Source organism: Natronosalvus sp. KLKA75 (assembly GCF_059736265.1).
In genome coordinates this window covers 1,075,561-1,186,617 of record NZ_CM185522.1, presented here as the reverse complement: position 1 = coordinate 1,186,617, position 111,057 = coordinate 1,075,561, and the positions used below count along the sequence as shown (strand labels likewise).

General features: G+C 64.7%; 108 protein-coding genes, 3 tRNA genes and 2 pseudogenes (2 of these 113 cut by a window edge). 62 read left to right on the top strand and 51 right to left on the bottom strand.

Annotated elements, in window-relative coordinates:
- Both AC6I65_RS05750 and AC6I65_RS05745 read left to right on the top strand, forming a co-directional pair.
- Positions 1-72, top strand: partial view of a DUF7344 domain-containing protein gene (locus AC6I65_RS05750; protein ID WP_497903082.1) — the final stretch only. The gene continues 285 nt to the left of window position 1, outside the view; the window shows 72 of its 357 coding nt (coding positions 286-357); its start codon lies off the left edge, out of view; the stop codon is at positions 70-72.
- On the top strand, positions 69-362 hold the full coding sequence (locus AC6I65_RS05745) for a HalOD1 output domain-containing protein (RefSeq protein WP_497903081.1): 294 nt from the start codon (positions 69-71) through the stop codon (positions 360-362). The genes AC6I65_RS05750 and AC6I65_RS05745 overlap by 4 nt, the downstream gene beginning before the upstream one ends.
- A gap of 455 nt (positions 363-817) precedes the next feature.
- On the opposite strand, the gene AC6I65_RS05740 is transcribed toward AC6I65_RS05745, so the two are convergent.
- Both AC6I65_RS05740 and AC6I65_RS05735 read right to left on the bottom strand, forming a co-directional pair.
- Positions 818-1,075, bottom strand: a complete 258-nt coding sequence (locus AC6I65_RS05740) for a hypothetical protein (RefSeq protein WP_497903080.1) — start codon at positions 1,073-1,075, stop codon at positions 818-820.
- Positions 1,076-1,134: 59 nt separating this feature from the next.
- Positions 1,135-1,293 carry a hypothetical protein gene (locus tag AC6I65_RS05735; RefSeq protein WP_497903079.1) on the bottom strand — a complete coding sequence of 53 codons (159 nt, stop codon included), beginning with the start codon at positions 1,291-1,293 and terminating at the stop codon, positions 1,135-1,137.
- Between the two features lie 428 nt (positions 1,294-1,721).
- On the opposite strand from AC6I65_RS05735, the gene AC6I65_RS05730 reads away from it, so the two are divergent.
- From AC6I65_RS05730 to AC6I65_RS05705, 6 genes are all read left to right on the top strand, one after another.
- Positions 1,722-2,285, top strand: coding sequence for a winged helix-turn-helix transcriptional regulator (locus AC6I65_RS05730; RefSeq protein WP_497903078.1), 564 nt, complete (start codon positions 1,722-1,724; stop codon positions 2,283-2,285).
- 115 nt (positions 2,286-2,400) lie between these two features.
- Entirely contained in the window at positions 2,401-5,607 is a 3,207-nt protein-coding gene (locus AC6I65_RS05725) for a M14 family metallopeptidase (RefSeq protein ID WP_497903077.1), read from the top strand.
- 163 nt (positions 5,608-5,770) lie between these two features.
- Positions 5,771-5,950, top strand: coding sequence for a glycine zipper domain-containing protein (locus tag AC6I65_RS05720; RefSeq protein WP_497903076.1), 180 nt, complete (start codon positions 5,771-5,773; stop codon positions 5,948-5,950).
- 250 nt (positions 5,951-6,200) lie between these two features.
- Positions 6,201-7,886, top strand: a complete 1,686-nt coding sequence (locus AC6I65_RS05715) for an NADH-quinone oxidoreductase subunit D (protein WP_497903075.1) — start codon at positions 6,201-6,203, stop codon at positions 7,884-7,886.
- A gap of 97 nt (positions 7,887-7,983) precedes the next feature.
- Positions 7,984-8,757: an SRPBCC family protein gene (locus AC6I65_RS05710; RefSeq protein WP_497903074.1), complete on the top strand. Its 774-nt coding sequence runs from the start codon at positions 7,984-7,986 to the stop codon at positions 8,755-8,757.
- Entirely contained in the window at positions 8,754-9,923 is a 1,170-nt protein-coding gene (locus AC6I65_RS05705; protein ID WP_497903073.1) for a zinc-dependent alcohol dehydrogenase, read from the top strand. The genes AC6I65_RS05710 and AC6I65_RS05705 overlap by 4 nt, the downstream gene beginning before the upstream one ends.
- A 9-nt stretch (positions 9,924-9,932) precedes the next feature.
- On the opposite strand, the gene AC6I65_RS05700 is transcribed toward AC6I65_RS05705, so the two are convergent.
- Positions 9,933-12,062 (bottom strand): PQQ-dependent sugar dehydrogenase, encoded by a 2,130-nt coding sequence (locus tag AC6I65_RS05700; protein WP_497903072.1) that lies wholly within the window; start codon positions 12,060-12,062, stop codon positions 9,933-9,935.
- A 407-nt stretch (positions 12,063-12,469) separates the two neighbouring features.
- Here AC6I65_RS05700 and AC6I65_RS05695 point away from each other — a divergent pair, with 407 nt between their 5' ends.
- The 3 genes from AC6I65_RS05695 (at position 12,470) to AC6I65_RS05685 (ending at position 15,383) form a co-directional block, all read left to right on the top strand.
- Positions 12,470-13,606, top strand: a complete 1,137-nt coding sequence (locus tag AC6I65_RS05695; RefSeq protein ID WP_497903071.1) for a cobalamin-independent methionine synthase II family protein — start codon at positions 12,470-12,472, stop codon at positions 13,604-13,606.
- 368 nt (positions 13,607-13,974) lie between these two features.
- Positions 13,975-14,814 carry a VOC family protein gene (locus AC6I65_RS05690; protein WP_497903070.1) on the top strand — a complete coding sequence of 280 codons (840 nt, stop codon included), beginning with the start codon at positions 13,975-13,977 and terminating at the stop codon, positions 14,812-14,814.
- A gap of 116 nt (positions 14,815-14,930) precedes the next feature.
- Positions 14,931-15,383, top strand: a complete 453-nt coding sequence (locus AC6I65_RS05685; RefSeq protein WP_497903069.1) for a response regulator — start codon at positions 14,931-14,933, stop codon at positions 15,381-15,383.
- Positions 15,384-15,563: 180 nt separating this feature from the next.
- On the opposite strand, the gene AC6I65_RS05680 is transcribed toward AC6I65_RS05685, so the two are convergent.
- Positions 15,564-16,229, bottom strand: a complete 666-nt coding sequence (locus tag AC6I65_RS05680; RefSeq protein WP_497903068.1) for a DUF7504 family protein — start codon at positions 16,227-16,229, stop codon at positions 15,564-15,566.
- Positions 16,230-16,454: 225 nt separating this feature from the next.
- Here AC6I65_RS05680 and moaA point away from each other — a divergent pair, with 225 nt between their 5' ends.
- Positions 16,455-17,438: a GTP 3',8-cyclase MoaA gene (gene moaA / locus AC6I65_RS05675; RefSeq protein WP_497903067.1), complete on the top strand. Its 984-nt coding sequence runs from the start codon at positions 16,455-16,457 to the stop codon at positions 17,436-17,438.
- Positions 17,439-17,495: 57 nt separating this feature from the next.
- Here the strand turns inward: moaA and AC6I65_RS05670 are convergent, their stop codons facing one another.
- Genes AC6I65_RS05670 through AC6I65_RS05660 form a run of 3 tightly spaced genes read right to left on the bottom strand, consistent with a single transcriptional unit; the run spans position 17,496 to position 20,910 of the window.
- On the bottom strand, positions 17,496-17,990 hold the full coding sequence (locus AC6I65_RS05670) for a DUF7519 family protein (RefSeq protein WP_497903066.1): 495 nt from the start codon (positions 17,988-17,990) through the stop codon (positions 17,496-17,498).
- Positions 17,987-19,954 (bottom strand): DUF58 domain-containing protein, encoded by a 1,968-nt coding sequence (locus AC6I65_RS05665; protein WP_497903065.1) that lies wholly within the window; start codon positions 19,952-19,954, stop codon positions 17,987-17,989. Before AC6I65_RS05665 ends, AC6I65_RS05670 begins: the two co-directional genes overlap by 4 nt.
- Entirely contained in the window at positions 19,951-20,910 is a 960-nt protein-coding gene (locus tag AC6I65_RS05660; protein WP_497903064.1) for a DUF4129 domain-containing protein, read from the bottom strand. The genes AC6I65_RS05665 and AC6I65_RS05660 overlap by 4 nt, the downstream gene beginning before the upstream one ends.
- A 183-nt stretch (positions 20,911-21,093) precedes the next feature.
- Between AC6I65_RS05660 and AC6I65_RS05655 the strand changes: the two genes are divergently transcribed.
- From AC6I65_RS05655 to AC6I65_RS05590, 14 genes are all read left to right on the top strand, one after another.
- A tRNA-Ser gene (locus AC6I65_RS05655) sits at positions 21,094-21,176 on the top strand.
- Positions 21,177-21,282: 106 nt separating this feature from the next.
- Positions 21,283-21,804 (top strand): 30S ribosomal protein S13, encoded by a 522-nt coding sequence (locus tag AC6I65_RS05650; protein WP_253433936.1) that lies wholly within the window; start codon positions 21,283-21,285, stop codon positions 21,802-21,804.
- A complete protein-coding gene (locus AC6I65_RS05645) occupies positions 21,804-22,325 on the top strand; it encodes a 30S ribosomal protein S4 (RefSeq protein ID WP_497903063.1) in 522 nt (173 codons plus the stop codon). The genes AC6I65_RS05650 and AC6I65_RS05645 overlap by 1 nt, the downstream gene beginning before the upstream one ends.
- A 1-nt stretch (position 22,326) precedes the next feature.
- A complete protein-coding gene (locus AC6I65_RS05640) occupies positions 22,327-22,713 on the top strand; it encodes a 30S ribosomal protein S11 (RefSeq protein WP_253433931.1) in 387 nt (128 codons plus the stop codon).
- Positions 22,714-22,716: 3 nt separating this feature from the next.
- Entirely contained in the window at positions 22,717-23,466 is a 750-nt protein-coding gene (locus AC6I65_RS05635) for a DNA-directed RNA polymerase subunit D (protein ID WP_497903062.1), read from the top strand.
- 178 nt (positions 23,467-23,644) lie between these two features.
- Positions 23,645-23,729: transfer RNA gene (locus tag AC6I65_RS05630), tRNA-Leu, on the top strand.
- Positions 23,730-23,903: 174 nt separating this feature from the next.
- The gene (locus AC6I65_RS05625; RefSeq protein ID WP_253433925.1) at positions 23,904-24,257 is read left to right on the top strand and encodes a 50S ribosomal protein L18e; all 354 of its coding nucleotides are present in this window, start codon (positions 23,904-23,906) and stop codon (positions 24,255-24,257) included.
- Complete coding sequence (locus AC6I65_RS05620; protein WP_497903061.1) at positions 24,257-24,706, top strand: 50S ribosomal protein L13; 450 nt, start codon at positions 24,257-24,259, stop codon at positions 24,704-24,706. The genes AC6I65_RS05625 and AC6I65_RS05620 overlap by 1 nt, the downstream gene beginning before the upstream one ends.
- Positions 24,700-25,098, top strand: a complete 399-nt coding sequence (locus AC6I65_RS05615) for a 30S ribosomal protein S9 (RefSeq protein WP_253433919.1) — start codon at positions 24,700-24,702, stop codon at positions 25,096-25,098. The genes AC6I65_RS05620 and AC6I65_RS05615 overlap by 7 nt, the downstream gene beginning before the upstream one ends.
- Before the next feature lie 12 nt (positions 25,099-25,110).
- A complete protein-coding gene (locus tag AC6I65_RS05610) occupies positions 25,111-25,305 on the top strand; it encodes a DNA-directed RNA polymerase subunit N (protein WP_254160139.1) in 195 nt (64 codons plus the stop codon).
- Positions 25,302-25,481 (top strand): DNA-directed RNA polymerase subunit K, encoded by a 180-nt coding sequence (locus AC6I65_RS05605; protein ID WP_253433913.1) that lies wholly within the window; start codon positions 25,302-25,304, stop codon positions 25,479-25,481. The genes AC6I65_RS05610 and AC6I65_RS05605 overlap by 4 nt, the downstream gene beginning before the upstream one ends.
- Positions 25,478-26,683, top strand: a complete 1,206-nt coding sequence (eno, locus tag AC6I65_RS05600; protein WP_497903060.1) for a phosphopyruvate hydratase — start codon at positions 25,478-25,480, stop codon at positions 26,681-26,683. Before AC6I65_RS05605 ends, eno begins: the two co-directional genes overlap by 4 nt.
- Entirely contained in the window at positions 26,680-27,477 is a 798-nt protein-coding gene (gene rpsB / locus AC6I65_RS05595) for a 30S ribosomal protein S2 (protein WP_497903059.1), read from the top strand. Before eno ends, rpsB begins: the two co-directional genes overlap by 4 nt.
- A gap of 153 nt (positions 27,478-27,630) precedes the next feature.
- Positions 27,631-27,822, top strand: a complete 192-nt coding sequence (locus AC6I65_RS05590) for a hypothetical protein (protein WP_497903058.1) — start codon at positions 27,631-27,633, stop codon at positions 27,820-27,822.
- Here AC6I65_RS05590 and AC6I65_RS05585 read toward each other — a convergent pair.
- Both AC6I65_RS05585 and AC6I65_RS05580 read right to left on the bottom strand, forming a co-directional pair.
- On the bottom strand, positions 27,819-28,430 hold the full coding sequence (locus tag AC6I65_RS05585; protein ID WP_497903167.1) for a trimeric intracellular cation channel family protein: 612 nt from the start codon (positions 28,428-28,430) through the stop codon (positions 27,819-27,821). The two genes, AC6I65_RS05590 and AC6I65_RS05585, sit on opposite strands and share 4 nt — an antisense overlap.
- Before the next feature lie 225 nt (positions 28,431-28,655).
- Entirely contained in the window at positions 28,656-30,014 is a 1,359-nt protein-coding gene (locus AC6I65_RS05580; protein ID WP_497903057.1) for a DegT/DnrJ/EryC1/StrS family aminotransferase, read from the bottom strand.
- A gap of 118 nt (positions 30,015-30,132) precedes the next feature.
- Between AC6I65_RS05580 and AC6I65_RS05575 the strand changes: the two genes are divergently transcribed.
- Positions 30,133-31,746 carry an alkaline phosphatase family protein gene (locus AC6I65_RS05575; protein ID WP_497903056.1) on the top strand — a complete coding sequence of 538 codons (1,614 nt, stop codon included), beginning with the start codon at positions 30,133-30,135 and terminating at the stop codon, positions 31,744-31,746.
- A gap of 2 nt (positions 31,747-31,748) precedes the next feature.
- Entirely contained in the window at positions 31,749-32,765 is a 1,017-nt protein-coding gene (locus AC6I65_RS05570; protein ID WP_497903055.1) for a lipid II:glycine glycyltransferase FemX, read from the top strand.
- A 264-nt stretch (positions 32,766-33,029) separates the two neighbouring features.
- Here AC6I65_RS05570 and AC6I65_RS05565 read toward each other — a convergent pair whose 3' ends face one another.
- Entirely contained in the window at positions 33,030-33,296 is a 267-nt protein-coding gene (locus tag AC6I65_RS05565; protein WP_312912402.1) for a MarR family transcriptional regulator, read from the bottom strand.
- Between the two features lie 311 nt (positions 33,297-33,607).
- Here AC6I65_RS05565 and phoU point away from each other — a divergent pair, with 311 nt between their 5' ends.
- The gene (gene phoU / locus AC6I65_RS05560) at positions 33,608-34,279 is read left to right on the top strand and encodes a phosphate signaling complex protein PhoU (RefSeq protein WP_497903054.1); all 672 of its coding nucleotides are present in this window, start codon (positions 33,608-33,610) and stop codon (positions 34,277-34,279) included.
- A 251-nt stretch (positions 34,280-34,530) separates the two neighbouring features.
- Here the strand turns inward: phoU and AC6I65_RS05555 are convergent, their stop codons facing one another.
- Both AC6I65_RS05555 and AC6I65_RS05550 read right to left on the bottom strand, forming a co-directional pair.
- Complete coding sequence (locus tag AC6I65_RS05555; RefSeq protein WP_497903053.1) at positions 34,531-35,319, bottom strand: hypothetical protein; 789 nt, start codon at positions 35,317-35,319, stop codon at positions 34,531-34,533.
- Between the two features lie 678 nt (positions 35,320-35,997).
- Positions 35,998-36,654, bottom strand: coding sequence for a DUF7344 domain-containing protein (locus AC6I65_RS05550; RefSeq protein ID WP_497903052.1), 657 nt, complete (start codon positions 36,652-36,654; stop codon positions 35,998-36,000).
- Positions 36,655-36,822: 168 nt separating this feature from the next.
- Here AC6I65_RS05550 and AC6I65_RS05545 point away from each other — a divergent pair, with 168 nt between their 5' ends.
- From AC6I65_RS05545 to AC6I65_RS05530, 4 genes are all read left to right on the top strand, one after another.
- Positions 36,823-37,557 (top strand): MBL fold metallo-hydrolase, encoded by a 735-nt coding sequence (locus tag AC6I65_RS05545; protein ID WP_497903051.1) that lies wholly within the window; start codon positions 36,823-36,825, stop codon positions 37,555-37,557.
- A 123-nt stretch (positions 37,558-37,680) separates the two neighbouring features.
- Positions 37,681-40,749 carry an MMPL family transporter gene (locus AC6I65_RS05540; RefSeq protein WP_497903050.1) on the top strand — a complete coding sequence of 1,023 codons (3,069 nt, stop codon included), beginning with the start codon at positions 37,681-37,683 and terminating at the stop codon, positions 40,747-40,749.
- Positions 40,750-40,905: 156 nt separating this feature from the next.
- Entirely contained in the window at positions 40,906-44,010 is a 3,105-nt protein-coding gene (locus AC6I65_RS05535) for an MMPL family transporter (protein ID WP_497903049.1), read from the top strand.
- The gene (locus AC6I65_RS05530; protein WP_497903048.1) at positions 44,007-44,771 is read left to right on the top strand and encodes a TrmB family transcriptional regulator; all 765 of its coding nucleotides are present in this window, start codon (positions 44,007-44,009) and stop codon (positions 44,769-44,771) included. The genes AC6I65_RS05535 and AC6I65_RS05530 overlap by 4 nt, the downstream gene beginning before the upstream one ends.
- 25 nt (positions 44,772-44,796) lie before the next feature.
- Here the strand turns inward: AC6I65_RS05530 and AC6I65_RS05525 are convergent, their stop codons facing one another.
- Entirely contained in the window at positions 44,797-45,864 is a 1,068-nt protein-coding gene (locus AC6I65_RS05525; protein WP_497903047.1) for an mRNA surveillance protein pelota, read from the bottom strand.
- A gap of 139 nt (positions 45,865-46,003) precedes the next feature.
- On the opposite strand from AC6I65_RS05525, the gene AC6I65_RS05520 reads away from it, so the two are divergent.
- The gene (locus tag AC6I65_RS05520) at positions 46,004-46,447 is read left to right on the top strand and encodes a DUF4870 domain-containing protein (RefSeq protein WP_312912393.1); all 444 of its coding nucleotides are present in this window, start codon (positions 46,004-46,006) and stop codon (positions 46,445-46,447) included.
- A gap of 165 nt (positions 46,448-46,612) precedes the next feature.
- Here AC6I65_RS05520 and AC6I65_RS05515 read toward each other — a convergent pair whose 3' ends face one another.
- The 3 genes from AC6I65_RS05515 to AC6I65_RS05505 all read right to left on the bottom strand — a co-directional run bounded on the left by AC6I65_RS05515 (position 46,613) and on the right by AC6I65_RS05505 (position 48,253).
- A complete protein-coding gene (locus AC6I65_RS05515; protein ID WP_497903046.1) occupies positions 46,613-47,008 on the bottom strand; it encodes an OsmC family protein in 396 nt (131 codons plus the stop codon).
- A gap of 66 nt (positions 47,009-47,074) precedes the next feature.
- Positions 47,075-47,512, bottom strand: coding sequence for an SHOCT domain-containing protein (locus AC6I65_RS05510; protein ID WP_497903045.1), 438 nt, complete (start codon positions 47,510-47,512; stop codon positions 47,075-47,077).
- Between the two features lie 18 nt (positions 47,513-47,530).
- Entirely contained in the window at positions 47,531-48,253 is a 723-nt protein-coding gene (locus AC6I65_RS05505) for a metal-dependent hydrolase (RefSeq protein WP_497903044.1), read from the bottom strand.
- A gap of 333 nt (positions 48,254-48,586) precedes the next feature.
- On the opposite strand from AC6I65_RS05505, the gene AC6I65_RS05500 reads away from it, so the two are divergent.
- The 6 genes and pseudogenes from AC6I65_RS05500 to AC6I65_RS05475 all read left to right on the top strand — a co-directional run bounded on the left by AC6I65_RS05500 (position 48,587) and on the right by AC6I65_RS05475 (position 55,579).
- Complete coding sequence (locus tag AC6I65_RS05500) at positions 48,587-48,853, top strand: hypothetical protein (protein WP_497903043.1); 267 nt, start codon at positions 48,587-48,589, stop codon at positions 48,851-48,853.
- 99 nt (positions 48,854-48,952) lie between these two features.
- Positions 48,953-51,112, top strand: coding sequence for a DHH family phosphoesterase (locus AC6I65_RS05495; protein ID WP_497903042.1), 2,160 nt, complete (start codon positions 48,953-48,955; stop codon positions 51,110-51,112).
- A gap of 175 nt (positions 51,113-51,287) precedes the next feature.
- The gene (locus AC6I65_RS05490; protein WP_497903041.1) at positions 51,288-51,680 is read left to right on the top strand and encodes a DUF6176 family protein; all 393 of its coding nucleotides are present in this window, start codon (positions 51,288-51,290) and stop codon (positions 51,678-51,680) included.
- A gap of 83 nt (positions 51,681-51,763) precedes the next feature.
- Positions 51,764-52,279 (top strand): annotated as a pseudogene (locus AC6I65_RS05485) (peptidase M14); the annotation flags it as partial.
- Positions 52,280-52,437: 158 nt separating this feature from the next.
- The gene (locus AC6I65_RS05480) at positions 52,438-54,882 is read left to right on the top strand and encodes a PAS domain-containing sensor histidine kinase (RefSeq protein ID WP_497903040.1); all 2,445 of its coding nucleotides are present in this window, start codon (positions 52,438-52,440) and stop codon (positions 54,880-54,882) included.
- Positions 54,883-55,009: 127 nt separating this feature from the next.
- The gene (locus tag AC6I65_RS05475) at positions 55,010-55,579 is read left to right on the top strand and encodes an SHOCT domain-containing protein (protein WP_497903039.1); all 570 of its coding nucleotides are present in this window, start codon (positions 55,010-55,012) and stop codon (positions 55,577-55,579) included.
- A gap of 98 nt (positions 55,580-55,677) precedes the next feature.
- Here AC6I65_RS05475 and mnhG read toward each other — a convergent pair.
- The 7 genes and pseudogenes from mnhG to mbhE form a co-directional block, all read right to left on the bottom strand.
- Positions 55,678-56,040: pseudogene (gene mnhG / locus AC6I65_RS05470) on the bottom strand (monovalent cation/H(+) antiporter subunit G); the annotation flags it as partial.
- Entirely contained in the window at positions 56,037-56,366 is a 330-nt protein-coding gene (locus AC6I65_RS05465; protein WP_497903038.1) for an MrpF/PhaF family protein, read from the bottom strand. The pseudogene mnhG and the gene AC6I65_RS05465, both read right to left, overlap by 4 nt.
- On the bottom strand, positions 56,359-57,063 hold the full coding sequence (locus AC6I65_RS05460; RefSeq protein WP_497903037.1) for a Na+/H+ antiporter subunit E: 705 nt from the start codon (positions 57,061-57,063) through the stop codon (positions 56,359-56,361). The genes AC6I65_RS05465 and AC6I65_RS05460 overlap by 8 nt, the downstream gene beginning before the upstream one ends.
- Positions 57,063-58,724 (bottom strand): complex I subunit 5 family protein, encoded by a 1,662-nt coding sequence (locus tag AC6I65_RS05455; RefSeq protein ID WP_497903036.1) that lies wholly within the window; start codon positions 58,722-58,724, stop codon positions 57,063-57,065. The genes AC6I65_RS05460 and AC6I65_RS05455 overlap by 1 nt, the downstream gene beginning before the upstream one ends.
- On the bottom strand, positions 58,721-59,092 hold the full coding sequence (locus AC6I65_RS05450; RefSeq protein WP_253433838.1) for a sodium:proton antiporter: 372 nt from the start codon (positions 59,090-59,092) through the stop codon (positions 58,721-58,723). Before AC6I65_RS05450 ends, AC6I65_RS05455 begins: the two co-directional genes overlap by 4 nt.
- Complete coding sequence (locus tag AC6I65_RS05445) at positions 59,089-59,553, bottom strand: MnhB domain-containing protein (protein ID WP_497903035.1); 465 nt, start codon at positions 59,551-59,553, stop codon at positions 59,089-59,091. The genes AC6I65_RS05450 and AC6I65_RS05445 overlap by 4 nt, the downstream gene beginning before the upstream one ends.
- On the bottom strand, positions 59,550-62,135 hold the full coding sequence (gene mbhE, locus AC6I65_RS05440) for a hydrogen gas-evolving membrane-bound hydrogenase subunit E (RefSeq protein WP_497903034.1): 2,586 nt from the start codon (positions 62,133-62,135) through the stop codon (positions 59,550-59,552). Before mbhE ends, AC6I65_RS05445 begins: the two co-directional genes overlap by 4 nt.
- 135 nt (positions 62,136-62,270) lie before the next feature.
- On the opposite strand from mbhE, the gene AC6I65_RS05435 reads away from it, so the two are divergent.
- The 4 genes from AC6I65_RS05435 (at position 62,271) to AC6I65_RS05420 (ending at position 65,110) form a co-directional block, all read left to right on the top strand.
- A complete protein-coding gene (locus tag AC6I65_RS05435; protein WP_497903033.1) occupies positions 62,271-63,932 on the top strand; it encodes a tRNA uridine(34) 5-carboxymethylaminomethyl modification radical SAM/GNAT enzyme Elp3 in 1,662 nt (553 codons plus the stop codon).
- Positions 63,933-64,057: 125 nt separating this feature from the next.
- Positions 64,058-64,333 (top strand): 2'-5' RNA ligase family protein, encoded by a 276-nt coding sequence (locus AC6I65_RS05430; protein WP_497903032.1) that lies wholly within the window; start codon positions 64,058-64,060, stop codon positions 64,331-64,333.
- A 93-nt stretch (positions 64,334-64,426) separates the two neighbouring features.
- Positions 64,427-64,588: a hypothetical protein gene (locus AC6I65_RS05425; RefSeq protein WP_497903031.1), complete on the top strand. Its 162-nt coding sequence runs from the start codon at positions 64,427-64,429 to the stop codon at positions 64,586-64,588.
- A gap of 111 nt (positions 64,589-64,699) precedes the next feature.
- Positions 64,700-65,110 carry a universal stress protein gene (locus tag AC6I65_RS05420; RefSeq protein WP_497903030.1) on the top strand — a complete coding sequence of 137 codons (411 nt, stop codon included), beginning with the start codon at positions 64,700-64,702 and terminating at the stop codon, positions 65,108-65,110.
- Between the two features lie 162 nt (positions 65,111-65,272).
- Here the strand turns inward: AC6I65_RS05420 and AC6I65_RS05415 are convergent, their stop codons facing one another.
- Complete coding sequence (locus AC6I65_RS05415) at positions 65,273-65,650, bottom strand: thioredoxin family protein (protein ID WP_497903029.1); 378 nt, start codon at positions 65,648-65,650, stop codon at positions 65,273-65,275.
- A 151-nt stretch (positions 65,651-65,801) separates the two neighbouring features.
- Between AC6I65_RS05415 and AC6I65_RS05410 the strand changes: the two genes are divergently transcribed.
- Positions 65,802-67,181, top strand: a complete 1,380-nt coding sequence (locus AC6I65_RS05410; RefSeq protein ID WP_497903028.1) for an NAD(P)/FAD-dependent oxidoreductase — start codon at positions 65,802-65,804, stop codon at positions 67,179-67,181.
- Between the two features lie 95 nt (positions 67,182-67,276).
- A complete protein-coding gene (locus AC6I65_RS05405) occupies positions 67,277-67,789 on the top strand; it encodes a dCTP deaminase/dUTPase family protein (RefSeq protein WP_497903027.1) in 513 nt (170 codons plus the stop codon).
- Between the two features lie 10 nt (positions 67,790-67,799).
- Here AC6I65_RS05405 and AC6I65_RS05400 read toward each other — a convergent pair whose 3' ends face one another.
- Complete coding sequence (locus tag AC6I65_RS05400; protein ID WP_497903026.1) at positions 67,800-68,636, bottom strand: BtpA/SgcQ family protein; 837 nt, start codon at positions 68,634-68,636, stop codon at positions 67,800-67,802.
- A 233-nt stretch (positions 68,637-68,869) separates the two neighbouring features.
- Here AC6I65_RS05400 and AC6I65_RS05395 point away from each other — a divergent pair, with 233 nt between their 5' ends.
- Positions 68,870-69,961: an NADH:flavin oxidoreductase/NADH oxidase gene (locus tag AC6I65_RS05395; protein ID WP_497903025.1), complete on the top strand. Its 1,092-nt coding sequence runs from the start codon at positions 68,870-68,872 to the stop codon at positions 69,959-69,961.
- Positions 69,962-69,975: 14 nt separating this feature from the next.
- On the opposite strand, the gene AC6I65_RS05390 is transcribed toward AC6I65_RS05395, so the two are convergent.
- Complete coding sequence (locus tag AC6I65_RS05390) at positions 69,976-71,124, bottom strand: mechanosensitive ion channel family protein (RefSeq protein WP_497903024.1); 1,149 nt, start codon at positions 71,122-71,124, stop codon at positions 69,976-69,978.
- A gap of 93 nt (positions 71,125-71,217) precedes the next feature.
- Positions 71,218-71,781 carry a thioredoxin family protein gene (locus tag AC6I65_RS05385; protein WP_497903023.1) on the bottom strand — a complete coding sequence of 188 codons (564 nt, stop codon included), beginning with the start codon at positions 71,779-71,781 and terminating at the stop codon, positions 71,218-71,220.
- Positions 71,782-72,224: 443 nt separating this feature from the next.
- On the opposite strand from AC6I65_RS05385, the gene AC6I65_RS05380 reads away from it, so the two are divergent.
- From AC6I65_RS05380 to ddfA, 3 genes are all read left to right on the top strand, one after another.
- On the top strand, positions 72,225-73,373 hold the full coding sequence (locus AC6I65_RS05380) for an MBL fold metallo-hydrolase (protein ID WP_497903022.1): 1,149 nt from the start codon (positions 72,225-72,227) through the stop codon (positions 73,371-73,373).
- Between the two features lie 154 nt (positions 73,374-73,527).
- Positions 73,528-74,202, top strand: coding sequence for a helix-turn-helix domain-containing protein (locus AC6I65_RS05375; protein WP_497903021.1), 675 nt, complete (start codon positions 73,528-73,530; stop codon positions 74,200-74,202).
- Positions 74,203-74,431: 229 nt separating this feature from the next.
- Positions 74,432-74,752, top strand: coding sequence for a DdfA family disk-determining factor (gene ddfA, locus AC6I65_RS05370; RefSeq protein ID WP_497903020.1), 321 nt, complete (start codon positions 74,432-74,434; stop codon positions 74,750-74,752).
- 184 nt (positions 74,753-74,936) lie between these two features.
- Here the strand turns inward: ddfA and AC6I65_RS05365 are convergent, their stop codons facing one another.
- A complete protein-coding gene (locus AC6I65_RS05365) occupies positions 74,937-75,338 on the bottom strand; it encodes a helix-turn-helix domain-containing protein (RefSeq protein ID WP_497903019.1) in 402 nt (133 codons plus the stop codon).
- A gap of 347 nt (positions 75,339-75,685) precedes the next feature.
- Between AC6I65_RS05365 and AC6I65_RS05360 the strand changes: the two genes are divergently transcribed.
- Both AC6I65_RS05360 and AC6I65_RS05355 read left to right on the top strand, forming a co-directional pair.
- A complete protein-coding gene (locus AC6I65_RS05360) occupies positions 75,686-76,126 on the top strand; it encodes a DUF302 domain-containing protein (protein ID WP_497903018.1) in 441 nt (146 codons plus the stop codon).
- A 4-nt stretch (positions 76,127-76,130) separates the two neighbouring features.
- On the top strand, positions 76,131-76,691 hold the full coding sequence (locus AC6I65_RS05355; RefSeq protein ID WP_497903017.1) for a class I SAM-dependent methyltransferase: 561 nt from the start codon (positions 76,131-76,133) through the stop codon (positions 76,689-76,691).
- 32 nt (positions 76,692-76,723) lie between these two features.
- On the opposite strand, the gene AC6I65_RS05350 is transcribed toward AC6I65_RS05355, so the two are convergent.
- Positions 76,724-77,362, bottom strand: a complete 639-nt coding sequence (locus tag AC6I65_RS05350; RefSeq protein ID WP_497903016.1) for a class I SAM-dependent methyltransferase — start codon at positions 77,360-77,362, stop codon at positions 76,724-76,726.
- A 106-nt stretch (positions 77,363-77,468) separates the two neighbouring features.
- Here AC6I65_RS05350 and aglM point away from each other — a divergent pair, with 106 nt between their 5' ends.
- Positions 77,469-78,785, top strand: coding sequence for a UDP-glucose 6-dehydrogenase AglM (gene aglM, locus AC6I65_RS05345; protein WP_497903015.1), 1,317 nt, complete (start codon positions 77,469-77,471; stop codon positions 78,783-78,785).
- A gap of 98 nt (positions 78,786-78,883) precedes the next feature.
- Positions 78,884-79,966, top strand: coding sequence for an S-layer glycoprotein N-glycosyltransferase AglJ (gene aglJ, locus AC6I65_RS05340; protein WP_497903014.1), 1,083 nt, complete (start codon positions 78,884-78,886; stop codon positions 79,964-79,966).
- A 117-nt stretch (positions 79,967-80,083) separates the two neighbouring features.
- Here aglJ and AC6I65_RS05335 read toward each other — a convergent pair whose 3' ends face one another.
- Positions 80,084-80,413 carry a DUF5789 family protein gene (locus tag AC6I65_RS05335; protein ID WP_497903013.1) on the bottom strand — a complete coding sequence of 110 codons (330 nt, stop codon included), beginning with the start codon at positions 80,411-80,413 and terminating at the stop codon, positions 80,084-80,086.
- A 120-nt stretch (positions 80,414-80,533) separates the two neighbouring features.
- Here AC6I65_RS05335 and AC6I65_RS05330 point away from each other — a divergent pair, with 120 nt between their 5' ends.
- Positions 80,534-80,743: a ribbon-helix-helix domain-containing protein gene (locus tag AC6I65_RS05330; RefSeq protein ID WP_253433767.1), complete on the top strand. Its 210-nt coding sequence runs from the start codon at positions 80,534-80,536 to the stop codon at positions 80,741-80,743.
- A 157-nt stretch (positions 80,744-80,900) separates the two neighbouring features.
- On the opposite strand, the gene pstB is transcribed toward AC6I65_RS05330, so the two are convergent.
- Complete coding sequence (gene pstB / locus AC6I65_RS05325) at positions 80,901-81,761, bottom strand: phosphate ABC transporter ATP-binding protein PstB (RefSeq protein WP_497903012.1); 861 nt, start codon at positions 81,759-81,761, stop codon at positions 80,901-80,903.
- Between the two features lie 184 nt (positions 81,762-81,945).
- On the opposite strand from pstB, the gene AC6I65_RS05320 reads away from it, so the two are divergent.
- Positions 81,946-82,647 (top strand): hypothetical protein, encoded by a 702-nt coding sequence (locus AC6I65_RS05320; RefSeq protein WP_497903011.1) that lies wholly within the window; start codon positions 81,946-81,948, stop codon positions 82,645-82,647.
- A 51-nt stretch (positions 82,648-82,698) separates the two neighbouring features.
- Here the strand turns inward: AC6I65_RS05320 and AC6I65_RS05315 are convergent, their stop codons facing one another.
- Positions 82,699-83,217: a hypothetical protein gene (locus AC6I65_RS05315; protein ID WP_497903010.1), complete on the bottom strand. Its 519-nt coding sequence runs from the start codon at positions 83,215-83,217 to the stop codon at positions 82,699-82,701.
- A 368-nt stretch (positions 83,218-83,585) separates the two neighbouring features.
- Here AC6I65_RS05315 and AC6I65_RS05310 point away from each other — a divergent pair, with 368 nt between their 5' ends.
- Positions 83,586-84,203: a VOC family protein gene (locus AC6I65_RS05310; protein WP_497903009.1), complete on the top strand. Its 618-nt coding sequence runs from the start codon at positions 83,586-83,588 to the stop codon at positions 84,201-84,203.
- A gap of 26 nt (positions 84,204-84,229) precedes the next feature.
- On the opposite strand, the gene AC6I65_RS05305 is transcribed toward AC6I65_RS05310, so the two are convergent.
- Positions 84,230-86,029: a hypothetical protein gene (locus tag AC6I65_RS05305; protein WP_497903008.1), complete on the bottom strand. Its 1,800-nt coding sequence runs from the start codon at positions 86,027-86,029 to the stop codon at positions 84,230-84,232.
- Positions 86,030-86,542: 513 nt separating this feature from the next.
- Between AC6I65_RS05305 and AC6I65_RS05300 the strand changes: the two genes are divergently transcribed.
- Entirely contained in the window at positions 86,543-87,913 is a 1,371-nt protein-coding gene (locus tag AC6I65_RS05300; RefSeq protein ID WP_497903166.1) for a hypothetical protein, read from the top strand.
- 388 nt (positions 87,914-88,301) lie between these two features.
- On the opposite strand, the gene AC6I65_RS05295 is transcribed toward AC6I65_RS05300, so the two are convergent.
- The 4 genes from AC6I65_RS05295 to gyrB all read right to left on the bottom strand — a co-directional run bounded on the left by AC6I65_RS05295 (position 88,302) and on the right by gyrB (position 93,819).
- Positions 88,302-88,736, bottom strand: coding sequence for a type II toxin-antitoxin system VapC family toxin (locus tag AC6I65_RS05295; protein WP_497903007.1), 435 nt, complete (start codon positions 88,734-88,736; stop codon positions 88,302-88,304).
- A 9-nt stretch (positions 88,737-88,745) separates the two neighbouring features.
- The gene (locus AC6I65_RS05290; RefSeq protein WP_312912348.1) at positions 88,746-88,997 is read right to left on the bottom strand and encodes an AbrB/MazE/SpoVT family DNA-binding domain-containing protein; all 252 of its coding nucleotides are present in this window, start codon (positions 88,995-88,997) and stop codon (positions 88,746-88,748) included.
- A gap of 235 nt (positions 88,998-89,232) precedes the next feature.
- Positions 89,233-91,785, bottom strand: coding sequence for a DNA gyrase subunit A (gene gyrA, locus AC6I65_RS05285; RefSeq protein WP_497903006.1), 2,553 nt, complete (start codon positions 91,783-91,785; stop codon positions 89,233-89,235).
- 102 nt (positions 91,786-91,887) lie between these two features.
- Positions 91,888-93,819, bottom strand: a complete 1,932-nt coding sequence (gene gyrB, locus AC6I65_RS05280; protein WP_497903005.1) for a DNA topoisomerase (ATP-hydrolyzing) subunit B — start codon at positions 93,817-93,819, stop codon at positions 91,888-91,890.
- A gap of 272 nt (positions 93,820-94,091) precedes the next feature.
- Here gyrB and AC6I65_RS05275 point away from each other — a divergent pair, with 272 nt between their 5' ends.
- Both AC6I65_RS05275 and AC6I65_RS05270 read left to right on the top strand, forming a co-directional pair.
- Complete coding sequence (locus AC6I65_RS05275; RefSeq protein WP_497903004.1) at positions 94,092-96,590, top strand: DNA topoisomerase VI subunit B; 2,499 nt, start codon at positions 94,092-94,094, stop codon at positions 96,588-96,590.
- Positions 96,587-97,675 (top strand): DNA topoisomerase IV subunit A, encoded by a 1,089-nt coding sequence (locus AC6I65_RS05270; protein WP_497903003.1) that lies wholly within the window; start codon positions 96,587-96,589, stop codon positions 97,673-97,675. Before AC6I65_RS05275 ends, AC6I65_RS05270 begins: the two co-directional genes overlap by 4 nt.
- Positions 97,676-97,678: 3 nt before the next feature.
- Here the strand turns inward: AC6I65_RS05270 and AC6I65_RS05265 are convergent, their stop codons facing one another.
- From AC6I65_RS05265 to AC6I65_RS05240, 6 genes are all read right to left on the bottom strand, one after another.
- On the bottom strand, positions 97,679-98,677 hold the full coding sequence (locus tag AC6I65_RS05265; protein ID WP_497903002.1) for a zinc ribbon domain-containing protein: 999 nt from the start codon (positions 98,675-98,677) through the stop codon (positions 97,679-97,681).
- A gap of 77 nt (positions 98,678-98,754) precedes the next feature.
- A complete protein-coding gene (locus AC6I65_RS05260) occupies positions 98,755-99,453 on the bottom strand; it encodes an MBL fold metallo-hydrolase (protein WP_497903001.1) in 699 nt (232 codons plus the stop codon).
- Positions 99,454-99,528: 75 nt separating this feature from the next.
- On the bottom strand, positions 99,529-100,533 hold the full coding sequence (locus tag AC6I65_RS05255) for a D-2-hydroxyacid dehydrogenase (RefSeq protein ID WP_497903000.1): 1,005 nt from the start codon (positions 100,531-100,533) through the stop codon (positions 99,529-99,531).
- 56 nt (positions 100,534-100,589) lie between these two features.
- On the bottom strand, positions 100,590-101,390 hold the full coding sequence (locus AC6I65_RS05250; RefSeq protein WP_497902999.1) for an enoyl-CoA hydratase/isomerase family protein: 801 nt from the start codon (positions 101,388-101,390) through the stop codon (positions 100,590-100,592).
- A 244-nt stretch (positions 101,391-101,634) separates the two neighbouring features.
- Positions 101,635-101,716 (bottom strand) — tRNA-Ser (locus AC6I65_RS05245).
- A gap of 30 nt (positions 101,717-101,746) precedes the next feature.
- A complete protein-coding gene (locus AC6I65_RS05240) occupies positions 101,747-102,496 on the bottom strand; it encodes a hypothetical protein (RefSeq protein WP_497902998.1) in 750 nt (249 codons plus the stop codon).
- A gap of 78 nt (positions 102,497-102,574) precedes the next feature.
- On the opposite strand from AC6I65_RS05240, the gene AC6I65_RS05235 reads away from it, so the two are divergent.
- The gene (locus AC6I65_RS05235) at positions 102,575-102,790 is read left to right on the top strand and encodes a hypothetical protein (protein ID WP_497902997.1); all 216 of its coding nucleotides are present in this window, start codon (positions 102,575-102,577) and stop codon (positions 102,788-102,790) included.
- A gap of 74 nt (positions 102,791-102,864) precedes the next feature.
- Here the strand turns inward: AC6I65_RS05235 and AC6I65_RS05230 are convergent, their stop codons facing one another.
- The 3 genes from AC6I65_RS05230 to AC6I65_RS05220 form a co-directional block, all read right to left on the bottom strand.
- Positions 102,865-103,329: an ester cyclase gene (locus tag AC6I65_RS05230; RefSeq protein WP_497902996.1), complete on the bottom strand. Its 465-nt coding sequence runs from the start codon at positions 103,327-103,329 to the stop codon at positions 102,865-102,867.
- An 81-nt stretch (positions 103,330-103,410) separates the two neighbouring features.
- A complete protein-coding gene (locus AC6I65_RS05225; protein ID WP_497902995.1) occupies positions 103,411-104,592 on the bottom strand; it encodes a redox-regulated ATPase YchF in 1,182 nt (393 codons plus the stop codon).
- 76 nt (positions 104,593-104,668) lie between these two features.
- Positions 104,669-105,400, bottom strand: a complete 732-nt coding sequence (locus AC6I65_RS05220) for a GNAT family N-acetyltransferase (protein WP_497902994.1) — start codon at positions 105,398-105,400, stop codon at positions 104,669-104,671.
- Between the two features lie 194 nt (positions 105,401-105,594).
- Between AC6I65_RS05220 and AC6I65_RS05215 the strand changes: the two genes are divergently transcribed.
- Positions 105,595-106,035, top strand: a complete 441-nt coding sequence (locus tag AC6I65_RS05215) for a hypothetical protein (RefSeq protein WP_497902993.1) — start codon at positions 105,595-105,597, stop codon at positions 106,033-106,035.
- A 129-nt stretch (positions 106,036-106,164) separates the two neighbouring features.
- Here AC6I65_RS05215 and AC6I65_RS05210 read toward each other — a convergent pair whose 3' ends face one another.
- The 5 genes from AC6I65_RS05210 to AC6I65_RS05190 form a co-directional block, all read right to left on the bottom strand.
- On the bottom strand, positions 106,165-106,521 hold the full coding sequence (locus AC6I65_RS05210; RefSeq protein WP_497902992.1) for a DUF8055 family protein: 357 nt from the start codon (positions 106,519-106,521) through the stop codon (positions 106,165-106,167).
- Positions 106,522-106,525: 4 nt separating this feature from the next.
- Positions 106,526-108,202 (bottom strand): NAD(P)-binding protein, encoded by a 1,677-nt coding sequence (locus AC6I65_RS05205; RefSeq protein ID WP_497902991.1) that lies wholly within the window; start codon positions 108,200-108,202, stop codon positions 106,526-106,528.
- The gene (locus AC6I65_RS05200; RefSeq protein WP_497902990.1) at positions 108,199-109,794 is read right to left on the bottom strand and encodes an electron transfer flavoprotein subunit alpha/FixB family protein; all 1,596 of its coding nucleotides are present in this window, start codon (positions 109,792-109,794) and stop codon (positions 108,199-108,201) included. Before AC6I65_RS05200 ends, AC6I65_RS05205 begins: the two co-directional genes overlap by 4 nt.
- Positions 109,795-109,796: 2 nt before the next feature.
- The gene (locus tag AC6I65_RS05195; RefSeq protein ID WP_497902989.1) at positions 109,797-110,660 is read right to left on the bottom strand and encodes an electron transfer flavoprotein subunit beta/FixA family protein; all 864 of its coding nucleotides are present in this window, start codon (positions 110,658-110,660) and stop codon (positions 109,797-109,799) included.
- A 241-nt stretch (positions 110,661-110,901) separates the two neighbouring features.
- Positions 110,902-111,057, bottom strand: the 3' end of a protein-coding gene (locus tag AC6I65_RS05190; protein WP_497902988.1) for a polymer-forming cytoskeletal protein. It continues 699 nt past the right edge of the window; only the last 156 of its 855 coding nucleotides appear in the window; the start codon falls outside the window, past its right edge; the stop codon is at positions 110,902-110,904.

The following is a 111,057-nucleotide window of genomic DNA, read 5'->3' as shown; positions in this document are numbered from 1 at the left end:
CTCGAACAGATAGCGGGGCGCTTCTCCGAGTCCGGTTCCACCAACTGCCATGGAGGAGTGAGTAGCACATGACGCAAGACAAGCCCAGGCAAACGAGCCAGACACGGGAATGGTTCACCCCTGATCAGGATCGCTCGTTGACCGAAGCGGTGCTCGACGCCATCGAGGACTATAAGGGGGAAGACCTCTTGCGAGCGGATTTCGTCCTCTACGAAGACATAGACGCTGACGCGCTCAATTCCCTCTTTCGCCACGACGCACCGTCGAGAACGACCGTGACGTTCGGCACCGACGGGGTTAAGGTCGAACTCTGGGGGGGTGGTGGGGTCGAGATTCGCGTCACGGGCCGATCAGTCGAATAAGTGGCCGAGGCTGGTCCAGAACGGGCTCTGGGGGCTGTGTCGGATAGACGGCCACTACCGTGATGAGTTCTTCACTTGGACTGATCGATCAGCACCCTCCGTGGATCGGCCCTCAGCTCGTGCCACATCCGCGCTGTGTATTCAGCAGACCTTATCTGTCGAATAATAGAAGGAAATGACCCAACCCATGAGTTGCGTTGCTAATCTCTATGAGAAATCACTTCGTATCCTTGTACACGCCACTTTGGCCTATCATAGCTCCCCACATTCGGGGTTCAGCCTCTGAGAGGGAGCCCCAGTATCGCCCTTTCTCTCCGAGACCGATTCCCCTCACTACCGGTCTGAAATTCCACAGATACCCTCCATGAGGGGGTATTTTCGGGTTGTACCAGCGATATAGACGAACAGCTCCATTCAAGCATGACGAGCGTGACCGGTTCCTGATTGGGGCGACCTCACCGTCCATATATGATCGCCCCTGGCGCCTCAAGACCAATTCCACCAGCGGTCGACGCCTCAAGCCGCGTTTGGCGCGTCTCCTTAAGGACGGGATCGACGTGGCGCCACCGCGCCCGGCACCGGACCCCGCAGAACTCACGAAGTCGGTCGTTCGCCTGGCCGAATCCTAGCGACTCCCGGGCACGGGCGATTTCGTCCTCGGGGACCAGCGATAGCGCCCGCCCACACTCAAAACACGTCGACGAGGCGCTCATGAGCGCGATACCCCGCGGTTCGTCCTTCGAAGACGGGTCCCTGGAGCGCCTCAACGGCGTCAGACCGGCGATCGCGCACCAGGTGGCCGCCCGCTCGGCAGGTTCCGGTCGTCGCACCGGAAGTGCTCAAGCACGCGGTCGGCATTGAGGCCGTCCGCGCGGACGAACCGAACGGCGCCGCCGCACGCCGCGCACCTGGCCCACGGACGGGCGTTCATCAGGCCCACCTGGCGCGGCGTTCGAGGGCGCGTTCGCGGAGGTCGTCCAGGTCGTCCTCAGCCTCGATCTCGATCCGGTGTTTTCCTGGCATATTCCCACACATATCGGTAATATTTTACATACATTTTCACATATGTCCGAGATAGACACCCAATCCAAAATATATCGGCAACATTGATTTATACCAGATCGTGATATTCATGGGACTGAATGGCACGCGAAACCAGAGCAGTTCGATTTCACGGAATGGATGACACATTTGAACTGGGACAACGGCGGTGGTGGGAACCGGCTCGTAGAACGAAGCCGATACCCAATCGTAACGGGTTCGCTCGAGCGCAGTCGACGTCGTCGATGAGAGGAGGAGATTGGTAGTGGTAATGGACTGTCCGTCAAGATGTCGGTTCTTTCAACGACGAGTGTGACGATGGCGGTTTCCAAAAATGAGCCATCTGGCGATTCGTGTCCGCTCGAAAACGAACGACGGCGGACGATTTACGAGACCGTCGAGACCGAACCCGGTCTCTGTCTCTCCGCCGTGAGCGAGGAAAGCGGCATCGCACTCTCGACCGTTCGCTATCACGTCCGCGTTCTCGAAGACGAGAACGTGATCCAATCAGTCACTGTCTGTGGGAAACGACGATATTTTCCGTTCAGTCAGGACGACGTCGAGTTGCGAAGCGTCCTCTTCGAACCGGCAAAGCGACGGGTGCTAGAGGCACTGGCGACATTGGGTCCGACGCACAACGCTTGCCTCGCTACCGCACTCGAGTGCGACTCGAGTACGGTTTCACACCACCTCTCGATGCTCGAAGACGCCGGCTTCGTCGTTCGCGAGCGCGACGGCCGGACAGTCGTCAACGAACTCGATCCCACCGTCGAGTCCGTAATATTCGAAGACTGGTCGAATCACCGATCGGACGAGTCCGAGTCGCGACTCGAGGCTGAAGTCGCGAAATCGTCTACGAAGTGTAGCCGTCTCGACGGCTGATTCAATCGGTATCCGGACTTCGAGAAGACCCCTGGATGAGTTTGTCAATACCATTTTTATCATGATTATTGTTGACCGCGATAGGTCCGCTGGACCACCCTGCACACGAACTATGATGGAACACGAACACGGCGCGGACGACACGCACGAAGCCGAGGCGACCTTCGATACCGTACCGATCAACCGACGCGACTTCGTACGGCTCTCTGCTGCACTAGGTGGCGTCCTGGCCTTACCTGGCAACGCTATCGCTGACCTCGAAGACTCGGCGATGACCGACGAGTACGAGTACGTCGTCAATCACACACCCGACGACTACGCCGTCGCGACGCTGATCCAGTTCGAGGAGGAGTCGGGGATCGACGACCTGCTCGGACTCGACCTCGAGGTCGAGCTCGACGACGACTGGATTCTCGAGGAGCCACCCGCAGCCTACGCGCAACTCACGACAGCGGAGGTCGAGGAGGTACTCGAGATTCCAACCGCCGAGGAGTTGAGTTACACGCCCGGGTCGAACCCCTTCTGGCGACTGGGGTACTATCCCCTCGGCGTCTTCCCGGCACCCCACCGCGCCGTCGACTTCATCGACTACGAGCAGATGATCAGCGGGATGGAGTACCTCGAGTCCGAGCACGCAGATAGGCTCAACTTCTACGCTCTCGCGGACGCGGAGAACCCGCACGACGTCGAGTTCGGGACGAGTCCCGGCCACCACAACCGACTCACCGACCGGTACGATCCGAAAGATCTCCACGTCGCCGAAATCACGAACGACATCGACGAAATTCGTGGGACTGAGGAGTTCGAGAACCGTCAGAAGGTGATGTTCGAGGCCTCGATGCACGGCCTCGAGCGCGCCGGCCCCGAGGCGTGTTATCGCTTCATCGAACGAGTGCTCACGGGACGCGAGCAGGAGTTCGAGCGACTGCTTGACGACTGCGTGTTGATCATCCTTTCGTGTAATCCCGACGGCTGGGTGGCCCGCAGCCCGCAGTACGATAGCGGCTGGCAGACCGGGGGATCTGGTGCGACCCATCCGCGCCTTCCCGCGGCGCCACTCCACGAGCGGGGGAACGCCGAGGTGTACGACACGAACCGGCAGTACCCCACCATCGGGTGGATCGATCCGGTCCACCATCCTGGAGAGCCGGACGAGGGCCGCTGGGCAGAGGACAATCCACACGACATCGTCGACAAAGTGCCCGACGCGATGGGCGTCGTCGAGCACTTCCGTGGGTACGAAAACCTCACTCACGGCGCTGACCTCCACGCGATGTTCTGGAACTCGGATTTCATCCTGGGACTCATCAACCAGATCGAGTACACCCAGGACGAGTTCCACGACCTCTACGAGATGAACCGGACCCTGGAGACGAACCTCGAGGAGGCGATGGACGACTGGGAAACGCTCGCCGAGGTCCAGGAGGAGGCCACCGGCAAATTCAACCCCGAAGTCCTCATGCCCACGCTGCCCGAGACGGCCTACGACTACTCGACCATCTGGGACACGATCGGCTACACGATCACCGGCGGGCTCATCGGCTTCATGGGCGCCAGCGAGGATCTGGGCGGCCTCGACGTGACAACGATGGCGTTCGAGATGGCCTACAGCCACATGATCGGGGGGAACGTGTACAATCCCGAGTTAGCCGACAAGTGGGTGACGGGCTACATTGCGGCAATGAAGACGATGACCGACTACGCGCTCCGCGACGTCGACTCCGAGGTCGTCACCCGCGACGGCGAACCCACGGAGATCGCCTACGTGACGACCGACGAACTCACGCGCTCGTCGGACGACCTCTCGTTCCTGCAGGATGACGATACCGATAGCGGCGAAACCGAACTCGCCAGCACCGAGCACGAACTCATCGTCGACGCCGAATCCACCGAGACGCTGACGTTCGACGTCGCCGACGACCTGCACACGCTGTCAGTACACGCGCACGCGCCGTACGGCCTCGTCGATGTCGTGCTCCGCGATCCGAACAGGAACGAGGTCTGCTCGTACCGCCCCTCGACGTTCAACGGCGATCGACATCACCACATCCCGCCGATGGTCGTGAAAGAGCCGGCGGGTGGTGAGTGGACACTCGATGTCGAGAGCCTGATGACCGAGGAGGCGACGGAACTCCACGCTCACGTCGGGACGCTGCAGTCGGAGGCCGACAACCCGGACCCTCGAGACGCGCTCGGCTTCGAACAGCAGGAGTACGAGGTGACGCCGCTGGCGTTCTTTGACGACTTCGAGGCTGAGAACGAACTCCTCACCACGATCGCACTCACCCCCGAAGAGGTGGTCGAAGCGGGGGTCGATGCCGATCACCTCGTCGTCGTCCACGACGACCGCGGCGACGACCCCGAGGGCTACGCCGCGGCGATCGACGACTTCGTCGAGTCGGGCGGCAACCTCGTGGTGACCGACACTGGCCTCCATCTGCTCGCAGACCTGGAGACCGCACCCGGCGTCGGCGAGGGTGACATCGTCGACGAGACGTTCGGCGTCAGTCACCTCGAGGAGAAAGACGAGGAACACCCGCTGCTCACCGATACCCGCCCGATCCAGCGGATGACGTGGAAGGTGGCACCGCTCGGCTACCCGTACGCGAACGACGCGCCGATGACGCTGCTCGACGCGGATGCCTTCGAGACGTCCGGCGGAACCGTCGCCGGGACGACCGACGACCTGGTGAGCGGCGGGTCGATCTTCACCGACAGCGAGGAGTGGCGTGGTATCCACGCGATCGGCGGACTGTTTCCCCCGGCCAGTCAGCAGGAACTGCACCCCTTCGGGCTGAAGAACTACGTCCTCTCGTATTTCGGGTTCACCGTCCTCGTCAACGCGCTCGGCATGGAGCAGCGACGGTTCGTGGACGGCGAGGTCGTCCGGACGGTCGGCGACCGCGAGCAGGGCCCGCCGTTCGCGGTCGCCGGTGAGCGCGAGGATTCGGGCTCGGTGTTCACCGGCGGACAAACGAATCGCACCGAACTGGACGTCGAGGCCACCGAACCGGTTCTGGTCCGCGACACGGTGCCGGAAGGCTGGACTGCCCACGAGGAGTACGGCGACGTCGAGGCGACGACGCCGGCGTCGAACGGTGGCACGCACGTCTACTTCGGCCTCGAGGACGCCCAATCGGTCTCCGAGAACCTCACGCACTTCGCGGAGGCTCCCGACGACCTGCTCGACAGCGGTGAGTACACGTTCGGACCGATCGCCGTCTCGCGTGACACAGGCAGCGACGAGACACTCACCGACCGCGAGTGGATTCTGCTCGGTGGCACCGATCGAGACGTAACCGTCGTTGCGGAGGACGTTTGATCACGACGGCTACGGGGCGCTCGCGTGTGCTTCGACACGCCGTCGGGTCCTGAAACTCGTCGGCGTATCAGGCGTCGCCGCGACCAATAGAGGCTCAACTCACATGACCGCTTTCGGTACGTTCAGCGATAGGATTATCTCCGACTGCGGCGAGTACGTCCTTATGACTACCAGAGACGAAGAGGATGGATCCGGACGAGCGCCCGGGACGGGGATGTCGATTGGGCTCGTACTCGGCGTCGCCATCGGCGTCGCGATGGACGAGTTGGCCATCGGGATCGCTCTCGGAATTATCCTCGGTGCGGGCATGGATGCCGGCTGGCCGGAAAATCAGCAGTCGTAGATTTTCCATCGACTCGAGTGGCAACGGCAGCGACCAGAACCACCTCGCGCTCCAGGGACGAGGTTCGCCGTTACCTGTCGACCCGTCACCGATGGGCGAGCCTCGAGCCACCGTGGGAAACAGTCACCATCGACGGTCTCTCGGCTCGTCGTGACGGTCGTCTCCGTCGCCGAAAAGCTTCTTTTGCGTAGCAGGGGTGCGACGTGTACGCGCGTCGTCGAGCGCCGAGACGTGCCCAGCGGGGGATTCCATGAACGACCAATCGACACACCAGCGGGGACGGATCCCGCCCGATTTCGACCACGTCAGAAGAGACCTCGTCGACGAGAACCGGGTCGCCGAGTTACTCGAGGAGTACACCATCGGCCGAGACGACCACAAGAACGCGCCCGCGTTCGTGATTCGCCCCGATCAGGTTCAGGAGGCACTCACGACCTTACGCGAGGAGGCGGGGTTCGATCACCTCTCGTTGATCACGCCCCAGGAATACGAGGACCGCTACGAGTCGAACATCCACCTGACGAAGTACGACCGGCGGACGCACGAGGTGACATTGGTGGTTCCCCTCCCGAAGGATGAACCGGTCTGTCAGAGCGCCGAACCCGTCTTCCGCACCGCGGACTGGCACGAACGCGAGGCGTTCGACCTGGTCGGCATCCGGTATGACGACCACCCCGACCTCCGGCGAATACTCCTGCCCGAGACGTGGCAGGGGCACCCGCTTTCGCTGGACTACGACCAGAACAAGCCCCAGGTCGTCGACCTGGCGGCGCACGCCAACCCGCTCCAGCCCGACCATCACGACGCGGACACTGACACGATGTTCCTGAACGTCGGGCCCCATCACCCGGCCACCCACGGCGTCCTCCACCTGGAAACCGTCCTCGACGGGGAGTCAGTCGTCGGCGTCGATCCCGACATCGGCTACCTCCACCGCTGCGAGGAGCAGATGTGCCAGCAGGGCACCTACCGCTACCAGATCATCCCGTACTCGAACCGGTGGCACTACACGTCGAACCTCCCCAACGAGTGGGCCGTCGCCCGCGCCATCGAGGATCTCGCGGACCTCGAGGTCCCCGAGTACGCGCAGGTGTTGCGGACAATGACGACCGAACTCGGTCGGATGCTGGGTCACTTCCTCGCCGTCGGCACGTTCGCCCTCGACGTGTACGGCGACTTCACGGCCATCTTCCAGTACGCGTTCCGCGACCGAGAGGTCGTCCAGGACATCCTCGAGGACCTCACAGGCCAGCGGATGATGTTCTACTACTTCCGCCTGGGTGGAGTCGCCTGGGATCTGCCCGAACCTCGCGAGGATTTCATCGAGAAGACGCGGACCTTCCTCGACGGACTCCCGCGGAAGATGAACGAGTACGGCGCCCTCCTCACGAGCAACGAGGTCTACCAGATCCGGACCGTCGACACCGGCATCCTCGAGCCGGAGGTGGCGAAGGACTACGGCTGCACCGGACCCGTCGCGAGGGGGTCGGGCGTCGACTACGACCTCCGGCGGGACGACCCGTACGGCTACTACCCGGAACTGGAGTGGGACGTCGTCACCGAGGACGGCTGTGACAACTTTTCGCGCGTGCTCGTACGCTTGGACGAGGTCGAGGAGAGCGCCAAGATCGTCGAACAGTGTCTGGACCTGATCGAGGACTGGCCCGAGGACGAGCGAACTGTACAGAGCAACGTCCCCCGGACGCTCAAACCGCCGGCGGACACGGAGACTTACCGGGCGGTCGAGAGCGCCACGGGCGAACTCGGCGTCTACGTCCGGTCGGACGGCTCGAACTCGCCGGCCCGGTTCAAGATCCGGAGCCCGTGTTTCCACAACCTCTCCGCGTTACCGGAGATGGCCGAAGGGGAGTACGTCGCGGACATGATCGCCACGCTGGGCAGCCTCGACATCGTGCTCGGGAGCGTCGACAGGTGACGGGTCCACGAGAAACGATGCCGCGGGCGCGGTGGCTGCACTTTCAACCCGTTGATCGATGGGGACAATCGTCGCGAGTACAGGTAGAGGGATTTCGATGACGCAATCTGGAACCGTCGAACACCGATCCGCGAAGACCGGTTCGACCGCAATCGATCGACCCTTCTGGGCGCGCCTCGCGAGCATCGTCGCCGGCGGCGCGCTCCTGGTGATCGGGGTGAGAAAGCGTTCGCTCGGCGGAGCGATAGCCGCGGGCGTCGGCGCCCTGCTCTGTTATCGGGGTCTCGCGGCGCGCGACGGGAGAGGAACCGCTCTCGAGTCGGAACTGCTCGAGTCGGAACCGGACGGCGATCGGAGACCCGACGCGCGGTTCTCCGGCGCGGCCCCGGCGGTGGAACGATCGATCACGATCGACCGATCGCCGGAGGAACTCTTCGAGCGGTGGCGCGATCCCAACACCGTGACGAGGGTTCTCGGGTCAGTCGTCGACGTCACCGCGGACGATCCGGACGTCTGGACGTGGCGAATCGCCGGCCCGTTCGACCGGCAATGGACCTGGAAGACGGAGGTCGTCGAATCGGAGCCCGGTACGTTTATCGGCTGGGAGTCGCACGACGACGCGGCGATCCCGAGCTGGGGAACCGTTCGGTTCCGGCCCGCGCCCGCGGACCGCGGAACGGTCGTCACGCTCGATCTGAATTTCGACCCGCCCGGCGGGGCGCTCGGTGACGCAGCGGTGAACCGCAGCGGGATCGTTCCCGCCACGCTCGTGACGAAGACTCTTCGGCGATTTAAGGCCCTCGTCGAGACGGGTGAGATCCCCACGCTCGAGCGAAATCCCTCCGCGCGAGGCTACGGTGATCTGGTATGAGAGCACTCTGTTGGCACGACGTCAACGACCTCCAGGTGAACGACGTTCCGGAGCCCGAGATCGTCAACCCGCGAGACGTCGTGCTCCGGGTGACGAAGACGACGGCCTGTGGCTCGGACCTGCACTTCATCGACGGCTACCTGCCGACGATGCGCGAGGGAGACGTCATCGGCCACGAATTCATGGGTGAGGTGGCGGAGGTCGGGCCGAGCGTGTCGGACCTCGAGCGAGGCGACCGGGTCGTCGTCCCGTCGTTCATCGGCTGCGGGAACTGCGGGTACTGCGCGGACGATCTCTGGTCGCTGTGTGACAACACGAACCCGAACCCGGAACTACAGGAACCGATCCTGGGTGACGTAACCGCCGGCATCTACGGATACACCCACGCCTTCGGTGGGTACGCCGGCTCCCACGCCGAGTACGTTCGCGTCCCGCACGCCGACGAAAACTGCTTTCACGTTCCCGACGAACTGGACGACGAGCAGGCGCTGTTCGCCTCCGACGCGTGGGCGACCGGCTACATGGGCGCCGACTTCTGTGGGATCGAAGACGGGGACACGGTCGCCGTGTGGGGCTGCGGCGGCGTCGGGCTGATGGCCCAGCAGAGCGCGAAACTCATGGGCGCCGAACGCGTGATCGGGATCGATCGCTTTCCCGAACGGCTACAGCTCGCGCGAACGGAGGCCGGCGCCGAGACCGTCGACTACACCGCCGTCGACAGCGTCGTCGACGAACTCGACGCTCGAACCGGCGGTCGCGGCCCCGACGCCTGTATCGACGCCGTCGGGATGGAGGCCCACGGCACGGGCGTCGTTCACGCCTACGACCGGCTCAAGCAACGACTCAAACTCCACACCGACCGCGGGGAGGCGCTCCGACAGGCCATCGTCGCCTGTCGGAAGGGCGGCACCCTCTCGATTCTCGGCGTCTACGGACTGATGGACAAGTTCCCCCTGGGAATCGTCATGAACAAGGGGCTCACCGTCCGAACCGCCCAGCAGCACGGCCAACGCTACGTCCCACGGCTGCTCGAGCACGCTGCCGAGGGCGAGATGGACCCGTCGTATCTGGCGACGCACGAACTCTCCCTCGAGGATGCACCTCGCGGGTACGAACTGTTCAAGCACAAGAAAGACGGGTGCGTGCGGCCAGTCTTCACCCCCTGAGCATCCTGGCTACGTCTCGTCGTCGGTTTCGTTCCCGTTCGTTTCGTCGTCAGTTTCGTTGCCGTCAGCACCGTCGCCCTCGTCTTCGTCCTCGTCGATAGGCTCGTCCTGGGTGTCCTCGGTCGCCTCCTCGTCCGCCTCCTGTTCGTCAGTCCCGTCCTCGGGTACCGAGATATCGTCTCCCTCACCCGGTGGGACGATCTTCATGACGACTCCCGTGTCGCCCGACGGAACACCCTCCCGGTTCGCGAGGACGTAGACGTTGCCGTCGCCATCCTGGCCGAACTGCCGAACGAAGTAGGGGAACGAACCGTCTTCGGTCCCCGAGACCTGGAGTTCTTCCATCTCCCAGAGTTCGTCGCGGGGGACGGCTTCGACGTCCTCCTCCCCGCCGTCAGCATCGTCGCTCGAGTTGGTATCCGTCGTCTCGTCGTCGCCCGAACCTCCGTCGTCGTCCGAATCGTCATCGGTAGGCTCTGACGCCGCGAGGAGTCGACCCGCCGGCGCCTGGCGCGCCGGATCGGCCGTCCAGTCGCCGAAGACGTACTTGCCCTGTAACTCCTCGAGCTGGTCGGCCTCGTACACGTGGCCGCCGATGATCGTGATCCCGACTGTCTCACCCTCGTACACGTGGGGGTACTCGACGATCGGATCCTGCAGTTCCTGGCCGTTGTACGGCGGTTCGTCGGGAGCGGCGTCCGGACAGTCTGCGGGCGGATCGCTCGGGCTATCCGTACTGAAGCAGTGGGTCCCCTCCTTGACGTTCCAGCCGTAGTTGCCGCCGGCCTCGACGAGGTTCGCCTCCTCGTAGAGGTCCTGTCCGGCGTCGGAAACGAACAGCCGCCCGTCGCTGTCGAACGAGATGCCGAATGGGTTCCGGAACCCCCACGCGTAGTACTCGTCGATGGCATCGTCCACGTCGACCAGGGGGTTGTCGTCCGGGACGGCGTAGGGCTCGTCGCCCTCCGCGTCGACGTCGATCCGATGGATGCCGCCGAGGAGGGTATCGGTAACGTTCTGTCCGTTTCCGCCCGCGTTCTCGTCGTACCAGTCCTCGAGGTGGCCCTCCATGTCGTCGTTTGCGCCGCCGCCGTCGCCCATCGGGACGCACAGGTAGCCGTCGGGTCCGAAGGCCATCGGGCCCGCGTCGTGGTTGTACTGCGGTTTCTGGAACTCCAGGAGGACGGTCTCCGAATCCGGGTCGGCTTCACTCCGGTCGCCCGACGCGTGGAACTCCGAGACGACTTCGACGTGGCTCCAGCCATCGGGCGTCTCGTCGTTCGGCGGCGCGCTATAGTGAACGAAGAAGCGACAGTTCTCGGCGAAGTTCGGATGGACCTCCACGCCGAGGAGGCCCCGTTCGTCGTAGTCCTGGTTCGGATCGGCGTACGATCCTTCGAACGTCCCGAGTTCGACCAGCCGGTCGCTCACGTCGAGGAACGGTTCCTCTCGCCGTCCGTCGCCGTCGACGAGCCAGAGTTCGCCCGTTTGATCGGCGACGAGGTACTGGTCCTGGTCCTGGTCCTGACCCCCACCGATCACGGCAAAGTCGGTCGGCGCCGTCATCCCCTCCGCGACCGACTGGAGCCCGATTTCGGCCCCCGGGTCGAAGAACGCCGGCACTTCGCCGTCTTCCGACTCGTCACCGGTTTCGTCGTCGGACTCACCGCCGACCGAGACCTCCCCACGCATCGTCCCCGCGTGCGGTTCGCAGTAGTACTCCGCCATCTCGCTCGTCGCCTCGAACTCGAGCGTCTGGGTCTCCCCTTCCTCGGCCAGGAGTTCGGTGCCCTCGAGTTCCTCGCCGTCGCCGTCGACGATGGCGATGTTGTGCGCCTGGCCGTCGAGATTCTCCCACGTGAGTTCGTACGTCGTTCCCTCCTCGAGTTCCAGCGTGGGGTTGGTTTCGCCTTCGATTTCGCCCGGAGCGACTCCTTGCCATCCGCTGGTCTCGCCCCCGAGTTCGATCGTCTCGCTCTCCTGGGCGAGCGTCGAGTTACCGATTGCGGCGAGGCCGCCCGCAGCGGCGGTCGCCTGGAGCAGTCGTCGCCGCGTGGTCGGCCACCAGCGAGAGTTCCCGGTCCCTGCGGATTCGTACGGACGAGTGGTTCGCTCGTCGTCGCCTGGCTGTTCGCTCATAACGCTCGAGACGGCGAGAGACGAATGAATAAACGCCACCAACCGTTCCCCTCGTTTTCTCGCTCAATTGGCTGTTGTCCCTAAAGTGGACGACGAGCACAGGGTGACGCAGACGTAACGTGGAGTTACTCGACGACGCCGTCGGATCCGCTCCGTCGTGGCCGACTACCCGGTCGATCCTTCCGCCGATCGTATTGCAACACTTCTCGCCTCCAGAACGAGCAAAACAGCGCGTTTACCGAAATATATCGAGTGGACTATCGACGGCGATGGGGGCTGGCCGTGATCGAAATCGACGTCGACGTGGATGTCGATGGCCGCCCGTACCCCCCGCGTGACGGTCGAAGCAGCGGAGAAGAGAATATAAACGTGGCTCGACCACGTTCACGTGACACGAGTGAACGTAGATGTCCAGTGATCTCTCCATCCAGACGACGCACGTCGGGAGCCTTCCCCGGTCGGACGCCCTCCGCGAAGTGTTGCGTCGCAATGACGATTCACGTTCAGAGGCGTTCGAGACCGCCGTCGGCGAGGCGGTCCGCGACGTGGTCCGGAAACAGGCCGAAGCGGGGATCGACGTCGCGAACGACGGCGAACAGAGTCGACTCGCGTACTCCGTCGACGTGACGAACCGCCTCTCCGGGTACTCGGATCGGTTCGCCGAGCGCGACCTACCGGCCGACCTCGAGGAGTATCCCGAGTTCGCCGAACACGCGCTGGGTGACATCGACAACATCGGCGGACCGATCGCGACGGGTCCCATCGAGTACGTCGGGGAGGAGGCCCTCGAGCGAGACCTGACTCGCTTCGACGAGGCGGTCGAGGAGACGGGCGTTTCCTTCAGCGATCGATTCCACACTGCACCGTCGCCGGGGGCCGTCCTCCGGTTCACCGACTCGACGTATCACGACTCGAACGAGGCGTACATCTTCGACCTCGCAGAGTCGCTCCGGACCGAGTACGAGATCATCGTCGATAGCGGTGCCCAGTTACAGATCGACGCGCCGGAACTGCTCGCCGGGTTCACGATCACCTACAAGGACGCCTCGACCGACGAGTTCCGCGACCAGGTCGAAACCTACGTGGAGGCGATCAACGTCGCGCTCGGCGACGTCCCGTCCGACCGCGTTCGACTCCACGCCTGCTGGGGGAACTATCCGGGTCCCCACCACCACGACGTGGCGCTTGGCGACGTCATCGACAAATTCTATGAGGCCGACGTTTCGGGGCTGGTCGTCGAAGGCGCGAATCCCCGGCACAACCACGAGTATCGAACCATCGCGGAACACCCGCTCCCCGACGACTGGACGCTCGTCCCCGGCGTGATCGACGTGAAGACGAACGTCGTCGAGCACCCCGAGGTCGTCGCGGACCGACTCGAGCGATTCGCCGAGAGCGTCGGTGATCCGTCGCGAATAGTCGCCGGTTGCGACTGTGGCTTCGAGACGGTGATGACTGCGAATCTCGTCTACCCGGACCTCGTCTGGAAGAAGCTCGAGTCGCTCGTCGAGGGTGCGGAACTCGCCTCGAGTCGGCTCACGTGACCGGGCTGATCCATCGGGGATGGGTCGGGGTCGATGGATCGGCGCAGTTGCGGTTCACAGTGCGTGCTCGTGGTTCGTGGTCCGTGGTCGCGGTTCGCAGAGTTTCCGCCGCCAGACGGTTGTCTCTTCTATACGGTTGCCGCCTCTCGGACGGTTGCCGCTTCCTGAACGAATTGGTGAACCGGACAAACCAGGAGGACGCACTCCCTCGAGCAACCGCCGGATGACATAGACGTAACCAGGTGAAACCGGTGTTCGCGAAAGTATATCGGACTCACGCCCGAATATCTAACAGAACATCGTGACAGCCACCAGCCGGATCGACGACCGACGAACACCGCCCGCCGCCGACGAGGATCACGAATCGCATGACTGACCACCTCCCGGATTCGACGCGCATCGGCCGCACCGCGCTGACCGTCGCGAACCTCGAGGAATCGATCGAGTTCTATCGGGACGTCGTCGGGCTCGTCGTCCGAGCGAACAGCGAGACGGCAGCGACGCTCGGCACCGAGACGGAACCGTTGCTCGAGCTTCGCCGAGACGCCGATGCCCCTCCACGTAATCGGAGCCAGGCGGGGCTGTTCCACAACGCTTTCGAGGTCACCTCGAGAGCCGCGCTCGGGGCTGCCCTCGAGCGGATTCGCGACAGCTGGACGCTGAACGGGGCCTCCGACCACTACGTCAGCGAGGCGCTGTACCTCGACGATCCCGACGGCAACGGCGTCGAGATCTACTGCGATCGACCGCGATCAGCGTGGCCGCGCCGCGACGACGGAACGGTTCGGATCGGCACAATTCCGCTGGATCTCGAGGCCGTCGCCGCCGAATCGGACGGAGCGACGACCGTTCCCGACGGGACGACGGTCGGCCACGTCCACCTCGAAACGACCTCGCTCGAGGCCGCTCGAGAGTTCTACGTCGATATGCTGGGATTCGAAGTACAGACCGAACTCGACAGAGCCCTGTTCGTCTCGGCGGGCGGCTACCATCACCACCTGGGCGTGAACGCGTGGGCCGGTCGATCACAGCCACGACCGGTGGACGGCCGCGGGCTGGCGTGGTTCGAACTCCTCGTTCCGAGCGCGGCGGCACTCGAGACGATCCGTGACCGGCTGGACGCCACCAACGTCTCCGTAACGGAGCGTGAGAACGGGTTCGAGACCATCGATCCGGACGGGGGCACGGTTCGCGTCGGAATCGCGTGAGCCGTCACGAGCGTACGTCGTCGCTTGTGGTTCTTCCACACGAAATCGACGCGTATCGGTGCTTACCCCACATGCTTAGGGACCACCTTTAGGCAGGTCTGGAAGAAAGGACGTGTGTGCAGACGTTCAGACCAACGGAGCCCGTCGATATTCTCCTCATCGAGGACAACCCAGGTGACATTCGGCTCACCGAGGAGGCGTTCAAATCGGCTCTGAACGAGGTGCGCTTTCAGATTGCGACGGACGGCGAGGAAGCCGTCCGATTCTTACACGAGTGCCAACAGGACGACGAACGGCCCTTTCCCGATCTGATCTTGCTAGACCTGAACCTCCCTCGGCTCGACGGATTTTCGATTCTCGAGATGCTCAAAGACGACTTCGATCATCCGTCCCCGCCGGTGTTGGTCCTCTCGAGTTCGACGGCCAGAGAGGACATCATCAAATCGTACGAACGGGCCGCCAACGCCTACCTGACCAAACCCGATTCGCCGGACGAGTTCGATTCGATGGTGCGAGCGGTCGAGGATTTCTGGATCGAGTCGGTACAGCACCCACCGATCGAGTCCTGAGGCGGAGAGCCGTCGTCAGGAATCGTCGCGTCCCGTTGCGTCCGACTCTTGCCGACGCTTTCTGATCGTCGATACCTGCCGTTGCTTCGCCTCAGAAGGGTTTTTTCGGTAGTAGCAGGTTTCACGCCGTCGTACACAGGGCCAAACTCGAGCGGTAGTCGCAGAGCGTCGAACTCATACTCACGGCTCGAGTTCGACGACGTCGTCGAAGAGATGCGTAAGTGTCATGATCGTCTCCCTGTCGTGGACCGACGAGTCGACGTGGACGTACGCGACAGCGTCGGCCCGACGAATCTCCTCGAGGGTCACGTGCAGGAATCGGAAGGTCATCTCGAGACCCTTGCGCTCGAGGAGCGGCGTGAGTGATTCGAACCAGAGGATGGGGTGCTGGTTTGGATTCGAGTTCGAGTGTCCATCTCCATCTTCAGCTTTGATCTCGGCCTCGGTTTCACCCTCGCCCTCGTCCCACCGCGAGAGTGCGTCGCCGATCGCGATGCCGATGCCGGTGACGTCCTCGGTACCGACAGTGAGGATGTGCGCCTGGGGGAGTTCCACGGAACTGGCGCCGGCGGCTACCGAGCGGGTGACCTCGCCGATGGAGACGATGCTGAACTGGCTCGGAAAGTTGCCGATGCGCGACCGCCAGGCGTCCAGGATGGCTTCGGCCGTGTGGACGCGCGAGACGACGACCGTCGGCCGCTCGTCGTCGGTCTCGCCGGTCGGATCGGGAGAACGAATGCCCTCGACGGTGGTGACGATGTCGGACGCGTCCATGGAGGGGCTGACGACCAGTACGCTCGAGCCCGGGTCGTACTGATCGAGCGCTGCCGGAGGAGAACGTCCCATAGGAACCCCTCGTCGGTCCTCGTAATAAAGTGCCCGGCCGTGACAGCCCAGAACGGAGTAAATATTACCACACCGACCTTCGAGGAATCGGTTGCCTCGTCGATGGTAGTTGCCCGCATACCCCTGGAGGAAAGCTACGCACGTGCCTAAAAAGTAAGCACAAACGGTTACCTCTCGTCCGAATGTACCCTCGAGTTTAAGCGGTTTCGTGCGTAAGACAGTCGCATGCTCACCGACGACTTCGGGCGCGAGGTTTCCGGGGTACGTATCTCGCTCACCGATCGGTGTAACTTCGACTGCATCTACTGTCACAACGAAGGACTGGGGGACACGCGGGGACCGATGGACCCGCAAGAAAACGAGATGGGGACCGACGACGTCGTCCGCTTTCTCGAGGTCGCCGCCGAGTTCGACGTCGAGGCCGTCAAGTTCACCGGCGGCGAGCCGATGTTGCGTGACGACCTCGAGGAGATTATCGAGCGGACGCCCGACTCGATGGCCGTCTCGCTGACGACTAACGGTACCTTCCTGCCCGACCGCGGCGAAGCGCTCGTCGACGCCGGACTCGAGCGAGTGAACGTCTCCCAGGACGCCCTCGATCCGGAGGCGTTCGCCGCGGTGACGAAGAGCGGGGCCTACGACCGGGTGATCGAGGGCGTCGAAGCGGCGCTCGAGGCCGGACTCGACCCCGTCAAACTCAACATGGTCGTGTTCGAACACACCGCGGGGTACGTCCCGCAGATGGTCGAGCACGTGGCCGAAAACGACGGCCTCCAGCTCCAGTTAATCGAGTACATGCCGGAGTTGACCGGCAAGCCCGAGTGGCACGTCGAGATCGAGCGCGTCCATGACTGGCTGGCCGAGCAGGCCGAGGCAATCGAACACCGCGAGATGCACGACCGGAAGCGCTACTGGATCGGCCAGGAGGACGGAGACGGTCGCGGGATGGTCGAGATCGTCGACCCCGTCGAGAACCCGACGTTCTGTGCGAACTGCCACCGCGTTCGCGTCACCCACGAGGGGTACCTCAAGGGCTGTCTCAACCGCAACGACGACCTGCGTCCGATGGGCGAGATGACCAGACCCGAGATTCGTGAGGCGTTCCGCGAGGTCGTGGCCAATCGCGTCCCCTACTACGGCGAGTACATGGTCCGGAACGCAAGTGGAGAGTGGGAACTCAACGACGAGTACATCGACATCGGCGCCTGATTCACGACTCACGGAAGAACGTTATTTGGTGTCCTGTCGCAGCCACGAGGGCGAACGCTACTTGAGCGCGGCCACGAGAAAGACGACGGCGAGCAACAGCAACACGACGCCTCCGGCGGGCTGTCCGCCGCCGCCGAAGACGTACACGCCGTACCCGAGGGTCGCCGCGACCAGCCCGACCGAGAGACTCGAGACGACGTGGACGCCCTCGAGGCGGCGAGTGTCGGTTTCGCGGCCGAGTTGCTCGCCGAGTTCGACGGCGCTCCGGCCGAGATCGAGGGCGACGAGGGCGGCGATAGCACCGACGACCGTCACTTCGGGGGGCATCCCCTGCAACCCGCTGACGACGACGGCAACGAACAGCAACCCGGCGCCGGCGTCGGTCGCGTCGGTGATCCCCCACACCAGACCTGCGGCGAGCGAGGCGGTTCCGACGACAGCGAGAACCGCGCCGGCTGGCGACCCGACGACGGTCGCTCCGACGACGATCACCGCGGCGAGAGCCGCTCCGAGGCTCGCGATCCGCGTCGGTCGCCTGGTCAGTTCGTTCATCGGCGACCACCCGCGTTCGCTCGAGCGACCGCCTCGTCGATCGTCTCCGATGGCTCCCAGTCGATCACGGGGACGCCGGCGCGCTGGAGGTCGAACCGCCTGATGCGGCGGGCGACGCGGGCAAGTTGCTGGCTGGTCGTCCGTTCGGCCGTCGGGTTCGGACTGATGACGGTGAGCGCGTGGCCCCTGGCGTCAAGACGGCGGACGATCCGGGCCGCGGCGGCGTCGCACAGGGGACTGAGGAAGACGATCTGGGTCTCGGCGGCGAGGCGACGACGGATCATCCGCAGTTGGGGTCGCCACTGGGTCTCATCGCGGGGCGGCTCCGTCGAGAACTGTTCGTGGGACGCGAGCGCCTCGCTGAGTCGAATTCGGTGGTGTTGTCCCGACGAGGGGGCGATCCAGCACGTCTCACGCAAGTTGAGCCGCTGGTTGGCTTCCCGGTTGACGGGGCCGAGCGCGGCCAGCCCGACCGTATCGCCGGTGTCGAGCAACGACGCGGCGATCCGACCGGCCGCTTCGACGGAGCGATCGATGGCGTGAGCGGCGTCGGGTTGGTGTGCCAGGTAAGAAGCCTTCCGTGCGTCGATCAACACGAGGACGCGAGCGGCCCGCTCCTCGTGGAACTCGAGAGTCGCGAGTTCGCCCGACCGGGCGTGACGATTCCAGTCGATCCGGTTGAGCGGGTCGTTGCGCCGGTACTCGCGAACCGAGTGAAACTGCATTCCCTCCCCCGAGTCGGCGGTCGTCAGCTGACCGGAAAACGCCGCGGCGGCGGGTCTGAGCGGGACCGCGGTCGTGAGCGGCTGGAGCGTCGGTTCGGCGACGATGGCCGTCTCCGTCTCGGTCGTGAGATACGATTCGCGTTCACTCGAGCGCGAGAGGTCGCGCGTGAGCGCGAGTGCCGGGTCGAACGCGTGTCTGCCGCGGCGGGCCGTGACGGTGTACTCGAGGGTCACCGAGTCGTGGGGGCGAAGCGACGTCCCGAGCCGTGCCGAACCCGACTCGAGTGCGAGCCCCGCGGGAATCCCGTCGACGAACCGGAGGTCCGGGACGAATCCGCCCGAGTCGTTGGTGATCGTCACCGTTACCGTCACCTCCTCGCCGGGATCAGGGTGGTCGGCACTGAGCGTGCGCTCGAGGGTGAGGTCGGGGTCCGGGGCGGCCCGCAGGTGGGCGAAGCCGGCGTAGCCAACCCCGACGACGCCAGCGAGGACGGCGCCCGGTGACTGGGCGACGGCACCAGCGCCGACGGCGAAGAGCGCGAGGCCGCCGACGCCCGTCCAGTACCCCGTCTCGCGAACCGACCGTTCGACCCGGCCGGTGAACGAATCCTGGGTCGTCCGTGGGGTGACGTCCTCCAGTTCTTCCGGGTCGTACTGCGGGATCGAGTCGGGCAATACCTGATCGCCGAGACCACCGTAGCCGATCGCCGCGATCGAGGCCGCCGTTCGCCGGACGTTCTGACGGAACGTCGTCTCGCGGTCGAGTGCAGCCACGACCCGATTCCGGAGGGACGTCTCCGGGAGGTCGAGGTCCGGCGAGAGAAATGCAGCGACGCGTTCGTCGGCCGTCCAGGTACCCGATTCGACGCGGTCGCGCGCTTCGTCCGTCGAAAGCCCATCGAACCGCGTGAGAACCGCCATCGCGGCCTCCCGGAGTCCGTCGACGATGCGTCTCGAGCCGGAGACGAATCCGTAGGAGTCGGTTCGAAACTGGGCGATGGCGCTCGAGAGCGTTCGTCCAGGAACGGGGACAGTCGTCCGGTGTTCGGGATCCGTCGTCTTCGTCAGGTCGCGCTCGGTGCGGCGACGGCTGAATCCGCTGATCGCGACCAGAATCGCCACCACACCTATCAGACCGATCAGACTCTGTCCGGCGTTGAAGTTGGTCGCACCGACGAGAACGAGAACGCCCGCGAGAAACACGAAAACGCCGACGACGAGCGGCAGACGGCGGGTCATCGGTCGTCACCCCGCTCGTCTCGGCTGGCGGCGTCCGTTTCGCCGTACGTCGACTCGATCGCTCGCAGGATCGAGACCGCCCGTTCCTCGCGTTCGTCGGTCGTGTCCTCGTGGCCATAGCGAACGGCCTCGAACAGGTCCGTGAGTTCCTCGACGTGGTCGCGCTCGAGGCCCGCGTCGACCGCGACGGCCGCGAACTCGCGAGGCGTCGTCGACTCGGGACGGTCGACCTTGAGGAGGTCGGTCATCTCGAGCCAGGCGTTGTAGATCTCGTTGTCGACGCCCGTCGAGGACTCGTCGGCGATTCGATCCGCGGCGCGACCGGCGGCGGCCGCGACCGCCGCCTGTTCGGGGTTTTGGCCGTCCGCCGCCTCCTCGAGTGCCGCAGCGTCGTCCGCGGACGAGGACCGCTTGCTCGCGACGAGGCCCCCGACGAAGATCGTCGCGATGACGGCGAGCGCACCCAGGAGCGGACCGAAATCGAACGAGGTGTCCGTACTCTGGGCGTCGCTCCCGGGGCTGCCGCCACCGCCTGAGCTATTGTTTGGCGGATCGACCGTCCCGTTCTCGTCCGGGAACTCCGGCGGCGCGCCGAGTTCGAGGATGAGGTAGACGAGCGCGAAAATGACGAGCGCCGCGAGCACCGCGGCGGCTCCCATTTTGACGAGCTCGCGCCGGTAGTTGATCAGGTACCAGACTACCACGAGCGCCATGATGATTAGTAACGCGTACACGAGATACTGGAGAAATACCGGTGTCGAGCCCCATACGCCCGCACCCGAATCGGCGTACGGCTCACCTTCTCCTTCGCCCGGCCCTTCGCCGACGCCTTCGCCGGTGCCGACGCCGTCGCTCCCGGGATCGGTGGGCGTAGTGATAGTCGCGGCGACGAGGCCGATCGCGACGATCACGAGGAGGGCAACCACCAGTCGGAGGAGCGTTTCTTTGGAAGGCACCGATTGTCAGTGCGTTGTTCCTAGTTCCTAATAAGTCGTAGCATTTCGAGGTGGTAGCACGTGACTCGAGAGCGACGAATCACGGCCTTTCGTTGCCCTTAAGTACTGGCCACGGGAAGTGACGGGTGCAATACGAATGTAGGGGGTCGGCCCCGAGTCCGCGAGGGCGACAATGACCACGGTGTCGTGGTAGCCAAGCGGCCCAAGGCGCATGGTTGCTAACCATGTGGCGTCAAGCCTCCGGGGTTCAAATCCCCGCCACGACGTCGATCACCCACTCGCAGCCGGTCACGAGTCACGGGACCCAAGCATACAACCCGTGACCCGTCGCCGGCGAGAGCCGATCAACGAACCACAGACGACCTACAACACATGAGTGAGGAAGAACCGCAAGAACAGGAGGAAGACGAGCTTCAGTACTTCGTCCGGATCGGGCAGACCGACCTCGACGGCACGAAGTCCGTCGAACGCTCGCTCGCCGAGATGAACGGGATCGGCCGACGTGCCGCCCGGATCATCGCGGAGGAAGCCGGCGTCGACCGTACGGCGACGTTCGGTGCCCTCGATCAAGAGACGATCGACGAAGTCGTCACGCACGTAGAGAACTACGCCGAGGACGTCCCGGAGTGGCTCACCAACCGCCAGAAGGACTTCTACACCGGCGAATCGACCCACGAGATCGGGAACGATCTCCAGTTGACCCGTCAACACGACATCAACCGCATGAAGATGATCGACTCCTACCGGGGAGTCCGTCACAAGCGCGGCCAGAAGGTCCGCGGCCAGCGGACGAAGTCCACAGGCCGAACGGAAGGGACCATCGGCGTCAACGTCGAGGAGATCCGCGAAGAACAGGCCGAGGAAGCCGCAGCGGAAGCGGAGGATGACGAATAATGCCGCTGGGATCCAACACCAAGCAGTACGAGACGCCGAATCACCCCTACCAGGGCGAGCGTATCTCGAGCGAGCACGCGCTGCTCGACCGCTACGGCCTGAAGAACAAAGAAGAGCTCTGGCGAGCCCAGTCCGAACTTCGCTCGTACCGACGCGAAGCTCGCGACCTGCTCGCCCAGCCACAGGACGAAGCGACCGTCATCAACCGGACCGAGGAGTTCCTCGGACGCCTCAAGCGCGTCGGGATCCTCAACGAAGGTGACGAACTCGGCGCCGTCCTGAGCCTCGAGATCGAGGACGTCCTCGAGCGCCGTCTCCAGACGGTCGCCTACCGCAAGGGACTGGCCCAGACGCCACAGCAGGCGCGCCAGTTCATCACCCACGGCCACATCGTCCTCGACGGTCAGCGCCAGCGAATCCCGTCGTACGTCGTCGACGTCGACGAGGAGGACCTGGTCGACTTCGACGAGAACAGTCCGATCGCGGACGAACTCCACCCGGCACGAGCGGAGGGTCAATAACATGGCAGACGACGACAAATGGGGCATTGCCCACGTACACGCATCGTTCAACAACACCGTCATGACCGTGACCGACCTCACGGGTGCGGAGACGATCGCGAAGTCCTCCGGCGGGACGGCGGTCAAGCAGAACCGCGACGAGGCGTCGCCGTACGCGGCCATGCAGATGGCCGAGTCCATCGCCGACGAGATCAAGGCGGCCGGCATCACCGGCCTCCACGTCCGCGTTCGCGGTCCCGGTGGCAACTTACAGAAGTCGCCCGGACCCGGCGCGCAGGCGACGATTCGCGCGCTCGCCCGTGCAGGTCTCGAGATCGGCCGCATCGAAGACGTCACGCCGATCCCCCACGACGGATCGCGCGCACCCAAAGGCAAGGGCGGCTACTAGATCATGACTGAAGCGTACGACGTCGAGTTCGTCGAACGCGACGACCGGAGCGCGCGCTTTCTCGTCCGCGGCCTCACGCCCGCGTTCGCCAACGGCATCCGCCGGGCGATGATCGCGGACGTACCCACGATGGCGATCGACGAGGTTCGCTTCATCGAGAACTCGTCGGTGATGTTCGACGAGCAACTCGCGCTTCGACTGGGGCTCGTCCCGCTGACGACGCCCCCGGAAGGCGAGTTCGTCGAGGACGACACCGTCACCCTCTCGATCGACGTCGAAGGACCGGCGACCGCCTACTCGGGCGATCTGGTCACGAGCGACGACCTCGTTCGACCCGCCGACGAGAACGTCCCGATCATCGATCTCAAGGACGGACAGCGCCTCGAGGCCGAGGCCGATGCCGTGATCGACCGCGGCAAGGACCACGCCAAACACCAGGGCGGCGTGGCCGTCGGCTACCGCCACTTACAGCGCGTGACCGTCGAGGACGACCTCTCCGAGTTCGAAGACGAGGAGACCCAGATCGTCCGCGGCGTGATCGAAGAGGACGGCGAGCTCGTTCCCACGAGCGAGTTCGGCCACGACCTCTCCGAGCGCTACCCCGGCAAGCAAGTGCGCGTCGAGGACGTGCCCGGCGCGTTCGTCTTCCACGTCGAGACCGACGGCTCGTTCAGCGTCGAGGAACTCGTCACGCGCGCGGTCGATTCGATCGATCGGCGCGCTGCCGAACTCGAGGAAGCCGTTCAGCTGTAAGCGTCCCCCGAACAACGAACGACACACGAACAACCAATGACCCGACGTTCCACCCCCGTTCACACTGACGCCGATTCGCCGCCAACGGCCGCCGAGGCCGCGAGCGGCGAAACTGGCAGCCGATCGGACTCCCAAATCGAAAGGGGTTTTACGGGGCGACGGGTACGGAGGAGTGCGAGCAGGGATAGCCAAGTCAGGCCAACGGCGCAGCGTTCAGGGCGCTGTCTCGTAGGAGTCCGCAGGTTCAAATCCTGCTCCCTGCATCACTTCTCCGATCGAAATCGGACGTCGACTGCTCGAGGAACGGCTTCGGCCGGGCCTCGAGCGTTCGTCGGCGTCTCGACGATTGCGACTACGACTACGATTACGACCGCGATTGCGGCTGCGACTTCGACTGCACCTGCAATCGCGACGCAGACCGAATCTGGAGGAAATCAATGAGTACAAAGACCAATCCGCGACTCACCGATCTCATCGCCGAGTTGAAGTCGACGTCCCGACAGCGGGACGCGGCCGTCTGGCGAGACATCGCGGACCGTCTCGAGAAGCCCCGCCGCAACCACGCGGAAGTCAACCTGGGGCGGATCGAGCGGTACGCACGCGAGGAAGAGACCGTCGTCGTCCCCGGCAAGGTGCTGGGGTCCGGCGCACTACAAAAGAACGTTACCGTCGCCGCCGTCGACTTCTCGTCGTCGGCCGAGACGAAGATCGAACAGGTCGGCCAGTCGGTCTCGCTCGAGCAGCTGCTCGAGGAGAACCCCGACGGGTCGAACGTCCGGGTGATCGCCTGATGAGCGTCGCCGAATACGACGCCGACGTCGTCGTCGACGCTCGCGACTGTATCCTCGGCCGCGTGGCCAGTGAGGTCGCCCAGCGCGCCCTCGACGGCGAACGCGTCGCCATCGTCAACGCCGAAGACGCCGTGATCACCGGCGACAAGAACGACGTGTTCGAGACTTACCGGACGCGCCAGCAGCTGGGCTCCGACAGTGGGCCGTACTACCCGCGTCGTCCGGACGCCATCCTGAAGCGCGCCGTTCGCGGCATGCTTCCCGCGAAGAAGCCCCGCGGCCGCGAGGCGCTCTCGAACGTCCGCGTCTACGTCGGCAACCCCTACGAGGGCGACGACGACTACGAGGCCGAGGTCCTGGAGGGCACGTCGCTGGACCGACTCTCGAACATCCGCTTCGTCCACCTGCACGAAGTCTCCGAACAGTTAGGTGCTAACGTCACATGGTAACGAACACGAGTGGAAAGAAGAAGACGGCCGTCGCCCGCGCCACGGTGCGCGAGGGCGAGGGTCGCGTCCGAATCAACTCCCAGCCGGTCGAGCTGGTCGAACCCGAGATGTCCCGACTGAAGATGCTCGAGCCGTTCCGCATCGCGGGCGACGACCTCCGCGACGGCATCGACGTCGAAGTCCACGTCGAGGGTGGCGGCGTCAGCGGCCAGGCCAACGCCGTCCGCACCGCCATCGCTCGCGGCATCGTCCAGCACACCAACGACGCCGAACTCCGCGACGCGTACATGGAGTTCGACCGCTCGCTGCTGGTCAACGACGTTCGACAGTCCGAACCCAAGAAGTGGGGCGGCCCCGGCGCACGGGCCCGCTACCAGAAGTCCTACCGCTGAGGTGATCAAGATATGATGGTACCGGTCCGGTGTTTCACGTGCGGTAACGTCGTCGGCGAACACTGGGAAGCGTTCGACGAGCGAGCGAACGAGGGCGGCGAGGACCCACAGGAGGTCCTCGACGACCTCGGCGTCGACCGCTTCTGTTGCCGACGCATGCTCGTCAGTCACACCGACCTCGTCGACGTCGTCTCACCCTACCAATGATGCAACAACGCCACAATCGATACGAGAAAGCGCGCATCCTCGGCGCTCGAGCGCTGCAGGTGTCCTACGGGGCACCAGTATTGATCGACACGGATCAGTCCGAACCGATCCTGATCGCGGCCGAGGAGTACGATGCCGGTGTCCTGCCCTTCACCGTTCATCGAGGAGGGAAATGACGCGCATCACCGACGTTCGGCTCCGGGAAGTGCTGGACTCGCGGGGGAACCCGACGGTCGAGGCCGACGTCCTCACCGAGAGTGGCGGATTCGGCCGCGCCGCGGCCCCCTCGGGAGCCAGCACTGGCGAGTACGAAGCGATCGAGCGACCGGCCGGCGAGGCCATCGCCGCCGCTCGCGAAACCGCCGTCCCGCGTCTCGTCGGTGAGGCCTTCGCCGGCAACCAGCGCGAGGTCGACGGCATCCTTCGGGCGGCCGACGGTACCGACGACTTCTCGGAAATCGGCGCCAACAGCGCGGTCGCCATCTCGATGGCCGCCGCCAAGGCCGGCGCCGACGTACTCGGTGCGCCGCTGTTCCAGCATCTGGGCGGTACCTTCCGCGGCGACAACTTCCCGGTTCCGCTCGGAAACGTCGTCGGCGGTGGCGAACACGCCGCCGACGCGACGGACATCCAGGAGTTCCTCTCGGCACCGGTCGGCGCCCCGAGCGTCGCCGAGGCCGTCTTCGCGAACGCGGCGGTCCACGCCGAGGTCTCGGAACTGCTCCACGAGCGCGACGTCCCCGCCGGCAAGGGCGACGAGGGCGCGTGGGCGCCGTCTATCGACGACGACGAGGCCTTCGACATCGTCGACGAAGCGGTCTCGACCATCGAGGACGAGGTCGGCTTCGAGATTCGGTTCGGCCTGGACGTGGCCGCTGCCGAGATGTACGACGACGACGCCGGCGTCTACGAGTACAGCGACACGACTCGAGACACCGACGAACAGATCGCCTACGTCGCGGACCTCGTCGACGAGTACGACCTCGTCTACGTCGAGGACCCCCTCGACGAGAACGACTACGAGGGCTTCGCCGACCTCACCGAGGAGGTGGGCGACCGGACGCTCGTCTGTGGCGACGACCTGTTCGTCACCAACACCGAGCGACTGGCCGAGGGGATCGAACAGGGTGCGGCAAACAGCATCCTGATCAAACCCAACCAGATCGGAACGCTCACCGATGCCTTCGACGCGATCGAACTCGCCCGCGCGAACGGCTACGAATCGATCGTCTCCCACCGGTCGGGCGAGACCGAGGACACGACCATCGCACACCTCGCCGTGGCGACGGACGTCCCGTTCATCAAGACGGGCGCCGTCGGCGGCGAGCGAACCGCCAAACTCAACGAACTCATCCGAATTGCAGACGATGCGACATGACTGAGGACAACGCACAACAGGACGGACTCGACGCCGCCGAGGCGGAGATCGACGAGGAGCCAGCCGAAGGGGCCGGCCCCGCCGCCGAATCCACCGACGAGGACGTCGAGCCAGTAGACGAACAGAACGCCGAGGCCGCTGAGGCCGCGGACGAACAGGAAGAAGCGGAGCCAGCCGGACCCACGCTCGACGACGACGTCATGAGCGACGAGGAGGCCGACCTCCTCATCCCCGTCGAGGACTACCTCGGCGCCGGGGTCCACATCGGGACCCAGCAGAAGACCCAGGACATGGAGCGGTTCATCCACCGCGTCCGGACCGACGGACTCTACGTGCTGGACGTCTCGAAGACCGACGGCCGCATCCGCACGGCCGCGGACTTCCTCGCGAACTACGCGCCCGAACAGATTCTGGTGACCTCGAGTCGCCAGTACGGTCGCTTCCCCGCCGAGAAGTTCGCCGAGGCCGTGGGGGCACGCGCCCGCACCGGGCGGTTCATCCCGGGGACGCTCACGAATCCGAAGTACGACGGCTACATCGAGCCGGACGTCGTGGTCGTCACCGACCCGATCGGCGACGCCCAGGCCGTCAAGGAGGCCATAACGGTGGGCATTCCGGTCATCGCGATGTGTGACTCGAACAACCAGACGAGCAACGTCGACCTCGTCGTCCCGACGAACAACAAGGGGCGCAAGGCGCTGTCGGTCGTCTACTGGCTACTGGCCAACGAGACCCTCGACCGCCGCGGTGCAGAGCCAAGCTACGCGCTCGAGGACTTCGAGAGCCTGGTGTAAGGTCGCGTTTCGATCGTGTTTTCCGCGAGTTCGAGCCGGTGAGCGGTGGCGCTATCGGCGTCGAGTCCCACGAAGGGATGCTCGTGAGGGGAACCGGGGATCGAGAGCCCGATAGTCATTACTTATTTAACACTAAATCCAGTGATCGAGCGTATGGTCCCACTCTTCATACCAGGTGCGCCGGGAGGCCCCGAACTACTGATCGCACTCGTGCTCACGCTGGTCGTACCACTCGCTTTCATTGCGGCGCTGTACAGTCTCCTCGCGTCGAGGCGAACGCACGGCGAACGGATCCGCGAACTCGAGGCGCGCGTCGAGGCCCTCGAGGAGGGACGGAATCCCTAATCGCCGGCGACGGCCTCGAGTCGCTGGGCCGTCGGCACGGTCCAACCCCGCGAGAGAGCGAGTACCCGGGTCCCGACAGTGACGGTCGCACAGGCTGCAGCCGCCAGGGTCGCGTCGGCGGCGAGCGCCGTGAAGAGCCAGTAGGCGCTCCCACCGAGGACGGCGCAACTGGCGTAGAAGTCCTCGAAGAGGATGAACGGGGACCGATCCAGCAACAGGTCGGCGACCGCGCCACCACCCACGGCGTTGATCGTGGCGATGGCGACGACGCCGAACGCCGGCAACCCGATTTCGGTGGCGACGATCGCTCCCGCCGTGGCGAACGCCGCGAGGCCGACCGCGTCGGCGTACAGCGTGATCGGTCGGTCGTCGGGCGCCTCGAGCCAGGTGTAGAGGACGACCGCCAGGCAGACGCCGAGGAGTCCGAGGGCGACCTCCCCCACGTTCTGCAGGGCGAGCGGGACGCGGCCGACCAGCACGTCGCGCGTCGCACCGCCGGCGAACGTGGTCACGAGGCCGACGACGGTGACGCCGAAGAGGTCGAACTTCGCCCGAATCGCTTTGGCGGATCCGACCAGAGCGAACGCGACCAGTCCGATCGCGTTCATCACGAGGAAGGGGTCCACGACGAGCGTCTGGAATCGACTCACTACGAGTGGCCACGGGCGAGACAGTATTGACTGTGTCGGACGACCGCTCGCGACTCGAGGCGCTTTCCAGGAGGATTCGCACCTCGAGCCCGAAGCTAATGCTACAAATTTTATAGTAAATGATGTAGCGCGGCTACCAGAACATCCGTCCTGGCGCGTCGTGAGGCGAGAATCGAACGCTCGTCACCCGGGCTCGAGGCGGCGCTCGATAGCCCGTTCGACCGCACGAATCGCGTCCGGATCGACGTGCTGGTGAACCGGCAGGAGGACGACCGTCTCGGAGAGCCGGTGGGCCGTCTCGTAGGCGGGATTCTTGAGCACCGACCGCGAGAGCCGCGGCCAGGTGTGCACGCCGTGGACACCGTGGGACTCGAGCAGGCGACGGAGCCGTTCGGGCCGATCGGTTCGGACGGGAAAGACCTGGGGGCAGACCCCCGGCGGGGGCGTCTCGAAGAGAGGGTCGACGTCGGGACGGTTCGCGAACAACGCGGACCAGGCGCGGTAGTTCTCCCGTCGACGCGAGCGGAGCTCGTAGGGGTCCGTTCCCGAGAGTACCGACGCAGAGAGCCGCGACAGACGCCGCTTCGACGCCTCGTATCGGCTATTCGAATCGGGAATCTCCTCGCCGCCACGATTGGTCCTCGAGACCCTGGTGGCAGCGTCCTCGAGCGACGGACGTCGAGCAAAGGCGTCGGTCGCGAGCGATTTACAGACGAACGCGAGGTCCGACCGTCGAACGCGACCGTCGACGCCGGCCAGGGTGGACGGCTCGAATCGCGCCGAAACGTCCGGATCCGAGAGGTAGAGTGCCGCTCCGTTCGGGATTGCCAGCAGTTTCCACAGGCTGGTCACGCCGATGTCGCCTCGCGTTCCGAGCAATCGACCACGCTCGAGGCTGAGCGGGCCGTGTGCGTTGTCCTCGACGTGGGAGCAGTCGTACTCGTCGACCAGCGACTCGATCACGTCGAACCCCCGTTGGGGGAACCCGAAGTAGTTCACGGAGACGACGGCGAGCGTCCGGTCGTCGATGCGGGACTCCAGGTCCCGCTGGTTTGGCGCGAGCGACTCGGTGATGGCGTAGTGCCGGGGCTCGAGGCCGAGTTCGCGAATCGGCTCGACGACGGCGTCGGGGAGGTACGCGGGGAGGGCGACGTTCGTCGCCGCCTCCCCGTCCATCGCCAGGAGCGTCGCGAGGCCGTCGCGGAGCGCCGCCTTGCTCGAGCCGTAGTACGCCATTTCGTCGGCACGTCCCTCGAGGTAGGCTGCGACGGTCGGGCGATTCGGATGAGACGCCAGAGGGGTGTCGTCCGCGAGCGCACCCGTGGCTCGAAATCGAGTCGGCGCGATGAACGCCCGCTCGAGGAGAGGGCGTCCGCCGTCGCGTATCGACGCGAGTACCGACGGCGTTCCCCCGATCATTGCTTCGCCCACGCCCGCTTGCCGTCGATCGATTTCCGTCCTGTCACCCGCCCTGCCATCATCGGTGAAACCATGGACAGCCACCGGCTTAGTGATGCGGACGATACGGATCGATTCGGTCATTCAACGTCGGCTTACAGCCTCCCAGAAGCCAGCTGTATCGTCTGCCGACCAGGGGAAGTTTCGACGTACACGGCCAATACAATCGCATAACAATGGCGCCGACGACCAACACTCGAGTATGGATGACGACGGACCACAACTGCTCGTCGTAGGGCTCGACGCCGCCTGTTTTCCGGTGCTCGAGCCACTGTTCGAGGCGGGAACGACGCCGACGCTTCGTCGCCTGTTCGAGGTCGGGGCCTGCGGCCCGCTCGAGTCACAATTGCCGCCGTGGACGGCGAGCGCCTGGCCCAGCCTCTACACGGGACAGAACCCGGGCAAACACGGCGTCTACGACTTCCTCCGATTCGAGGGGTACGACTGGGACGTGGTCAACGCCTCGCACGTTCGCGCCCGGCCGGTCTGGGAACTGCTGAGCGACCACGGCCTCTCGAGCGTCGTCGTCAACGTGCCCGTGACCCACCCGACGCGGGAGTTCGATGGTGCGCTGATTCCGGGAATGACCGCGCCGGAAGATCCACCGTGTCATCCCGAGGGAATCCTCGAGGAGATCGAAGCCGAGTGCGGCGAGTACCGGGTCTATCCTCAGAGCGGCCCCGAACCCGGGACGTCGATCGAGAGCTACGAGCGGACGATCGCGGGGCGGGGCCGGGCCTTTCGGTACCTCCTCGAGCGATTCGAACCCGCGTTCGCCTTCCTCCAGTTCCAGCAGACCGACTCCGTGTTTCACGAGCGCCCGGGCGAGAAGCGAGCCGTCGAGGCGGTCTACCGGGCCGTCGACGATCAGCTCGCCCGGATCATCCTCGAGTTCGAACCGGACAACGTCCTCGTCGTCAGCGACCACGGCATGGGACGAGTCGAGGGCTGGGAGTTCCGCATCAACGAGTTCCTCCGAGACCGCGGGGACGTGGTCGCCAGGAGCGGCGGCGAGGGGATGCCCACCTGGTCGCGGGCCTGGCAGAACGACTTACTCGAGGGCGAGTCGGCAGGCACCCACGACCGGAGCACGCTCGAGCGAGCGATGAACCTGGCTGCCCGGGCTGGGGTCACTACCCAACGCGTCGCGAACGCACTCGATCGCGTCGGACTGAAGGAGTTCGTCGGGGAACGTATCCCGAACGACGTGATCCGGTCGGCGAGCGAGCAGGTCGACTTCCCGAACTCGCGGGCGTACCTCCGCTCGAAGAGCGAACTCGGCGTCAGGATCAACGTCGAGGGACGGGAGCCCAATGGCCAGGTGTCGACCGAGGAGTACGACGCCTACCGGCAGTCCCTGATCGAGGACCTCCGCGCCGTCGAGACGCCCGATGGCGAGCCGATGTTCGAGGCTGTCGAGCCACGGGAAGCGGTTTTCGACGGACCCGAACTCGAGCGCGCACCCGACATCGTGACGGTTCCGGCGGGCTTCGACAACGCGGTCGTCGAGGGGCTCGAAGGCGAGCACTTTGCCGAACCCTGGGAGTCCTGGAACCACAAGCGAACGGGCGTGATCGCCGCGGCCGGGGCGGACTTCGACGAGGGCGCCTCGTTCTCGGACGCGACGATCTTCGACGTCGCACCGACGATCTGCTCGTTCTTCGATGTGAACGTCGACGCGGCGATGGACGGCGAGGTCCTCCCGGTGGTCGAGGCGAGCGAACGCACCGCGTACCCGAGCTACGAACCGGACGGAATCAGGGCCACCGACGACGCGACCGTCGAGGACCGACTGACCGACCTGGGGTACCTCTGACCATGGGCATCGAAATCGAGCGATTGGACGTCCGCGAAGACGCCGACGAGTGGAACCGGTACGTCGAGCGCGCGGATCGGACGCACCCGTTCTACCGGGCCGAGTCGCTCGCGCTGCAGGCGGAGGACACGAACACGACGGTCCACTCGCTAGTCGGATTCAAGGGTCAGGAGGTCGTCGGCCTCTTTCCCGTGTTCGAGTTCAGGAAGGGGCCGGTCACGGGCGCGTTCTCGCCGGCGCCGTACTCCTGGAGCTGCTATCTCGGACCGGTCACGTGCAATTTCGAGAAGCTGAAACGGCGCAAGGCCGACCGGCGGATGAAGACGTTTCTGGAGGAGAGCCTCGAGTGGATCGACGAGCACCTTTCGCCGATGTACGCCAAATTCGAGTCGGTTCGTATCGGCGACGTTCGCCCCTTCGTCTGGAACGGCTACGAGGTCGACCCGAAGTACACCTACGTCGTCGACCTCGGGGACGACCTCGAGCACTTGCTCGACACCTTCAGCAGCGACGCCAGATCCAACGTGCGAAGCGCCGACGACTTCGAGGGCGTGTACGTGATCGAGGAGGGTTCGATCGACGACATCGACCGAATCGTCGAGCAGGTTCGGTCGCGCTACGCGAGCCAGGGGCAGTCGTTTCACCTCTCAGCGGGGTTCGTTCGGTCGCTCTACGAGGAACTCCCCCGGGGGTCGGTCCGGCCGTACGTCTGTCGCGTGAACGGTGACGTCCAGGGCGGCATCCTGGTGCTCGAGTCGGACTCGACGCGGTATCGCTGGCAGGGCGGAGTGAAACCGGACGCGGACGTCGACCTGCCGGTCAACGATCTGCTCGACTGGCAGGTCATGCGCGACGGCCTCGAGGCCGGCCTCGAGCGCTACGACCTGGTCGGAGCGGGCGTGCCGAGCATCAACCGCTACAAAGCGAAGTTCAATCCGCGTCTCGAGACTCACTACACGGTCACGTCCGGGGCGTTCGGACTCGATGTGCTGATCGACAGGTATCGGAAGCGAAAGTGAGACGAGAGCAGTGGACGGGCGATGAAACGATCGATACGTGAGGAATCGGTCGATGCGCGAAGTGCATACAAGCGAGCTACTACTCGAGGGGCGTACCGGCAGGTCACTACACAATGGACATGCCGGCGGGACACTACTCGAGAGACAAACCGACGGCTCACCAGGTGAGCGATCGAAGAATGGGTGGCCCGATAGTGGTGGTGCGATGGTGTGACAGGGTTACGGGGCGGGCCACCCCCGACCGAAGAACGGCCGAATCGGCCGTTACAATTCGCCGTCGACCGTGTAGATCGACCGGCGCGCGTCTCGCAGCGACGGGCGGCTGTCGACACAGTCGACGTTCTCGAGTTTCGTGAGCGCGTAGCGGACGGTCCGCGCGCACAACCGAGACTCCGTCGCAATCTCTTCCTGGGTCATCGCGCCCTCGTACTCGAGCACCTTGTAAACCAGTTTGGCACTCGGCGGGAGGTCGCTGACCAGTGTACTCTGCGTCGATTCGTCGCTAGTGTGTTCGGTATCTGTAACGCTCATTGGTCGAGGCGGGTCGGTACGTCGACAGACCACGGATCCCACTATCAACGGCGCCCATCGTTCACGGAACTATGCGGTCACTATACGTCGATACACTGTGATTGACATGCCTCGAGACTGAAACCCGTAAAACGGGTCGTAGCGGCGATTTTCCGCCAGTACAACGATCTCATATAGGGTGTATAATCGTTTCTGCCGTAGCAAACGAGGGGTCGGTCGGGCGTGACCGACGCGCTCGAGCACGGACCGACGACGCGGCGGCAACTCACCCGTACGTAAGGTATTTGGACGCCGGCCGTGGTGATTCGTGCATGGCCAGAACCTCCTACCAGGAACAGCTTCTGGAACTTCGATCGGACATCTGTTACATGGGCGAGGTCGTCATGGAACGCCTCCGAATGGGTCTCGACGCGCTCGAACAAAAGGACGAGGACCTCGCCAACGAGGTCATCACCGGCGACGGCGAGATTAACCGGATGTACCTCGACCTCGAGCAACAGTGTATCGACCTCCTAGCGCTCCAGCAGCCAGTCGCCAGCGATCTGCGGTTCATCGCCTCGTCGTTCAAGGTCATTACCGACCTCGAGCGGATCGGCGACCTGGCGGTCAACCTCGGAGAGTACACCATCGACGCGGAACAGGACCTCTTTCCCGACGTCGACGTGCAGGCGATGGGTGATTTGACCCTCGAGATGATCGACGATGCATTGCAAGCCTACGACGAGGAGGACGTCGACGCCTGTCGGGAACTCGCGGTTCGGGACGACGACCTCGACCACTTCGCCGAACGGGCGAGCGAAATCGTCGTTCGCGATCTCATCGAGCGGGAACTCGACGCCCCCGACGAGGTCGAAAGCCTCCTCCAGGACGTCTCTCGACTCCTGTTGACGATTCGAGACCTGGAACGGGTGGGCGACCACGCGGTCAACATCGCCGCCCGGACGCTGTACATGGTCGAGAACGACGACGAACTCATCTACTGAGTCGCTGGCTCTGTTGAATACCTTCGTAGTTGATAGGAATCGCGTGCTGAATATAGAGAATGGATGCAGCACGGTAGCACTGTTTATTTCACACACTCAGTCCGGAACCAACCACTACATACGGGTGCTTACTGGTTGTGTCACCCAATTATATCTGGCTTTGAATTATGGCCAGTGATCAACACTATTGCGAGAGACTGATTGGAGTTGCTGGCTTCAAGAGAGATTCTTCGTTTCTTCCGCGAAGCGAGCTACGGGTTATTCATCGTGCCCCACTCGAGCCACCCCTCAACGTGGTCAATTTTCGCGGGATCGCATCGTGGATAGGGGAAGTAGACTGTTTGCGTGTCTCCCGGAGCGAGATCGACAAAAAATTCAGTACTTTTGCCAGCGTATGCCACTGTCACCTCATCGAGGTACGCCTTCAGGTGTGGGTATAGCCTGACATCCTTCGTGTGATCATTGGTAACTGTCCCAGCGTATCCATACACCGAAACGTCATCGTACGTTCCAATCTGGCCCCACTCCCCATCAATCGTTGCGTACTCCTCAGGGACAGTCCCGATGTCGTCGACCCCGCCTTCTTCGACGGTGAGCGAATACCCATCTATCGCGTTGGGATCGCCTTCAGAAGTCACCACCGTGAACAAATACGTCTCGTCCTCAGCAACGCTGAATCCTGTATCCTTTGCATGCGACTCGTCGGAAAATTCTGCTTGGACCTCTGGGAAACTCCCATCTTCCCTCGCCGCAATTCGACCACGAACGCCGTATCGACCGCTCTCGGTGTCTCTGAAAAATTCGTGATCGGTCACGAGTTCCGCGTATAATCCCTCAATATCCGATTCGAGCAATTCACCTTCGGCACAGATTGGGGTGAAATCGTCGTCGAACGTCTCCGTGGCAACCGTCTCGACGTCTCGGTTATCCTCGGGGGTCAAATCAGATCCATTATCCGGCGTTGAACCACGTGAAAGACACCCCGCTACGCCAGCAGCTGGTGCCGTGAGCAATCCAAGTAGATACCGTCGTCGTCTCATTTGTTGAATTATTGAGGCCCCTCGGAAATAGTTATTTGGGTAACTAAAAGAGGGGTTGTAGGTACACCTGTGAGAGATGCGTACTTTGACTGGACGGGGCGGGCCCAGTCTGTACTGAACGTTCACCACCCTACGCAAACCGAACCGAATTGAGTGCAACATTCGCGCTCTGAGTTCAGCACGGGTTGTTTGAACTACTCAGCTTCTGTCAGGAGTGGCGTGACCGATTTAGAGGAGGTAGTCAGCATGTCCGTAGAGTTCAAACGAAAGAGTTGTGGACAAAACTTATTATTTCTTATCAAAAAGAGAGAGCATGGTACACTGCCCTGACTGTGAGGTAACGCTCTCGGAGAAGGAAGATGTTGAGTTCGTAGAAATGGACGCTACTACTGGGTTTTTCGCGGCGTCGAAACGATTCTACCTGATTGCGTGTGGGCACTGCGGCGCGGCAATCGGCGGCGGTGTAGCAGGAGCAAAGGCCTGGTACGCCAACGTAGTAGCCGTAGTGTCTGCATTTGCCGTCGATAGCTTCGTTAAAAGCCTCCAATATGCAGTGCAACATTCGCGCTCTGTATTCAGCAGTCATACTGAAACCGATCTCCGCTCGAGGGGTTCAACGAAGTCGAGTCGCCCACGTTGCAGCGCGATTAGGGTCGGCGACCGATCATACTACCGCCGTCACCGCCTGATTCGGGTTTGGATCGCCTCGAGGTCGAGTCCGTTCGTCCGCCCCGTCGCCACCAGCGCGTGGAAAATCGACAGCATCGCGAACGAGGAGACGACGAGACCCGCGGCGGCGAGCGCGGGGAACGGGAGAGTGCCGCCCGCCGCCAGACCGACCAGTGCGACGCCGAGACCGGAGAGGGCGAGGTACGGTCGCCACCACGCTCGAGCGACTCTGTCCTCGCCCTCCTCCTCGACTCCGTCCCCGGCCTTGGACGGGGTGAGATACTCGTCGAAGTGCTCGACGAGCGTCAGCGGGGTGACGGCCCCGCGGTCCTTGTGATAGCGCACGACACCGTACTCGTCGAGTTTGGGCAGGTGCGTCTGGTAGAGCGAGATGTAGACCCGCTGGCGCTGGCGGGAGGTCAGTCTCTCCGGCGTCGTCTCCTGTTCGCGTGCAGCGACCCACTCGGCAAGGTCTCGGACGTCTACGGGTTCGTCGCGCCGACGAAGGTACCGGAGCGTATCGCGACGACGACGCGTCTGTAAGATGTGATACCGGTCGTCGGGCGGAAGCGACGGTGGAGAGTCACCCGAACGACGCCCGGCTGTCGCTGACGCTTCCCCGACCGCTAACGCCGGATCCGGCGGGGTGGACTCACCGGGACTCATTTGTACGTTACCCGATACGTAAATCACATTATATAAATCGATGGTTTCACCTATCACTTTTGATAGGACGGTCGGCACACATCGTTTCGGCCCGATCGACCGAACGACGGCATGGCCTCGAGCCGTCAGCCACGAACATATATCCGTGATCCGGCCACATCTACGAGTATGCGCGTCACGTTTCTCGGCACCGGCAGCGCGATCCCGACCGGTGAACGGTTCCAGACCGGGTTGCTCGTCCAGAGCGAGGGACGGACCGTCCTCGTCGACTGCGGCGCCGGCGTCCTCCAGCGCCTCCAACAGTCGGGCGTCGGCTTCGAGGCAATCTCGAGCGTTCTCCTGACCCACCACCACCTGGATCACGTCTCCGACCTGCTCCCGCTGATGAAAGCCCGGTGGCTCGCCGGCGAGGAACACCTCGAGGTCGTCGGTCCGCAGGGAACGAAGGCGCTCGTCGACGGCTTGCTCGAGGTTCACGAGTACATGCAGGACAGACTCGAGTTGCGGGTCAGGGAGGTCGTTCCAGGCTCGTTCACGGTGGCGGACTTCGACGTCGAGGCCTACGAGACGCGTCACTCGCTGCCGTGTCTGGCCTACCGCTTCGGCGATTACGTCACCTTCAGTGGCGACACGGAGGCGTTCGCGGGGTTGGCGAACTTCGCCGACGGCTCGGCGATCCTGATCCACGACTGTTCGTTCCCTGACGACGTCGACGTCTCGAACCATCCCACGCCGAGCGAACTCGGGCAGGTCCTCGAGGGGCACGAAATCGGTCGCGTCTACCTGAGTCACCTCTACCCCCACACGGACGGGCGTCACACGGAGATGCGCGAGTCGATTGCCCGTCACTACGACGGCGATGTGCGATTTGCCGAGGACCTCCAGACGGTTTCGGTCGAGTAGCCGTCCCGCGTCCGGCCCAACCAGCATCTGCTCGAGACGCGCCGTCATCAAGTTATATACTCGCGGCCTGTCAACGGCTCATCGAATGCAGCGAGTCGGGTCGCACGGTCGGCAGGTGGTCGCGTGAGGCGACGCTCCCGACTGGTCGAGGCGATCACGACCCACGCACGGTTCGTGCTGGTCGGCTGTCTCCTCGCAACGCTACTCTTCGGCGCGGGGATTCCCGCCCTCGAGACCGACACCACCCTCGAGCAGTTCCGGACCGACACCCCCGAGAGCGAGGCGCTCGAGTACGCCGATCGTCGCTTCGAAGAACGGGGTGAGAACACGACGACCGTTCACGTCGTCGTCACCGACGAGAACGCCCTCGAGCGCGAGTCGCTGCTCGAGGGCCTCCGGTTCCAGCAGTCGCTCCGCCAGGACGAGGCAATCGGACCGACGCTGGTCGAAAACGACTCGACGATCGGCGTCGAGAACGTCGTCGCTACGGCGATCATCAGGCTGGAACAGGCAGACGAACTCGATGATCGCGCCGACGACCTCGAAACCCGGGTGAGCCACCTCGAGGAACGGATCGACGGCCTCGCGTCGGCACTCGAGCGGGTGGGCTCGCTCCAGGCCGACTACGAGGCCCTGAACGACTCCTACGCGGCCGGGGAGGTGAGCGACGAGGAGTACGACAGGCGGGCAGCCGCCATCGAGGCCGACCTGGACGCGACGGTTTCGAACGCGACGGCCGACCTCGAGAGCGAGCGAGCAGCAAGGTTCGAGCGGGCGGCCGCGACCATTCGGGCAATAGAGTCCGAGATGGCCGACCTGGAGCGCCAGCGGGCCGCGGGTACCGTCACAGACCGGGAGTACGAGGCTCGCATGGAGGTACTCGTGGACGACCGCGAGCAGGCCGTCGTCGACGGTTCGCGCTGGCTGTTCGGCGACGAACTCCAGTCTCTCCAGCAGGAAGCGAGGGAACTCGAGGCCGAGCGCGACGGGGTCGAGCGCCTCGACCGACCGCCACTCGAGGAGCAAATTTCGGCCCTCGAGCGCGCCGACGACGACCGGTTCGACCGGGCGGTCACCCTGGTGCTGGCCGAGGACGGCCCGGGAAGTGCCGCGGCGCTTCGCCTCCTCCCGTCGTCGTACGAACCGGGTTCGCTGGAATCCGAGGAGCGACTGTTGCTCGTGACACAGTCGCTCGACCGCGGGTCGGGACCGCCCGGCGAAATCGGTCCCGACATCGTCGAGAGCCAGCTCGCCCTCGAGGAGCGCGTGCTCGAGCGCAGCGAGGACGACATGGTCTTCGGGATGGGGCTGGTGGCCGACGAAGTGGACCGCGCGGTGGCCGACAGTCTGGTAATCGTCGGCCCGCTTGCGCTGCTCTTCGTGATTGTAGCGCTCGCCATCGCCTACCGCGACGTTCTCGACATCGCACTGGGCGTCGCGGGCACGGCGACGGTGCTCGTCTGGACGCTCGGGATGGCCGGGTGGGCTGGCGTTGCGTTCACGCAGGTGTTCGTGGCCGTGCCCGTTCTACTGATCGGGCTCTCGATCGACTACGCCATCCACGTCGTGATGCGCCACCGCGAGGAACGAGCGGGTGAAGACGACGTTCGAACGTCGATGGCCGGCGCGCTCGCGGGGCTCGCAACGGCGTTCGTGCTGGTCACCGCGACGACGGCTATCGGCTTCCTCGCAAACGTCGTCAGTCCGATCGACCCAATCAGGGAGTTCGGGGCCGTGAGCGCCTTCGGCATCGGCTCCGCGCTCGTCGTCTTCGGGGCCGCGGTTCCGGCCGCGAAGGTCGAACTCGACGCGGCCCTCGAGGCGCGGGACTTCGACCGGCGTCGGCGAGCGATCGGCGGGGAAGACCGCGTCGCCCGAATGCTCGCCGTCGGTGCGATCGCCGCCCGGAAAGCGCCGCTCGTCGTCCTCGTCTGTGCCCTGCTGGTGACCGCGGGCGGCGCCTACGGGGCGACCCACGTCGACACCACGTTCGACGAACGCTCGTTCCTGTCAGGCGCCCCTCCGTCGTGGACAGGTCAGCTCGGCCCCCTCTCCCCCGGCGAGTACCGGATGCAGTCGTCGCTCGACGTGCTCGAGGAGCGCTACCAGCGCGAGGGCGGACAGGTGCAGATCCTGTTGCGTGGCAACGTCACGGCGGGTGACACCCTCCAGCGAGTCGAGGACGCGACGGCGCGTGCAGAGGCGAGCGAGGTGGTGTACGTGCTCCCGGACGGCGAACCCGACGTGCGTTCGCCCCTGTCGGTGATGCGGGCGACGGCAGACGAGAGCGAATCCTTCAATGCGACGTTCTCGCTGGCCGATCGGACCGGAAACCGCGTACCCGACCAGAACCACCTGGGGCTCTACGACGGCCTCTTCGAGTACAACCCCGACTCGGCGAGCGATCTCGTCTACCGTAGCGAGTCCGGCGAGTACGAGGCGGTTCGACTTGTCGTCGGGGTGCAGACCAGCGCCGAGAGCGACGAGACGGCCACAGAGATGCGGGCGGTCGCCGCGGTACTCGAGGGCGACGGCGACTCCGGCTACGCCGTCGCGACCGGCGGGCCACTCACCACCTACGCGCTCGAACGAACCCTCTTCGAGAGCGTCGTCGGCGCACTCGCGGTCGCGCTCGGGGCGATCGTCGCGCTGCTCGCCGTCGGCTACCGAGTCACGGGCCGCGGGGCAACGCTGGGACTCGTGGCCGCGATCCCGGTCCTCGTCGCACTCGGCGCCACGCTGGGGACGATGGCCCTCCTCGGCCTCCCGTTCAACGTCCTGACCGGCATGGTGGCGAGTCTGACGATCGGCCTCGGCATCGACTACAGCGTCCACGTCACGACCCGGTACACGCACGAACTCGAGGCGGTCGAGGCCGGCGAAACCGCATGGGATGTCCTCGAGCGGACACTGTCGACGACCGGTGGCGCGCTGGCCGGGAGCGTCGCGACGACCGGCTGTGGCTTCGGCGTTCTCGTCTTCGCTCTCGTCCCGTTGCTCCGGCAATTCGGCCTAGTAACGGCGCTAACGATCGGGTACGCCTTCCTCGCGACCATCCTCGTCCTGCCGACGCTACTCGCAACCTGGACGCGGTATCTGGCCCCGAAACCCTATCGCGTTCCGTCGCTCGCGGTCGCCCCCTCGAGGAAGTCGCTGTGGTCGCGGCCGACTCGAGACGACGATCGCGAGTGAGCTGCGTCGCCACGCGAGTCACCTGACCTCCAATGGCCTGTCAGCCACTGATTCTGTTAGTATAATCATAACAACGAGTATTTATGCGCTGATTTAGTAGGATCGTAACAACAGAATGGTACCCCCAGCAGTTCGAGACGAGAACGGAGGCTCGAGATGAGTCTCGCCGATCGTATCGCCGGAACGATCACGAGCCACAGCAAGGCAGCGCTCGCGATCATGCTCGTGCTCACGCTCGTGGTGGGCGCCGGCGCGCCGATGGTCGACGACGACTCCTCACTCGGGCAGTTCGAGAGCGAGTCGCCGGAAGTCGCGGCCTCTGAGTACATCGCCGAGAACTTCACCGTCGAGGGCGCCGAGAACACGACGACCGTCCAGGTGATCGTCCGTGGTAACGGCGAGAACGTCCTGTCCCAGGAGTCACTAATCGACTCGCTTCGCTTCCAGCAGTCGCTTCGCGAGAACGAGTCGATCAACGCGACCCTCGCCGACGAAAACGCCATCACCGGCGTCGAGAACATCGCCGCGATCACCCACATTCGGGGCCAGGAAGCCGCCGACCTCCAGGAACGCGGCGCCGAACTCGAGAATCGAACCGAACGGCTCAACGAGACGACCGACCGACTCAACGAGTCGCTGGTGACCGTCGTCGCCCTCGAGCGCGAGTACGCCGCCCTCAACACCTCTTACGAAAACGGCGAGATCGACGAGGGAACGTACGAGGAGGAATCGGCCGCAATCGAAACCCAACTCGAGGAAACCATCGACGAAGCGACTGCGGACCTCGAGTCTGAGCAGGCAGCGACCTTCGAGGTAACGGTCAAGGACCTCCGTGCTGTCGTCAACCAGGAGGCCCAGCTCGAGCGCCAGTACGAGGCTGACGAGATGAGCGACGAAGCCTACGAGACCCAGTCCGCCGAACTCGCCGAGCAACGCGAGGGACTGTTCGAGCAGGGCACCGCCGGCGTGCTCGCCGACGAGTGGGCGCAACTCGAGGAAGATAGCGAGGCGCTCCAGGCGGACCAGGAGTCCCTCCGGACCGCCGACCAGCCGTCGCTCGAGGAACAGATCGAGGCCCTCGAGGGGCTCGACGACGACGAGTACGAGGAGCTCATTTCAGACGTCCTGTCCGACGACGGCGAGGACACCGCCGCGCTCGCGTTCATGCCCGCGGAGTACGAGCCGGGCGAGACGTCCGCCGAGGCGCGAATGCTGTTCGTCACCCAGAACTCCGAGGGTGGCGGCATGGCCGAAATGGGCGGTGGCGGTGGACCCGCGCTCGACGCCCAGCTCGACATGCAGACGCTCGCGAGCGAGGACGACGGCGGAGAGGAGTACCTCGTATTCGGTGCGGGCGTCATCACGGACGAGATCGATCGATCGATGGGCGACAGCCTGGCCATCGTCGGTCCGTTGGCACTGCTGTTCGTCGTCGCGGCGCTCGCCATCGCCTACCGCGACCTGATCGACATCGCGCTGGGGGTCTTCGGCATCCTGCTGGTGCTGGTCTGGACGTTCGGCTTCATGGGCTGGGCCGACATCGCGTTCAACCAGATGTTCGTCGCCGTTCCGGTCCTCTTGATCGGGCTGTCAATCGACTACGCCATCCACGTCTTCATGCGCCACCGGGAGCAACGCGAGGAGGCGGGAACGACCGACGAAGTCCGCGGATCGATGCGCATCGCGCTGGCCGGCGTCGGCGTCGCCCTTGTCTGGGTGACCGCGACGACGGTCATCGGGTTCCTCTCGAACCTCATCAGCCCCATCGCACCCATCCGCGACTTCGGCATCGTCAGTTCGTTCGGCATCGTCGCGGCGCTGGCGATCTTCGGCGTTCTTATCCCGGCCGCAAAAGTCGAGCTCGACGGCCTGCTCGAGTCCCGCGGATTCGACCGGCGGAAACGGGCGTTCGGAACGGGGAGCGGCCGGTTCAGCGACGCACTCACCCTCGGATCCACGGCCGCGCGTAAAGCACCCCTCGTGATCCTCGTCGTGGCCCTCCTGTTTACCGCAGGCGGGGTCTACGGCGCGAGCCAGGTCAACACCTCCTTCAGCGAGGAGGACTTCCTCGCGGAGAGTCCGCCCGCCTGGACCGAGAACCTGGGGCCGTTGAGTCCCGGCGAGTACACCGCCAAGTCCAACCTGGACTACGTTAACGATCACTTCCAGCGCCAGGACGTCCGCGCCCAGGTTCTCGTCGAGGGCGACGTGACCGATCCGGAGACGCTCGAGCGCCTGGACGCGGCCGAATCCGCTGCCGCCGCGAACGACGACGTCGTCTACGTCCTGCCGAACGGCGAGGCCGACGTCTCCGGACCGCTGTCGACCATGCGCGACGTGGCGGCCGAGAACGAGTCGTTCAACGAGACGTTCACCGCCGCCGGCGGCGGGCCCGACTCGGTACCGACCGAGAACCTCGAGGGCGTCTACGACCACTTGCTCGAGGTCGAACCGTCGGCTTCCCAGTACGTCTACCGGACCGACGACGGCGAGTACGAGGCAGTCCAGTTGTCCATCGCGGTCCAGGGGAACGCCGACCTCGCGGACGTCACCGCGGAGATGCGCGCCATCGCCGACGACATCGACGACGGCGGCACCGACCCGCGCTGGGAGGCGACCGCTACCGGCGACCCGGTCGTCAACCACGTCGTCGAGAACGACCTGATGCAGACCGTCCTGGAGAGCCTGCTGATCACGCTCGTCGCAGTCGTGGTCTTCCTCTCGATCGCGTACTGGCTGACGGGGAAGGGCGCGACGCTGGGCGTCGTGACGCTGCTGCCGGTCGCGCTCGCCGTGAGCTGGATCCTCGGCTCGATGTACCTGCTGGGGATGTCGTTCAACGTCCTCACGGGGATGATCACCAGCCTCACGATCGGGCTCGGCATCGCCTACAGCATCCACGTCAGCTCCCGGTACATGCTCGAACTCGAGCGCCACGGGAACGTCTGGACGGCTATGGAAACCACCGTGACCGGCACCGGCGGCGCCCTCCTGGGCAGCGCCGCGACGACCGTCGGCGGGTTCGGCGTCCTCGCGTTCGCCATCTTGCCGGTCCTGCGCCAGTTCGGGATCATCACCGGGCTGACGATCATCTACGCGTTCCTCGCGAGCGTCATCGTCCTCCCGACGCTCCTGGTGCTCTGGACGCGCTACCTCGGACCCGACCTGTCGAGCGCCGACTGGTCGACCGATCGGCCGACGCCGGCCAGCGACGGCGGCCGCGAGGCCGGCGACGCGACCACCGGAGGTGACGACGAGTGAGCGCGCCGACCGAGAACGACGCCATCGAGTCCTTCGAACGACTCGGACTCACGAGCTACGAAGCCCGGGTGTTCATCGCGCTCCAGCAACTCGGCTCGGGCACCGCTCGAGACGTCGCGAGCGTCGCCGACGTCCCTCGATCACAGGTCTACAGCGTGGCCGAGAGCCTCGCCGACCGCGGACTCCTCGAGATGCAACAATCCAGTCCCATCCGGTATCGACCGGTGAACCTCGAGGAAGCGCGCTCGATCCTCCGCTCGCGCTTCGAGTCAGAACAGGAGCGCGCCTTCGACTACGTCGAGCGCGTCCGGGAAGAACCCGGAGGCGAGGAAGAACAGGAGGACATCTGGACGGTTCGCGGCCGAGCGCGCATCGACGACCGCGTGGTCGATCTCTGCTCGCGCGCCGAAGACCGAATCATATTCGGCGCGCGACTTCCGCCGCTCGTCACCGACGAGATCGAGCAACTGCTCGAGAGCAGCGCCGAGGAGGGGCTCGAGGTGACGGCCGTGAGCGCCGAACCCGAAGTCCGGTCGCGGTTCGGACGGCTCGAGGGCATCGCGGTGTTCGAGTCCCCGGAACATCGCCAGGCCGACGACCGTTCGGGACGGATCCTGATCGTCGACGACCAGACGATTCTGCTCAGCGTCGTCGACGACGACGGGAGCGAAACCGCCATCTGGAGCGCCAACTCGCTGTTCGCCTCGGTGTTGATCCAGTTGATCGAGGCCAATAGCGAAGCGCGCGGACGGGCGGAGTAGCTGGCTGGCGCGAGGCCAAGACAGCTTACTCGAGTCGATACCGCAACAACGCTGCGATGCCACCGAGATTCGAGAGCTGTTCGCCCGGCGGGAACTCGCTCGAGAAGACCGTCACGTCGCCGCCTTTCTGTTCGGCCGTCCGGACGACGTCGTCGACGTTTATCGCCCAGTCGCCATCGGGGCCGCGTTCTTTGCGAAGCTTCTCGTCCAGGACGAGCAGTCGCTCGATGGCGCCGTACTCGGCGGCCTGGGCGACCGCCTCGGGGCCGTAGGCCGCTTTCGCTCCCTCGGCAATTCGCTTCGTGAGTTCGTCGATGTAGGCGGCCTCCGATTCGATCCGCGTCTCCTCCTGGACGTCCGCGACGGCGCCGCGTTTGAGCACCTCGTGGACGCCGCGGTCGCCGACGCCCGCGGTGTCGACCATCGTTATTTGTTCGGCAACCTCGGGGTGATTGCGCTCGAGGTGTTTCAGCGCGTCCTGTTTCGTGAAGCCGGGCCCTGCGAGGATGATCGCGTCGACCTCGAGTCGCGAGAGGATGGTGCCGAGTTCGGCGAACAGTTCCGAGCGGTCGCGGGCGTACTCGCCTTTCCCCGTCGGGCCCGTAATGGATGCCCGCTCCTCAGTCCCGTACTGGGCGACCGTGTGAACGTGGGCCTCGCCCTCCTCGACGGTCGCGATGGCGACGTCGGGGTTCTCGGTGGCCTCGGCGGCCTCCTCGAGTCGCTCGTCCTGGTCGGGTTTGAACCGCTTGTCGATCGAAAGTTCGTCGCGGGCCTCGACGTTCAGCGTGTGGTGAAAGCCCAGCTGGTCCTCACGGGAGCAGGCGACGATTTCGCCGCCGACCCGGAGGCGGTTGGCGAACTTGTGGAACTCGACGTCGTCGACGGCGATGGCGACCCACATGTGTTCGCGCTCGCCGCCCGTGTCGCGCATCTGCTCGTCGTCCCGCTGGATCCGCCGGGTGGTGTCGCCGGCGACGCGGTCGCCCGGCTCGAGGACGTACTGGAGGTGCCAGAGGTCGTCGACGCTCTCGGGGACGACCGTCACCCGCTCGCGTCCGCCCTCGAGGGGCTCGCGACTCTTGATCTGCATACTCCGTGATGGACGCCGATGGGGTAAGTTACCTGCGGTCGGCCACGATCGGGTTCCAGACTTGCGCGAGCGCGTCACACCGTGAACAAATTTCACGAGATGAGGATATCAGGGTCGACGTGGTGGAGGACGTACGCACATGTCAAACGACACTCCCGCACCTGACGTGACGGACGTCGCGGAGACGACGATCGCCGACGAACGAACCCAGGAAACGAGCCTCGGGCCAGACGAGAACGTCCTCGGAGCGCTGTCGTACTTTACCCTCGTCGGCGGGCTACTCGTCTACCTGCTCGAGGACGAAAACGAGTTCGCCAGGTTCCACGCCGCCCAGTGCATCGCTCTCTGCGTCGGCGCGATTGCCCTGTACGCAGGTCTGACGATCGTCGGGGTGACGGTTTCGGTCGTCCTCGGCGACGTCTTCCTGATCGGGTGGCTCGTCGGGGCCGGGCTCTCAATCGTCTCGCTGTTCGTCTGGTTCGCGCTCTTCCTGGTCTGGCTGTACCTGGTCGTGACTGCGTTCCAGGGCAAGCGCACTCGAATCCCGGTCGTCGGGAACCTCGCGGAATCGACCCTGCTCTGATCGGCTCGAGAATCGACCCTGCTCTGGGCAACTCGAGTACGGGTTCTCGATAGCCGTGAACCGACCCCGTCGGACTGAGTGGGACGACGACCCGTTCCAGAACGGCGAAAAACAGTACCAGCGGGGCCGTGAAAACGTCGAACCGTCGATCTGTGGTCGTCGCGCTTAGAACGCGTCGCCCTGGAACGACGTTTCGGCGTGGAGGCTGTCCTTCAGCGCGTCGTGAACCTTGCAGAGTTCGAACGCGCGGTCGATGATCTTCTGGCCCGTCTCGTCGTCGACGTCCGCTTCGACGCGAATGTCGAACGCCGTCGACTCGAGTTTGTCGTCGTCGTTCAGGTCCCCGGAGACGTCGATCTCGATTTTCCCTAGCTCCTCGACGCCGCGCTGCTGACCGCCGACGCGCAGGGCGGGGACGTAACAGGAGCCGTAGGCCGCGAGCAGGCTCTCGAGCGTGTCCGGGGCCTCCTCGCCGGTGGCGTCGATGTCGACGCTGAAGTCGCGGACCTCGTTCGTCGCACTGAATCCCTCCTCGGAGATGGTGGTCACTTCTTTCGTCATTGCACGTCGACAATCGTGCCCCCGCGGCGTAAACGTTGTTCTCTCGGATGGAGTCCTCGAAGTCAGTTACTCCCGATCGAGGGCCGGTTCCGCATCGAACTCGTCGGGACGGTCCGGGTCGTCTCTTCCGGCGGCGCGGCCTCGGTCGACGCGCTCGATCGTGTCGTCGGCTTCCACGAGGCGATCGAGCCGTCGTTCGAACTCCGCGTCGTCGATCTCGCCGCGGGCGTAGCGATCCTTGAGTCTCTCGAGCGGATCGTACTCTCGTTGGCGCGCTCGCTCGTCGCCCCCGCGGGCGGGTTCGTCGGACTCGAAAACGATCGCTGCCAGTTCCTCGTCCCAGAACAGGAACACCGGCGTGAGGAGAAACCAGCCGACGATCGTGATGGCTCCGGCCAGTCCTCCGAGACCTGCGACGCCCGCCAAGCCGGCGAGGGCGAAGGTCACGATGGCGACGAGCAGCCAGAGATCGTCGGCCACGAACGCAGCGAGATCGTCGATCATCGGTTCGGTAGCTTGTCCTTACAGGTCGAACGTCTCGTCGCCCTCGAGAGCGACGACCTCCGCACTGCTCCCCGTCGCTTTCACCTCGCGAGCGAAGTCGTCGGGGTCCTGCTCGATGGGCGGGAACGTATCGTAGTGCTGTGGCAGGGCGTAGTCGACGTCGAGCCAGTCGACCGCGATGGCGGCCTGCCACGGCCCCATCGTGAAGTGATCGCCGATGGGCAGCGCCGCGGCGTCGGGCTCGAGGTACGGGCCGATGACCTCCCGCATCTCGGTCATGAGGCCGGTGTCGCCGGCGTGGTAGAACGTCGTCGACTCCTCGTCCGCGACCTGGGTCGGCTTCGTGTCCGAGACGACGAACCCGGTTGGCATCCCGGCGTCGACGTCGTACTCGGTCATGATGCCGTTGGTGTGGTCGGCGCGGTGCATCGTGACGAAGGCGTCACCGCACTCGACGGTCCCGCCGATGTTCATGCCCATGCCGCCGACGGCGTCCTCGAAGCCGAACTCGTCCTGGCAGTAGGAGACGAGTTCCGGGGTCGCCACGAGCGTAGCATCCGAAAAGGCGCCGGCGTCAGCGATGTGGTCGGCGTGGCCGTGCGTGAGCAACACGTAGTCCGGCGTCTCGAGGTCGTCGGCCTCGAGGTCCGTGTTCGGGTTGTCGAAGAACGGGTCGATCAGCAGGTCGGTACTGCCGACGGTGACGTGCCACGTCGAGTGGCCGTGCCAGGTGAGCTCCATTGCGGGTCGACCTACTCGCGTTATCGGCATAAAGGTGGGCGCGACCGTGTGCCGGCTGGCTCTACTCGTCGACCGTGAATGCGTACGATCACCAATGTTTATGTGACGATGGGGCCGATAGTCGGTGACCGCACTGCTGACACACCACGCGGTCAAACCGATCAGGGAGACGGGGACTGCCGGTTCGCGCGAACCGGGAGCAAAACACGGCGATGCCGTGTCTTTTATCGACGAGACTGGTCAGCCGACGGGCAGTCGAGCCCCGGACGTGCACCGGACGAGTACCACCCGGAACCATCAATCTTTACGGCGGTCGCCCCGAGGATAGGGCGTATGCTCACCCTCTCGCTCGAGGACTTCATGATCGAACTCAAGGACGGCTCGGTGAAGAACGTCGGCCCGACGAACAAGTCCGCGACCGCGAAACTGTTCGACGTCTACAGCGCGGAGGCCCGCGAGTTCGGCGACAAACGCGTCAAACTCGTCTTCGAGGACGACGACGGGAACGAACTCCAGGCCGCGCTCTTCCCCGAGGACGCTCGCGCGATCGCCGACGACCTCGAGGCGCTCGAGGCGGAATCACCGGTCTTCGAGGAGTGATCGCGCCCACGGCTATCGATTTCGGCGGACGAACCGTGCCGTCACGACGCGAGTGGATTTCGACAACCGTTTTAGGACGAACCTGCTTGTGTGAAGTAGATGGGTACCTGTATCATCTGTGGCAAACCCGTCGAAGACCACGTGTGCGAGTTCCACGAGGAGGACGTCGCCTTCGAATTCGAAGGCACCTCCGCGTCGGAGCTCGTCACCTCCCGGTACTACCGGGGTTCGGTCGACGGCTACGCTGACTTCGGTCTCTTCGTCGACATCGGAGACCACGTCACGGGTTTGCTCCACCGAAGCGAGCTGGATCGTCGCCTCGAGAGTCTTGATCTCGAGCCCGGCGATCCGGTCTACGTACAAGTATTGGACGTCAGAGACAACGGCAACATCGACCTCGGCTGGTCGATCCGCCAGGACGACCGCGAGTTCCGCGGGAAGGTCATCCAGACCCCCGACGGCGACGTCCTGCCGGACGAACGAGCCGACGACGGTGGCGAGTCTTCTGACGAATCGAACGAGACGCGACCGAGCGGTACTGCCGACGTGTCGGCTGACGCTGATGTCATCACCGAGACGACGTCGAGTGCCGACGAGCAATCGACATCGGCATCTGCCGCTGCATCGACCTCGACCTCGAGCGACGATGCTGGTCGTGGTTCGGATTCAAAATCGAGTTCGAGTTCAGGTTCCGACTCGAGCGCCCACGCAGCGACCGCAACCGAGGAAGCGACGCCCTCGACCCCGCTCAACCGGACCACGATCGACGCGATCGAGAACCAGGTCGGCTCCATCGTCCGACTCGAGGGCGAGATCACGGGCGTCCGCCAGACCAGCGGCCCGACGGTCTTCGAACTCAGCGACGAGACCGGCACCGTCGAGTCCGCTGCCTTCGAAGAGGCCGGCGTTCGCGCCTACCCCACCGTCGAAATCGGCGACGTCGTCACCCTCGAGGGCGAGGTCGAGCGCCACTACGGCGACCTCCAGATCGAAACGGAGACGCTCGAGGTCCTCGAGGGCGAGGACCGCGAGACCGTCACCGACCGACTCGAGGAGGCCATCGACCAGCAGGCGCGTCCGACCATCGTCGCTCCGCTCGTCGACGACCCGGTCGTCGAGACGGTCGAGGACGAGATCGTCGACGCCGCGACGGCCATCCGCCGTGCGGTCGTCGAGGCACGACCCATCGTCGTCCGCCACAGCGCGACCGCCGACGGCTACGTCGCCGGCGCCGCCCTCGAGCGCGCCATCCTGCCGCTGATCGAGGAGAAACACACCCGCGACGACGCCGTCTACCACTACGTCGAGCGCCGACCGCTCGACGGCCACGTCTACGACATGGACGCCGCCACGGGCGACGTGACCTCGATGCTCGAGGCCCGCGACCGCCACGGCGAGCAGTTGCCGTTGATCGTGCTCGTCGACGCCGGGTCGACGACCGACTCGCTTGACGGCTTCGAACTGCTCGACATCTACGGTGCCGACCGACTCGTGATCGACGACAGTCGCGCCGACGCGGCGGTCGCCGACGCCGTTGACGTCGTAGTCTCGCCGTCACTCGCCGACGAAGACGCCAGTAGTGACCGCTCGGCGATCACCACGAGCACGCTCGCCGCGAACGTCGCCGCCCACGTCAACGACGACGTGCGCGCCGACCTGGAGCACCTGCCCGCCGTGAGTTTCTGGGGCGACGTTCCGGAAGCCTACGCCGACCTTGCGGAAAACGCCGGCTACGACGCCGACGCCTGCGCCGAGCGACGGGAGGCCGTCGCCCTCGAGGCGTACTACCAGTCCTACAAGGACAAGCGCGAACTCGTCGCCGACTTGTTATTCGACGGCGCCGGTGACGGCGACCTCGCGGCGCACGTCGCCGCCCAGTTCCGGGCCAAACTCGAGACGGAACTCGAGACGGCCCGGGAGAACCTCGAGGTTCGCGACGTCGATGGCCGTTCGGTCGCCGTGATCGACACCGCGGCGTTCATCCACCGCTTCGACTTCCCGACGACGACGCTGTTGCTCGACGAACTCCACCGACGCGGCGAGGAGTCGGTCACCCTCGGCGTCGGCCAGGACGAACTCTACGTGCGCTCGGACGACGACATCGACGTCCGCGAACTCGGTTCGACACTCGAGACCACCGTCCCCGACGCTGGAATCACCGTCGTCGGCGGGCGCGACGGCTACGTCGAGTTCCTTTCTGGCGAACGCGAGGCCGTTCGCGAGGCGGCGCTCGAGGCGCTCGGCGAGACGCTCGCGTAAGTCGGTTTCTCCCGTCTCGTTTGGCTTGAGCGGTACCAATAACGAATACGGATACAGACACGAGCGGTCCCGTTGAAATCCTTGGGAGAGAGATCTATTCGAACGGCCGCACAGAATCTCGAGAGTACGTCTCGCCCCAGAAAAACTATCATCTCGCCGATCAAATTTGTCCCCGATGGCAGAAATCTTCATCCGAAAACAGAAGATTCGCCCCGGCAAAACCGAACGCCTCCGCGAGTGGATGGCAAAGATGGGCGAGGAAGCCGAAGCCGACAGTCAGGGCGTCCAGGACATCTGGTCAGCGGAGAGTCTCTACACGATATCGTTGTTCATCGAGCACGCTTCAGACGGCGACTACTTCGTCTGGTATCTCGAGGCGGACTCGATGGACCAGCTCATCGACGCTCGACGTGCCTCGACACATCCGCTACACGACGTCGAAGACGCGATGATGGAGGACGTCCTGGAAAATCCGAACGAGAGCGGTGATTTCGAACCCCTGCTTCACGGCGTGAGTTCCGAACGCCCGAACGATTTCGATGTTCACCAGTACGTCGAGGAGTCCTGACACACGCATCCTGGATCGTGCTGAGACTCGACAACCTATCGAGGTGGTTCAGACGGAAGTGCGAGGGGTGACCTCCTCGCCGAATCGAGGTCGGTGACGCCGCGGAACTCGATGCGGACGACATCGCTTACGAGACGATGGACATCCCGAATCCCGGAAGTCGGAACCTCGAGCACGCGCTGTTGACGGACGTCAGGCCCATTCAACAGGAGATCTGGAAAGTATCCCAGCTCGGGTATACGACGGGCGACGACTCGCCCGCCTGGACCGTCGATACTGCTGCCTTCGAAGCCGCCGGTGGCTCTGTTGCCGGAGAACTCGGCCAAGAGACGTACTGGGAACAGGACGAAGACGGGAACTGGGAACAGATATACGTCCCCGGCGAGGTCGGAGCGGGGACCCTCTCGGCGGGTTCCGCTGAGATCAACGTTATCGGCTCGCTCTTGCCACCAGCGAACCAGCGGGAACTCCACCCGTTCGGCATGGCCGACTACACCCTCTCGTTCATGGGCTACACGCTGATCTGTAATGCCTTAGGGTTCGAGCAGCGCCGCTACGTCGACGGTGACCTCGTGGGCATGTGGGGTGAACTCCGCTAAAACAGGGATTGGACTCGAGCAATCCCTTCGTCCTGGCCTTTCGACGGGGAAGGCGAGAGGCGAAAAACAGTCCACGTCGTGTGCGTAGAGAGAGGCGATCTGTCAGAAACGACACCTAGAACAGCAAACTTTTAGGGTCACGGCGATATCCGGAAGCAATGGTTTCGCCTGGACCACCACCGGAACGTACGATCGCGGACGTCCAGGAGTTCTTCAGTCGAACCGATCAGCCATCGACGCCAGTGTTCACCGAGGAAGTCGCCGAGGCACTCGAGTGTCCCCATCAAACCGTCCGTCACTGCCTGGAGGCCCTCGCCGAACGGGGCGAGATTCAGACCAAACAGGGAGGTGACTCGAGCAGGATCTGGTGGAAGGCTGCGAACAATCTCGCTGACGACCCGCACCAGGGCGAAGCGCAGTTCAGCGCCCTCGTGAGTGCGGTCAAAGATTACGCGATTTTCATGCTCGATCCCGAGGGGTCGGTTGTCACCTGGAACGAGGGAGCCGAGCAGATCAAGGGCTATTCCGAAGCGGAAATCACTGGCGAACACTTCTCGACGTTCTATACCGAGGCCGATATCGCCGACGAGGTGCCCGATCACAACCTCGAAACCGCAGCGACAGAAGGTCGTATCGAGGACGAGGGGTGGCGGGTCCGCAAGGATGGCTCGAGGTTCTGGGCAAACGTCACGATCACTGCTATCCGCGACAACGAGGGCACCCTTCGAGGATTTACCAAGGTCACGCGTGACATGACCGAGCGGCGCGAGTACGAACAGCAGCTAGAGGAGCAAGCTGAACGGCTCGAACGGCAGCGAGACGAATTTAAGCGAGAACTCGACGACGTCTTCGAGCGAATTGACGACGCGTTCTACGCGCTCGACGACGAGTTCCAGTTCGAATACGTAAACGAGCGCGCCGAGGCGTTTTTCGACACGTCGGAACGGGAACTTCTCGGGCGAAAACCCTGGGAGGTGCTCGACGTCGACGAATCCGACTCGCTCTTCGAGAAGTTCGAAACGACGATGGTCACCCAGGAACCGATGAGCTTCGAGCGGTACTCCGACCCACTGGGAATCTGGGCGATGATCCGGGTATACCCCTCCGAGTCGGGTCTCTCCGTGTATTTCCGGGATATCACCGAGCGGAAGGAGCGCGAAAGAGAGCTCGAACTGACGCGCGAACTCCTGGAGAAGGCCGAACGCATCGCGGACGTCGGCGGCTGGGAGATCGACACCGACACCCGAGAGGTGTTCTGGACCGACCACCTCTTCGAGATTCTGACGATACCCGACGACGACGAACCACCGCTGGACGAAGCCCTCGACGTGTACCACGAAGAGGATCGATCGATCATCGAGCACGCTGTCGAGGAGGCCCTCGACTCCGGCGAGTCGTTCGACGTGGAGGTTCGGTTCAGAACACCCGATGGTGAGGTCCGTTGGCTTCACGTCAAGGGCGACCCCGACGTCGATGACGGAGAAGTCGTCTTGCTCCGTGGCGCACTCCAGGACATCACCAAGCGAAAAGAACGAGAGTGGGAGCTCCAGCGCATCCGGGACCGGATGGAGTTCGCTCTCAATGCCACCGATTCGGTCGTCTGGGACTGGGACGTCGAGGACGACGAAGCGTCGTTCTATCCCTCTGCAGAATCGCTCTATGGGACGACAGTCGAAACGTGGGAGGAGTTCGTCGACGTGATTCATCCGGACGATCGACAACGAGCACAACAGGGTATCGAGAAGGCCCTCGAAACAGGTGAGCCAAAGCACGAGGAGATTCGGATTATTCGAGACGGAGACGTACGGTGGATCGAAGCGCCTGGATACCCTGTACAGGATGATGACGGTTCGACTCGGGTGGTCGGAGTGGCTCGTGACATTACTGAACGAAAGACGTACGAACGCAAACTTCAGGAGTCGAACGAGCGCCTCGAGCAGTTCGCGTACGCGGTTTCTCACGACCTTCAGGAGCCGTTACGGATGGTCTCGAGTTATCTCCAGTTGATCGAGAATCGATATGCCGATGAGCTCGACGAGGACGGTGAGGAATTCATCGAGTTCGCGGTGGATGGTGCTGACCGGATGCGGTCGATGATCCAGGACTTACTGGAGTACTCTCGTATCCAGACGGAGGGCGATGCGTTTGAACCGGTAGAACTGGACACAGTTCTCGAGGACGTGTTGGCTGATCTCCAGTTCCAGATCGAGGAACACGACGCCGATATCACGATTGACGACCTCCCGGAGGTCGCAGGTGACGCGAGCCAGCTTCGCCAGTTATTCCAGAATTTGCTCGATAACGCTATCGAATACAGCGGTGACGATCCGCCACGCGTCCACGTCTCGGCCACACGAGACGGTGACGAGTGGGTCGTGTCGGTCCGTGACGAGGGGATCGGAATCGACCCAGAGAACCAGGATCGAATTTTCGAGGTATTCCAGCGACTTCACACGCAGGAAGAATACGCCGGTACGGGTATCGGACTCGCACTCTGTAAGCGAATCGTCGAACGCCACGGCGGCGACATCTGGGTCGATTCGGAGCCAGGTGAGGGTGCGACGTTTTCGTTGTCCATTCCGGTACCAGCCACTACCGAGTAGGTGCCAGATATAGCAGTGAACGCCTGACGAGGGGGTGCGCAACGAGATAGTACAGTTCACCGAACCGAACGGACACGAACCCCTATCGAGAGAAACGTCTTTTTACTGAGGGGACGCAGGCATGTACATGGACGAGGATCTGTGGGCGCGATTTCGAGCGAACGCGACCGGAATCGCGTCGACGCTCGTCACTGGTCTCTGGCTCGGGTTGCTCGTCGGGGATATCGGCGGCGACCTGTGGCTCGCCGTGCTCATCGTCGGGTACGTCGGGATCGTTCCCGCGGTGTCGATACTGTTCGACGACGATGAGGACGAAGCGGACGAAACCGACGAATCTGTCGAAGCTGACGATGCGGGCTGGTCGAACGTCCCGGGCGAAACGAACGAAACTAGCACAACCGCCACAACCGCCACAACCGCCACACACGAACCAAACCAACGACAACCCGCATCTCGAGCCCCGTCGTCAGAAGACCGGGCCGACGCGCTCGTGACGCTTCGCACCCGGTACGCTGCCGGCAAGTTGACCGACGAGCAGTTCGAACACAAACTCGAGCGCTTGCTCGAGGTCGAGACGCTCGAGGACGCCGAGGTCTGGAGGCGCACACGCGACGGAACGACGGACGAGGGGTCGGAACCGGGCGAACGGGAGAGATCGACCAATCGCGAACGCGATCACGAGAACGAACGTGAGTAGTTGCTCATACGACGAGAATCGGTGCGGGGTCAGTCCTCGGCCTCGCCAGGCTCTCCCGATCGGTTCGCGCCCGTTTCGTATCGCCTCGAGTCGCCAGGATCGGGTGCTCGTTCGTCGCCGGTCCGTTCGGGCGGTCGCTCGAGCGCGTCGGGATCGGGCCAGGTGACCCCCTCGACGAAGGGAATCCCAATGCGCTCGGCGGCGCGGGCGATCATGTGCGAGCCCGTCGGAATCGTCAGGAACAGGAAGAGGATGCCGACGAGCGCGGTCAGTCCTTCGGCACCGGGGCCGAAGTGGACGAACCCGGCGAGGAACATCGAGGCGGTTCCGAGGGTCGTCGGCTTGCTCGTCGCGTGCATCCGGTTGTAGACGTTTGGTAGTCGCAGGAGCCCGATGGTGCCGACGGTCAGGAAGAACGTCCCGACGACGACCAGGCCGATCACGAGGGTCGTTCGGATCACTCGATCACCTCCCCTTCGGTGAGGAACTTCGCGACCGCCACGGTCGCGATGAAGCCGATGATCGCCAGGACGAGGCTCACGGTGATGAACAGCCCGCGGTCGGTCAACAGGGCCACGAGGACGGCGATGGCTACCACGTTCGTCGCGATGGCGTCGAGTCCGATGACGCGGTCCGGTTCCGTCGGCCCGCGGATGACGCGATAGCTCGCGAGTACGCACAGAATACCCGCGATCACCAGCGCCGCACGGATAGTCGTCTCGAGGACGGCCGGCGGAGCGCTCGGCTGCGTGGCCGAGAGCACCTCGAGAAGGGTGGGGTCAGTCACGGTTCTCGCCTCCGTCTTCGTTCTCTCGCCCGGCTCTGTCGGCAGCCTCGAGTTCGTCGGCCAGCTCGTCCGCTGGCAGCTGGTTCACCGCCGAGGTCTCGTCGGCGCGTTCGTCGGGCGGGGTCGGCGTGCTCGCCCGAGTACCGCCGGAGACGACGATGTCCCGCGTCGGATCCTCGGGACTCGCTCGCTCGTCGAAGATCACGAGTGCGTACTCCTCCCACGTCCTGATCGTTCTGGCGATCGCCTCCGGGTCGCGGCCGTCGACCGCGTGGATGTAGAGCGCGTTCGTCTCGCCGTCGTAGTCGAGCGTGACGGTCCCCGGCGTGATTGAGACGCTGTTGGCGATGGTCGTGATCGCGAGGTCGGTCTCGACGCGCAGGGGGAACAGGAACACCTCCGGTTCGATCGGCATCGAGGGCGAGAGGACGCGCTTCGTGACGTCGACGTTCGCCCGCAGGATCTCCCAAGTGAAGATCCCGAGGTACGAGAGGGCGGACGGAATCGCGCGAACGCTCCGCGGGACGTCGACCCACTCGTCGTAGAGCCGACGGAAGACGAACGCGACGGGAAAGCCGACGGCGAGTCCCAGGAGCAGCTGTCCGAGGACGGCAGATGGCGTCAGGGTGACGCCGCGGACGAACACCCACAGGAGTGCAAAGACGACGCCGGCGAGGGGCCAGGTTCTGGTCCGCATCAGTGGTCACCCCCGGATCCCGTCGGGACCTCGTCAGCCGGATCGACGGCCTCGACGTAGGTGTCGGCGTCCAGCGCGGCCTCAGCCCCGGCCTCGGCGAAGGCGTAGACTGGCTCGAAGCCGACGCCAACGCCGACGATCGCGAGGGCGAGCGCGAGGAGGACGGCCGCCTGTACGTGATCGGTCACCGCCGTCTCGACCGCCGTGGACGGCGGGCCCCAGAAGCTCCGCGTCCACAGGCGCGTCGCGTACACGAGCGACAACACTGATCCGGCGACGACTACGACCACGAGCGCGCTCGAGGCCGTGCGCGCGGCGACGTCGAAGACGAGGAACTTCCCGAAGAAGCCCGACAGCGGCGGGATGCCAACGAGTGCGAGCGAGCCGACGAAGAACGGCACCGCAATCGACGGACTGCGCCCGGCCAGACCGCCCAGGTCGGCGAGGCGGCTCGTTCCCGTCGCGGTCCGGACCGCCCCGACCGCGAGAAAGAGCAGCCCCTTCGCCAGGGTGTGGTTGAGCGCGTATACGAGTGCGGCGACGATGCCGAGCGTTCGGAGCTCCGGGACCGCCGCCGCGATGGCGACGGGGAGCGCGATGAACCCGACCTGGCCGATGCTCGAGTACGCCAGCACCGACTCGATGGAGCGGCCGCCGACGGCGCCGAGTCCGCCGACGAAGATGCTCGCGACAGCCATGGCGAACAGCGCCGCGCCGACGAAGACGAGTGGCGAGTCGCCGGCAAGCTCGAGGCCCGTGAACGGTACCGCGAGGGAGACGTCGACCGGTGCGTCGCCGACAACGGTGAACGAGAGCCGGATGATCGCGTAGATGCCGACCTTCTTCGTCGCCCCGGCGAGGAGGGCGGCGATCTGTGGCGGCGCGGCCTGGTACGCCGACGGAATCCAGAACTGGAAGGGGACGAGTCCCGCCTTGATGGCGAAGACCGCGAGCAGGAGGCCGAAGAGGCCGACGACCGGCACGGGGTCAATGCCGTAGGCCGCCGGCTCCGCGAGGCGCCTCGAGAGGTCGGCCATGTTGAGCGACCCCGTCGTGGCGTAGAGCCCGCCGACGCCGAGCAGGAAGACGGCGCTCGCGACGAGGTTGAGGCTGACGTACCAGAACGCCGCCCGGGTCTGGAGGGGGCCGCCGTCGTAGGCGACGAAGAGGTAGCTGGCCATGAGCATCACCTCGAACCAGACGAACAGGTTGAACAGGTCGCCCGTGAGGAAGGCCCCGGTCACGCCCACCATCAGGAAGTGAAACAGCGGGAAGTAGTACCGGTGGCGGTCGAGGTCGGGCAACACCCGGATCGAGGAGAGCAGCGAGGCCATCCCGATCACGGCGACCATCGTCAGCATGAACGCCGAAAGACCGTCGACGACCAGCGTAATCCCGAAGGGGGCGGCCCAGCCGCCGACCTGGTAGGTCGCGATCCCCGGGGCGTCGGGCGCGAGTACGAGGTACCAGTCAATCGCCACCACGGCGAGCAGGTACGCGACCGCACCGAGGACGCTGACACCGATCCGGCCGCGGTGCTGGCGGCCGGAGAGCAGGCTGGCGACGGCGGTCACGAGGGCGATCAGGAGCGGAGCGACGACGAGGGTGGAGGCCGCGTCGGTTCCTGTTGCCGCCGGGATCGGGATCCACGGCGCGATCATCGTCGATCACCCGCCTCGTCCGCTTCGGCCAACTCGGCCAGCGCGAGCGTCCCGTGTTCCTGGTAGACCCGATACGAGAGGAACAGGGCGAACGCCGTCATCCCGAAGCCGATGACGATGGCCGTCAACACGAGCGCCTGGACCAGCGGATCGGTCACGCCCGACGGCGGCTCGCCGTGGCCCGCCAGGACGGGGACTGCGTCGGGGCCAGCAGGGAGTATATTCCCCATTGCCAGCAGGTAGACGTTCGCCGCCTGGCTGAGCAGCGACAGCCCCCAGACGACGCGCACGAGGTCCTGCTGGAGCAGCAGGTACGTCCCGATGGCACACAGCGCGCCGACGACGGTCGCGACGACGATAGCGGTCATTCGTCACCCACCACCGAGAGGATCGTCAGGAGGCCACCGAGTACGACGCACATGACCCCGAAGTCGAACGCCAGCGCGCTGGCGATCTCGACGTGGTGGTAGATCGGGACCCCCTCGAACTCGCGGAACGTCTGGCTGAGGAACGGGTAGCCGAGGGCCATGGGGACCAGGGCACTGATGACGGCGATAGCCAGCCCGTACTCAAACAGTCGACGGTAGGCGAGGACGACGCGATCCCGGGAGGGTGGCCCGCCGGGTTCGACATCGCGTCCGAGGACGCCGCGCTCGAGGAAGTCGAGGTCGAACGCGAGGTAGATGACGACGAAGGCGGTGGCCGCGAGGACGCCGCCGATGAAGCCGCCGCCGGGGAGGTTGTGGCCCTCGACGAACAGCGAGGCGGCGACGACCAGGATGATGGGGACGACGACGCGGGCGGTGGTCCGCATGATTACGGTGGTCATCGGTCGGCACCTCTCGAGTCATCTGTGTCTGTGTCCGTGTCCGTATCCGTCCCTGTGTCACCAGTTTCTTCGTCCGTATCCCCGTCCACATCCGTCTCACCAGTCGTCGTGTAGAACCCCTGCGCCTCACCCCCCATCCCGCGCTCGAGGACATCGGCATCGTCCGGATAGTCGTCCGCCTCGAGTCGCGCCCGCTTCGCCCGGTCGCCCGTCCGTTCGGTGTTCGAGCGCATCGTGATCAGGGTCGAAATCGAGATGGCCGCGAGCGCGACCACGACGAGTTCGCCGAGCGTGTCGAACCCCCGGAAGTCGACGAGGGTAACGTTGACGATGTTCGTCCCGCCACCCCCCTCTACGGCCCACTCGACGTAGTACTCGGCGACGTCGGTCGCGCCGTCCGGACGGGCGCCGGTCGTCACGAGCACCGTGACGAAGGCGGTGACGCCGACGACCGCCGAGAGGACGATGTCCCGGATCTCCCCAACCAACGAACGGCCCGTCTCGACGAACTCGGGAACCTCCTCGATGACGAGCAAGAAGAGCACGAGCACCAGCGTCTCGACGACTAGCTGGGTCAACGCAAGGTCGGGCGCGCTCGCCAGGATGTAGAAAATCGCCAGCATGAACCCGAGGATCGAGAGCGTCAGTACCCCTGAGACGTGGCTGCGGGCGACGGCGACCGCGACGCTGGCCAGCACTGCGACGAGCAGGATCAGGGCGACCTCGAGGCGGACGTCCGTCCCGAGTTCGAACGGCGTGATCGCGCCGGTCGCGCCGAAGCCGCCGAGGACGAGCGCGCAGATGCCGAGCAGCGTCCAGGTCGCGTACGTCCGGAGGAGGCCGTCGTGAACCGTCGCGTCGAGCCGGTCGGCCAGGACCTCGAGGCCGTCGACGGTGCCGTCGTACCAGCGCGACGGGTTGATAGCGCGCGTTCGGCCGACGAGTCCGGCCGCTCCGCGATGGAGGCGGTCGACGAAGGGGAACAGGCCGATGCCGAGGGCGATCGTCACCGCACTCATGCCGACGGGAAGGTTGAGGGACGTGGGAAGTCCGACGTGCATCTCGTGGGGATCGGTCGCCGTCGCGTCGAAGCCCGCCTGGACAATCGCCTGGACGGCGAGGTCGGGATCGACGCTGACGACGACGGCGAGTAGCGTCAGGACGGCCGGCGAAGCGAGCAGCGGGATCGCCGGTCGACCCGCGTGCTCGGGCGTGGAGATGCGATCACCGAAGAAGATCGACAGGAACCGCAGCGAGTAGAGGACGGTGATCACGCTCCCGAAGACGGCGACCACCGGGTAGACCCACTCGAGGACGCCGACGTCGTGATAGGTGCCGACCTCGAGGACCGCCTCGAAGAGCAGTTCCTTCGAGTAGAAGCCGTTGAACGGCGGGATGCCGGCCATCGAGAGGGCGACGATGGTCGTCATTCCGGCCGTGATCGGCAGGTGGTGACGGAGCCCTCCGAGTTCCGAGAGGTGCCTGGTCCCCATCTGGTGGGCGACGATGCCGGCGATCAGGAAGAGGGCGGCCTTGAACAGCGCGTGGTTGAGCAGGTGAAAGACCCCGGTTTCGGCCCCCAGATACGACGGGACACCGAAGCCGGCGATCATCAGCCCGAGGTGGCTGGCCGTCGAGTACGCGAGCAGTTCCTTGATGTCCGTCGACGCCAACGCCAGAATCGCACAGACGACCATCGTCGTCAGACCGAGGGTCACGAACAGGAGGAGCCACTCGGAGCCGACGAAGATCGGTCGAACCCGGCCGACGAAGTAGACGCCGACTTTGACCATCGTCGCGGAGTGCAAGAACGCGGAGACTGGCGTCGGCGCGGCCATCGCGTTCGGCAGCCAGAAGTGCAGCGGGACCTGCGCGGACTTCGTGGCCGCGCCGACGGCGATCAGGCCGAGGGCCGGGAGGAACAGCCCTCGTTCGCGGAGGCCCGCCTCCATCGCGTCGGGGTTCTCGAGCATCGCCGCGAGGTCGAACGCGGCGGTCGAGCCGATGACGTCACCGGCGACCAGCGAGAGGAGGAGGAGGCCGACTAGCAAGAACAGGCCGCCGCCAGCGGTGACGATCATGGCCATGCGGGCGGCCCGCGTCGAACCCGGGTCCGACGTGTAGTAGCCGATGAGGAGGAACGACCAGACGCTCGTGAGTTCCCAGAAGACGAAGATCGCGATCAGGTCGGCCGCCAGCGCGACGCCGATGATCGAGCCCATGAACGCGAGCAACGCCCCGTAGTATCGGCTCAGCCCGTCCGACCCGCGAACGTACGCCGGCGAATAAGAGAAGACGAGCACGCCGATGCCGCTCGCGAGGAGGGCGAACAGCAACCCCCAGCCGTCGACGGTGAATCGAAGCGCGATCTCGAGGGAAGGTATCCAGGATAGCTCGACCGTCCCCGGATCGGTCGTCGCCGTCTCGTACTGGGTGGCGAGCAGTCCGAACGAACAGAGGGCGACGAGGGCGCCGACGTAACCCGTTTCGTCGCCGAGGAAACGAACCAATAGCGGGGCGAACCCGGCAGCCAGAAAGGGGAGAAAAACGGCCGCGAGAACGACCGGCAGGTCGGGTGACATCTGATACGCCGACGATAGGACGAGGCCGTCCTTAAACGATTACCTTTCGGGTTTCGGCCCGTGGGTTTTCGGCCTCGAGTCCCGGCCCTCGAGAGTCCGACACGCTTATTCACGAACGGGCACCAGTACCTACCAGTGAGTACCGAGACGCCCGATCCGACCGACACCGACGCGTTCGAGCGCGCCTGCGAGGCACTCGTCGAGCGCCTGCTTGAGGGCGACATCGAACGCGAGGAGGTCGAGAAGGCCAAACTCGAGGTCTGTTCGGACCACTCCTCGCCGAAGGTGCCGAAGAACTCCGAACTCCTCGACTTCGCCCCAAGCGAGCGCCGCGAGGACCTCGAGGGCCTCCTCCGTCGCAAGCCCGTCCGCACCGCCTCGGGCGTCTCCCCCGTCGCGATCATGACCAGTCCCGAGCGCTGCCCCCACGGGAAGTGCCTCTACTGTCCGGGCGGCCCGGACTCGGAGTTCTCGAGTTCCCAGAGCTACACCGGCCAGGAACCCGCCGCCGCCCGCGGCGTCCAGAACGACTACGACCCCTACGGCCAGGTGACCCTGCGCCTCGAGCAGTTGCGCGAGATCGGTCACCCCGTCGACAAGGTCGAACTCATCCTGATGGGCGGAACGATGACCGCCCGGAGCCACGACTATCAGGAGTGGTTCGTCAAGCGCGCCCTCGAGGCGATGAACGACTACGACGTCGAGAAGGATCCGGAACCGGCCGAGGGCGAGAGTTTTGCACAGAACAGCGAGGACTACGAGTTCCGCTACCTCGAGGACGTGATCGCCGAGAACGAGACCAACGACGTCCGCAACATCGGGACGACCTTCGAGACCAAGCCCGACTGGTGTGACCCCGAGCAGATCGATCGGATGCTCGATCTCGGGGGGACGAAGGTCGAGGTCGGCGTCCAGACCACCTTCGAGCGGATCAACCGCGAGATGCACCGCGGCCACGGCACCCAGGATTCCATCGATGCCAACCGACGGCTCCGGGACTCGGCGTTCAAGGTCGGCTTTCACATGATGCCGGGCCAGCCAGGGATGAGCAAAGAGATGTGCCTCGAGGACTTTCGGGAACTGTTCGAATCCACCCAGTGGCGCCCGGACTACCTCAAGATCTACCCGACGCTCGTGGTGCGCGGGACGGCGACGTACGACTGGTGGTACAACGACGAGTACGAGCCGCTGACTAACGAGGAGGCTGCCGACCTGGTCGCGGAGATTAAGGATATGATCCCCCGGTACACCCGCCTCCAGCGCGTCCAGCGGGACATCCCGGCGGACTTCATCGACGCCGGGGTCTGGAAGTCGAACCTCCGTCAGCTGGCTCGCCAGCGGATGGCCGAGCACGGCTGGACCTGCGACTGTATCCGCTGCCGGGAAGTGGGTATGAACGACGAGGAACCCGAGGAGATCGATCTCGACGTCATGACCTACGAGGTCTGTGGCGGCACCGAGCACTTCATTTCGATCGAGGACTTCCAGCAGAACCTCCTGATCGGCTTTTGCCGGCTCCGGTTCCCCAACGATCCCGTGAGACCGGAACTCGAGAACGCGGCCCTCGTGCGCGAACTGCACGTCTACGGCAGTGAAGTGTCGGTAGGCGATACGAGCGAGGGTGACCAGCATCAACATCAGGGCTACGGCCGCAGGCTGATGACCCGCGCCGAGGAACTGGCGGCCGACGCGGGTTATGACAAGATCAGCGTCATCTCGGGCATCGGCGCGCGGGAGTACTACCGGAACAAACTGGGGTACCACCAGGACGGGCCGTACGTGAGCAAGCGGTTCTAGAGCGGCCCTGTCGAAATCCCGTTAGTTCGACGTTCTCGGCACTGAAACGGCCGTGAAGTAGGCGTGTGAATTGCTTCTCGGATTATCAGGAGAATATTCTTATAGATGGCTGAAAGTTTTGAATTGTGACTACCATTATCGGACCCACGCTTCCTGACCCGTATTTCAGCACCGTCGAATCGATATGGGACGAGTTAGTGGATGAGTTCGGTATCGACCGGTATATCAACCCATTTCCGCACTTCACCCTGTACGCCCTGAACGATGAGGTCGATATTGCAACCGTTGAATCCGCCATTGAGGAGACTGCTGGAGAACACGCTCCGTTTTCTGTTCATACAGATGGTATTGGCATCTTCCCCGGAAATCACGTCTGGCTTCCGGTCGCTAAATCCCCCTAGCTCACGGCACTCCACGCTGACGTCGTACGGGCGGTTGAGGATTCGGGAACGGCACCAGTGCCATTTTACGAACCGCATAGATGGTTTCCACACGTGGGCCTGGCACTCGGCATCGATGACGAGCGGACCTGCGACATCGTTGCGTTCCTGCTGGAGCGCGATTTCGAGTGGGATTTTACGGTCGATAATATCACAATCACCCGGCCACCGGCCGATGGAAAAGAACACGAAATAGTGGCATCTATCGACCTGTAATCCGCTGAGACGTCAACAGAGCCGGCTGACTCAGTCCTCCGCCGGGGAAAGTATCGGTCCTCGAGCGCGTGCCGTACTGACATTTATTAGCGCTCGCCGTCGAGTGCACGTATGGCAATTCTCGTCGCCTACGACGGCTCGGACCCCGCACAGGAGGCGGTCGAACACGCGGTTCGCAAACATGCCGACGAGGAGATTATCCTCTTGCGCATCGTCGAACTCGCCGACGGCTTCACGAGCGCCGGCTACAACCTCCTCAAAGAACAGTTCGAAGCGGACGAGGAGGCGCCGGAGGTCTCCGAGGAACTCCGACTGTTACTCGACGAGGAAGACGTCGAATTCCGGATCGAGACCGCCGTCGGCGACCCCGCTCGAGAGATCGTCGAGTTCGCCGAGGACAACGCTGTCGACCACATCATCGTCGGCAGTCACGGTCGACAGGGGGTCTCGCGCGTGCTGCTTGGGAGCGTGGCCGAGAAGGTGGTTCGCCGAGCCCCGATGCCGGTAACCGTCGTTCGGTAAGTGGTTGATCGACGAATCCCTGGGGGGAATCGAGCATTTGTCCTTTAGCTATTAATTCTATAGTATTGTCCTATCGGCCGATAGTCTGCCACAGAGCTGAATCGATCGGTCGATCGGAATCGGCGCACGACCACCCACCCTCCCTGTACGGCCAACGAAACGCTACTGATCGGTCTCCGGCTCGAGCCACGCGATGACCTCCTCGGTGGGGATAAAGCCATCCGCGCGGCAGGCGACGGGTTCGCCGTCGACGAACGCGACCAGCAACGGCACGCTCCGGACGTCGAATCGCTCGATCAGTGGCGGGTCGTCCCGCGGATTGATCGTGCCGATGGCGACGTCGGTCGCTCGAGCGACGCCCCCCAGGACGGGGACCATCGCGTCGCACATCGAACACCCGGCGGTGTAGAACTCGACGAGCGCGCGGTCGTGGTCGGCGACGAACGCCTCGAGGTCGACCTCGCTCTCGAGGGAAACGGGGCGCTCGGAGGATCGGTCGGTCGCGTCGGCGTCCGCCGTCTCTGTCGGTGTGTCGCTCATAAGCGGCGTACGGCTCGAGGCTACGTTTGTCTTGTGCCGCCCGATCCCCGAGCATAATGCATCCGTGTGACGGAGACCCAGCGTCGCGAGTCCGTTCTCGTCGCAGCGACTTTCAGGCACTTTAATAGGGGTCGCTGAGTCCCCACGCTGTATGGAACGCGTTGACGTTGCGATCGTCGGCGGTGGGCCCGCGGGTGCGTCGGCGGCCGAACGGGCCGCCGCCCACGGCGCCGAGACGGTCCTGTTCGAACAGGGCGTCCCTCGAGAGGATCGAGAGGGCCTCGGTCCGGACTCGACCGACGCCGCGGGGATGCTCGACTACTGGATCGACATCATGGACTTCGACTACGAGGAGATCCCCGACGAGGTGATCCTCCGGGAACTCGAAGGCACGGAGTTCGTCGGACCCACGACGAAGATCCGCCTCGAGACGACGGGCATGGAGGCCCGGTATCCGAAGTTCGGCTACACCTTCCACCGCGCGCGAATGGACGACTGGCTTCACGAACGCGCCGCGGACGCGGGGGCCGACATGCGCGTCGGGACGGGCGTCAAGAACCTCGAGAGCGACCTCTCGGGCGAGCCGGTCCACACCCTGACGCTGTCGAACGGCGGCGAACTCGAGGCGAGCCACGTCGTCCTCGCCGACGGGCCACAGCGCCGGATCACGCTGAACGCGCTGGATCAATTTCTGGTGGGCAAGAGCGTCTCCGACCACCTCTCGCCCCCGACGGCGAACCACATCGCCTACCAGCAGTACCGCGAGTTCCCCGAGGAGCTGTTCGCCGAGTTCGAGGACACCCTCAAGTTCTGGTGGGGCTACATGCCCGGCGAGACCGCGTACCCGTGGATCTTCGCCAACGACGGCACCGTCGCCCGCGTCGGCCTGACGATGCCCATCGGGATGGACCTCGAGGATGTCGCCCACCCCGAGTCGTACAAGCTCCTGAAACCGAGCGACGACGGCATTCCGAACGGCGCAGAGTACATCCGTCGCCTGCTCGAACTCGAGTACGGCGACGAGTACGACGTCGAGGAAGACATCCCGATCGTCGAAGATCGCGGGAAGTCGAAGGGGACCGAGACCTACCCCATCTCGTCGACGCGACCGATCGAGTCGCCGGTGGGCGCGAACATCGCCGTCGCGGGCGGCGCGATGGGGACGACCTCGGCGTTCCACGAGGGCGGCTACCACGTCGCCGTTCGCACGGGCAAGATCGCTGGACGACTGGCGGCGACGGACGGTCTCGAGCACTACAACGAGGTCTGGAAGCGAGCGATCGGCGACGAGATCCTCCGGAACGTCGCCTTCGCGGACATCGTCAAGGACTACGAGCCGGACGACTGGGACTGGGCGTTCGACGTCATCAGCGGGATGCAGGGCTCGAGCAGCGGCGACGGCCCCATCCTGGAGAAACGGCTCACGTCGGGCGTCGGCGGCGCAAAGATCCTGATGGCCTACAGGAGACGGAAATTCAAGTACCGGAACGGGAAGTACGTCCAGTTGAGCGAGGACGAGTACGTCTACTGATCGCTGAGCGACGAGGTCGGTACCGCGGCTCGAGTACCAGCGGGCGCCTCGAGACACCACGCTTTTTCACCTCCGGGACCGTTGCCTCGACCAGCATGTCCGTCGAGCACGACGTCTTACCGTTCGTCGACAACCTGGTGTACGAGCCCGAACAGGTCCACGACCACGGCGTCGACCTCACGGTGGCCGCCGTCTACGAGGTCGCCGGACCCGGTCGCCTGGACTTCGGGGGCGACGAACTCGAGGACGCCGACCTCGAGCCGGTCGGTACGGAGCCGCGAAACCCGGACGACGAGTACGAGTGGTGGACCCTCGAGGGCGGCCAGTACGTCATCCAGTACAACGAGTTCCTGACGGGTGCCGAAGACGACGGACCGCTGGTCCTCCAGCCGCGTCACGAGTTGCTGGCTCGAGGGGGATCTCACCCGACCGTCTACGTCTTCACGCACCTCCCGTTGCTCCCGCTCTCGATCCCGGCGGGGGGTATTCGGATCAAGGAGAACGCACGGGTCTCGACGTTGCTGGCGCTCGATTCGGGCGAGGGCTCGCAATCCGGTAGGACCGACGGTTCCGAACCGGTCGACGCTCGAGGGGACGTGGATCGCTAAAGAGCGAACGCTACGTCTCCGCCGTTCGAGCCGCCTCCATCAACGCCTCGACTCGTTCCCGTGAAACGGGATTCGTCGTCTCCCCGCCTTCTTTCAGCGTCGTCCCGACGATCGCCCCGTCCGCGCCGACCGCAAAGGCGTCGTCGATCGATTCGGGCGTGACGCCGCTGCCGACGAACACCGGCACTGGGACCGCCACCTCGCGGTCGACCGTCGATACCGCTTCGACCACTCGCTCGAGATCCTCGAGCGACGTCGTCTGTCCGGTGCCAGCCCCAGAGACGATTAGCCCGTCGGCCCGTCCACGGACCGCCGTCTCGAGGGCGGTCTGTGCCAGCCCCGCCTCCCCGAGGGGCGTTGCGTGCTTGACGTCCACGTCTGCAAGGATGGCCACGTCGGCCTCAAGGCGATCGCGGAGCCGGACCGTCTCGTGCGCTCTCCCCTCGACGATGCCCTGGTCCGTCGTCGCGGCGCCGACGTGGACGTTGACCCGGACGAACGAGGCCCCCGCTGCCGCGGCGACCGAGAGGGCGGCCTCGGCGTCGTTTCGCAGGACGTTGACGCCGACCGGAACGTCGACCGCGCTCGTAATCGTCGTCACGAGTGCCGCCATTTCGGCGACGGTGTGGGTCGGCACCTCGTCGGGATAGAACGGCGAGTCGCCGAAGTTCTCGACGACGATGCCGTCGACGCCGCCGGCCTCGAGCGCGGCCGCGTCCTCGAGCGCGCGAGTTCGGATCGCCTCGCGGCTTCCTCCGTAGCCCGGCGATCCAGGGAGCGCTGGGAGGTGGATCATTCCGCAGATTGGGCGTTCGGTTCCGAAGGCGTCGCGGTGATTCCAGTCCATACGCGTCGTGCTCGGGCGAACCGTATTACTGTTGGGAGGAACAGTTCGCGTCTCGCGTTCCACGCGTACCAATAGTACAAAAAATATAGTAATATGGTGCATTTCGTTTCGAACGACGCTCCCCTCGAGTGAACCGACGGCAAACTCGAGTCGAATCGAACGCGAATCCTCGATTGCGGCAAGGACGTCGCTTGTCGGGCCGGTTTTCCGCATCGAACTCGTCTCTTCGCTCGATGACGAACCTGTTCTCGCCACTGCGGCTTCGCGATCTCGAGATCCCCAACCGCATCGCCGTCTCGCCGATGTGCCAGTACTCCTCGCCGAACGACGGCCTGGCGCGGGAGTGGCACCGCGTCCACCTCGGCAGCCGGGCCGTCGGCGGGGCGGGGCTGGTGATGGCCGAGGCGACGGCCGTCGAGGAACGCGGACGCATCTCGACGCACGACCTGGGCATCTGGAGCGACGCCCACGCCGAAGCGCTCGAGCCAGTCACCGCGTTCCTGAAATCGCAGGGGTCGGTGCCGGCGGTCCAGCTCGCCCACGCCGGCCACAAGGCCAGCAAGAACCAGCCCTGGGAGGGGAACGTCCCCGTTTCGCTCGCAAACGGCGGCTGGGAGGTCCTGTCGCCCTCGCCCGAAGCGTACCCATTCGAGCACGAACCCGAAGAAATGCGCCGGGCCACCACGGGGGACATCGAGGGCGTGATCGACGCCTTCCGCGAGAGCGCGAAACGGTCGCTCGCGGCCGGCTTCAAGGTCGCGGAGGTCCACGCCGCCCACGGCTACCTGCTCCACCAGTTCCTCTCGCCGGTGACAAACCGCCGCGAGGACGACTACGGCGGCAGCTTCGAGAACCGGACCCGGATCGTCCGGGAAGCGACAGCGGCGGTGCGGGAGGTGTGGCCCGACGACCTTCCCGTATTCGTCCGCATCTCTGGCACCGACTGGCTCCCCGACCGGGAGTCCTGGGACCTCGGGCAGTCGAAGCGCCTCGCTGCCGACCTGGTGGACCTCGGCGTCGACCTGATCGACGTCAGCTCCGGCGGCGTTCACCCCGACCAGCAGGGACCGTCGGGACCGAACTACCAGGTGCCCCTGGCGGAGGGGATCGACGAGGCCGTCGGCGACGAGGTCGCCGTGGGCACGGTCGGCGGCATCACGCGAGCCGAGCAGGCCGACGCCCTCGTGCGAAACGAACGCGCTGACCTGGTGCTCGTCGCTCGCGAGTTCCTGCGGGATCCGTACTTCCCGCTCCGGTGGGCCGACGACCTGGGGCTCGAGGGGCCCGAGTGGCCGGTGCAGTACCGGCGAGCCGTCGGCAAGTGATCACGGTCGAGAATTCAATCGGTCGGCTGACCGACCTCGAGTCCTTCCCGTGAGCCCTCGGTAATCGGGAACCCGTCGTCGCCTCGCGGGGCGTGGACTCGCTGGGGGAAGGGAATCTCGATCCCTTCCCGCTCGAATCGCTCCGTCACCGCCTCGATCGCCGCAGTCTGGGCATCGAGCTGGCGACGCTTCGTCGGGTCGCCGATCCAGACCTGGAGTTCGAGGACGATCGCCGAATCGCCGAACCGCCTGGCGACGACCTGCGGATCCGGACTCGTTCGGATTTCCTCGAGGTCCTCGACGGCGTTGACGACGACCGCCCGCGCCCGCTCGAGGTCGGTGTCGTAGTCGACGCCGATCTCGACGTCGACGCGGAGCTGGTCGTTTTCGGAGTAGTTGACAAGCTGGCTGTCGGTGATCTCGTCGTTCGGTACGAGGACGTGTTTCTCGGTGAACGTCTGTATTTTCGTGTTGAAGATGGTCACGTCGGTGACGATCCCGGTCGTGTCGTTGACCTCGATCCAGTCGCCGACGCGAAACGGCCGCGAGAAGAGCAGGATGAACCCGGCGAGCATCGCGGCGAGCGTTTGCCGGGCGGTGAGCGCGACGATCGCGGTGACCGCGCCGGCCCCGATGAAGATGTTGGTGAGGTCTACGCCCCAGATAGTGAGGATGAGCGAGGCGGTCCCGAGAACGATCGCGACGTCGGTGACGTGGTAGGCGACTTCGCGCTGGTGGGTCGTGATCGCGTCGGTCTCACTGAGTTTGTCGATCGAGCGGTTGACGAACCGGATCGCCAGGTACGCGACGGCCACCAGCGCCGCGGTAACGAGTTGCTGGGCAGCCGTGAATCGATTGACCTGGGCCGTCTCGAGCGTGTACGCCAGCACGTAGGTGACGTGCCAGACGACGCTGAGCGCGTAGACGGAACCGGCGACGAGCACGCCCATCGCCGCGACGGTCGTCGCTTCGGCGACCTGGACGCCGTAGCGGCGTCGAAGGGAGGGGTGGCCCAATCGGGCGAGCCAGAACCCGAGAACGACCCCGAGTACGATGACGACGGTCGCCAGTAGTTGCGCCTCGAGCGTCGAGAGGTACGTCTCCTGAATGGAGGGAAGCGGCTCCGGGCGAAGCGCCTGGAGCGGGCGGACAGCGGCGACCATACGAACGGCGCCTATGGGTGCAACGATATAAGGAGCGCGGCCGGCAGTTTCAACGTCGGTAGCGATGGTGACGGGAAATGGCTCGAGACCCGATCAGTCGTCGGTCCACTTGATCGAGCAACCCCGGGAGGGCTGCCACTCGAGGTCGACCGATTCGCCGGCGAGGACGTCGTTGATCGCCTTCCGAATGTGGTAGCGACTGGGCTCGTCGTCGGGGTTCGGTGCGTCGTCGAGTCGACCCTGGTAGACCAGCCTGAACTCGTCGCCGTCGCGTTCGAAGAGGAACGGATCGGGCGTACAGACGGCACCGTAGGCCTTCGCGACGGCCTGGGTCCGATCCCGGAGGTAGGCGTCGTAGGCGATCGTTCCGTCCTCGACGAGTTCCTGCATCCGGTCGAAGGAGTCCTCGGGATACTCCTCGGAATCGTTCGAGTTGATTCCGACGACCGCCACGTCGTCGTACTCGGCGGCGATGTCGTTGAGCAGGTCGATCTTCGCCTTCGCGTACGGACAGTGGTTGCAGGTGAAGACGACCAGCAGGGCTTTGGCATCGGCGAAGGACTCCAGCGTGTAGGTCTCGCCGTCGACGCCCTCGAGTTCGAACGTCGGCGCGGGGTCGCCGGCCTCGAGTTCGCTCTCGGATTCTTTCATGACCATAGGGGAGTGTGCAACCGTATCCTCCTTAAGCGCCCCGTTCCCGAAATCAGATGTCGAAGAAGATCAGCAGGCTAAAGAGCGCCACGGCGACGCCCATCGCGCGAGTGACCGCGACTTTCCAGTCAACCGGCTCCACACTGAATCAGGATCGTTTGCTGCCGATGGAGTCCAACTGTTCTTCGAACCGGGCGAGTTTGTCGGGCCAGAGCGCCCCGGCGAGTCCGACCGCGATGACGACCGTTCCCGGTATCGGATTGACCATACCTGGTAGTTACAGTTCGGCGACATATTCTTTCTGCTCGCTGTACCGCGGGAGGATCGAAACCGGGCTCGAGTGCCAATTCCGCGGCCTCGCGGCCGTAACGGTAGGCTCGAGCCCGATGATCTTGCAAGGGAGATGCATTTGCGCGTCCTGCTCGCAGTAACAGTGTACGGAGGCACCCATGGTACGCCAGATCACCGCCGAACGACTCGCCGATATGATTGACGAGGGCGAGTCGTTCACGCTCATCGATACGCGCCCGGAGGACAGTTACGAGGGGTGGCACATTCGAGGCACGAAGAACGTTCCCTTCGGGCCGAACGACGACCTCACAGAGCAACAACGAAACCACATCGGTAACAGCGACGACGCCGGATCCATCGTCGCAATCTGCGGGAAAGGGCTCACCTCGACGTCGTTCAGTTTCGAACTCGAGACCATCGGGTACGATGACGTCAGCGTCGTGAAAGGTGGGATGGAAGACTGGAGCAAAGTGTACGAGGTCGTCCCCATCGACACCGAACGCGAGGATCTCGTGATCGTCCAGGTACAGCGGCGAGCGAAGGGCTGTCTCGGGTACGTCGTCGGCTCGAGCGCGTCGGGACGAGCCGCCGTCGTCGATCCCACCCGCCAGACGGACCGGTTCAAGGTGGTTACCGAAGAGGCCGGCCTCACGATCGAGCGCGTCCTGGACACGCACGTTCACGCCGACCACGTCTCGGGCGGCCGGACGCTCGCCGACGAACTCGGCGTCCCCTACCACCTCGGGGAACGTGCGAGCGAACGCGGCGTCGAGTACGACTACGAACCGCTAGCCGACGGGGAGACGATCGACGTCGGCGGCGTGGAATTCGAAGCGCTTCACACGCCAGGGCATACGACGGAGATGATGAACTACCGCGTCGACGGCGAGGCCGTCCTGACGGGGGACACGCTGTTCGTCGAATCCGTCGGACGGACGGAACTCCAGTTCGGCGACGAGGACGCCGCTGACGGCGCCGAGTTGCTCTACGATTCCCTCCACAAGACGCTCCTCGAGTTTCCCGAGGACACGCGCGTCCTGCCCGGCCACATCTCGGTCTCGGCGGACGGCGTCTACGAGGTGGGCTCGCCGGGCGACGCGATCGAGGCCCGACTCGGGACGCTTCGAGACGAACTCGAGCTCCTGGGCCTCGAGAAGGAGGCGTTCGTGAGCCGCCTCGTCGACAACACGCCCGAGAAGCCAGCGAACTACGAGCGCGTCATCGAAATTAACACCGGGCAGGAGACGCTCGAGGACGAGCAGGAGGCGACTGAACTCGAGATGGGGCCGAACAACTGCGCGGCCTGATCGCTGCGTTCTCAGCGACGCTATCCTCCTCGAGTACGACGACGCGAGACGTTCATTTACCCAGAATGTGCCGAGAAAACGCCGATTCTCGATGTCGCTACTACCAAATCAGTGGTCTCCGTTTTACGGTCGTGCTCGTCGAACGACGACTACGATGAGCGTCTTGACGGAACTCACGATCCCGGCCGACGAGTTCGTCCTCGCGGATACGTTGACGGCGTCGCCGGACATGCACATCGAGATCAAGCGCGTCGTGGGCGGGAAGTCCACCGTCACGCCCTACCTCTGGGCCTCCGGCGAGGGGTTCGACGCCTTCGAGAAACAACTCCGGGACGACGACATGGTTCGGGAGGTCCTCATGCTCGAGGAGCAAGACGAGCGGTCGAACGATGACGGCACGGAGGAACGATTTTACCGGGTGACCTGGGAGATGGACGTGCCAAATCTCATCACGGCCGTCTCGGACGCGAGGGCGACCGTGCTCGAGGCGGTGAGCAACGAAGCACACCGATGGGAGGTGAAGATTCTCTTTCCCGGCGAGCAATCCCTCTCTGACTTTCACGAGTACTGCGTCGAACACGGCTTTTCGTTCGAACCCCAGCGCGTGTACCGGCCCGAAAACCCGGAAGAACAGGCGGAGTACGGCGTCACAGCCGAGCAACAGGAAGCACTCGAGGCAGCCTATCACGCCGGATACTTCGACGTCCCCCGCGATCGAACGCTGACGGACCTCGCGACCGAACTCGACATCTCGCGAAACGCGCTGTCCGCTCGGCTCCGGCGCGGCCAGCGAAACCTCCTCGCCAACACACTCGTGCGCGAAAAGTGAACGATTGTTCACGGCTCCCTTCGTGGTGGTGAGACGGGACCCGTTATAAACGCCGTGCGTGCTACCACAACAGACCTATCCGCTCGCCTCACCAAGGATAAATCGGCGAAGGGAGTGGTATTATGTACACTATCGAACGGTCTACAGCACCCGCTGCGAGGCGTACAGGAGACAGTGTGGGGAACAGTCTTGCAAGTATCGGTAAAACCAGGAGTGCGTATCTGTTAGAATGACAATTGACCACCAGAATTCACCGTCTGTCAGCCATCGTGTCGTGAACGCGGTCGCCAGGAAGGAGGGGATCGATCCGATCGATCTGGAACCGCTGTATCACGCGATCGATCCGGATAGCCTCGACAGGCTGTTCTCGAGCGAGGCGGCAGCCGAGGACCGGGCGGCCGACGAACTCACGTTTACGTTCACCGGCTATCGAGTCACCGTCTCCGCCGACGGATCGGTCGACGTGGCCACGATCAGCGGAGACGGCGGGCAACCGAGTTCGATCGACCGGTCAGCCACACCGTCAGGCGAACCGAACACCCCCGATTGAGCGAGCACCGACACGACTGCCGGTGTGGCGAAATCGACAAGATGTCATGAGGCAATCTAGTTTCTCGGTGGACCGAGCATCGCGTCGGTTGCGGTTTGGTATCGGTCCCGACTCGCTCGAGAGTGACGTCTCGAACCGACAAAAGTGGGAGAACTGCTCGAGCTAGCTGACTACGAACGGTCGACTATCCTTCGGCGGGGGCCGTCGCCTCGGCCTGCTCGTACTTGTCCTCGAACTCCTGGATCAGCTGACCCATCTTCGCGTACCAGTCGTTGAGCAGGCGCTGCATGTCGCCGGCGATCTTCGACGGATCGGTCGGCGAGTAGACGTGATAGTAGCCGCCCTGGTCGTAATTGACCTGTTCTTTCTGGATGAAGCCCGTCTGGAGCAGGCGCTGGACGGATCGGTAAGCCGTCGACCGCTCGCGGTCGACCGCCGCCGCGATTTCGTCTACTGTGAGCGGTTCCTCGGCTTCCACCAGCACCTCGAAACACGCTCTGTCGAGTTGTTTGAGGCCGTGAAAACACTCGAGGAGGCCCTCACAGACCATGTCTTGCTGGAGTTGCTCGGCCATCGAGTTAGGCATCAGTATCGCTCGTAGGTAGCGGCCGAGCCGTTAAAAGATTTGTGTATAGATTGCACAATTCCGGCTCGACCGACGCTGGAGGCCGGAAATCGAGGACGACGCCTCAGCGAGGGAATCGGGCCGACGGCGACGGAGTCGTTCTCGAATACTGCAAGAGCGACCGGCGATCGAAGAGGGCCTCGATTGGGGAGCGTTCGTTCGATCCGGGCATTCGTTCGACTATCGGCTTGATCCCGGCGAGTCAGGTTCGTACGTCCCCGTATTCACCCGAACGCCGAAGTCGAGCGAGACACGTTCCGAACCGCCGTCGAAAGAACTTTTCTCGCCGGACCCACTACTTCACACGAATGACGCTCCCTATCGACCCGGCCGAGATCGACCCCGACGACATCGGCGCGAAACAGACCACCCTCGAGATGGACCACGAGGACGCGATCGAGCACGTGCGCGGGGTGTTCACCGACGCCGGCTTCGGCGTCCCCGTCGAGTTTTCCCCCTCGGAGTTACTCAACGAGAAAGTCGACGCCGACCGGGAACCCTACTACGTCCTCGGGGCCTGCAACCCGGCCATCGCGGACGAGGCGCTCGAAGTTTCGGACAACAAAATCGGCGCGATTTTCCCGTGTAACGTCGTCATCTGGGAGGAGTCGCCCGGCACTCAGCGCGTCTACCACGTGAGCATCATGCGCATCGCTCGACTCGTCGGAATGGCTCCGGACGACGACGCGATGGCCGACATCGTGGCCACGACTAGCGAACTGGTCGACGACGCCTTCGCGAACCTCTAATCCCATGGGACACCACACTTTCGACGCCTCTCGGGCGGATAAACTCGAGCGCGCCGAGCGCCGGTACCGATTCTGCTCGAGGGAGGAGTTGTGCTGGGCGCTCGACCCCGCAGAAACCGACACCGTGGCCGACCTCGGGAGCGGGACGGGGTTTTTCACCGACGACGTGGCCCCCCACGTCGAGACGGTGTACGCCGTCGACCTCCAGGAGGCGATGCACGACTACTACCGCGAGAAGGGCGTCCCCGAGAACGTCGACCTCGTCACGACGGACGTGAGCGACCTCCCGTTCGAGGACGGGGACGTCGACGCCGCGTTCTCGACGATGACCTACCACGAGTTCGCGAGCGAGGCGGCCCTCGAGGAGGTCCGACGCGTCCTGGCGCCGGGTGGACGACTCGCCATCGTCGACTGGGCTGCGAGCGGCACCGGCGAGGACGGCCCGCCGACCGACGAGCGATACAGCGCCGACGAGGCGACCGAAGCCCTCGAGGCCGCAGGCTTCGCCCTCGAGCACGTGGCGGTCCGTCCGGAGACGTTCTTGCTGGTCGCAACGCTCGAGTAGCGTTCGTCCGAATCGCGACGATCGAACGACGATCACACCCGTTTTCGCATCCGCCCCCGAACGAACGGCCGCACCGGCGTCACCCCGAGGTTCACCCGCTCGAGTTCGAGTACGTCGAAGGCTCGGTCTGCTGCGAACAGCGACGCAGTTTGTCGAGTCAGATGACAGCCGCCGGCAGCCCGTTTCCAGAGCGGTTCGACCAGCGACTGGACCCGCTCGCGCCAGCCGTCGTCTCGAACGTGCTCGAGAAAGCGAAACTCGCCGCCGGAACGGAGGACGCGCTCGACTTCCTCGAGGGCGGTCTCGGTGCCCGGAATCGTACAGAAGACCAGCGAGGCGACGACGACGTCGAAGGACTCGTCCGGGTAGGGAAGCGACTCGGCCCGGGCGTCTCGCAGGTCGACCGCGAGGCCCAGGTCGGTGGCCGTCGACGCGGCCTGGCGGCGCATGTGTGGGTCGGGTTCGATGGCGTGGAACGTCACGTCTCCGTCGGGCACCTGGGCGAAGTACGGAAAGAGGGCGCCCGTTCCCGCGCCGACGTCGAGCACCCGGCCCTCGAGGCCGTCGACCAGGTACTCGCGGTGGGGACGAAGCAGGGTTCGTTCGGCGAGTGCGGTCGCCGGATCGTAAATCGCTGCGAGCAGCGGGTGGGAGGAATCGTCCGTCGCCATAGGGTCCGATACGTGCCGAAGGGCCATCCGTGTTGGTGGTTCCCTCGAGGAGGGCTCGGGCGACGAACCCAAAAATCACTACCCCATCGGGTGCCTTGAGCACTGCATGAACGTCTCCATCGTCGGCAGCGGCTACGTCGGCACGACGATCGCGGCCTGTCTCGCGGACCTCGGTCACGACGTCACGAACGTCGAGATCGACCAGGACACGGTCGACGCGATCAACGCCGGCGAGGCACCCATCCACGAAGCGGGCCTCGCGGAACGAATCGCCGAGACCGCGGGCGAGCGGTTGCGGGCGACCACCGACTACGGTGCCGTCCGGGAGACCGACCTCACTTTTCTCTGTCTGCCGACGCCCCAGCACGACGACGGAAGCCTCGACCTGACGGCGATGCGCGCGGCCTCGAAGTCGCTCGGGGCCGCCCTCGCCGAGAAGGACGGCGACCACCTCGTCGTCGTCAAGAGCACCGTTTTGCCGGGGACGACCGAGGACGTCGTCGGCCCGATCGTCAGCGAGGCGAGCGGACGACCTGTGGGCGAGGGCCTCGAGCTGGCGATGAACCCCGAGTTCCTCCGGATGGGCACCGCCGTCCAGGACTTCCTCGAGCCCGAGAAGGTCGTCGTGGGGGCGACCGACCCGGCGGCAGCCGACACCCTGCGGGAACTCTACGCTCCCATGCGCGAACGCGGGGCGGACTTCGTCGAGACCGGCGTCCGCGAGGCCGAGTTGATCAAGTACGCCAACAACGCCTTCCTCGCCTCGAAGGTCTCGCTGGTGAACGAACTCGGGAACGTCGCCAAGGCCTACGGCGTCGACGCCTACGAGGTGCTCGATGCCGTTGGACTCGACGACCGCATCTCCGAGCGGTTCATGCGCTCGGGACTCGGCTGGGGCGGCTCGTGTTTCCCCAAAGACGTCAACGCCCTCCGGGCGGGCGCGCGAGAGCAAGGCTACGATCCCGAGCTCCTGGACGCCGTCGTCCGCGTCAACGACGGGCAGCCCCGTCGGCTCGTGGACCTGTTATCGAACCACGTCGACCTCGAGGGCGCCCGGATCGCTGTCCTCGGCCTGGCGTTCAAACCCGGGACCGACGACGTCCGGAAGTCCCGCGCGCTCGAGGTCATCGACGCCCTCCTCGAGCGAGGCGCGACCGTCGTCGGGTACGATCCGGTCGCCACGGACAATCTTCGAACGGCGTACCCCGCGTACGCCGACCGCGACGGCCTCGAGTACGCCGCGAGCGCCGCGGACGCACTCGAGGGCGCCGACGGGGCCGTCGTCGCGACCGACTGGCCCGAGTTCGACGACCTCGCGGGGGCGCTCGAGGGGATGGCCAGGCGAGTACTCGTCGACGGGCGTCGCATCGACGTCTCCGACGCGGAAGCGGATCTCGAGGTCTACGAGGGGCTCACCTGGTGAGTGGCGAGTCGTCAGGGGGGCATTACTTCCATCGGAAATGCGAATAGTCACCGAATACACCAGTACGTTTTTCCAATCCGGGCGTCGAGTGCATTCCAATGGACGAGCACGCAGGGATCGAGTCCGCCGCATCCGACGGCGACGCATCATCATCACTCGCGGATGAAAACGCTGACGCGGACGGCGATGCGAACGCGACTAGCGACGCCGACGAGGAATCTCGCTCGTCAACCATCGATCACCCCCTCTCGCCCGAACAGGTCTGTATTCTACTCCCCACGCTCGAGGAGGCCGCAACGATCGGAGGAATCGTCGATCAGTTTCGCGAACGCGGCTACGAGAACGTCCTCGTCGTCGACGGCGACTCGAGCGACGGCACGCGCGACATCGCCCGCGAGCACGGCGCTCGCGTGCTGACCCAGTCCGGCTCCGGAAAGGGGCAGGCCGTCCGCGAAGCCGTCGAGTACATCGACGCGCGCTACGTCCTCATGCTCGACGGCGACGGCACCTACGACCCGGCCGACGCCGAGACGATGCTCGAGCCGCTGACACGGGGCTACGAACACGTCATCGGCAACCGCTTCGCGAACATGGATGACGACGCGATGAAGCGCCTCAACGGAGTCGGCAACCGGATGATCAACGGCGCGTTCGGGTTCATCCACGGGGCCCACTATGAGGACATCCTCTCGGGCTATCGCGCGTTTACTCGCGACTCGTTCGAGCGACTCCTCCTCGATTCCGACGGGTTCACCATCGAGACGGAACTCGCCGTCGAGTGCGTCCGCCACGGCGTCGAGACGGCCGTCGTCCCGGTGAGTTACCGGGCCCGCCCCGACGAGTCAGAGACGAACCTCCACCCCGTCTGGGACGGCGGGACGATCATCCTGACGCTGTACTCGCTGGCGAAGACGAACAATCCGCTGTTTTACTTCGGGAGCGTCGGCGCCGCGTCGGTCATCTCGGGAATCGCCCTCGCGGGCTACGTCCTCTGGCGCTGGATCCAGTACAGTTCCGGCCACGAAATCCTCGCCGTCGTCTCCGCGGCTGCCATCTTGCTCGGCGTTCAGTTGCTCATGTTCGGCGTCCTCTCGGATATGATCGTCACTCTCCACCGCGAACAGCGCCGACGCCTCGAGCAGGTTCGCCTCGAGAGCCGCCGGGATCGAGACGATCAATAGAACTGGTTCCGGGGTTCTCGAGGTGAGTCGAGGACTGACCAGGATGGACGTCGAATTGACACGGTCAGAAGGGACGTTGAACTGATACGGTCAAAGGGGGGCGTCGAACCAAACCGATCAGAACGGAAGCAGCGTCCGGACCTGCCGGAGAAAGCCGCCCGAGTGGTTCTTGCGATACTCCTCGAAGACGGGATGTAAGGCGTTGAGCAACTCCTGCCGGCTCTCGAATCGCTCCCGGTCGACGTGCTCGAGCGCCGTTTCGAGTCCGACCGTATTCCCGTGCGCGTCGTAGGGGATGTTGGCGTCGCCGAGTGCGGCCGAGACGTCCGCTCTCGAGGCGGGAAACGAGAGGTCACCTCGTTTGAGGCGGGCGTCGACGGCGGCGATGCCAAATTCGATGCTCGTCGGCTCGTCGTCGGGTCCGTTCGATGGTGGCCGGACTCCCATGGGGTACCATACCACCTCGGGACCGAAAATGGCTACGCTCTCGAGACGGCTCGAGCGCTCACGGATTTTCGCCTGCAGTGGGAATCTTTACGCCGGTCCGTCGCCCAGTTTCGACATGAGATGACCGAATACACGACGGTCTCGATCCCGAAGGATCTCGCGGCGCGCGTCGAGGAGACTATCGAGGGCACGAGCTTTCAGAGTACGAGCGACCTCACCCGGTTTCTCCTGCGGAGTATCGTGATCCAGCACCAGAAGTCCGGTCAGCTCACGGAGGCCGAGTTCGAGGAGATCGCCGAACAGCTCCGGGGGTTGGGCTATCTGGAGTGATCGGGCACACCGAACCGCCCGCCTCGAATACCCGATTGCACCAATCTGCTCGACTCGAGTAACCGAGCACACCGAACCGTTCGCTCCGGGTCGTCGCTCGAGGGCCACAGAACGCGAGAATCAATCGAGCGTCCTCGGTCTCGGTCTCGACCTCGAGTCACCCGAATTTTCCGGTGATGTAGTCCTCGACGCGCTGGCTCTCGGGGTTTTCGAAAATCTTCGTCGTATCGTCGAACTCCACGAGTTCCCCACCGGTGAGAAACACGGCGGTCTTGTCCGAAATTCGGGCCGCCTGCTGCATGTTGTGGGTGACGATCACGACTGTGTACTCCTCGGCCAGGGTCTCGACCAGATCCTCGATTTTCGAGGTGGCGACAGGGTCGAGCGCCGACGCTGGCTCGTCCATCAGGATGACCTCCGGATCGGTAGCAATGGCACGAGCGATGCACAGGCGCTGTTGCTGGCCACCCGAAAGGTCCAGGCCGCTCGAGTCCAGTTGATCCTCGACCTCCTCGAGCAACGCAGCGCGCTCGAGGGCGGTGCGAACCTGCTCCTCGAGGTCGTCGTCCTTGCCCTGGACCCGGAGTCCGTAGGCGACGTTGTCGAAGATGCTCTTCGGGAAGGGGTTCGGTTGCTGGAAGATCATGCCGATCTTCCGGCGGAGGGCGACGGGGTCGACGTCGTCGTCGTAGACGTTCTTGCCGTGGAAGAACAGGTCGCCCTCGACGCGAGCAACGTCAATGAGGTCGTTCATGCGGTTGATCGATCGCAAGAACGTCGACTTCCCACAGCCCGAGGGGCCGATGAGCGCCGTCACCCGTCGTTCGGGAATGTCCATCGTGATGCCGTCGAGCGCCTGGGTGTCGCCGTAGAAGACGTCGAGGTCGCGCGACTGGATCACGGGCGACTCGACCCCGGGCGATCCTCGCGGGCTGGCGATCTCGGTCATCGAGGTCACGCCGGAGTCGCCGGTAATGCTCTTTGAGAGTTCCCCGGATTCGGGTCGGTTGGCGGTCATGCGCGGTAGGTCACTAGTCACCCCTCGAGCAGTTACCTGTTGTGGAAGTATACACCACCTCGAGGCCGCAAACGTGCCGAGACCACGAACGTGCTCGAGACGAATCGCGATCTCAGTTCCATGGCTCAAAGAGCCGTTTCACGTTACCTGACAATTATACGCGGTCAGCGTGAATCGTCGATCGATGAAACGCAGGACGCTCCTAGCTGCTCTCGGTACGACGACGGCGTTCGCCGGCTGTCTCGCAGACAGTTCTCGAGGAGCGGACGAAAACCGGACGCCGGACGAAACAGGTTCTCCGAACGAGACCGATACCACGAGCGAGACAACCGGCGAGGACAGCGATAAGGCGGTCGATGGCACGGTTCTCGCCCATTTCGACGACGGGCCAACGCGGCCTGAATGCGAACGAGATGCCGAAACGATCCCTGTCGAGTACAACAGTGGCGAGACGCGAGCGTTCGAAACCGCGGCGACGATCCCATACCCTGACGCACCGACGGAATTCACCGAGGACGACGTCGTCCAGTTCGTCGACGATTTCGAGCACACGTACGTGAACCGCTCCGTTCTCTGTCGCTCGAGTTCGCGGTCAAATCACGTCCTCGGCGTCCAGTACGACGTGCGTCGGCGGAAAACGTTCGACCGGGACGACGACGTCACGACCGTCTTTCTCCTCAGAGCGCGCGGCGCCTCGTCGATTCTCCACGAGGATGGCAGCGTTTCGGCCGCAGGTATTGCGTACACGGGCGTCGTCTACGCCGTGGACGAGACCGGTGCGGCCAGAGCCGAGTTCGACGATGCACAGAGACTCGAACCCTACGAGTACGAGGCGAACGCCCCGGATCCCCTCGAGACGGGGGAACTGGTCGTGGTCTTCGACTGATGGAGGAAGTCGTTCTCGGCCGTGACGGGGTTATTCGGCCAAAATTGGCTGCTACATCGATGTCGATCGGCCGGTGCTCGAGTCCCGTTCTTGCCGCGAATCGAAAATCTCCGCGTACCACTCCGCGGCCAGCGACTCGAGGTCGGCGCTCGCCGCCGTCGCGGAGTGTGACTCTCCCATTCCGCGCCAGGTGACCGACACCCGCGAGATCGGGACCAGCGCCAGGCCGCCGACGGTGACCGGCCCCTCGCTCGTCCGCACGATCCACTCGGTTCGCAGCCAGGAGGCCGAGCGGGTGACCGACTCGACGCTCCCGCCGGCGGCGACCCACTCCTCGACGAGCGATTCGGTCACGCGACGGACGCGACGCTGGCCGAGCCAGTGAGCGGCGATACCGGCGGCGACCAGCGTTCCGAAGGCGACGAGGGCGAACTCGAGGCCGCCCGCGGTGAGGTTCGCGGAGGCCGCGAGGCCGGAGGCCACGAGGACGAGGGCGACGACCCGCAGGTCGAAGGCGTTGGGGACGGTGCCGTCCCAGTCGGTGCGCGCGGCGGCGGACTCAAGTGACATCTGAGGGTCGCTTGTGAGCGTGTTTGGGTAGGTTCGAGGGTGGCCAGATGCACGCGTTAAGTGGGTCGACGTCGAGTTGGGTCCCGGTTTCGAGGACGATTGAGTGGTTCACAACCGAAGCGCCGCGTGACCGCGTCGTCCCGACGAGGACCTGCCCTCCCCCGGGTCACGGCGCTCTCGCTGCGTACGCCGCGCTCGAGCGCCGTTCCCGGCCGTGTGTGTCGTGGTCGTGGCGGTGCTGTGGCCTGGCGGTGGCGTCCTCTCGAGCGGTAACGACGATGAGCGACGGCGTACTCGAGTCGCGATTTGGATCCAGGTGACACCGACGTTAGCGGAAATGTATGTACGTCCGGCGTCTACGAGAAGGTATGAGCGACGACTTCGAGATTACCGCCGACCGACCCGACAGCCCCATTCAGACCACCGGCACCGACCACATCACGCTGATCGGTTCGAACGCCGAGGACACCATCGCCTACTACCGAGACGTGCTGGGGATGCCCCTCGTCCTGAAACAACCGAACCTCGACGACCCGACATCGACGCACCTCTTCTTCGACACCGGGGACGGCCGGATCATCACGTTCTTCGTGAGCGACGACCGCCAGTCGAACCCGTCCCCGCTTCGCCACCAGATCGGTTCGGTCCACCACCTCGCGTTCAGCATCGATCCCGAGCGCTTCGTCGACACCCGGGAAGCCCTCGAGGAGGCCGGCTACGGCTACAACGAGTTCGATCGGGGCATCTTCCACTCCCTCTATACCAGGGACAACAACGGCCTGACCATCGAACTTGCCACGGACAAGTTCTCGATTCCCGACGACCGCCGTGCCGAGGTGCTCGCGACGACCCAGCGGCTCCGCGAGGAGGACGGCTCGGACTTCGCCGAGGAGCGACACATGGAGGCCGCCCTCGAGGAACTGGGGATCGACGTCGAGAAGCAGGAACTGCCGGACGCGCCGACGGGAGCGGGCGTCGATAACTGACGCCGAGTTCGAGTTCCGCCGTCTTACTAGGAGGGCGTCCCCTCCACCGAATACATCGTGAACTCCTCGCTCGAGACCAATCGATCCGCGTAGGGCTCGCGCTCGATTCCTTCCAGGGCTTCCTCGGAGTGGTGGAGTTCGTCGTACACCTCGAGTTCCCTCGCTTTATCGTAGGCACTTACGGTGAAGTAGTAGTCCGCGCCGTGGTAGGCCTCCCGGTAGTTGCCGTCCTCGAACTCCTCGACGAGGACCGCCCCGCTGGCGCCGCCGTCGTAGTTGATCTCGCTCCCGGCCTCGGTGCCGTAGTGGGCGTCGCCGTAGCGGTTGATTCCGTAGCCGAATCCGGCGTACAACCGCTCGTCGGCCCGGTGCTCGAGGGCGGTGTCGTAGCCGAACTGTTGCTGTTCGGTGACGTGCTGGGTCGGCTGGTAGATCAGCGGCGACGTGAACAGCGTCACGAGCGTCAGGACGAGACAGGCCGCGACGAAGACGGCGGCGAGCGCGTTCGCCCCCGGAGTCGTCAACGGTCCGGTCAGCCAACCGAAGAGGTGCGCGAGGGCGATTCCCGAGAGAATCGTCAGGACGACGTAGATGAACCCGACCTGTCGAAACGCCATCGTCGGCGTCCCGAGGAAGTAGACGACGAACATGCCGCCGAGGGGCACCAGCGCGAGCGCGAAGTAGGTGACGTACGAGCGGCCGTCGGGGTCGAGGCTCGTCCGCCCGAGCCACGTCGCGAGGACGAACAGCGCCGCGATCGCCCCGAGCACCGCGGCGACGAGGAACATGATCGCAAACAGTTCGAGTAAGCTGCCGCCCAGTTCCGTCAGCGAGCCGCTTCGTTGGCCGACGGTCGAGCCAGTCCCGATGTCGCGGCTGAACAGGCCGTAGACGAGCCCCGAGAAGGCGCGTCGGAACCGCGCGTTCGCGGCCGCCCAGACCACGAACAGGACGCCGAGCATGACCGCCGGCGCGAACAGCGACGGGTGGTGCACCATCGGGTGGTCGTCGTACCGGCGCTTCGCAAGGTACTGCACCCCGGCGAGCGCCCCGAGGAAGACGACCACGTTGATCATCTGCTGGGGGTGAACCAGCAGGAGGCCGATCCCGGCCAGGAACAGGCAGACGGTGAACGGCGAGATGCCGAACGGGAGGCGCTCGAGGTCCGACCGGCGGCTCACGAGCGCGACGGTCGCGAAGAGGGCGACGGGGACGACGAACAGCGCGTTGGAGTTCGTGTGCGGTCCCATGTGCGTCGCTACGTTGTTGATGGGGAGCACCATCCAGGAGGCGATGGCGGCGAATCCGGCAGCGGCGCCCGTTCCCGAGATGTCGCGTGCGATGAGCGGGACGAAGACGACGAACGGGACGAACAGGAGGACGACGGCGATCAGGAGCGCCCGCTCCATCGAGACACCGCCGCCGAGGTGGAGGGTCGTCGCAACGGCGTGGAGCCCGGGGTAGAACAGTTCGTGGGGCTGCATCGTCCCCTGGACGAAGTCCCGGACCCACCCCAGGTGGGTGAGCGAGTCGCCCATCCCCTGGAAGTGGTAGTTGCGGATCACCGGCAGGCTGACGATGCTCGTCACCGCGAGCCCGCCGAGGGCGATGGCGCCGGCCTGGTACCACCCTCGAGTGCCGATAGTCACCCCGACCGCGACGGCCAGCGCGAGGCCGAACGCGACCCAGGTGAGCGTCGGCGTGCCCGTGTAAATCGACGATTCGTACCCCGAAGGTGGGGACCGATGCGCGACGGCGATAGCGGTCGCCACGGCGAGAAACCCGACCGCGAGGACGAGATCCAGCAGGGTTCGTCTCTGCGTCATCGACTCACCCGTGCGAGGCGACCGTCGACGGTGGCTGGCGTGACAGTTCGCATTGGTGAAATGCCTCGAGAAGAGAGGGGTTTGTTATCCTCCGCCTACCCCCTCGCGACACGTTCGCGGTTTTGAAACGCCAGGGCGTCGCCCCGGAGAGCGACCGATTCGCGCACGCCGACCGCCGATATCGGTCCCGCTTTCACACGAATGGATCCCGTTCGAGGCGATGGACGACGCTCGAAGCGACGGATCGCGCCGCGGAAACCGGAGTAGAGCGAATCAAGCAGAGTCGGAGGGAGACAGACGAGTGCTCGGGCGGACGGTAGATACGGCCGTCTATGGACGGTGATATGGCCGCCTATAGACCGCGGATACGGCCGCCTACCGATCTCTAGGCGGTGATTTCTACAACGCACGACGCATCAACGATTGTGCCTGTTTTTACCGTCCTCGGTGGTGGTCACGGGACGACCGGTCGTCACCCTCGAGCTGCAACTGGTGGCGACCCCGCTCTCGACCATGGCATCGATACACATCGACACCCCGACGACGGATGGACGCACCCTTCGAACGACCGTTCGCCCCTCGAGCGACCTCGCCCGGTTCTTCACCGGCGACCCGCTCGAGGTCACCTACGACGTCGACCTCGAGTCGGTCCCCGACTCGCTGCTCGTCGTCCCGGCGCTGGCCCAGGTGTGTCCGGTCGCCTGGGCCGCTGGCGCAGACGTCTACGTCGATACCGTCGACACGAAGTTCGTCTCGGCGCTCGAGGACGTCCAGGCGGCCATGCTCGAGATGTACGACTTCCTCGAGGGTGGCGACCTCTACGCCCGCAAGGTCGTCGACGTTGGCTCTTCCGGTTCGGTCGCGGGCGGTGGCGCTGTCGGCAATGGTGACAGCGGCGGTACCGGCGACGGCAACAACAGCAGCGAGAGCGGCCTTCTCTTCACCGGCGGCGTCGACTCCACGTGCTCGTACGTTCGCCACCGCGAGGAGGAACCCACGCTGATCAGTATCCGCGGGTGGACGATTACGCCCAACCGTTCGGCCGACGAGCAGTGGAACCACCTGGTCGACCGGGTGACCGACTTCGCCGCCGACCGCGGCCTCGAGACCGCCTTCGTCGAGGCCAACATGCTCTCCTTCCTCGATCACCCGATGTTGCTCGCTCACTACAAACGCTACGTCGACGGTGGCTGGTACAGCTCCGTCGGCCACGGCCTCGGTCTGCTGGGGCTCTGTGCCCCACTGGCCGCCGCCCGCGGCATCGAGGACCTCTACATGGCCGCCACCCACTGGGACGGGATCGACCTCGAGTGGGGATCTCACCCCGACATCGACGACAACGTCCGCTGGGACGGCACCCGATGTCACCACGACGCCTACGACCTGACCCGCCAGGAGCGCCTCGACGTGCTCGCCGCGTACGTCGAGAGCGACGCACCAGACCTCGAGCTTCAGACCTGTAACGACCGCATGGACGGCAACTGCGGGGTCTGTGAGAAGTGCTACCGGACGGCCGTCGGCCTCCGACTGGCCGGCCTCGAACCGACCGAACACGGCTACCCGTTCACCGACGACCGGTACCACGACCTTCGACGAGGGCTCGAGGGCGGCCGCTGGATTCTGGGCCAGGACGAGCGCTACATGTGGGAAGACATCCGTGACCGAGTTCGCGAGACCGAGCCGAGAACGGCGGCCGAACGCGCGTTCTTCGCCTGGCTCGAGTCCGCCGACCTCTCCGAGATCGTCGACAACTCGGGGTCGCCGCTGCGCCATCGCGTGCTCCGGGCGGGGGCCCGCAACGCGCCCGATCCGGTGTACACGACGCTGTACCCCGCCTGGAGTGTGGCGAAAGCGAGCTACCAGCGCCTCCTCACCAGGCGGTGAGCGGATCCGGGAACCGAGACCGACGGGCCGGGTGGCCGGGTAGCCGAGCGAGCGACCGGGTAGAGCCGACGAACCACCGCGGCGCGCGCTGTCGAGCGGCCCGAGCACCGCGAGGGTCGCTGTCCAATTCGCGCGAGGGGTGAGGAGCGCAGCGAAGCGAGCACCGCAATCGGCTGGGGAGGGCGAGGTTACTCAAGGGATCTACCCTGGCGTTCATTGAAACCCCTGGTTTAGAAGCGGTGTGCGGGGAATACACGCTTACTGTGTGTGCATCTCGCTGTGTGTGCGGCTCACTACGTGTGCGAATTGCGCGTCGACGTGAGCATCGATCGAGCAGCAACTTCAGCTGGTGATCGTCGAGTTGTGCTGAATTCGGGGCGCGCCTCGGTCACTCTGGGTGATACGGGCTCGTTGCGACGTCGAGTCGATAGACGTCATCTGCAGCGTCGAAATCGTCGTCGAACGCGTAAAGATACCCGAGCCCCTCCGCTTGCATGTACGCGACGATCGCGGCATCGACGAACGAGAAGCACTCGTGCTGCCGGAAGAGGGCTTTTGCCGCGGCAAATTCGTCCGCCGTCAGGGAATCGATGTGAAATTGCGTATTCTCTTCCACCCGATCCAAAAAATCGACAGCGGCGTCGTGACCCGCGTGCGTCGTCAACCCGTTTAGCGTCTCCACGAGGACGTAGTCGAGAATTACCGCCTCCGGGAGAGCAGCGGCGTCGATTCGCCTGAGGATAGGGAGGGCGTCGTCGTGTGCACTGTCACGGCGATACGCCGCCGCAAAGAGCACGGTCGTATCGACGAGTGCGCGTGGCATCTATCTCAGCTACTCGAGGTCGACGCCCCACGCGTCGTGTTGGCTCTCGGCCTCCGTCGCCTGATCGCCGTCGTAACCGTCGAAGTCGCTGAACGTCCCGGTGCGCTGCTGGACGACCTGCACTCGGAGCGTCCCGTCGTCCTCGACGTGCCAGCGGAGTCTGTCGCCGTCGTCGATGTCGAGTTCCCGACGGATGCGAGCGGGAATGTTCGCCTGATTCCCCGACACCTTGCTCTCGGAGTCGACACGCTCACTGCTCATGTCCGAAAGTACGATGCCGCCACTCATAAAGTATAGTGTGCGCCCACACTACCTCGACAGAGTGACGAATACGTCCGCTGAACCTCGATTGGACCCTGAATTCCTCGGCTCGAGCCGTCGATAGCACGTTCGATGTTTGGGCTTGTGGGTTTCAGGACAGATTCTCGAAACTGGCCGAGCCAGGTTCTCTCCGAAAGCGGTCTCTCGAGGTCGGCGAAGGAAAACGAGAGGCCGGTTATTCGTCGGTCGTCGAATCTGTGTCGACGGCCGCCTCGTCGATATCCGTCTCGTCAGCAACGTCTACGTCGTCGGCCTCCATCTCCTCGGCGTCCACACCGAGTTCCGCCGGAATCACGTCCACGCTGGCGACCGCGTCGCCCGCCTCGACGTCCATCACCGTCACGCCCATCGTGTTCCGACCGACCGTCGAAATCTCGCTCGCCCGCGTGCGCATGATCTGGCCGCGCTCGCTCATCAACACGAGTTCGTTGTCTTCCGTGACCGCCTTCACCGCCGTCACCGGGCCGTTGCGCTCGTTGGTCTTGATGTCGATCAATCCCTTCCCGTACCGCGACTGGGTCCGGTAGGCCGAGAGTACCGTCCGCTTGCCGTAGCCGTTCTCGGTCACCGTCAACAGCGCCCGCTCGTCGCCCTCGTCGGTCGAGACCAGTCCCGCGACAGCGTCGCCGTCCTCGAGTTTGATTCCGTTGACCCCGCGGGCGTTCCGGCCCATGGCTCGGACCTCGTCCTCGTCGAAGCGAATCGTCATCCCCTGTTCGGTCGCGATGACCAGGTCCTTCGACCCGTCGGTGACGTCCACGTCGACGAGTTCGTCGCCCTCCTCGAGGCTGGCGGCGATGATACCCGTCGAGAGGATGTTGTCGAATTCCTCGCCCGACGTCCGTTTGACGTACCCGTGTTTCGTTACCATCGTCACGCATTCGCCGTCACCGAAGGCGTCGGTGTCGACGATGGCCGTGATGTCCTCGCCCGGATCGAGGTCGAGGATGTTGACGGCGGATTTCCCTCGTGCCGTCCGGCTCATCTCCGGGATCTCGTAAGTCTTGAGCCGGTAGACCTGGCCGTGGTTCGTGAAGCACAGCAGGTAGTCGTGGGTGTTCGCCCGGAAGACCGTCGTCACGCGGTCCTCGTCCTTGATGTCCGCGCCGATGATCCCCTTGCCGCCCCGACCCTGGGCCTCGAAGTTCTCGATCGGCATCCGCTTGACGTAGTCGTCCTCGGTCATGACGACGAAGACGTCCTCCTGGGGGATCAGGTCCTCGTGAGTAACCGTCCCCATGTCCTCGATGATCGAGGTCCGCCGGTCGTCGGCGTACTCGTCTTTGATCTCGAGCAACTCCTCTTTGATGACTTCGTACAGCGCCGACTCGCTCCCGAGGATGGCCTCGAGGCGTTCGATTTCCGCCGTAACCTCCTCGTACTCGTCCTCGATTTCGGCCGACTCCATCGAGGTGAGGCTCCCGAGTTGCATCCGAACGATGTGCTCGGCCTGCGATTCGGAGAAGTCGAAGGTGGCCTCGAGACCCGCTCGCGCCTCGTCGCGGTCCTCGGAGTCCTGGATAAGGTCGACCACGTCGTCGATGTTCTCGAGCGCCTTCAGCCGACCCTCGAGGATATGGGCGCGGTCTTCCGCCTCCTCGAGGTCGTACTCGCTGCGCCGGCGGACGACCTCCTTGCGGTGGGAGATGTACTCCTGGAGCGTTTCCCTGAGCGTGAGCACCTTCGGCTGGCCGTCGACCAGCGCGAGGTTGATGACGCCGAAGGTTCGCTCTAAGTGGTTCTCGAGCAGTCGGTTCTTGACGACGTCCGTGTTCGCGCCGCGCTTGAGTTCGACCACGATGCGGACGCCGTCGCGGTCGGACTCGTCGCGCAGGTCCGAGATGCCCTCGAGGGCGCCCTCGGTGACGTCCTCGGCGATGCGCTCGACCAGGCGGGCCTTGTTCGCCTGGTAGGGCACTTCGGTGACGACGATGCGCTCGCGATCACGCTTCCACTCTTCGACCTCGAACTCGGCGCGAACACGGATGCGCCCGCGGCCGGTCTTGTACGCCGAGTAGATGGCGTCGCGGCCGACGATGTTGGCTCCCGTCGGGAAGTCGGGCCCCTTGACGTGTTCCATCAGGTCCTCGACGGTCGCGTCGGGATTGTCGATGAGTTCGACCGTCGCGTCGATCACCTCCCCTAAATTGTGCGGCGGAATGTTCGTCGACATCCCGACGGCGATGCCCGAGGAGCCGTTCACGAGGAGGTTCGGGAACGCCGCTGGCAGGACGTCCGGCTCCTGGAGGCGGTCGTCGTAGTTCGAGGAGAAGTCGACCGTATCCTTGTCGATGTCCTCGAGCAACTCCTCGGCGATGGCGGCCATGCGGGCCTCCGTGTACCGCTGGGCCGCGGGCGGGTCGCCGTCCATCGAGCCGAAGTTCCCCTGGCCGTCCACGAGCGGATAGCGCATCGAGAAGTCCTGGGCCATCCGGACCAGGGTGTCGTAGATTGCCTGGTCGCCGTGAGGATGGAAGTCACCCATCGTCTCCCCGACGATCGAGGAGGACTTGCGGTGACTCGAGCGACTCGTGACGCCCATCTCGTGCATCGCGTAGAGGATGCGCCGGTGGACGGGTTTGAGGCCGTCCTCGACCCGGGGGAGGGCGCGCCCGGCGATGACGCTCATCGCGTAGTCGATGTAACTCTGCTCCATCTCGTCTTCGATGCGGACCGGTTCGACCGAGGCCGCGTCGATGTCCGTCGGGTCTGGTACTTCGGAACTCATCGCTCGAGGGACACCTCCGTTCGTCGGTGGTCTCGTCGCCGTGTCGATTCGTGTCGTGACTGCATCGTCGTCAGTCGGTGTGTGGCTGCGTACATGGCGCTATCAGATGTCGATCCACTCTGCCTCGGGGGCGTGGTCCTTGATGAACTGCTTTCGCGGCTCGACGGCATCACCCATCAGCACCGAGAACATGCGGTCGGCCGCTGCTGCGTCCTCGACTGCGATCTGCTTGAGGATGCGGTTGTCCGGATTCATCGTCGTACTCCAGAGCTGTTCGGGGTTCATCTCGCCAAGTCCCTTGAAGCGCTGGACCTGCGTTGGGTTGCCGTTGCACTTGTCCTCGACGATCTCGTCGCGCTCGGCGTCGGTCATCGCGTCGTAAGTCTTCCCGCGATACCGGATGCGGTACAGCGGCGGCTGGGTCGCGTAGACGTAGCCGCCCTCGAGCAGCGGACGCATGTGCCGGTAGAAGAACGTCAACAGCAGGGTCCGGATGTGGGCCCCGTCGACGTCGGCGTCGGTCGCCATGATGATCTTCTTGTACCGGATGTTGTCGATGTCGAACTCCTCGCCGATCCCCGCGCCGATGGCGGTGATCATGTTCCGGATCTCGTCGTTCTCGAGGATACGATCCAATCGGTGCTTCTCGACGTTGAGGATCTTCCCCTTGATGGGGAGGACGGCCTGGAACTCCGGATTGCGGGCCTGTTTCGCGCTGCCGCCCGCGGAGTCACCCTCCGCGATGAACAGTTCGGCCTCGTCGGGATCTTTGGTCTGACAGTCCGCGAGTTTGCCGGGGAGGGAAGTCGACGCGAGTGCCGATTTTCGCCGCGTGAGCTCTTCTGCCTTCTTCGCGGCCTTGCGGGCCTTCGCGGCCTCGACGGCCTTCATCACGATGGCCTGGGCGGTGTCGGGGTGTTCCTCGAAGTAGGTAGAGAGACCGTCGTGCATCGCGCTCTCGACGATGCCGCGCACCTCCGAGTTGCCGAGTTTCGTCTTCGTCTGCCCCTCGAACTGCGGATCGGGGTGTTTGATCGAGATGACCGCGGTGAGCCCCTCGCGGATGTCGTCGCCACGGAGGTTCTCCTCGAGGTCCGAGAGCAGGTCGTTCTCGCCCCCGTAGTCGTTGACCACGCGGGTGAGGGCGGTCTTGAAGCCCGTCAGGTGGGTCCCGCCCTCGCGCGTGTTGATGTTGTTGGCGAAGGCGTGAATCGAGCCCTGGAGCTCTTCGGTGGCCTGCATCGCCACCTCAACCTGGATGTTCTGGGCGTCGTCCTCGAAGTAGATGACGTCGTCGTGGAGGGAAGAGCGCGTCTCGTTGAGGTACTCGACGAACTCGCGAATCCCGCCGTCGTAGACGTAGGTGTCCTCGACCGGCTGACCCTCGTCGTCCGTCTCGCGCTCGTCACGGAGCGTGATCCGAACGCCGGAGTTGAGGAACGCGAGTTCGCGAAGCCGGTTCGAGAGTGTCGAGAAGGAGAACTCGGTCGTCTCGAAGATGTCGCGGTCGGGCCAGAAGGTGATCTGGGTACCTGTCTCCTCGTCGGGCTCGAGGTCGCGTACTCGCTCCATGTCTCCCTGTGGCTCGCCGTTCTCGAACGCGTGGGTGAAGACGCCGCCGTCGCGCTTGACGGTCACCTCGAAGCGTCCTGAGAGGGCGTTGACGACGGAAACGCCGACGCCGTGGAGCCCCCCGGAGACCTGGTAGGACTTGTTGTCGAACTTTCCACCGGCGTGGAGGACGGTGAGAATGACCTCGAGGGCCGGGCGGTCGTACTCCTCGTGGGTGTCGACGGGGATGCCGCGGCCGTCGTCGGCGACGCTCACCGCGCCGTCCTCGTGGATGGTCACGGTGATGTCGTCGCAGTGGCCGGCCAGCGCCTCGTCGATGGAGTTGTCCACGACCTCGTAGACGAGGTGGTGGAGTCCCCGCGTATCCGTCGAACCGATGTACATCGCCGGTCGCTTTTGGACCGCTTCCAGGCCCTCTAAGACCTGGATTTGTCCGGCGCCGTACTCGCTATCTTGAGACATACAAAACCTGATTGCGGGTAGTGGTCGGGGGGTAATAAAAGTCACGTACGCGCGCGAGCGCGCGATTTTCGGTCGGCTGTCACATGTCCCTCGAGCGATCGGTTACTCAGCGTCTCAAACTGGTCGTGGCACGTAGGCTTTCCTCGCCTCGAGCGCGCAGAGACGGAGCGAACGGAACGCGTGGAACGAACGAGTAGCGGCCGCCTGGAGCGTCGATCACTTTCACTACGGTAACGCACACCTTTTACCCCCGCCGCTACAACAGGACGACGATGACGTCGCTACAGTCGACACTCGGCGACGAGCCGGGGATCGCCGAGGAACTCGCTGACAACCAGCGAGCGATCTCCATCGCCGAGTTCTTCGAAAAGAACAAGCACATGCTGGGCTTCGACAGCGGTGCTCGCGGGCTCGTCACGGCCGTGAAGGAGGCCGTCGACAACGCTCTCGACGCCGCCGAAGAGTCCAGCATTCTCCCCGATATTTACGTCGAGATCCAGGAAGCCGACGACTACTATCGCCTGATCGTCGAGGACAACGGACCGGGAATCACGAAAGAATCGCTCCCGAAGGTCTTCGGGAAACTCCTCTACGGCTCTCGTTTCCACGCCCGCGAACAATCGCGCGGTCAGCAGGGAATCGGTATCTCCGCGGCAGTGCTCTACTCCCAGCTCACGAGTGGTAAACCCGCGAAGATCACCAGCCGAACCCAGGGCTCGAGCGAGGCCGAGTACTTCGAGTTGATCGTCGACACCGACGAGAACGAACCCGAGATCAGCGTCGCAGAGACGACCACCTGGGATCGCCCCCACGGCACCCGGATCGAACTCGAAATGGAGGCCAACATGCGCGCTCGCGCCCAGCTCCACGACTACATCAAGCACACCGCGGTCGTCAATCCTCACGCCCGCCTCGAGTTGCGCGAGCCCACGGCCCACTTCAAGTTCGAGCGGGCGACAGACCAGCTTCCCAAGGAGACCGAGGAGATTCGTCCCCACCCCCACGGAGTCGAACTGGGAACGGTAATCAAGATGCTCGCTGCGACCGGCTCCCACTCCGTCTCGGGGTTCCTCCAGGAGGAGTTCACCCGCGTCGGCAAAAAGACGGCCGATTCGATCATCGACGAGTTTCGCGACCGCCACTTCGGCCGCGAGATGGCCTGGAAGCCGCCTGCGAGCCACGAAGCCGCCGACGTCGCCGCGGCCGTCGAGAACTCCACGGCGAACAAGGGGGCGAAGGCAACGACCGACTTCGCCGAGGGAATCGCCGACGCCGTCTCGAGTCGGGACCGCATCGCCCACCACGAACTGTCGACGGTCGTCGAGGAGATCGCCGACGAAGTCGGTGACGAGTACGGCACGACGTTCGGATCGACGGTTCGCGAGAAGGCACTCGAATCGGCGTGGGCCGCCCTCGTCGGGCACGACGAGGCGGACGAGGAGGACGATCAGGACGAGCAAGAAGGCGCAGACGCCACGACCCCGGAAGACGTCTCCCGCATCGTCGCCGACCTCTACGAACTCAGCGACGACGCCACGAGCACCCGGAAGGACGACGAAGTCGTCCACGCCTTCGCCGTCCGCCTGGCCGGCACGTTCGAGGACCTCGAGGACGACCGCCATCGGCTCACCCGGAAGGCCCTCGAGTCCGCCGTCGACCGGGCCGCGGACCTGACCGAGGAGTACGACGACGTGGCGTTCGGCGAGACTGCCCGCGAGAACGTCGTCGAAGGAATCTGGGACGTGATGGTGACCGTCCCGGACGACACGCCGCTCGTTCGCGAACTCGCGAGCGACCGGGACGCCGCCAGCGACCTCGTCGAGGGGATGCGCGCGACGAACATCATGGCCCCACCGACGCGGTGTCTCTCGCCGATCACGGCAGATCTGGTCGAAGCCGGGCTGAAAAAGGAGTTCGACGCGGACTTCTACGCGGCGGCGACTCGCGACGCGGGCGTCTCCGGCGGTGACCCGTTCATCGTCGAGGCCGGCATCGCTTACGGCGGCGACCTCCCGGCCGAGGGCACCGCCGACGTCCTGCGGTTCGCGAACCGGGTGCCACTGGTCTACCAGCGCGGCGCCTGTGCGACCACCGACGTCGTCAAGAGCATCGGTTGGCGCAACTACGGCCTCGACCAGCCCGGAGGCTCCGGGATACCGACCGGACCCGCCGTGATCATGGTCCACGTTGCCTCGACGAACGTGCCGTTCACGAGCGAGTCCAAGGACGCCATCGCGAACGTCCCCGAGATCGAAGACGAGATCGAACTCGCCATCCGCGAGGCCGCTCGCGAACTCAAGCGCTACCTCAACAAACGGCGCTCGATGCAAAAGCGTCAACAGAAACAGAACGTCCTCGGCAAGATCCTCCCGGAGATGGCCGAGAAGGTCGCCGAAGTGACGGGGCGCGACCAGCCCGACATCGACGACGCCGTGGCACGGATCATGAACAACGTCCTGGTCGAGCGTCACCTCGAGGACGGTGACGGCGACGGTGGCGATGATGGCGACACATCGACGGTCAAACTCGTCGTCGAGAACCACTCGAGCACGAGCGAGACCCTCGAGATAACCGACATCGTCTCCGCCGAACCGCGGAACCTCTCCGACGGCGCCTCGGCTGTCGAGATGGACGGTGAGTGGTTCGTCTCCTGGGAAGCGGACGTCCCCGGTGGCGAGGAGGCGACTCTCGAATACGACGTGTCGAGCGAGGCGACGTTCGACATCGACGTCAAGGGCGTCGACGCGGAAAAACTGACGATCACATCATGAGCACGGACGAATCACAGGCCAGAGCACAGTTGATCGACCTCGCCGCCCAGTTCTACGACCAGTTCGAACTGGGCGAAATTCCCCACATGGAGGTCCCGACCCGATCGAAGAGCAACATCGAACTCGACGAGGAGGCCAACGTCTGGGTCTACGGCGACCGAACGTCGACCCGGAGCGCCAACTCCGTTCGCGGTGCCCGGAAGCTCCTCAAGGCTATCTACACCATCGAGTTCCTGGCAAATCAGCTCGAGGAGGATCGCTCCTCGACCCTGCGTGAACTCTACTACCTCTCGGAAAGCTGGGACAACGAGGAGGCCCAGTTCAACGACCAGGACGAGTCCAACCAGCTCGTCGAGGACCTCGAAATCGTGAGCGCGGTCACCCGCGAGGACTTCCACATGCGCCCCGAGGAGTCGGGAGCGACGATCATGGGGCCGCTGTACCTGCGCGAGCAGACCCGCCGGGGCGAGCGCGACATCCACTGCCAGGAGGACGTCGGCGAGGGCGGTTACCAGATTCCAAACAACCCCGACACGATCGAGTTCCTCGACAGCGATGCCGAGTTCATACTCTGCGTGGAGACCGGCGGAATGCGCGACCGACTCGTCGAGAACGGCTTCGACGACGAGTACGGCGCGCTCATCGTCCACCTCAAGGGTCAGCCCGCTCGAGCGACCCGTCGAATCACCAAACGGCTCCACGACGAACTCGAGCTTCCGGTGACGGTCTTTACCGACGGCGACCCGTGGTCGTACCGCATCTTCGGCTCGGTCGCCTACGGCTCGATCAAGTCCGCCCACCTCTCTGAGTACCTGGCGACGCCCGAAGCGCAGTTCATCGGCATCCAGCCCGCCGATATCGTCGAGTACGACCTCCCGACCGACCCGCTCTCGGACTCGGACGTCAACGCCCTCGAGAACGAACTCACCGATCCCCGGTTCCAGACCGACTACTGGAAAGAACAGATCGAACTGCAACTCGAGATCGGGAAGAAGGCCGAGCAGCAGGCGCTCGCCTCGCGCGGCCTAGACTTCGTGACGGACACGTACCTGCCGGAGCGACTCGAGGAAATGGGCGTCATCTGATTATCAGGACGTTTTCATTTCTGCGTCCGGTTCCGTCGCTTCGGTCGCCAGTTCGTCGTTCGCTTCGAATCCGTCGTCCATCTCGAGCGCGTCACGGATCGAACCGGCGGAGGGATCGGCGTAGGCACAGCGGTCGCAGTAGCAGTTCGAGCCCGCGTTCGTCGTGACGATCGGAACGCCGGCGACGACCAGTTCTTGCCGGTAGGTTCGTTCGACGCCGTTGACGACCGGCTCGAGACAGCCCGTGCAGCGTTTTTCGGGGGCGTGGACGCTCCGCTCCTCGATCGACCTCGTTCGACCGTTCGTCGTGATCGGTTTTCGACGCTCGAGACGGCTCCTGGCTGGCGGCGAAACGACGATTCCAGTACCGAGAGCGAGCGCGCCGACCAGGAACCCGCCGAGACTCGCGCTCGAGGCGACGATCCAGAGCCCGAGTGCCAGGAGGGCGAGTGACACGAACGTCGAGAGCCACCTCGAGCGTCGTGTCGGTTCGTTTCCCGCTCGAGCGGACGGACTCGCTCGCTCACGAGCGGGCGAATCCACCGACGGCGAATCGTCGGCGTGGAGGACTGTCCGCTCTGTTCGGTCGAAGTAACAGATCGCCGCGTAGATTGCGTTCGCGAGTCCCATCGTCCACCAGACCGTGATCGCTGCGATCAGCAGGTGGGTTCGCGTGGAGCCGAGGCTCCGTCGCACGAGGGTCGCGCTGTCGTCCGTTCGGTCCTCGACTCGCCAGCCGTCTTCGACGTGTCGTCGGACCCGGCGGCGGAGTCGCGCTCGCTGCGCCGGGCTCGCAGTTGACTGCAGGCCTGACGACCCCCGGGAGCGTACGGCCCACTGCAGCAGTTCGGTCACGGCTCCGCTCGAGGTGGCTTGATCCCGGCTGGAATCGCCGACGTCGCCGTCGACAGCCGTCCCGCACTGGCCACAGAAGTTCGCTTGCCTGGAGAGGCGACTCCCGCAGGATTCACAGAACCGACTCGAGGCTCGAGGTCCGTCCATCACCGGTGAGTACGGGTCGCGGGACGTAATTGTTGTGGGGACCACATGTTATGCTGACGGTCACGCGGACGGGACGATCACTCGTCCAGGACGACCGGGACGCCTCGCCTCGCCACGTCGAGCACGAACGCGTCGGCGTCGGTCTCGAGCGCCTCGAACGTGTCGTAGTGGATCGGGAGGACGAGGTCGGGACGGATCGTCTCGGCGAGGTCGGCGACGTCGTGGCGATCCATCGTGTAACTGCCGCCGATCGGCGGGAGCAAGAGGTCGACGTCCAGTCGCTCGTGGACCGAGAGGACGTCGGTGTCGCCCGGCCAGAACGCACAGATGCCGTCGATCGTCACGCCGAAGCCACAGCCCTCGCCCTCGGGGTGGTAGGGCGAGCCATCGTCGCGGGTGTACGGACCGTTCGGCTCGTTGTACGCGGGCGTCGTGAAGAGGTCGAGCGGGCCGAGGACGAACGACTCGTCCTCCCGGACTCGTTCGGCCTCGTAGGGGAGGGCCTCGGGTTGTTCGTCGACCCGGTCGATCTCGTCGGCGTCGACGGCCTCGTGAACCACGACGATGGCGTCCTCGTGCGCGACGCGCCGGATGCCGTCGGGGTCGTAGTGATGGTCGTGGCTCACGAGAACCAGGTCGCCGTCCTGCGGCTCGAGGTCGTCCAGCACGCCGTACCGGCCGGGGTCGAGGTAGACGACGGTGCCGGTCTCGCCCTCGAGGCGGACGGTCGCGTAGCCGAGCCAGTCGATGCAAAGCGAGTCGAAGGTGACGGTCATAGCGGCCTTTCGGCCAGCGAGCCGAAAAGGGTTGTCGCTGCGGTCGACACCGACGTCCCGGTTCCGACCGTTCGGCTACGACCGGGGCAGCACCTGGTTCTCGAGCCCCTCGTACGACCCTGACTCGAGCACGCGTTCGACGTTCCCGGCGACGATGTCCGCCAGGCGGTCGTAGTACTTCGGCGTGTGCCCCGAGTTGTGTGGGGTGATCTGGACGTTCTCGAGCGTCCACAGCGGGTGATCTTCCGGCAGGGGTTCGGGATCCGTGACGTCCAGCGAGGCCCCGCGGATGCCGTTGCGCCGGAGCGCCGAGACGAGCGCGTCGGTGTCGATGACCGGGCCGCGGGCGACGTTGATCACGACCGCGTTCGGCGGGAGGGTGTCGAACGCCGCCGCGTCGACCAGCCCCCGGGTCTCGTCGGTGAGCGGACACGCCAACACGAGGTAGTCGGTTCGAGAGAGCGCGTCGTGGAAATCGTCCGCGTCGAAGCCGTAAATTTCGTCCGCCGGGCCGTCCTTCTTCGGCGTGTAGCGGACGCCCTGGATGTCGACGCCGAACGGCTCGAGTCGCTCACAGACGGATCGACCGATCGCACCGAGGCCGACGACCGTCACCGTCGAGCCCTGCAACTCGTGGGCCTGGTAGTGGCGCCACTCCCGGCGGCGCTGACGGCGGGACGCAACGTGGAACCGGCGGGTGAACCAGAGGATCGCCCCTAGAACGTGTTCGCCGATGTTGGGGCCGTGGACACCCGACGCGTTCGTCACCGTAACGCCCATCTCCTCGAGGGTCTCGAGGGGCAGGTGGCCGGTGCCCGCGTAGGCACAGGCGAACAACTCTAGGTTCTCGGCGTGCTCGAGCAGCGACTCGTCGATCGTCATCCCGGTGACGATCTCGGCATTCCGGATCGCCTCCCGTTCTTCGGCTGGCGTGCTGGCGACGGTAATCTCGACGTCCGGGTTCGACACGCGTTCTCGTAGCGCGTTCGCGTACTCTCTGATGGGGGTTCCGTGCGTTCCCTTGCAGAGGACAAGTATCGAGAGGTCCTCGCCGCTCCAACCGCTGTCCGTCTCGGTCATATCGCTACCCTCACGTCGATTCCTCTTGAACCTGTGGTCGGTCTGGGCTACCTCGATCACTCTCCCCTGAACGTCGGCGACTCCTTCTCGAGAAACCCGCGCAAGCCCGCCGCGTAGTCGGCCGTCGACGCCAGGTCGGTAATTCGTTCCTGTTCCTCCTCGAGGTGGGCCTCCAGCCCGTTCGTCGAGGAGGCCGAAAACAGGCGCTTGATCTCCGCGTAGGCCTTCGTCGGACCGCTCGCGAGTTCCGAGGCGACGGCCTCGAGGCGGTCGTCGAACTGCTCGGAGGCGACGGCTTCGGTCGCCAGTCCCAGTTCGACGGCCTCCTCGGCGTCGATTGGCTCATCCAGGAACGCGATCCGCTGGGCCGTCCGCCGACCGACGAGTCGCGGCAAGAACCACGTCGCCCCGCCGTCGCCCGAGAGGCCGATCTTCGGGTAGGCGTACTCGAACCGGGCGTCCCCGGCGGCGAGGACGACGTCACCCGCGAGGGCGAGTCCGAGTCCGCCGCCGGCGACGACGCCGTTGACGCCCGTCACGACCGGTTTCGGCGCCGAGACGAGCGTCGAGACGGTTTCGTGAAGGGGCGTCGCGATGGCCTCGAGGCGCTCGGCGTCCGTCTCGTCGCCCTCGAACGTCGAGAGGTCCGCTCCCGTGTTGAATACGGCACCGGTACCGGTGAGCACGAGACACCGGACCGCGTCGTCTTCCGCTGCCTGTGTCACCGTCTCGGCGAGCGTTCGGGCGACCGTCGCGTCCATCGCGTTGTGACGCTCCGGTCTGTCGACGGTGATCGTCGCGATTCCGTCGTCGTGCTCGAGTCGAATGGCGTCCGTGTCAGTGTCTGTCCCGGTCATACGCGTCTCGAGGCTCGAGACCGAGAAAAAGGTGGGTGATCGCCGTGGCGCACGTGGACGATTCGCTGGTTTCGGCAGTCGACAGCAATCCTCGAGTTGGTCACACTATACCATTTGTAGTAATATCGAGCGAGCGCTCGCTCACGATGCTCGCTGTGCGCGACCTCCCTGATTCAAATCCCAACGTTCGTGTTTTCCTATTTGCGGCCCTCCTCGCTACGCTCGTCGGTTGTTCAAAGGAAAACGGTGAGGATGGGATTTGAACCCATGAGGCTTGCGCCACCTGCTTTCAAGGCAGGCGCGTTGGGCCGCTCTGCCACCTCACCTCGAGCCGCACGTCGTCCTTTCCGACCGAATCAAAAAGCGTTGTCGGTCTCGAGGACCGAAAGGATCCGCTCCGGCGCGACTCGCCCCGCCAGCCGGCGGGCTCGAGCCTCGGCAGCCGTCCCGACGAGTCCCCGAGGATCCGTCACCGTCGGCACCCGCGGCGCGAATCCGACCCCCAGGTCGGCGTCGTTCGCTCGAGTCGTCAGCGTCGACACCGCCGGCTCCGCGAAGGCGTCCGTGAAGTTGATCGGTTCCGTGAACGCCGCCAGGTACACGTCCCCGCCCTGGGAGGGGCCGAGGACGACCTCGTTGCGACGCAGCGACATCGCCACGCCGTCGATCTCCGTCCGCCCGACGAGGGGTGCCGTCGGCTCGAGCACCCCGACGCTCTGGACTTCCTCGCGCTCGAGGAGGTGCGTTACCGTGTTGCCGACGCGAGCGGCCCGATTCGAACCAACCTGGCGCTCGAATCGGACGGCTTCGGCGCCGTCAGCGTCTCCGGCGTCACCGTCGAGGCTCTCGAGATCCCCGAGAGCCTCGAGTACCATCGCCCGAACGGCCGCCTCGGGGTCGTCGACGGCCATGTCGTCGGGCAGAGTCTCCTCGTCGCGGTAGTTGATCAGCAGGTCGCCACCGCTCGAGGCGACGGCGTCCACGACGTCGGCGACCATCGCCCGGTAGTACTCTGGCCAGTCTGCGGACGCGAACGAGTCGTGCTCGAGCAGCGAGTCGGGAGCCAGCGCCTCGTGGGGCGGGTCGACGGGAACGACGACGATCATACCCGAAACGGGGGCCGCCGCGGCCTTGAAGCCGTCGAAGCCTCAACCTATATACGGCTCTCGAGCGTCGTGTCGGGCATGCATCGCGTCGTCTCCGGTCTCGGAGTTCCGCTCGTGACCGCCGGCCTGGTTGCGGCCGCCCTCTGGACCGTCGTTGACACCTACGTCGTCCAATCGTACACCGAGTACCTGCTGCCGACGGCTGGCGCCCTCGTCGTCGCTTTCGCGTTCGTCTTCGCGTTGTTCGTCCTGGGCGCGCGGTCGGATCGGTGGCTCAGCAGCCCGTACTGGTGAAACAGAACTGAGGGACGGGTACACACTCGAGCACTACCTGACCCGAGACGCGCAAAAATCGAACGTTGGGACACTCACACCGGCGTCGGCTCGAGATCCTCTGGCGAGGAGACGATGCCGAGTTGTCGAAGGGCATCCAGGCTGTCCGACTCCTCCCAGCGCTCGACGATCATCCCGTCCTCGAGTCGCATGAAGACCATGTTCGATCCCTCGAGCCGCTCGCCCGTGGGGTCGAATCCGGCGAACCGCCCCTCGTGCGTGCCCGCAAACGTGAATCGAACGGCGACCGTGTCGCCCTCGGCGACCATGTCCTCGATCGTCACCGTCGCGCCATCGAACGCCTCGTGAGCGGCCTCGACGTGGCGGACGAATCCCTCGAACCCCCTTGCCTGCTCGGGCGTGAGCGTCTCGTCCGAGACCGGGTCGTGGTTGACGACGTTCTCGGCAATTAGCTCCTCGAGCAGGTCGGTTCGACCCTCGTTGAAAGCTATTTCGTAGTACCGGCGAACGATCTCCTTGTTCTCTGCTGCAGTGTTCATAGCTAGCTCACCACACGATATAGGACTCGAGCGCGTATAACGTGCGTCTCAGGGTTTTCTACGGGTCACGTCGTCGACCGGTCAGGACGCCGTCGAGACGATCTTGATCACGTCGCCCTCCTCGAGTTCGTAGCTGTCGCTGATCTCCCTCGAGCTGCGAGCGTCGACCGCGTGGAGGTAGCCGTCGCCGATGTCCGAGTGGACGGCGTACGCCAGATCGACCGGCGTCGACCCCTGCGCCAGGAGGAAGGCGTCGGGGAGCACGTTCCCGCTCCCGTCGGACCACTTCGCCGCGTCCTGGACGGGGTAGGCGGTGAGGTGTGCGAGCAACTCGTAGACCGCGTAGTCCAGCGCGCCCTGGACGCCGGTGCCGTCCCAGCGGGCCATCGTCTCCTGGAGCCCCTCGAGGGCCTCGCGCTGGGCGTCGCTGACGTCGCCGGTGATCTCGAAGTCGGCGTCGCCCGGGTCGTAGTCGATCAGTCCGCCCTCGGCGGCGTTCCGGAGGGCTCGCTCGCCCTCGGCCGACGTCGGAATCACGGGTTTGTCGAGGTCGAGTAGCCGGTCGACGTTCTCCTCGGGCGCGACGTCGATCTTGTTCGCCGCGACGACGATCGGCTTGGTCCGCTGGCGGATCTCGGTCGCCAGCGCCTCGTGGTCGTCGTCGGTCCACTGGATCGGGTCAGCGGGGTACTCGAGTTCGCGCAGAATCCGGGCGATGTCGGTGGGTGAGGCGCCGAAGCCCGACATCATGTCCCCCAGCACCTCGTCGAGGTCGAAGTCGGGCGAGCGAGACTTGCGCTCGACGCCCTCCCAGTTGCGCTCGACGATGCCGGCGAGCCACATGTCCATCTCCGTCTCGACGAAGTCGATGTCCTCGAGCGGGTCGTGGCTCCCGATGTCGACGGGTTCGCCCTTCTCGTTGGTCCCGCCGGAGGCGTCGATCACGTTGACGATCACGTCCGCGTTGGTGAGTTCGTCGAGGAACTGGTTGCCAAGTCCCTTCCCCTCATGGGCGCCGGGTACGAGTCCTGCGACGTCCAGCAGTTCGATCGGGACATAGCGCTTGCCGTCGTGGCAGTTCTCGTTCCCGCAACGTTCCTCGCGCTCGAGACAGGGGCACTCGGTGCGGACGTAGCTGACCCCGCGGTTGGCGTCGATCGTGGTGAACGGGTAGTTCGCGACGTCGACGCCGGCCATCGTCGCCGCAGTGTAGAACGTGGACTTGCCGGCGTTGGGCTTCCCGGCAAGCGCTATCGAGAGCATACCGTCCGTTGCCGGGATCGGGAAAACTGTCTTTCGGTTCTCGGAGTTCGCTCGAGCCGTCCAAACGAAAGCGGCGTTACAGTTCGAGGGCCATCATCACTTCGTCGACGTACTCGCCCTCGAGCTTGTAGTGATCCTCGCGAATCGCTTCGACCTCCCAGCCGTGTCTCTCGAGGAAGGCGATGGCGTCCTCGTTGCTCGAGGGGACGCTGTTGTACACTTTCTCGTAGGCATTGCTGCCGGCCCACTCGAGCCCGCGCGAGAGGAGGTGTGAGCCGATCCCGTTCCCGCGATACTCCTCGATGACGCCGACCGTGAGTTCGGCCGTGTGGCTCAGTTTCTCGAGTTCGGGCGCGTGGAGGTGGACCCAGCCAACGACCTCGTCGCCGACGGTCGCGACGAAGAACATCCTGGACTCGAGTTCGTTGTGCCGGAGCAAGGCGTTCTGGTGGTCGACCTCGTCGGCGACGCTCTCGGCGACGATGTAGGTTCGCTCCTCGGCGACCTGCCGAATCGCGCCGACGATTCCCGCGAGGTCGTCCTGGCGGGCCGGGCGAATGTGGAACTCGAGGTCGTCGCTCTGGTACTCCTCTTCGGCACCCGCATCGATCGCTACCTGCAGGCGACCGTTGCGGTCCTCGAGCCGGCCGTCGCGTTTGAGGATGGCGACGTGGTGGCGGAAACCGCCGGGATCGATCCGGAGGCGCTCCTGAGCGTCGTCGGGGTCGACCGCCCCGTGGCGTTCGACGTACTCGTAGATTCGTTTGCGGTCCTCGTGCCCGAATTCGATCTCTTCGGCGAACGTCATGGCATGCTATAACGCACCAGTATACTTAACCGTTGTTCACAGTGACCGCGCCGTCGGGTGGGCGCCTACTTCAAAGCACAAACTATACACCCCGAACGGTTTCTCCCCCGACTCGAATCCTCGAGTGCGCCAGTTGGTCGAACCGACGGATTGATAACCCGTTCGTGAGAGACCGATACGAGCGCAAACGACGAATGAACGGAATCGATCTACTGGTTGCTGTAATCGCCCTCCCGATAACGGTACTGCTCGGCCTGGTCGCCCACGAGTGGGCCCACGCCCTGGTGCTTCGACTCGCCGGCATCGACTACGACGTCGTGTACTTTCCCGACCGACGCGACGGCGTCCTCGCCGCCCTGGCGAGCTGTCCCTGGGCGGCCGTGCACCCGCGGCCGACCGGGGACGAACCCCCCTGGCAGCTTCGGACCGCGGCAATGATCCCATTCGTGCTCGCGGTGCCCGCGCTGGTCCTCGCAACCGCGTTTCCAAGTTCGCATCCGGCCGTCGCCGCCGTCCTCGTCGGCTGGCTAGCGTGTTCGATTCCTTCCCCGCAGGACTTCTCCGTGGCGTTTTACGCCCACCGCGTGCTCGAGGAGACGGCTGAATCGGCGACGGTCGTCACCCAATCGCCGTAACGGACGGGGAGCGAACCGCATCTCTGGCAGTTGTCCGTTTCCAACGATCCCAGACCCGATAGTGGAGCGTGGGTCGGCCTCCTGACTCCGCTACAGGTGGCTTCACGCTCGATTCGAGCGGTGGCGCCCTTACCGCTCTGGAACCCGCGTCAACAACTGTGCCGTATCGAAAACATTTCGCGTCTCGAGCAACACTTCTGCGGCTTCGCGAACGGTGAACTCGGCCTCGAGTTCGACGCCGTGACAGCGGGCGTATAGCTCGAGCCAGCCGTTCATCGACGTCCGCAGGGCAGCCAACTCCGGTTCCGAAAACGGGACCATTCGGCCACCCGTTCGCGCCTCGACGTAGAGCCAGATCGCCTGTCCGGCCCCGTCCCGAAGGTACTGCCGTCCGTCTGAGACCGTGGCAGCCGCCGGATCGAACGCCTCGCGGTCGCGCTCGGCCCGGCGCTCGAGGGCGGCGATCCGGGGACCGTACCGGCTCATTTAGCTACCCCTGCCGGAACTCGACGCCCTTCCCGCCGCGGGGGTGTTCCCACTCGGTGTCGGCGACGATGGCACAGGTGCCACACTCGACACAGGGTTGGGTGTCGAGACTGACGACCGTCTCCTCGCCGCCGTTGGTTTTGACGGTTTCCGAGCGGTAACAGCCCCCGCCGAAGTCCTCGGCGCTGACCGGGCAGGCGTAGACGGCGGCGCCGCTCGCCTCGACAGAGTTGTCGCGCAAGCGGATGTGTGGATTGCCGACGTCAGTGTCGTAGGTCAGATCGCCGATGCGCTCTTCCAGCGTCGGCGGTTCGACCTCATTGTCCCAGTGGATCGTCCGCCCCTGCTTTTCCCCGATGATCGACGGCAGGGTGGTGTAGCCCGTCTCCGTGTCGGGGAGCATCCCGACGAGGGTCGGGGAGTTGTACGCCCTCTCGAGTAGCCGATTCGAGAGTCGATTCCCGACGGCGGCAGAGCCGACCGGCGAGTCGAGGACGCCTTCGATCGCCCGCGTCACGAGGCCGTGCTCGCCGACGGGGCTCGTCATCTCGTAGCGTCGCGGACGGAGTTTGCCCATCGTGCCCGACTGCTCGAGCATCGTGGTGTACCGTCGCCCGGCCGACTCGGCGTCGGCGTTTCCGCGGGTGACCGCGTGGGCGTCCGCCGCGAGCGCACCCGCGGTCACCGCGTGGTTCATCCCCTTGATGATCGGCCCCTGGGCCTGCATCTGGCCGCCCGCGTCGCCGACGAGCACGAGGCGGTCGCTGTAGGGCTCGCGGTTGGCAACCTTCTTCGAGTCGGGGACGAGTTTCGCGCCGTACTCGAGTTCGACGTACTCCTCGTCGAGCCACTGGGCGAGCAGTGGGTGCGTGAGCAGGGCGTCGAGCAATTCGTGCGGCTCCGCCTGCTCGGCCACGAGGCTGTCCAGGTGGAAGACGGTCCCGATCGAGAGGGTGTCCTCGTTAGTGTAGAGGAAGCCGCCGCCGCGGACGTCGTCGAAGAGGTCGCCCGAGAAGAGGTGGGCGACGCCCTCGCCCTCCTCGATGTCGAAGCGGTCGTTGATGACTTCGGGGTCCATCTCGACGACCGCCTTGACGCCCTGGAACCACTCGTCGGACTCCTCCCAGTCCATCAGGCCAGCGTCGCGTGCCAGTTCGGAGTTGACCCCGTCGGCGGCGACGATGAAGTCAGCCGTGATGGGATCGAGTTCGTCGCAGGTGACGCCCACGATCTCGCCGTTTTCCCGCAGGAGGCCGTTGACGCGTACGTCGGTCAACAACCCGCCCCCGGTTTCGCTCGTCAGTTCGTGGACCCGGTCCTCGAGCCAGCCGTCCATTCGACGTCGGAGGACGGCGTCACACCACTCGGTGTCGTGCTCGTGGAGGTCGGTCAGGTCGTAGGACTTGACCTTCCGGCCGGCGATGTTGTGGATCTCGTAGTCGGTGATCGGCCGTTCGGACGCTTCCTCCCGGAAGTTCGGGAAGAAGTCGTCGATCGTGTACGGCGCGGACTCCTCGGCGTAGATGAGACCGCCCGAGACGTTCTTCGAGCCAGCCTCGACTCCCCGCTCCAGGACGAGCGTTTCGATGCCGTGCTGAGCCAGTCGCGCCGCCGCGGCCGCCCCGCCGGGGCCACAGCCGACGACGACGGCTTCGTAGTGTTCGTAGTCGCTCTCTGTCATTTGCTTTCACCTCCGTCGGCAGCGGCCTCCATGGGTAACTCCCCGGACTTCACCGCCTCGGTGAGCCGCGGCAGCACGTCGAAGAGGTCGCCCTCGATGAAGTAGTCGCTGAAGTCCCTGATCGTCGCCTCCGGATCGGTGTTGATGGCGACAATGGTGTCCGACTCGTCCATGCCGACCTTGTGCTGGACCGCTCCGGAGACGCCAGCGGCGATGTACAGCGGCGGTGCGACGACCTGCCCCGTCTCGCCGATCTGACGCTCTTCCTTCGAGTACTGCTCGACGTGGCCCTCGAACTGGTAGGACGAAGTGACGATGCCCCGGGTGATTCCAAGGGCGGCGTCCTCGAAGGCGTCGGCCAACTCGAGGCCGAGTTCCATCCCGAGAGTTGGGTCGTCGCTGATACCGCGTCCGAGACAGACGACGACCTCGTGACCCGTGAGGTCGACGCCACCCTCGAGCGTGTCGTGTTCGGTAATCTCGACGCTGAACCACTCGTCCTCGAGGTCCATCTCGTGTTCGACGACGAGCCCATCGCGGTCGTAGTCGGGCTCGGGGACGTCGAACGTCCCCGGAATCACGGACGCACCTTGCGGGTGGAAGTCCCGGTCGGGGTTGTCCAGACAGAGGATGGTCGAGTACTCGAAGCCCGAGAAGTCCGGGCGCTTCATGTGGAGCACGCGCTCGAACGTCTTCTTGACGCCGGGCTCGCCGGTCTTGACCGGGTTCGAAATCTTCTCGGGTTCGATGAAGAGGTCCGAACAGTCCGAGGCCAGCCCCGAGTCGAGTTCGCCCTGGACGAGCGCCGAGAGGTCCCGCCCGTTGTTCGTCGCCGGGTAGAGAGCGTAGCGCGGTTCGTCGTAGTCGCGCCAGTCGGTGCTCTCCTCGCTCCCCTGCCCACGGGCCATGTGCGCTGTGATCCGGGTGAAGGGCGTGTGCAGGAACCGCTCGAGGCGGTCGTCCTCGTAGTAGACGGCGACGTCGGCCCCGTAGGCGATGGTCTCCTCGGCCAGGTCCCGACAGTCGTCGCCCATGAGGAAGGCGACGACGTTCTCTTCCTCGTACTCCTCGGCGTAGTCGTCCATCAGTTCGCGGGCTTTCCCGAGCATCTCCTTCGAGACGTCGAGCAGTTCGCCCTGCTGGGTCTCACAGAACACCCACATGTCGCGGTAGGTGCCGCCCTGGAGCGCGCGGACGTGCTTTTTGTCTCGGGTTGGGTGGGAGAGTCCGTCGTCTTCTTCCTCTTCGTCTTCCGATTCTTCTGCTTCGTCGGCTTCCTCCTCGGCATCCGCTTCGTCCACGGCCTCAGTCGTCTCCTCAGAATCCGACTCGGTCTCTACTTCCTCGCCTTCGGCGTCCTCGCCAACATCCTCCCGCGTCTCCTCGTACTCGCCCTCGGTCTCGTCGTCGGTTTCGGTCCCGGCGTCCTCGCCGAGTACCTCGAGCCGTCGCTCGATCACTTCGCGGGCCGTCTTCCGGTTCTGCCCGGTCTGTTCGGCCTCGAGGACCGACTGGACCGTCTCGAGGTCGTCGACCGCGTCCAGTTCGTCGCGTAGTTCGTCTACCGTGTGCTCGTCCGGATCCAGTGTCATGATCAGTCACCCGTCGCAAACGGCTGCAGTTCTTCGAGAACCTGTCCCATCCCGTCGTCGTCGCCCGGATCGACCATCGTGGCCTCCCGCTCGGAGGGTGCTTTCGGAATCGGGTCGACCGAGGAGACGATGGTGGGCGAGCCGTCCAGCCCGATGTAGTCCGGATCGAGGTTGAGATCCTGGTGGTTCCAGGTCGTCAGTTCCTCCTCGTGATCGGCCACCCGCTCCTGGGTCTCGGCGCGGAGTCGCTTGTGCTCGAGGCGGTGGGCTGCCTTCCGGTAGGTCGGCTCGAACTCCGGATCGGCGATGACGACACACGGCAGGGGCGCCTCGACCGTCTCGATCTCGTCGACGTCGCCCTCGACGAGACGCTTCGCTCGCAGCATTCCCTCGTCGGGGTCGATGTCCAGCGCCAGGACGTGCGTGACGATCGGCCAGTCGAGACACCAGGTCGTCTGTGGACCGGTGTGACCCGTCTCCCCGTCGGCCGTCTTGAAGCCCGCGAACACCAGGTCGACGTCCGCGATCGCCTCCTGGTACTTCTCGATCCCCGCCGAGAGCGTGATCGCGGTCGCCCACGTGTCCGACGCCGCGAGTTCGCGATCCGAGAGCAGGATGCTGTCGTCGGCGTACACCGACCCCATCGCTTCCTCCAGGACGCTCGCGTAACTCGGCGGCCCCATACTCATCCCGGTGACGTGGCCGCCGTGTCGAACTTTCGTCTGCAGGGCGGCCTGGAGCGCGAAGTAGTCGTTCGGGTTCATCACTGTCGGCGTCTTCCCCCGCTCGAGGTGGCCGTCCTCGTCGAAGGAGACGGCCCCCTCCGAGAAGTCCGGGACGCCTTTCGTCAGCACTACCGATCGCATACTCGCCTCCACTCACGTGGTATGTTTGTTCGTATCATGCCTAGTACGTTCCATCACAACAGGTGTTATTAAGAATGGTGGTGAAATCCGCTGACGTGGCGGTTTTTTTCGACCCACGAGCCGTTTTTTCCGACGGACGCGGCGGTAGCACGCGCTCGAGGCGTCACACTATGGTCGTCAGAACGATCACACGACGGTCGCCAGACCGGGATTCGCGAGCCATCGATGCCACTTGAGCGCGCTACTCGAGGTCGCGCTCCGTCGTCCGCATCGTGATCTCGCCGCTGGCCCGAATCGAACCGTCGACCTCCGCGCCGGGACCGAGTTCGAGGTCCGAACAGGAGACGTCACCCAGCACGCGAACGTTGGGACCGAGCGCGACGGCGCCGTCTCGCGT

What these genes read in the sequence shown, in the direction of transcription:
- AC6I65_RS05745 (WP_497903081.1), top strand. Translation starts at nt 69, where the DNA reads ATGACGCAAGACAAGCCCAGGCAAACGAGCCAGACACGGGAATGGTTC.
- AC6I65_RS05740 (WP_497903080.1), bottom strand. Translation starts at nt 1,075, where the DNA reads ATGAGCGCCTCGTCGACGTGTTTTGAGTGTGGGCGGGCGCTATCGCTG.
- AC6I65_RS05735 (WP_497903079.1), bottom strand. Translation starts at nt 1,293, where the DNA reads ATGAACGCCCGTCCGTGGGCCAGGTGCGCGGCGTGCGGCGGCGCCGTT.
- AC6I65_RS05730 (WP_497903078.1), top strand. Translation starts at nt 1,722, where the DNA reads ATGGCGGTTTCCAAAAATGAGCCATCTGGCGATTCGTGTCCGCTCGAA.
- AC6I65_RS05725 (WP_497903077.1), top strand. Translation starts at nt 2,401, where the DNA reads ATGGAACACGAACACGGCGCGGACGACACGCACGAAGCCGAGGCGACC.
- AC6I65_RS05720 (WP_497903076.1), top strand. Translation starts at nt 5,771, where the DNA reads ATGACTACCAGAGACGAAGAGGATGGATCCGGACGAGCGCCCGGGACG.
- AC6I65_RS05715 (WP_497903075.1), top strand. Translation starts at nt 6,201, where the DNA reads ATGAACGACCAATCGACACACCAGCGGGGACGGATCCCGCCCGATTTC.
- AC6I65_RS05710 (WP_497903074.1), top strand. Translation starts at nt 7,984, where the DNA reads ATGACGCAATCTGGAACCGTCGAACACCGATCCGCGAAGACCGGTTCG.
- AC6I65_RS05705 (WP_497903073.1), top strand. Translation starts at nt 8,754, where the DNA reads ATGAGAGCACTCTGTTGGCACGACGTCAACGACCTCCAGGTGAACGAC.
- AC6I65_RS05700 (WP_497903072.1), bottom strand. Translation starts at nt 12,062, where the DNA reads ATGAGCGAACAGCCAGGCGACGACGAGCGAACCACTCGTCCGTACGAA.
- AC6I65_RS05695 (WP_497903071.1), top strand. Translation starts at nt 12,470, where the DNA reads ATGTCCAGTGATCTCTCCATCCAGACGACGCACGTCGGGAGCCTTCCC.
- AC6I65_RS05690 (WP_497903070.1), top strand. Translation starts at nt 13,975, where the DNA reads ATGACTGACCACCTCCCGGATTCGACGCGCATCGGCCGCACCGCGCTG.
- AC6I65_RS05680 (WP_497903068.1), bottom strand. Translation starts at nt 16,229, where the DNA reads ATGGGACGTTCTCCTCCGGCAGCGCTCGATCAGTACGACCCGGGCTCG.
- moaA (WP_497903067.1), top strand. Translation starts at nt 16,455, where the DNA reads ATGCTCACCGACGACTTCGGGCGCGAGGTTTCCGGGGTACGTATCTCG.
- AC6I65_RS05670 (WP_497903066.1), bottom strand. Translation starts at nt 17,990, where the DNA reads ATGAACGAACTGACCAGGCGACCGACGCGGATCGCGAGCCTCGGAGCG.
- AC6I65_RS05665 (WP_497903065.1), bottom strand. Translation starts at nt 19,954, where the DNA reads ATGACCCGCCGTCTGCCGCTCGTCGTCGGCGTTTTCGTGTTTCTCGCG.
- AC6I65_RS05650 (WP_253433936.1), top strand. Translation starts at nt 21,283, where the DNA reads ATGAGTGAGGAAGAACCGCAAGAACAGGAGGAAGACGAGCTTCAGTAC.
- AC6I65_RS05645 (WP_497903063.1), top strand. Translation starts at nt 21,804, where the DNA reads ATGCCGCTGGGATCCAACACCAAGCAGTACGAGACGCCGAATCACCCC.
- AC6I65_RS05640 (WP_253433931.1), top strand. Translation starts at nt 22,327, where the DNA reads ATGGCAGACGACGACAAATGGGGCATTGCCCACGTACACGCATCGTTC.
- AC6I65_RS05635 (WP_497903062.1), top strand. Translation starts at nt 22,717, where the DNA reads ATGACTGAAGCGTACGACGTCGAGTTCGTCGAACGCGACGACCGGAGC.
- AC6I65_RS05625 (WP_253433925.1), top strand. Translation starts at nt 23,904, where the DNA reads ATGAGTACAAAGACCAATCCGCGACTCACCGATCTCATCGCCGAGTTG.
- AC6I65_RS05620 (WP_497903061.1), top strand. Translation starts at nt 24,257, where the DNA reads ATGAGCGTCGCCGAATACGACGCCGACGTCGTCGTCGACGCTCGCGAC.
- AC6I65_RS05615 (WP_253433919.1), top strand. Translation starts at nt 24,700, where the DNA reads ATGGTAACGAACACGAGTGGAAAGAAGAAGACGGCCGTCGCCCGCGCC.
- AC6I65_RS05610 (WP_254160139.1), top strand. Translation starts at nt 25,111, where the DNA reads ATGATGGTACCGGTCCGGTGTTTCACGTGCGGTAACGTCGTCGGCGAA.
- AC6I65_RS05605 (WP_253433913.1), top strand. Translation starts at nt 25,302, where the DNA reads ATGATGCAACAACGCCACAATCGATACGAGAAAGCGCGCATCCTCGGC.
- eno (WP_497903060.1), top strand. Translation starts at nt 25,478, where the DNA reads ATGACGCGCATCACCGACGTTCGGCTCCGGGAAGTGCTGGACTCGCGG.
- rpsB (WP_497903059.1), top strand. Translation starts at nt 26,680, where the DNA reads ATGACTGAGGACAACGCACAACAGGACGGACTCGACGCCGCCGAGGCG.
- AC6I65_RS05590 (WP_497903058.1), top strand. Translation starts at nt 27,631, where the DNA reads ATGGTCCCACTCTTCATACCAGGTGCGCCGGGAGGCCCCGAACTACTG.
- AC6I65_RS05585 (WP_497903167.1), bottom strand. Translation starts at nt 28,430, where the DNA reads ATGAACGCGATCGGACTGGTCGCGTTCGCTCTGGTCGGATCCGCCAAA.
- AC6I65_RS05580 (WP_497903057.1), bottom strand. Translation starts at nt 30,014, where the DNA reads ATGACCGAATCGATCCGTATCGTCCGCATCACTAAGCCGGTGGCTGTC.
- AC6I65_RS05575 (WP_497903056.1), top strand. Translation starts at nt 30,133, where the DNA reads ATGGATGACGACGGACCACAACTGCTCGTCGTAGGGCTCGACGCCGCC.
- AC6I65_RS05570 (WP_497903055.1), top strand. Translation starts at nt 31,749, where the DNA reads ATGGGCATCGAAATCGAGCGATTGGACGTCCGCGAAGACGCCGACGAG.
- AC6I65_RS05565 (WP_312912402.1), bottom strand. Translation starts at nt 33,296, where the DNA reads ATGAGCGTTACAGATACCGAACACACTAGCGACGAATCGACGCAGAGT.
- phoU (WP_497903054.1), top strand. Translation starts at nt 33,608, where the DNA reads ATGGCCAGAACCTCCTACCAGGAACAGCTTCTGGAACTTCGATCGGAC.
- AC6I65_RS05555 (WP_497903053.1), bottom strand. Translation starts at nt 35,319, where the DNA reads ATGAGACGACGACGGTATCTACTTGGATTGCTCACGGCACCAGCTGCT.
- AC6I65_RS05550 (WP_497903052.1), bottom strand. Translation starts at nt 36,654, where the DNA reads ATGAGTCCCGGTGAGTCCACCCCGCCGGATCCGGCGTTAGCGGTCGGG.
- AC6I65_RS05545 (WP_497903051.1), top strand. Translation starts at nt 36,823, where the DNA reads ATGCGCGTCACGTTTCTCGGCACCGGCAGCGCGATCCCGACCGGTGAA.
- AC6I65_RS05535 (WP_497903049.1), top strand. Translation starts at nt 40,906, where the DNA reads ATGAGTCTCGCCGATCGTATCGCCGGAACGATCACGAGCCACAGCAAG.
- AC6I65_RS05525 (WP_497903047.1), bottom strand. Translation starts at nt 45,864, where the DNA reads ATGCAGATCAAGAGTCGCGAGCCCCTCGAGGGCGGACGCGAGCGGGTG.
- AC6I65_RS05520 (WP_312912393.1), top strand. Translation starts at nt 46,004, where the DNA reads ATGTCAAACGACACTCCCGCACCTGACGTGACGGACGTCGCGGAGACG.
- AC6I65_RS05515 (WP_497903046.1), bottom strand. Translation starts at nt 47,008, where the DNA reads ATGACGAAAGAAGTGACCACCATCTCCGAGGAGGGATTCAGTGCGACG.
- AC6I65_RS05510 (WP_497903045.1), bottom strand. Translation starts at nt 47,512, where the DNA reads ATGATCGACGATCTCGCTGCGTTCGTGGCCGACGATCTCTGGCTGCTC.
- AC6I65_RS05505 (WP_497903044.1), bottom strand. Translation starts at nt 48,253, where the DNA reads ATGGAGCTCACCTGGCACGGCCACTCGACGTGGCACGTCACCGTCGGC.
- AC6I65_RS05500 (WP_497903043.1), top strand. Translation starts at nt 48,587, where the DNA reads ATGCTCACCCTCTCGCTCGAGGACTTCATGATCGAACTCAAGGACGGC.
- AC6I65_RS05495 (WP_497903042.1), top strand. Translation starts at nt 48,953, where the DNA reads ATGGGTACCTGTATCATCTGTGGCAAACCCGTCGAAGACCACGTGTGC.
- AC6I65_RS05490 (WP_497903041.1), top strand. Translation starts at nt 51,288, where the DNA reads ATGGCAGAAATCTTCATCCGAAAACAGAAGATTCGCCCCGGCAAAACC.
- AC6I65_RS05480 (WP_497903040.1), top strand. Translation starts at nt 52,438, where the DNA reads ATGGTTTCGCCTGGACCACCACCGGAACGTACGATCGCGGACGTCCAG.
- AC6I65_RS05475 (WP_497903039.1), top strand. Translation starts at nt 55,010, where the DNA reads ATGGACGAGGATCTGTGGGCGCGATTTCGAGCGAACGCGACCGGAATC.
- AC6I65_RS05460 (WP_497903037.1), bottom strand. Translation starts at nt 57,063, where the DNA reads ATGCGGACCAGAACCTGGCCCCTCGCCGGCGTCGTCTTTGCACTCCTG.
- AC6I65_RS05455 (WP_497903036.1), bottom strand. Translation starts at nt 58,724, where the DNA reads ATGATCGCGCCGTGGATCCCGATCCCGGCGGCAACAGGAACCGACGCG.
- AC6I65_RS05450 (WP_253433838.1), bottom strand. Translation starts at nt 59,092, where the DNA reads ATGACCGCTATCGTCGTCGCGACCGTCGTCGGCGCGCTGTGTGCCATC.
- AC6I65_RS05445 (WP_497903035.1), bottom strand. Translation starts at nt 59,553, where the DNA reads ATGACCACCGTAATCATGCGGACCACCGCCCGCGTCGTCGTCCCCATC.
- mbhE (WP_497903034.1), bottom strand. Translation starts at nt 62,135, where the DNA reads ATGTCACCCGACCTGCCGGTCGTTCTCGCGGCCGTTTTTCTCCCCTTT.
- AC6I65_RS05420 (WP_497903030.1), top strand. Translation starts at nt 64,700, where the DNA reads ATGGCAATTCTCGTCGCCTACGACGGCTCGGACCCCGCACAGGAGGCG.
- AC6I65_RS05415 (WP_497903029.1), bottom strand. Translation starts at nt 65,650, where the DNA reads ATGAGCGACACACCGACAGAGACGGCGGACGCCGACGCGACCGACCGA.
- AC6I65_RS05410 (WP_497903028.1), top strand. Translation starts at nt 65,802, where the DNA reads ATGGAACGCGTTGACGTTGCGATCGTCGGCGGTGGGCCCGCGGGTGCG.
- AC6I65_RS05405 (WP_497903027.1), top strand. Translation starts at nt 67,277, where the DNA reads ATGTCCGTCGAGCACGACGTCTTACCGTTCGTCGACAACCTGGTGTAC.
- AC6I65_RS05400 (WP_497903026.1), bottom strand. Translation starts at nt 68,636, where the DNA reads ATGGACTGGAATCACCGCGACGCCTTCGGAACCGAACGCCCAATCTGC.
- AC6I65_RS05395 (WP_497903025.1), top strand. Translation starts at nt 68,870, where the DNA reads ATGACGAACCTGTTCTCGCCACTGCGGCTTCGCGATCTCGAGATCCCC.
- AC6I65_RS05390 (WP_497903024.1), bottom strand. Translation starts at nt 71,124, where the DNA reads ATGGTCGCCGCTGTCCGCCCGCTCCAGGCGCTTCGCCCGGAGCCGCTT.
- AC6I65_RS05385 (WP_497903023.1), bottom strand. Translation starts at nt 71,781, where the DNA reads ATGGTCATGAAAGAATCCGAGAGCGAACTCGAGGCCGGCGACCCCGCG.
- AC6I65_RS05380 (WP_497903022.1), top strand. Translation starts at nt 72,225, where the DNA reads ATGGTACGCCAGATCACCGCCGAACGACTCGCCGATATGATTGACGAG.
- AC6I65_RS05375 (WP_497903021.1), top strand. Translation starts at nt 73,528, where the DNA reads ATGAGCGTCTTGACGGAACTCACGATCCCGGCCGACGAGTTCGTCCTC.
- ddfA (WP_497903020.1), top strand. Translation starts at nt 74,432, where the DNA reads ATGACAATTGACCACCAGAATTCACCGTCTGTCAGCCATCGTGTCGTG.
- AC6I65_RS05365 (WP_497903019.1), bottom strand. Translation starts at nt 75,338, where the DNA reads ATGCCTAACTCGATGGCCGAGCAACTCCAGCAAGACATGGTCTGTGAG.
- AC6I65_RS05360 (WP_497903018.1), top strand. Translation starts at nt 75,686, where the DNA reads ATGACGCTCCCTATCGACCCGGCCGAGATCGACCCCGACGACATCGGC.
- AC6I65_RS05355 (WP_497903017.1), top strand. Translation starts at nt 76,131, where the DNA reads ATGGGACACCACACTTTCGACGCCTCTCGGGCGGATAAACTCGAGCGC.
- AC6I65_RS05350 (WP_497903016.1), bottom strand. Translation starts at nt 77,362, where the DNA reads ATGGCGACGGACGATTCCTCCCACCCGCTGCTCGCAGCGATTTACGAT.
- aglM (WP_497903015.1), top strand. Translation starts at nt 77,469, where the DNA reads ATGAACGTCTCCATCGTCGGCAGCGGCTACGTCGGCACGACGATCGCG.
- aglJ (WP_497903014.1), top strand. Translation starts at nt 78,884, where the DNA reads ATGGACGAGCACGCAGGGATCGAGTCCGCCGCATCCGACGGCGACGCA.
- AC6I65_RS05335 (WP_497903013.1), bottom strand. Translation starts at nt 80,413, where the DNA reads ATGGGAGTCCGGCCACCATCGAACGGACCCGACGACGAGCCGACGAGC.
- AC6I65_RS05330 (WP_253433767.1), top strand. Translation starts at nt 80,534, where the DNA reads ATGACCGAATACACGACGGTCTCGATCCCGAAGGATCTCGCGGCGCGC.
- pstB (WP_497903012.1), bottom strand. Translation starts at nt 81,761, where the DNA reads ATGACCGCCAACCGACCCGAATCCGGGGAACTCTCAAAGAGCATTACC.
- AC6I65_RS05320 (WP_497903011.1), top strand. Translation starts at nt 81,946, where the DNA reads ATGAAACGCAGGACGCTCCTAGCTGCTCTCGGTACGACGACGGCGTTC.
- AC6I65_RS05315 (WP_497903010.1), bottom strand. Translation starts at nt 83,217, where the DNA reads ATGTCACTTGAGTCCGCCGCCGCGCGCACCGACTGGGACGGCACCGTC.
- AC6I65_RS05310 (WP_497903009.1), top strand. Translation starts at nt 83,586, where the DNA reads ATGAGCGACGACTTCGAGATTACCGCCGACCGACCCGACAGCCCCATT.
- AC6I65_RS05305 (WP_497903008.1), bottom strand. Translation starts at nt 86,029, where the DNA reads ATGACGCAGAGACGAACCCTGCTGGATCTCGTCCTCGCGGTCGGGTTT.
- AC6I65_RS05300 (WP_497903166.1), top strand. Translation starts at nt 86,543, where the DNA reads ATGGCATCGATACACATCGACACCCCGACGACGGATGGACGCACCCTT.
- AC6I65_RS05295 (WP_497903007.1), bottom strand. Translation starts at nt 88,736, where the DNA reads ATGCCACGCGCACTCGTCGATACGACCGTGCTCTTTGCGGCGGCGTAT.
- AC6I65_RS05290 (WP_312912348.1), bottom strand. Translation starts at nt 88,997, where the DNA reads ATGAGCAGTGAGCGTGTCGACTCCGAGAGCAAGGTGTCGGGGAATCAG.
- gyrA (WP_497903006.1), bottom strand. Translation starts at nt 91,785, where the DNA reads ATGAGTTCCGAAGTACCAGACCCGACGGACATCGACGCGGCCTCGGTC.
- gyrB (WP_497903005.1), bottom strand. Translation starts at nt 93,819, where the DNA reads ATGTCTCAAGATAGCGAGTACGGCGCCGGACAAATCCAGGTCTTAGAG.
- AC6I65_RS05275 (WP_497903004.1), top strand. Translation starts at nt 94,092, where the DNA reads ATGACGTCGCTACAGTCGACACTCGGCGACGAGCCGGGGATCGCCGAG.
- AC6I65_RS05270 (WP_497903003.1), top strand. Translation starts at nt 96,587, where the DNA reads ATGAGCACGGACGAATCACAGGCCAGAGCACAGTTGATCGACCTCGCC.
- AC6I65_RS05265 (WP_497903002.1), bottom strand. Translation starts at nt 98,677, where the DNA reads ATGGACGGACCTCGAGCCTCGAGTCGGTTCTGTGAATCCTGCGGGAGT.
- AC6I65_RS05260 (WP_497903001.1), bottom strand. Translation starts at nt 99,453, where the DNA reads ATGACCGTCACCTTCGACTCGCTTTGCATCGACTGGCTCGGCTACGCG.
- AC6I65_RS05255 (WP_497903000.1), bottom strand. Translation starts at nt 100,533, where the DNA reads ATGACCGAGACGGACAGCGGTTGGAGCGGCGAGGACCTCTCGATACTT.
- AC6I65_RS05250 (WP_497902999.1), bottom strand. Translation starts at nt 101,390, where the DNA reads ATGACCGGGACAGACACTGACACGGACGCCATTCGACTCGAGCACGAC.
- AC6I65_RS05240 (WP_497902998.1), bottom strand. Translation starts at nt 102,496, where the DNA reads ATGATCGTCGTCGTTCCCGTCGACCCGCCCCACGAGGCGCTGGCTCCC.
- AC6I65_RS05235 (WP_497902997.1), top strand. Translation starts at nt 102,575, where the DNA reads ATGCATCGCGTCGTCTCCGGTCTCGGAGTTCCGCTCGTGACCGCCGGC.
- AC6I65_RS05230 (WP_497902996.1), bottom strand. Translation starts at nt 103,329, where the DNA reads ATGAACACTGCAGCAGAGAACAAGGAGATCGTTCGCCGGTACTACGAA.
- AC6I65_RS05225 (WP_497902995.1), bottom strand. Translation starts at nt 104,592, where the DNA reads ATGCTCTCGATAGCGCTTGCCGGGAAGCCCAACGCCGGCAAGTCCACG.
- AC6I65_RS05220 (WP_497902994.1), bottom strand. Translation starts at nt 105,400, where the DNA reads ATGACGTTCGCCGAAGAGATCGAATTCGGGCACGAGGACCGCAAACGA.
- AC6I65_RS05215 (WP_497902993.1), top strand. Translation starts at nt 105,595, where the DNA reads ATGAACGGAATCGATCTACTGGTTGCTGTAATCGCCCTCCCGATAACG.
- AC6I65_RS05210 (WP_497902992.1), bottom strand. Translation starts at nt 106,521, where the DNA reads ATGAGCCGGTACGGTCCCCGGATCGCCGCCCTCGAGCGCCGGGCCGAG.
- AC6I65_RS05205 (WP_497902991.1), bottom strand. Translation starts at nt 108,202, where the DNA reads ATGACAGAGAGCGACTACGAACACTACGAAGCCGTCGTCGTCGGCTGT.
- AC6I65_RS05200 (WP_497902990.1), bottom strand. Translation starts at nt 109,794, where the DNA reads ATGACACTGGATCCGGACGAGCACACGGTAGACGAACTACGCGACGAA.
- AC6I65_RS05195 (WP_497902989.1), bottom strand. Translation starts at nt 110,660, where the DNA reads ATGCGATCGGTAGTGCTGACGAAAGGCGTCCCGGACTTCTCGGAGGGG.